This window comes from Pantoea sp. GbtcB22 (genome assembly GCF_019091025.1).
Classification (GTDB): domain Bacteria; phylum Pseudomonadota; class Gammaproteobacteria; order Enterobacterales; family Enterobacteriaceae; genus Pantoea; species Pantoea leporis.
In genome coordinates this window covers 1-114395 of the sequence record NZ_JAGXKB010000001.1, presented here as the reverse complement: position 1 = coordinate 114395, position 114395 = coordinate 1, and the positions used below count along the sequence as shown (strand labels likewise).

Annotated in this window: 113 protein-coding genes and 1 tRNA gene (1 of these 114 running past the window's edge); 40 read left to right on the top strand and 74 right to left on the bottom strand. The window is 56.3% G+C overall.

The window, feature by feature from the left end:
• The 15 genes from KVT28_RS00565 to putP form a co-directional block, all read right to left on the bottom strand.
• Positions 1-1848, bottom strand: partial view of a type VI secretion system Vgr family protein gene (locus tag KVT28_RS00565; protein ID WP_217546313.1) — the 5' portion only. 648 nt of this gene lie to the left of the window's left edge; only the first 1848 of its 2496 coding nucleotides appear in the window; the start codon lies at positions 1846-1848; its stop codon lies off the left edge, out of view.
• A 79-nt stretch (positions 1849-1927) separates the two neighbouring features.
• Entirely contained in the window at positions 1928-2365 is a 438-nt protein-coding gene (gene yiaA, locus KVT28_RS00560) for an inner membrane protein YiaA (protein WP_101764063.1), read from the bottom strand.
• A gap of 35 nt (positions 2366-2400) precedes the next feature.
• Positions 2401-5001 carry a type VI secretion system ATPase TssH gene (tssH, locus tag KVT28_RS00555; RefSeq protein WP_101764062.1) on the bottom strand — a complete coding sequence of 867 codons (2601 nt, stop codon included), beginning with the start codon at positions 4999-5001 and terminating at the stop codon, positions 2401-2403.
• 284 nt (positions 5002-5285) lie between these two features.
• Positions 5286-5777: a type VI secretion system effector Hcp gene (gene hcp, locus KVT28_RS00550; protein WP_064741351.1), complete on the bottom strand. Its 492-nt coding sequence runs from the start codon at positions 5775-5777 to the stop codon at positions 5286-5288.
• Between the two features lie 4 nt (positions 5778-5781).
• Positions 5782-7473, bottom strand: a complete 1692-nt coding sequence (locus tag KVT28_RS00545) for an OmpA family protein (protein ID WP_217546311.1) — start codon at positions 7471-7473, stop codon at positions 5782-5784.
• Positions 7470-8144, bottom strand: coding sequence for a type VI secretion system protein TssL, short form (gene tssL, locus KVT28_RS00540; protein ID WP_101764060.1), 675 nt, complete (start codon positions 8142-8144; stop codon positions 7470-7472). The genes KVT28_RS00545 and tssL overlap by 4 nt, the downstream gene beginning before the upstream one ends.
• Entirely contained in the window at positions 8141-9481 is a 1341-nt protein-coding gene (tssK, locus tag KVT28_RS00535; protein WP_101764059.1) for a type VI secretion system baseplate subunit TssK, read from the bottom strand. Before tssK ends, tssL begins: the two co-directional genes overlap by 4 nt.
• Positions 9482-9495: 14 nt before the next feature.
• The gene (gene tssC, locus KVT28_RS00530) at positions 9496-11043 is read right to left on the bottom strand and encodes a type VI secretion system contractile sheath large subunit (RefSeq protein WP_192233562.1); all 1548 of its coding nucleotides are present in this window, start codon (positions 11041-11043) and stop codon (positions 9496-9498) included.
• 29 nt (positions 11044-11072) lie between these two features.
• Positions 11073-11570 carry a type VI secretion system contractile sheath small subunit gene (tssB, locus tag KVT28_RS00525; RefSeq protein WP_217546308.1) on the bottom strand — a complete coding sequence of 166 codons (498 nt, stop codon included), beginning with the start codon at positions 11568-11570 and terminating at the stop codon, positions 11073-11075.
• 369 nt (positions 11571-11939) lie between these two features.
• Positions 11940-12728 (bottom strand): phosphate starvation-inducible protein PhoH, encoded by a 789-nt coding sequence (phoH, locus tag KVT28_RS00520; RefSeq protein WP_101764056.1) that lies wholly within the window; start codon positions 12726-12728, stop codon positions 11940-11942.
• A gap of 72 nt (positions 12729-12800) precedes the next feature.
• Positions 12801-13004 (bottom strand): hypothetical protein, encoded by a 204-nt coding sequence (locus tag KVT28_RS00515; protein ID WP_110866394.1) that lies wholly within the window; start codon positions 13002-13004, stop codon positions 12801-12803.
• Positions 13005-13301: 297 nt separating this feature from the next.
• Positions 13302-14579, bottom strand: coding sequence for an iron uptake transporter deferrochelatase/peroxidase subunit (gene efeB, locus KVT28_RS00510; protein WP_217546306.1), 1278 nt, complete (start codon positions 14577-14579; stop codon positions 13302-13304).
• A gap of 2 nt (positions 14580-14581) precedes the next feature.
• Positions 14582-15697 carry an iron uptake system protein EfeO gene (gene efeO, locus KVT28_RS00505; RefSeq protein ID WP_217546303.1) on the bottom strand — a complete coding sequence of 372 codons (1116 nt, stop codon included), beginning with the start codon at positions 15695-15697 and terminating at the stop codon, positions 14582-14584.
• Positions 15698-15751: 54 nt separating this feature from the next.
• Positions 15752-16585, bottom strand: a complete 834-nt coding sequence (efeU, locus tag KVT28_RS00500; protein ID WP_101764052.1) for an iron uptake transporter permease EfeU — start codon at positions 16583-16585, stop codon at positions 15752-15754.
• A 207-nt stretch (positions 16586-16792) separates the two neighbouring features.
• Entirely contained in the window at positions 16793-18277 is a 1485-nt protein-coding gene (gene putP / locus KVT28_RS00495) for a sodium/proline symporter PutP (protein ID WP_110866398.1), read from the bottom strand.
• Between the two features lie 448 nt (positions 18278-18725).
• Between putP and putA the strand changes: the two genes are divergently transcribed.
• Entirely contained in the window at positions 18726-22670 is a 3945-nt protein-coding gene (gene putA / locus KVT28_RS00490) for a trifunctional transcriptional regulator/proline dehydrogenase/L-glutamate gamma-semialdehyde dehydrogenase (RefSeq protein WP_217546301.1), read from the top strand.
• Positions 22671-22740: 70 nt separating this feature from the next.
• Here the strand turns inward: putA and KVT28_RS00485 are convergent, their stop codons facing one another.
• From KVT28_RS00485 to KVT28_RS00435, 11 genes are all read right to left on the bottom strand, one after another.
• The gene (locus KVT28_RS00485) at positions 22741-23823 is read right to left on the bottom strand and encodes an acyltransferase family protein (protein ID WP_217546298.1); all 1083 of its coding nucleotides are present in this window, start codon (positions 23821-23823) and stop codon (positions 22741-22743) included.
• Between the two features lie 467 nt (positions 23824-24290).
• Positions 24291-25379, bottom strand: a complete 1089-nt coding sequence (locus KVT28_RS00480; RefSeq protein ID WP_217546296.1) for an acyltransferase family protein — start codon at positions 25377-25379, stop codon at positions 24291-24293.
• 236 nt (positions 25380-25615) lie between these two features.
• Complete coding sequence (tcyN, locus tag KVT28_RS00475; protein ID WP_064739083.1) at positions 25616-26368, bottom strand: L-cystine ABC transporter ATP-binding protein TcyN; 753 nt, start codon at positions 26366-26368, stop codon at positions 25616-25618.
• Positions 26365-27033, bottom strand: coding sequence for a cystine ABC transporter permease (gene tcyL / locus KVT28_RS00470; RefSeq protein ID WP_064739084.1), 669 nt, complete (start codon positions 27031-27033; stop codon positions 26365-26367). Before tcyL ends, tcyN begins: the two co-directional genes overlap by 4 nt.
• Positions 27033-27833, bottom strand: coding sequence for a cystine ABC transporter substrate-binding protein (gene tcyJ / locus KVT28_RS00465; protein WP_176970384.1), 801 nt, complete (start codon positions 27831-27833; stop codon positions 27033-27035). The genes tcyL and tcyJ overlap by 1 nt, the downstream gene beginning before the upstream one ends.
• A 107-nt stretch (positions 27834-27940) precedes the next feature.
• On the bottom strand, positions 27941-28927 hold the full coding sequence (locus tag KVT28_RS00460; RefSeq protein ID WP_217546293.1) for a D-cysteine desulfhydrase: 987 nt from the start codon (positions 28925-28927) through the stop codon (positions 27941-27943).
• Positions 28928-29058: 131 nt separating this feature from the next.
• Positions 29059-29562, bottom strand: coding sequence for a flagella biosynthesis regulatory protein FliZ (gene fliZ / locus KVT28_RS00455; protein WP_007891377.1), 504 nt, complete (start codon positions 29560-29562; stop codon positions 29059-29061).
• A gap of 51 nt (positions 29563-29613) precedes the next feature.
• A complete protein-coding gene (locus tag KVT28_RS00450) occupies positions 29614-30336 on the bottom strand; it encodes an RNA polymerase sigma factor FliA (RefSeq protein ID WP_007891379.1) in 723 nt (240 codons plus the stop codon).
• A gap of 143 nt (positions 30337-30479) precedes the next feature.
• On the bottom strand, positions 30480-31448 hold the full coding sequence (locus KVT28_RS00445) for an HNH endonuclease signature motif containing protein (RefSeq protein ID WP_101764045.1): 969 nt from the start codon (positions 31446-31448) through the stop codon (positions 30480-30482).
• Positions 31449-31791: 343 nt separating this feature from the next.
• On the bottom strand, positions 31792-32997 hold the full coding sequence (fliB, locus tag KVT28_RS00440; RefSeq protein ID WP_101764044.1) for a flagellin lysine-N-methylase: 1206 nt from the start codon (positions 32995-32997) through the stop codon (positions 31792-31794).
• Between the two features lie 73 nt (positions 32998-33070).
• Positions 33071-33898: a flagellin gene (locus tag KVT28_RS00435; RefSeq protein WP_101764043.1), complete on the bottom strand. Its 828-nt coding sequence runs from the start codon at positions 33896-33898 to the stop codon at positions 33071-33073.
• 402 nt (positions 33899-34300) lie between these two features.
• On the opposite strand from KVT28_RS00435, the gene fliD reads away from it, so the two are divergent.
• The 4 genes from fliD to fliT (KVT28_RS00415) all read left to right on the top strand — a co-directional run bounded on the left by fliD (position 34301) and on the right by fliT (KVT28_RS00415) (position 36953).
• The gene (gene fliD, locus KVT28_RS00430) at positions 34301-35740 is read left to right on the top strand and encodes a flagellar filament capping protein FliD (RefSeq protein ID WP_101764042.1); all 1440 of its coding nucleotides are present in this window, start codon (positions 34301-34303) and stop codon (positions 35738-35740) included.
• Positions 35741-35749: 9 nt separating this feature from the next.
• Complete coding sequence (gene fliS / locus KVT28_RS00425; protein WP_101764041.1) at positions 35750-36160, top strand: flagellar export chaperone FliS; 411 nt, start codon at positions 35750-35752, stop codon at positions 36158-36160.
• A complete protein-coding gene (gene fliT, locus KVT28_RS00420) occupies positions 36157-36522 on the top strand; it encodes a flagellar protein FliT (protein ID WP_101764040.1) in 366 nt (121 codons plus the stop codon). Before fliS ends, fliT (KVT28_RS00420) begins: the two co-directional genes overlap by 4 nt.
• 137 nt (positions 36523-36659) lie before the next feature.
• Positions 36660-36953: a flagellar protein FliT gene (gene fliT, locus KVT28_RS00415; RefSeq protein WP_217546291.1), complete on the top strand. Its 294-nt coding sequence runs from the start codon at positions 36660-36662 to the stop codon at positions 36951-36953.
• A 118-nt stretch (positions 36954-37071) separates the two neighbouring features.
• Here the strand turns inward: fliT (KVT28_RS00415) and yedD are convergent, their stop codons facing one another.
• The gene (yedD, locus tag KVT28_RS00410; RefSeq protein WP_217546289.1) at positions 37072-37533 is read right to left on the bottom strand and encodes a lipoprotein YedD; all 462 of its coding nucleotides are present in this window, start codon (positions 37531-37533) and stop codon (positions 37072-37074) included.
• Between the two features lie 195 nt (positions 37534-37728).
• Between yedD and KVT28_RS00405 the strand changes: the two genes are divergently transcribed.
• The 3 genes from KVT28_RS00405 to KVT28_RS00395 all read left to right on the top strand — a co-directional run bounded on the left by KVT28_RS00405 (position 37729) and on the right by KVT28_RS00395 (position 41052).
• Positions 37729-39273: a methyl-accepting chemotaxis protein gene (locus tag KVT28_RS00405; RefSeq protein ID WP_217546286.1), complete on the top strand. Its 1545-nt coding sequence runs from the start codon at positions 37729-37731 to the stop codon at positions 39271-39273.
• An 8-nt stretch (positions 39274-39281) separates the two neighbouring features.
• Positions 39282-40574, top strand: a complete 1293-nt coding sequence (locus KVT28_RS00400; protein WP_254633432.1) for a sugar ABC transporter substrate-binding protein — start codon at positions 39282-39284, stop codon at positions 40572-40574.
• Between the two features lie 154 nt (positions 40575-40728).
• Positions 40729-41052, top strand: coding sequence for a DUF6388 family protein (locus tag KVT28_RS00395; protein WP_101764036.1), 324 nt, complete (start codon positions 40729-40731; stop codon positions 41050-41052).
• Between the two features lie 197 nt (positions 41053-41249).
• Here the strand turns inward: KVT28_RS00395 and iraP are convergent, their stop codons facing one another.
• Entirely contained in the window at positions 41250-41543 is a 294-nt protein-coding gene (gene iraP / locus KVT28_RS00390) for an anti-adapter protein IraP (RefSeq protein ID WP_061717593.1), read from the bottom strand.
• Positions 41544-41606: 63 nt separating this feature from the next.
• On the opposite strand from iraP, the gene KVT28_RS00385 reads away from it, so the two are divergent.
• On the top strand, positions 41607-41846 hold the full coding sequence (locus tag KVT28_RS00385) for a DinI-like family protein (protein WP_101764035.1): 240 nt from the start codon (positions 41607-41609) through the stop codon (positions 41844-41846).
• A gap of 20 nt (positions 41847-41866) precedes the next feature.
• Here KVT28_RS00385 and KVT28_RS00380 read toward each other — a convergent pair whose 3' ends face one another.
• The 4 genes from KVT28_RS00380 to KVT28_RS00365 all read right to left on the bottom strand — a co-directional run bounded on the left by KVT28_RS00380 (position 41867) and on the right by KVT28_RS00365 (position 43567).
• Positions 41867-42133: a hypothetical protein gene (locus KVT28_RS00380; RefSeq protein WP_217546284.1), complete on the bottom strand. Its 267-nt coding sequence runs from the start codon at positions 42131-42133 to the stop codon at positions 41867-41869.
• A 157-nt stretch (positions 42134-42290) separates the two neighbouring features.
• Entirely contained in the window at positions 42291-42785 is a 495-nt protein-coding gene (locus KVT28_RS00375; RefSeq protein ID WP_217546282.1) for a hypothetical protein, read from the bottom strand.
• An 82-nt stretch (positions 42786-42867) separates the two neighbouring features.
• On the bottom strand, positions 42868-43197 hold the full coding sequence (locus KVT28_RS00370) for a hypothetical protein (protein ID WP_192233531.1): 330 nt from the start codon (positions 43195-43197) through the stop codon (positions 42868-42870).
• On the bottom strand, positions 43178-43567 hold the full coding sequence (locus KVT28_RS00365; protein WP_110866415.1) for a hypothetical protein: 390 nt from the start codon (positions 43565-43567) through the stop codon (positions 43178-43180). Before KVT28_RS00365 ends, KVT28_RS00370 begins: the two co-directional genes overlap by 20 nt.
• Before the next feature lie 144 nt (positions 43568-43711).
• On the opposite strand from KVT28_RS00365, the gene KVT28_RS00360 reads away from it, so the two are divergent.
• Both KVT28_RS00360 and KVT28_RS00355 read left to right on the top strand, forming a co-directional pair.
• Entirely contained in the window at positions 43712-44359 is a 648-nt protein-coding gene (locus KVT28_RS00360; protein ID WP_217546280.1) for a S24 family peptidase, read from the top strand.
• Positions 44360-44479: 120 nt separating this feature from the next.
• Positions 44480-45691 (top strand): diguanylate phosphodiesterase, encoded by a 1212-nt coding sequence (locus KVT28_RS00355; protein WP_217546278.1) that lies wholly within the window; start codon positions 44480-44482, stop codon positions 45689-45691.
• A gap of 31 nt (positions 45692-45722) precedes the next feature.
• Here KVT28_RS00355 and KVT28_RS00350 read toward each other — a convergent pair whose 3' ends face one another.
• Positions 45723-46430, bottom strand: a complete 708-nt coding sequence (locus KVT28_RS00350; protein WP_217546275.1) for a YnfC family lipoprotein — start codon at positions 46428-46430, stop codon at positions 45723-45725.
• 128 nt (positions 46431-46558) lie between these two features.
• Complete coding sequence (gene fliE, locus KVT28_RS00345) at positions 46559-46870, bottom strand: flagellar hook-basal body complex protein FliE (RefSeq protein WP_008105389.1); 312 nt, start codon at positions 46868-46870, stop codon at positions 46559-46561.
• Positions 46871-47128: 258 nt separating this feature from the next.
• On the opposite strand from fliE, the gene fliF reads away from it, so the two are divergent.
• The 15 genes from fliF (at position 47129) to KVT28_RS00270 (ending at position 60996) form a co-directional block, all read left to right on the top strand.
• On the top strand, positions 47129-48859 hold the full coding sequence (gene fliF / locus KVT28_RS00340) for a flagellar basal-body MS-ring/collar protein FliF (RefSeq protein WP_192233527.1): 1731 nt from the start codon (positions 47129-47131) through the stop codon (positions 48857-48859).
• Positions 48856-49848 carry a flagellar motor switch protein FliG gene (gene fliG, locus KVT28_RS00335; protein WP_101763955.1) on the top strand — a complete coding sequence of 331 codons (993 nt, stop codon included), beginning with the start codon at positions 48856-48858 and terminating at the stop codon, positions 49846-49848. The genes fliF and fliG overlap by 4 nt, the downstream gene beginning before the upstream one ends.
• On the top strand, positions 49841-50542 hold the full coding sequence (gene fliH / locus KVT28_RS00330) for a flagellar assembly protein FliH (RefSeq protein ID WP_137386041.1): 702 nt from the start codon (positions 49841-49843) through the stop codon (positions 50540-50542). Before fliG ends, fliH begins: the two co-directional genes overlap by 8 nt.
• Positions 50542-51906, top strand: a complete 1365-nt coding sequence (gene fliI, locus KVT28_RS00325) for a flagellar protein export ATPase FliI (RefSeq protein WP_008105395.1) — start codon at positions 50542-50544, stop codon at positions 51904-51906. The genes fliH and fliI overlap by 1 nt, the downstream gene beginning before the upstream one ends.
• 19 nt (positions 51907-51925) lie before the next feature.
• Entirely contained in the window at positions 51926-52369 is a 444-nt protein-coding gene (gene fliJ, locus KVT28_RS00320; RefSeq protein ID WP_064739112.1) for a flagellar export protein FliJ, read from the top strand.
• Entirely contained in the window at positions 52366-53628 is a 1263-nt protein-coding gene (locus KVT28_RS00315) for a flagellar hook-length control protein FliK (RefSeq protein WP_217546273.1), read from the top strand. Before fliJ ends, KVT28_RS00315 begins: the two co-directional genes overlap by 4 nt.
• A 129-nt stretch (positions 53629-53757) precedes the next feature.
• Positions 53758-54243 (top strand): flagellar basal body-associated protein FliL, encoded by a 486-nt coding sequence (fliL, locus tag KVT28_RS00310; RefSeq protein WP_101763951.1) that lies wholly within the window; start codon positions 53758-53760, stop codon positions 54241-54243.
• Between the two features lie 4 nt (positions 54244-54247).
• Positions 54248-55255: a flagellar motor switch protein FliM gene (fliM, locus tag KVT28_RS00305; RefSeq protein ID WP_064739115.1), complete on the top strand. Its 1008-nt coding sequence runs from the start codon at positions 54248-54250 to the stop codon at positions 55253-55255.
• On the top strand, positions 55248-55658 hold the full coding sequence (gene fliN, locus KVT28_RS00300; RefSeq protein WP_008105402.1) for a flagellar motor switch protein FliN: 411 nt from the start codon (positions 55248-55250) through the stop codon (positions 55656-55658). Before fliM ends, fliN begins: the two co-directional genes overlap by 8 nt.
• 2 nt (positions 55659-55660) lie before the next feature.
• Positions 55661-56056, top strand: coding sequence for a flagellar biosynthetic protein FliO (gene fliO / locus KVT28_RS00295; protein WP_101763950.1), 396 nt, complete (start codon positions 55661-55663; stop codon positions 56054-56056).
• Positions 56056-56787 carry a flagellar type III secretion system pore protein FliP gene (fliP, locus tag KVT28_RS00290; protein ID WP_061723562.1) on the top strand — a complete coding sequence of 244 codons (732 nt, stop codon included), beginning with the start codon at positions 56056-56058 and terminating at the stop codon, positions 56785-56787. The genes fliO and fliP overlap by 1 nt, the downstream gene beginning before the upstream one ends.
• Positions 56788-56827: 40 nt before the next feature.
• A complete protein-coding gene (gene fliQ / locus KVT28_RS00285) occupies positions 56828-57097 on the top strand; it encodes a flagellar biosynthesis protein FliQ (protein WP_008105408.1) in 270 nt (89 codons plus the stop codon).
• On the top strand, positions 57097-57885 hold the full coding sequence (fliR, locus tag KVT28_RS00280; RefSeq protein WP_101763949.1) for a flagellar biosynthetic protein FliR: 789 nt from the start codon (positions 57097-57099) through the stop codon (positions 57883-57885). Before fliQ ends, fliR begins: the two co-directional genes overlap by 1 nt.
• Before the next feature lie 629 nt (positions 57886-58514).
• Positions 58515-59150, top strand: coding sequence for a transcriptional regulator RcsA (rcsA, locus tag KVT28_RS00275; protein ID WP_008105413.1), 636 nt, complete (start codon positions 58515-58517; stop codon positions 59148-59150).
• A 142-nt stretch (positions 59151-59292) separates the two neighbouring features.
• Positions 59293-60996, top strand: a complete 1704-nt coding sequence (locus KVT28_RS00270; RefSeq protein ID WP_137386044.1) for a methyl-accepting chemotaxis protein — start codon at positions 59293-59295, stop codon at positions 60994-60996.
• Positions 60997-61119: 123 nt separating this feature from the next.
• Here KVT28_RS00270 and dsrB read toward each other — a convergent pair whose 3' ends face one another.
• Positions 61120-61314: a protein DsrB gene (dsrB, locus tag KVT28_RS00265; protein WP_101763947.1), complete on the bottom strand. Its 195-nt coding sequence runs from the start codon at positions 61312-61314 to the stop codon at positions 61120-61122.
• A 68-nt stretch (positions 61315-61382) separates the two neighbouring features.
• Positions 61383-61541, bottom strand: coding sequence for a YqaE/Pmp3 family membrane protein (locus KVT28_RS00260; protein ID WP_192411592.1), 159 nt, complete (start codon positions 61539-61541; stop codon positions 61383-61385).
• A gap of 313 nt (positions 61542-61854) precedes the next feature.
• On the opposite strand from KVT28_RS00260, the gene yodD reads away from it, so the two are divergent.
• The 3 genes from yodD (at position 61855) to KVT28_RS00245 (ending at position 64491) form a co-directional block, all read left to right on the top strand.
• On the top strand, positions 61855-62088 hold the full coding sequence (gene yodD / locus KVT28_RS00255; protein ID WP_217546270.1) for a DUF2525 domain-containing protein: 234 nt from the start codon (positions 61855-61857) through the stop codon (positions 62086-62088).
• 358 nt (positions 62089-62446) lie between these two features.
• Complete coding sequence (locus KVT28_RS00250) at positions 62447-63244, top strand: mannosyl-3-phosphoglycerate phosphatase-related protein (protein WP_217547502.1); 798 nt, start codon at positions 62447-62449, stop codon at positions 63242-63244.
• Between the two features lie 26 nt (positions 63245-63270).
• Entirely contained in the window at positions 63271-64491 is a 1221-nt protein-coding gene (locus tag KVT28_RS00245) for a glycosyl transferase (RefSeq protein WP_101763945.1), read from the top strand.
• Between the two features lie 48 nt (positions 64492-64539).
• Here the strand turns inward: KVT28_RS00245 and KVT28_RS00240 are convergent, their stop codons facing one another.
• From KVT28_RS00240 to KVT28_RS00225, 5 genes are all read right to left on the bottom strand, one after another.
• On the bottom strand, positions 64540-64719 hold the full coding sequence (locus KVT28_RS00240) for a YodC family protein (RefSeq protein ID WP_101763944.1): 180 nt from the start codon (positions 64717-64719) through the stop codon (positions 64540-64542).
• Positions 64720-64901: 182 nt separating this feature from the next.
• Positions 64902-65036 carry a hypothetical protein gene (locus tag KVT28_RS28125; protein WP_255253243.1) on the bottom strand — a complete coding sequence of 45 codons (135 nt, stop codon included), beginning with the start codon at positions 65034-65036 and terminating at the stop codon, positions 64902-64904.
• A 44-nt stretch (positions 65037-65080) separates the two neighbouring features.
• On the bottom strand, positions 65081-65983 hold the full coding sequence (locus tag KVT28_RS00235; RefSeq protein ID WP_101763943.1) for a DUF808 domain-containing protein: 903 nt from the start codon (positions 65981-65983) through the stop codon (positions 65081-65083).
• A 14-nt stretch (positions 65984-65997) separates the two neighbouring features.
• The gene (locus KVT28_RS00230; RefSeq protein ID WP_008105433.1) at positions 65998-66270 is read right to left on the bottom strand and encodes a hypothetical protein; all 273 of its coding nucleotides are present in this window, start codon (positions 66268-66270) and stop codon (positions 65998-66000) included.
• Positions 66271-66340: 70 nt separating this feature from the next.
• Positions 66341-66817 carry a very short patch repair endonuclease gene (locus KVT28_RS00225; RefSeq protein ID WP_101763942.1) on the bottom strand — a complete coding sequence of 159 codons (477 nt, stop codon included), beginning with the start codon at positions 66815-66817 and terminating at the stop codon, positions 66341-66343.
• 128 nt (positions 66818-66945) lie between these two features.
• On the opposite strand from KVT28_RS00225, the gene dcm reads away from it, so the two are divergent.
• Both dcm and KVT28_RS00215 read left to right on the top strand, forming a co-directional pair.
• Positions 66946-68337 (top strand): DNA (cytosine-5-)-methyltransferase, encoded by a 1392-nt coding sequence (gene dcm, locus KVT28_RS00220; protein ID WP_217546267.1) that lies wholly within the window; start codon positions 66946-66948, stop codon positions 68335-68337.
• 124 nt (positions 68338-68461) lie between these two features.
• The gene (locus tag KVT28_RS00215) at positions 68462-70054 is read left to right on the top strand and encodes a methyl-accepting chemotaxis protein (protein WP_217546265.1); all 1593 of its coding nucleotides are present in this window, start codon (positions 68462-68464) and stop codon (positions 70052-70054) included.
• A 41-nt stretch (positions 70055-70095) separates the two neighbouring features.
• Here KVT28_RS00215 and KVT28_RS00210 read toward each other — a convergent pair whose 3' ends face one another.
• Both KVT28_RS00210 and KVT28_RS00205 read right to left on the bottom strand, forming a co-directional pair.
• Positions 70096-70344, bottom strand: coding sequence for a hypothetical protein (locus KVT28_RS00210; RefSeq protein WP_008105442.1), 249 nt, complete (start codon positions 70342-70344; stop codon positions 70096-70098).
• Between the two features lie 76 nt (positions 70345-70420).
• A complete protein-coding gene (locus KVT28_RS00205) occupies positions 70421-71119 on the bottom strand; it encodes a phosphohydrolase (RefSeq protein WP_110868365.1) in 699 nt (232 codons plus the stop codon).
• 570 nt (positions 71120-71689) lie between these two features.
• Here KVT28_RS00205 and KVT28_RS00200 point away from each other — a divergent pair.
• The 3 genes from KVT28_RS00200 to KVT28_RS00190 all read left to right on the top strand — a co-directional run bounded on the left by KVT28_RS00200 (position 71690) and on the right by KVT28_RS00190 (position 73597).
• Positions 71690-72364, top strand: coding sequence for a hypothetical protein (locus KVT28_RS00200; protein ID WP_101763938.1), 675 nt, complete (start codon positions 71690-71692; stop codon positions 72362-72364).
• 277 nt (positions 72365-72641) lie between these two features.
• Entirely contained in the window at positions 72642-73418 is a 777-nt protein-coding gene (gene mtfA, locus KVT28_RS00195; protein ID WP_217546263.1) for a DgsA anti-repressor MtfA, read from the top strand.
• Between the two features lie 103 nt (positions 73419-73521).
• Positions 73522-73597: transfer RNA gene (locus tag KVT28_RS00190), tRNA-Asn, on the top strand.
• Between the two features lie 44 nt (positions 73598-73641).
• Here the strand turns inward: KVT28_RS00190 and ybiX are convergent.
• From ybiX to KVT28_RS00145, 9 genes are all read right to left on the bottom strand, one after another.
• A complete protein-coding gene (gene ybiX / locus KVT28_RS00185; RefSeq protein WP_101762795.1) occupies positions 73642-74319 on the bottom strand; it encodes a PKHD-type hydroxylase YbiX in 678 nt (225 codons plus the stop codon).
• Positions 74320-74369: 50 nt separating this feature from the next.
• Positions 74370-76655, bottom strand: coding sequence for a catecholate siderophore receptor Fiu (locus KVT28_RS00180; RefSeq protein ID WP_217546260.1), 2286 nt, complete (start codon positions 76653-76655; stop codon positions 74370-74372).
• 353 nt (positions 76656-77008) lie between these two features.
• The gene (locus KVT28_RS00175) at positions 77009-77176 is read right to left on the bottom strand and encodes a hypothetical protein (RefSeq protein WP_167391193.1); all 168 of its coding nucleotides are present in this window, start codon (positions 77174-77176) and stop codon (positions 77009-77011) included.
• Between the two features lie 132 nt (positions 77177-77308).
• Entirely contained in the window at positions 77309-78721 is a 1413-nt protein-coding gene (locus KVT28_RS00170; RefSeq protein ID WP_217546257.1) for an EmmdR/YeeO family multidrug/toxin efflux MATE transporter, read from the bottom strand.
• Between the two features lie 120 nt (positions 78722-78841).
• Entirely contained in the window at positions 78842-79591 is a 750-nt protein-coding gene (locus tag KVT28_RS00165) for an ABC transporter ATP-binding protein (RefSeq protein ID WP_217546255.1), read from the bottom strand.
• Positions 79584-80459: an ABC transporter ATP-binding protein gene (locus tag KVT28_RS00160; protein ID WP_137386054.1), complete on the bottom strand. Its 876-nt coding sequence runs from the start codon at positions 80457-80459 to the stop codon at positions 79584-79586. Before KVT28_RS00160 ends, KVT28_RS00165 begins: the two co-directional genes overlap by 8 nt.
• The gene (livM, locus tag KVT28_RS00155) at positions 80452-81732 is read right to left on the bottom strand and encodes a high-affinity branched-chain amino acid ABC transporter permease LivM (RefSeq protein WP_101762800.1); all 1281 of its coding nucleotides are present in this window, start codon (positions 81730-81732) and stop codon (positions 80452-80454) included. The genes KVT28_RS00160 and livM overlap by 8 nt, the downstream gene beginning before the upstream one ends.
• A gap of 10 nt (positions 81733-81742) precedes the next feature.
• Positions 81743-82657, bottom strand: coding sequence for a branched-chain amino acid ABC transporter permease (locus tag KVT28_RS00150; RefSeq protein ID WP_008105462.1), 915 nt, complete (start codon positions 82655-82657; stop codon positions 81743-81745).
• A gap of 82 nt (positions 82658-82739) precedes the next feature.
• Complete coding sequence (locus KVT28_RS00145; RefSeq protein ID WP_101762802.1) at positions 82740-83855, bottom strand: branched-chain amino acid ABC transporter substrate-binding protein; 1116 nt, start codon at positions 83853-83855, stop codon at positions 82740-82742.
• 400 nt (positions 83856-84255) lie between these two features.
• Here KVT28_RS00145 and KVT28_RS00140 point away from each other — a divergent pair, with 400 nt between their 5' ends.
• Complete coding sequence (locus tag KVT28_RS00140; protein WP_110868358.1) at positions 84256-85704, top strand: AMP nucleosidase; 1449 nt, start codon at positions 84256-84258, stop codon at positions 85702-85704.
• 50 nt (positions 85705-85754) lie between these two features.
• On the opposite strand, the gene KVT28_RS00135 is transcribed toward KVT28_RS00140, so the two are convergent.
• The 3 genes from KVT28_RS00135 to KVT28_RS00125 all read right to left on the bottom strand — a co-directional run bounded on the left by KVT28_RS00135 (position 85755) and on the right by KVT28_RS00125 (position 88182).
• The gene (locus tag KVT28_RS00135; protein WP_254633431.1) at positions 85755-86384 is read right to left on the bottom strand and encodes a DUF4164 family protein; all 630 of its coding nucleotides are present in this window, start codon (positions 86382-86384) and stop codon (positions 85755-85757) included.
• Positions 86385-86552: 168 nt separating this feature from the next.
• Positions 86553-87851 (bottom strand): NCS2 family permease, encoded by a 1299-nt coding sequence (locus KVT28_RS00130; RefSeq protein ID WP_008105472.1) that lies wholly within the window; start codon positions 87849-87851, stop codon positions 86553-86555.
• Between the two features lie 61 nt (positions 87852-87912).
• On the bottom strand, positions 87913-88182 hold the full coding sequence (locus KVT28_RS00125; protein ID WP_137386057.1) for a hypothetical protein: 270 nt from the start codon (positions 88180-88182) through the stop codon (positions 87913-87915).
• Positions 88183-88262: 80 nt separating this feature from the next.
• Between KVT28_RS00125 and KVT28_RS00120 the strand changes: the two genes are divergently transcribed.
• Positions 88263-89009 carry a response regulator gene (locus KVT28_RS00120; RefSeq protein ID WP_217546253.1) on the top strand — a complete coding sequence of 249 codons (747 nt, stop codon included), beginning with the start codon at positions 88263-88265 and terminating at the stop codon, positions 89007-89009.
• Here the strand turns inward: KVT28_RS00120 and KVT28_RS00115 are convergent.
• The 6 genes from KVT28_RS00115 to KVT28_RS00090 all read right to left on the bottom strand — a co-directional run bounded on the left by KVT28_RS00115 (position 88946) and on the right by KVT28_RS00090 (position 95299).
• Positions 88946-89995: a carbohydrate kinase family protein gene (locus tag KVT28_RS00115; protein ID WP_217546250.1), complete on the bottom strand. Its 1050-nt coding sequence runs from the start codon at positions 89993-89995 to the stop codon at positions 88946-88948. The genes KVT28_RS00120 and KVT28_RS00115 overlap by 64 nt on opposite strands.
• 4 nt (positions 89996-89999) lie before the next feature.
• Complete coding sequence (locus KVT28_RS00110) at positions 90000-90860, bottom strand: ketose 1,6-bisphosphate aldolase (protein ID WP_192411582.1); 861 nt, start codon at positions 90858-90860, stop codon at positions 90000-90002.
• 11 nt (positions 90861-90871) lie between these two features.
• A complete protein-coding gene (locus KVT28_RS00105) occupies positions 90872-91555 on the bottom strand; it encodes a D-lyxose/D-mannose family sugar isomerase (protein WP_101762807.1) in 684 nt (227 codons plus the stop codon).
• A 122-nt stretch (positions 91556-91677) separates the two neighbouring features.
• A complete protein-coding gene (locus KVT28_RS00100; protein ID WP_101762808.1) occupies positions 91678-92616 on the bottom strand; it encodes an ABC transporter substrate-binding protein in 939 nt (312 codons plus the stop codon).
• Between the two features lie 183 nt (positions 92617-92799).
• Entirely contained in the window at positions 92800-93783 is a 984-nt protein-coding gene (locus KVT28_RS00095) for a ribose ABC transporter permease (protein WP_101762809.1), read from the bottom strand.
• Between the two features lie 10 nt (positions 93784-93793).
• Complete coding sequence (locus tag KVT28_RS00090) at positions 93794-95299, bottom strand: sugar ABC transporter ATP-binding protein (RefSeq protein ID WP_101762810.1); 1506 nt, start codon at positions 95297-95299, stop codon at positions 93794-93796.
• A 144-nt stretch (positions 95300-95443) separates the two neighbouring features.
• Between KVT28_RS00090 and KVT28_RS00085 the strand changes: the two genes are divergently transcribed.
• Positions 95444-98032: an ATP-binding protein gene (locus KVT28_RS00085; protein ID WP_217546248.1), complete on the top strand. Its 2589-nt coding sequence runs from the start codon at positions 95444-95446 to the stop codon at positions 98030-98032.
• Here the strand turns inward: KVT28_RS00085 and phnE (KVT28_RS00080) are convergent.
• From phnE (KVT28_RS00080) to phnF, 13 genes are all read right to left on the bottom strand, one after another.
• On the bottom strand, positions 97986-98870 hold the full coding sequence (gene phnE, locus KVT28_RS00080) for a phosphonate ABC transporter, permease protein PhnE (protein WP_217546245.1): 885 nt from the start codon (positions 98868-98870) through the stop codon (positions 97986-97988). The genes KVT28_RS00085 and phnE (KVT28_RS00080) overlap by 47 nt on opposite strands.
• Positions 98867-99730: a phosphonate ABC transporter, permease protein PhnE gene (gene phnE / locus KVT28_RS00075; protein ID WP_217546243.1), complete on the bottom strand. Its 864-nt coding sequence runs from the start codon at positions 99728-99730 to the stop codon at positions 98867-98869. Before phnE (KVT28_RS00075) ends, phnE (KVT28_RS00080) begins: the two co-directional genes overlap by 4 nt.
• Before the next feature lie 235 nt (positions 99731-99965).
• A complete protein-coding gene (gene phnD, locus KVT28_RS00070; protein WP_110868351.1) occupies positions 99966-100892 on the bottom strand; it encodes a phosphonate ABC transporter substrate-binding protein in 927 nt (308 codons plus the stop codon).
• Positions 100893-100918: 26 nt separating this feature from the next.
• The gene (gene phnC / locus KVT28_RS00065) at positions 100919-101749 is read right to left on the bottom strand and encodes a phosphonate ABC transporter ATP-binding protein (protein WP_110868350.1); all 831 of its coding nucleotides are present in this window, start codon (positions 101747-101749) and stop codon (positions 100919-100921) included.
• Positions 101750-101829: 80 nt separating this feature from the next.
• Positions 101830-102378 carry a ribose 1,5-bisphosphokinase gene (gene phnN / locus KVT28_RS00060; protein ID WP_101762816.1) on the bottom strand — a complete coding sequence of 183 codons (549 nt, stop codon included), beginning with the start codon at positions 102376-102378 and terminating at the stop codon, positions 101830-101832.
• A complete protein-coding gene (phnM, locus tag KVT28_RS00055) occupies positions 102378-103514 on the bottom strand; it encodes an alpha-D-ribose 1-methylphosphonate 5-triphosphate diphosphatase (RefSeq protein WP_217546240.1) in 1137 nt (378 codons plus the stop codon). The genes phnN and phnM overlap by 1 nt, the downstream gene beginning before the upstream one ends.
• Complete coding sequence (gene phnL / locus KVT28_RS00050) at positions 103511-104215, bottom strand: phosphonate C-P lyase system protein PhnL (RefSeq protein ID WP_222233639.1); 705 nt, start codon at positions 104213-104215, stop codon at positions 103511-103513. Before phnL ends, phnM begins: the two co-directional genes overlap by 4 nt.
• Positions 104216-104229: 14 nt before the next feature.
• The gene (gene phnK / locus KVT28_RS00045; RefSeq protein WP_110868346.1) at positions 104230-104991 is read right to left on the bottom strand and encodes a phosphonate C-P lyase system protein PhnK; all 762 of its coding nucleotides are present in this window, start codon (positions 104989-104991) and stop codon (positions 104230-104232) included.
• On the bottom strand, positions 104981-105829 hold the full coding sequence (locus KVT28_RS00040; RefSeq protein ID WP_008105508.1) for an alpha-D-ribose 1-methylphosphonate 5-phosphate C-P-lyase PhnJ: 849 nt from the start codon (positions 105827-105829) through the stop codon (positions 104981-104983). Before KVT28_RS00040 ends, phnK begins: the two co-directional genes overlap by 11 nt.
• Positions 105822-106898, bottom strand: a complete 1077-nt coding sequence (locus KVT28_RS00035) for a carbon-phosphorus lyase complex subunit PhnI (protein WP_137386068.1) — start codon at positions 106896-106898, stop codon at positions 105822-105824. The genes KVT28_RS00040 and KVT28_RS00035 overlap by 8 nt, the downstream gene beginning before the upstream one ends.
• Positions 106898-107473, bottom strand: a complete 576-nt coding sequence (phnH, locus tag KVT28_RS00030) for a phosphonate C-P lyase system protein PhnH (protein WP_217546238.1) — start codon at positions 107471-107473, stop codon at positions 106898-106900. Before phnH ends, KVT28_RS00035 begins: the two co-directional genes overlap by 1 nt.
• On the bottom strand, positions 107473-107919 hold the full coding sequence (phnG, locus tag KVT28_RS00025) for a phosphonate C-P lyase system protein PhnG (protein WP_217546235.1): 447 nt from the start codon (positions 107917-107919) through the stop codon (positions 107473-107475). Before phnG ends, phnH begins: the two co-directional genes overlap by 1 nt.
• Positions 107916-108632 (bottom strand): phosphonate metabolism transcriptional regulator PhnF, encoded by a 717-nt coding sequence (gene phnF / locus KVT28_RS00020; RefSeq protein ID WP_192411572.1) that lies wholly within the window; start codon positions 108630-108632, stop codon positions 107916-107918. Before phnF ends, phnG begins: the two co-directional genes overlap by 4 nt.
• 311 nt (positions 108633-108943) lie before the next feature.
• Here phnF and KVT28_RS00015 point away from each other — a divergent pair, with 311 nt between their 5' ends.
• From KVT28_RS00015 to KVT28_RS00005, 3 genes are all read left to right on the top strand, one after another.
• A complete protein-coding gene (locus KVT28_RS00015; RefSeq protein WP_217546232.1) occupies positions 108944-111127 on the top strand; it encodes a bifunctional diguanylate cyclase/phosphodiesterase in 2184 nt (727 codons plus the stop codon).
• A 213-nt stretch (positions 111128-111340) separates the two neighbouring features.
• Positions 111341-113089, top strand: a complete 1749-nt coding sequence (locus KVT28_RS00010) for an Ig-like domain-containing protein (RefSeq protein ID WP_217546230.1) — start codon at positions 111341-111343, stop codon at positions 113087-113089.
• Between the two features lie 369 nt (positions 113090-113458).
• Positions 113459-114395, top strand: a 937-nt coding sequence (locus tag KVT28_RS00005; RefSeq protein WP_254633430.1) for an Ig-like domain-containing protein, incomplete at its 3' end; no start/stop codon positions are given.

Here is a 114395-nt window from a genome sequence, read left to right as displayed (position 1 = left end):
TTCCATCTTTTTCTGCAGCAGCGCCTGCTGACGCGCCACGTCCGCCGCCAGCGCCTGTGCCTGCTGCGCGCTGGCCGCCAGCGACTGCATTTCCATCAGCGCGGCGGACAGACGCGACAGCGCCGCCTGCATGTCCTTCTGCTTACCCTGTGCCGCCGCCTGCCCATCGGCGCTGATAAACAGCCCTTTGCCAGCCCGAATGGCGCCCCAGCTGTCGGTGCGCAGCTCGAAGCCTTCACCGCGAGCCAGCCTTTCACCATCCACCAGATGACCGAGGTTGAGCTGACTTTTACCGCCGTACTCGGTGCTGAGCTTGATGTGCTCCTGGCCGCGCGTGTCGTCGAGGCGCAGCTTGTTGTTCGCCGGCGTGCGCAGCACGTTACGCCTGTAGTTGCGGATGGTGACGTGATCCGCGCGGGAGGAGTCGTGCAGCACGCCGGCAATGTACGGGCGGTCCGGGTTGCCGTGCTCGAAGCCAATCGCCACCTCGGTGCCCGCCAGCAGCGGCAGGTGCAGGCCGTAGGTGTCGCCGGCGAACGGGCGCGACTGGCGCACCCACAGGCTTTCATGCCCGCTTTCCCAGCCCGCGCGGTCAAACAGCATGCTGACGCGATATCGCCCGTCGCGGTCAATGTGGCCGTAGGTATCATTTGTGGTGGTGCTGGTGATGCGCGCCGGCAGGGTGCCGGCCATCACGGGGCGCGGTGCCGGTTCCGGGCGGTAGCTATAGCGGCCTTCTGCCGGGATGCCCTGAAACAGGGTTTCCATGCTGCTGTCGCGCGCCGCGCGGCACACAAGCGAGGTGATAACCACGCCGCTGCGGAACACTTCCGCCGCGTTGCCGCCGCTGGCGCGCACCACCACGCCGGGCATCAGCGTCGCGCTGCTGGATTTGGCGCTGAGCCGCGTCTGGCCGTTGAGGTAACGCTCGTGGCGCTGCCGGGCGTAGAACGCGCCGCTTTCGGTCGCGGGACTGGCGCTGTAAGCCTCGCCCGCCTGCAGGTAGTTATCCGCCCAGTGATAGGCTTCGCCACAGGTGGTGTCGTCGCCGCCGGTGACGTCGGCCTGCGCGTTCATGTCGGCGGTGGCGTCGCGGTAGTTGTAGTCGCGCGTGCTGACGGTTTTCTCCACCACCCGGAAGCGGCTTTCCATCGCCCACACCGACTCCACGCCGCTGTCGTGCAGGCCGGACGGCGGCACGGCGGGCAGCGTCAGGCCGGTTTCATAGCCCTGCGGGCCGTCGTAAAACTCCACCACGTCGATGTTGAGGCGCGTGTCGGTGGTGAAGCGGAACCAGATGCCCACCTCCGCCAGCAGGCGCGAGACGAAGCGCAGGTCGTCTTCGTCAAACTGCATCACCTGCTCGCGCTTCGGATAGTCTCGGCTGAGGCTGAACACGAAGTCCTGTCCGCGCATACCGTGGCGGTCGCGCAGGATGGATTCGACAATCTGCGGCACCGAGGCATCCTGCCAGATGGCGTTCTGCCGCGTACGCGCCAGCAGCGCCAGGCGCGGCTGCAGCGTGATGGCGTAGCGCGCTTCGTCGGCGGACACGCCGAGCATATCAAAGCCGGTCACCACGCCCTGCACCACGCGCAGCGGTTCGGCCTTGCGCAGCAGGTCGGCGAGGCTCTGCGGCGACGGCTGCAACGCCAGTGACGCGGTTTTCATCAGCATCGCTTTGCGGTTGATATTTTTATCCACGCTGGTGAAGATAATTTTCCAGCTGAACGGCGCGCTCAGCGCCTCTGTGCCTTCGAAGCTCAACACGTCAAGCGGTGAGGCGCTGTCCGTGACCTTCAGCCGGTGATGGCTGTGGCTGAACAGGGTAATGGTCGTATCTGTCATGATTAAATCCTTTTAATTCGCTGTTCTGACATTAACTTTCTCTCGCGCCTAAAGCGGCTGCGGGAATATTAGGTAAATGTCAGGCCTGAGGTTCCTGGCTTTCCTCAGTAGCGTTTTCAGTCACGCTGTGCATACCGTCACGGGTGTTTTTCTGTACCGCTACAGCACCGAATAACGCCATGAAAAATGACACGCCGTAAAAACCTTTTTCGCTTGGCATTAGCGTTGCATTCCACAGCCCAGCAACCAGCAACACCACGGCAATAGTGAAGGCCAGCAGGCAAACCATGTGGTAAAGCTGCGTGGTCGGGATGCCTTCCAGACGGTCGCGTACGGTTTTTTGCAGCGAAACCGCCGTGAACAGTCCAAGGATCAGCACCGCGAAGTAATAGCCTTTTTCATTAAGATGCATCTCCGCGCGCCACAGACCCGCCAAGTAAACCAGCGTGCCGCCGAGCATGGCAATCCAGGAAATCGCAATAAACGCAGGTGAAACGGGGATATTCTGGGTTTTCATACACACTCCTTGTTATTAAAAAGAACGTCACATGTTCAGAAGATAAAGCTCACTTCGCCTTCATCATTAGTGTCCAGCGTCAGGCTGTTGCTCAAAGTACCGCTGGCGCGGTGCTGCAGAATCATCTGGCTCAGCACCGGCAGGATTTGCTGATTCAGCAGGCTGTCGACGTTGCGCGCGCCGGTGTCCGGCAGCAGGCAGGCGTCTGTAAGCATGTCGTACAGGCCGTCGCCGATGGTGGTGCGGATGCCGTAATGGCGTTGCAGCCGTTTGCTGACCTGCTTCAGCTTCATCTCCACGATGATTCGCATCGCCTCGCGCGCCAGCGGGCGGTAAATCACCGTCTGGAAGCGCGCCATCAGCGCGGGCTGGAAGTGATCGCGCAGGATCGGGCGCAGGCACTCCTGAAGGTCGGATTCGGCTGCTTCGGGCATTTCTTCCAGCAGCTGCATCAACTGATCGCTGCCGAGGTTCGAGGTCATCAGAATCACGGTGTTGCGGAAGTCGATTTCGCGCCCTTCGCCATCGCGCATAAATCCACGGTCAAATACCTGATAGAACAGGTTAATCACGTCACGGTGCGCTTTTTCCACCTCGTCGAGCAGCACCACGCTATACGGACGCTTGCGCACCGCTTGGGTGAGGATGCCGCCCTGGCCGTAACCGACGTAGCCCGGCGGCGAGCCTTTCAGCTGGGAAACGGTGTGCGCTTCCTGATATTCGCTGAGGTTGATGGTGATTAATGATTTCTCACCGCCGTACAGCAAATCAGCCAGCGCCAGCGCGGTTTCGGTTTTGCCGGTGCCGCTGGTGCCGACCAGCAGGAACACGCCCTGCGGACCGTTTTCGGAGGTGAGCCCGGTTTTCGAGGCGCGCAGGCGCCGGGCGATGGCATTGAGCGCCGCGTCCTGTCCCACCACGCGCGTGGCGAGCTGGTTTTCCAGCGCCAGCAGTTCGGCCTGCTCGTCCTTCATTAATGAGGAGAGTGGCACGCCGGTCCAGTCGGCAATCACGCCCGCCACGATGCGCGCGTCAACATCGGCGGTGAGCAGCGGTTCGCCGGGCTGCAGCGCGTCGAGGTCGGTCTGGAGCTGTGCGATGGCGCCGCGCTGGCTGGCGTCTTTGCGCCCTTCCAGCAGCTCTTGCATCAGCGACTGCACAATGCCGTAGCGCTGCTCCAGCGCCTCCAGCTCTTCATCGGTTACCGCAATCAGGCCGGCGATTTCTGCCAGTCGCTCCTGCGACACCGCGCCGCCCAGCGCTTCGTCGTCGAGGATGGCGCGCTGCTCGATGTTCAGCGCATCGAGCTTCGCACGCAGGCGGGTGATGGCTTCCGGTACCGTGTCCTGGCTCATGCGCACGCGCGCGGCGGCGGTGTCGAGCAGGTCAACCGCCTTGTCCGGCAGCTGGCGGCCGGTGAGGTAGCGGCGCGACAGTGTGACGGCGGCGCGCACCGCCGCGTCGGTGATGTGCACGCCGTGGTGCTCTGCGTAGCGCGACTTGAGGCCGCGCAGCATCAGGCAAGCGGTATCGTCGTCCGGCTCGTCCACCTTCACCATCTGGAAGCGGCGCTCCAGCGCGGCGTCCTTTTCAAAATACTGCTTGTACTCGCTCCACGTCGTGGCCGCGATGGTACGCAGTTCGCCGCGCGCCAGTGCCGGCTTCAGCAGGTTGGCCGCGTCCGCGCCGCCCGCTGCATTACCCGCGCCGATGATGGTGTGCGCCTCGTCGATAAACAGCAGCACCGGGTTCGGCGCGGCCTGCACCTCGATGATGATGTTTTTCAGGCGCTGCTCGAACTCGCCTTTAACGCCCGCGCCCGCCTGCAGCATGCCGAGGTCCAGCGTGTGCACGCTCACCGGTTTGAGGCTGTCCGGCACGTTGCCTTCGGCGATGCGCAGCGCCAGCCCTTCCACCAGCGCGGTTTTGCCCACGCCCGGCTCGCCGACCAGAATCGGGTTGTTCTTGCGGCGACGCGACAGGATATCCACCATCTGACGGATTTCGTTGTCGCGGCCAAAGACCGGGTCGATTTTACCGCTGCGCGCATCGGCGGTGACGTCGCGGGTGAAACGGGTCAGGGCTTCGGTGGAGGGGGTTCTGGTTTCGCCTGCAGCGGTTTGTTCCAGGCTGCTGACTGGTATCTCCGGTTGTTCCGCTTCCGCACGCTCGTCGGACTGTGCTTCGAGCATCGGCTGCAGGCGCTCAAGCTGGCTCATGCGCAGGCTCAGCAGCGGCCACAGACCTTCGCACTGTGCAAGTTTTGGCTGCTCGGACAGCGCCATCAGCAGATGGATGCTGCGAATTTGCGGGGAATTATCAGATGCGGAGGCCATTAGCCACGCCTGCTTCAGCAGCGCTTCCAGCGAAGAAGAAAGCTGCGGACGCCCTCGCACCGCGCGTGGCTGGCGGTCGAGAAACGCCAGCAAGTCCTGCCAGATGGCGTCCATATCCCACTCGTAACGGCGCGCAATCACCGTGATGTCGCCCTCGCCCTGCTCCAGCAGCTTGAGCAGCCAGTGTTCCGGCTGGATTTCAGCGTGCGCGCGGGTCTGGCACAGCGACGCGGCGGCTTCCAGCGCCTGCGCGCAGAACGTGTTGAGGCGACGCAAAAGCGCGGCTGACTGACTGTCCATAGCAAAATTCTCCTGACTGGTGGCACGCTACCGCCCGTCGCCGTAAACCGAAGCGCATAAGGCAGCAGGAAAGATGGGAAATGACTTGTGATTTCACCCGCTATGGATGAATTCATAAATCATCTGCCGGGCTGCAAAAACAGCCCAGCGGAGGGGCGATTACGCTAAATAGTTCGTGTCGCGGCAAGGCGGCAAGTGCGCGAGTCCCCGGGAGCATAGGTAACTATGTGACCGGGGCGAACGCGCGCAGCCAACGCAGCAGCGGCGCGAAATATGACGCGTAATCAGGCGGTGGCGCGTTCGTTCCACGAATCGGAATGAATAATATTGCCGTCTTTGTAGGTCCAGGTGATTTTTTCGTAGCGCAGCTCAATCTGCTCCAGATGGTTGTGTTTCTCTTTCGACGGGTCCTTAACGTCGTGCATCACCGGATTGACCTTCACCACCTTCACGTTTTCCAGCTTGGTGTTGAAGTACTCCACTTCCTGGCCGGCGTCGCTGATGCGGTACCATTTGAACTCGGCAGACTTCAGCGTCTGGCCGGTGGTGACCGCCTTGTAGAGATACGGGCTGGACGAGTCGATTTCCTTGGTGAACAGGAACGGCGTGTGAATGCGCGTGCCGGTCAGCTTGCCGGTGTTGTTGTCGGTCGGGATGTACAGGTTATGTTGCTGTGCCACCACTTCGATGCTGCCTTCGCGGTCCTGCACGTCCACCGAGCCCTTGATGTCCGCACCGCCGTCGTCCTTCAGCCACAGATAAACCGGAATTGCCATGTTGTTACTCCTTTTCTTCATGATTGCCGTCACCATCCTGTGATGACGGAGGGATTGCGTCCGCTGCCTGGCAGGCGTCGGCCTGCGGCACCAGACTGATTTCAACGCGCCGGTTGGCCGCGCGGCCTTCGGCAGTGTCGTTGGTCGCCATCGGACGGCTCTGACCGAAGCCCTGCACCGCAAAGCAACTTTCATCCACGTCGCCGGTGTCGCGCATCCAGTCGCGTACCGCTTCGGCGCGCTTGAGGGACAGACGCTGATTCAGCGCAGGATTGCCGGTATCGTCGGTATAACCCGCGACCACAATCAGCCAGCCCGCGCGCGCTTTGATATTGACCAGCGCGTTCACCATCACTTTGGTCGAGCCTGTTTTCAGCTCGGATTTGCCGGAATCGAACAGCGACATCGCGTCCAGCCTTACCAGCGTGGGTTGCGGTTTCGGCTTTGGCGCAGGTTTTGGCTTAGGTTCCGGTATCCAGGTACTAATGGCGTGCAGTACCGGCAGATGCAGATGCCCGCCCTGATAAAGCCCCAGACTCAGGCGCAGCGGCGCGCCCTGACGCGCATAGTTGTCGAGCTGACTCGCGTCCTCGCGCAGCACCTGCACAGCAGCGAGCTTCGGCGCGTAGTCGGTCATGGCGATGCGGTTGTAGTGTTCGAGGTCGAATACGATGCGATGGATTAGCGACTGGTTGTTCCAGGCCACCGCACAGAGTGCGATGACAGCGGCAACGGCGAAGGCCGTGATCGCCGTGCGCAACGCGCGGATGCCCGGCGTCAGGCCACGGCCTTCTGGAAGCAGCGGAAGGATAAAGTCAGGCAGGATGACGGGTATGTTCGCTGCGGCTCCGGCGCTGCGGATGGTGGTGTGCTGCCATAACCAGGCGCACCACAGAGAGTCATAGCCCGCAACCGGCGTAGCGGGTTGCAGCTGCAACACATATGCGGCGGGTATCACGGCGGCGACATCACTGTGCACCTCTGTCAGCACGCGTAGCACATGCTGACGCGCCCACGCATCCAGCGAGTTGAGCAGGACCTGCTGCTGCATCGCCACGCTGCCACCCGACTGCAGCCATTCGGCCGTGCCACGAGGCGAGGTGTCGTCCTGCCAGATTTGTGGGCTATTTCCTGCCAGCTGAACCTGCCAAAGTGGTGCAGCGCACTGCGCCATCTCGCCGGCAACGCCGATGTTAAGCAGCAGCGGCAGCGACTGACGGGTTTCACGGCGCAGTAACGCAATTTGCCAGCGCAGAGCAAACAGCGCATTTTCCAGCGCTGCGCTGTCCTGCTGTTGCTGTGGACTGATATTGAGGCAGATTGAAATCTGGCGGCCCCAGTCGGGACGTTGCAGCAACAACTCACGCACGTTGTGCTGGAGTTCGCTGCTATCGGCAACGTGAATAAAGCAGCCGTGCGGCAACACGCGTACCGGTTCCACGTCCGACAGACCACTTGCATTGCAGCAAAGCACCACCGGCTGCCGATAAGCTGCATCGGGCAAATCAGTCCATTCCTGACTCGTCACATGCTTGCGGCGGCGCAGCACTCTAAACGTTACCGTGCCAGCCAGCAGCAGTATCGCCAGCAACACGAGGAAATCGCTGCTGCGCGTAAAGCTCAGAAACTGCGTGCATAGAACCGCCGCAAGCAGCCAAATCCAGAGCACCAGCAGGCGTGGAAGCAGCGTCGTCATCCTTTGACTCCGGGCAGCAGCGTCGTGATGAGGTGATCGAGCCAGTGATTCAGCCCCCACCACAGCGCGGCCAGCAGCAGCGCGGTCAGGCCAAGACGTGCAGGCCAACTGCTTAACCAGCCCGCTCGCAGCCCACCACTTGCCAGCGATAACAACGGCGCATCCGCCGGACGCGTGAAAGGTGGTACGCGTTTAGTCAGCGCGCTCACCAACTGCTGGCGCGCGGGCGCATCAATGGAGGTATAACCACCGAGAAAGCCCAGCATCATTACGCGGTGAAAACAGGTCAGCACCATTTCGTCGGCTTCCGGCTGCGCCAGCACCCGCTGCATGCGGTCGCACAGCGTTTCGCCTGCATCCATGGTCTGTAAAAAATGGCCCTGTAGCGGCATGTGATACCACTGCACGCAGGCATCATCCTGCACGCCGCGCCCTTTAACCGCCTCATCCAGCAGCGCGCACTGCGCCAGCAGAATGTCATGGCGGCTCTCGCGGCTGACGCCCGCGTCACGCAGCGCCAGCTGCACCCGCTCCGCATCACTGACGCAGCGCTGCCACAGTGCCAGCCCTTCGCCATCGGCAAATTGCGGGCCGTGGCGCAGGCTGATTACCTGCAGCCAGGTGTTTTGCAGCAGCGCATCAATATCGATAGTTTTTGCTTCAGTACTCATGATCTCAGCACCGCGAAGAGTTCCAGTTCCGGGTCACCCAGCGTGCCGGGGACGTAAAACATGCAGCTGCCGCTTTCGAGCATGGCGCGTGCTGCCGGATGCGACAGATCCAGCGAGAAATACTGGTTCTCCAGGCGCAGTGGAATAGCGGCCGGTACGTGACTCAGCGGCTTAAGCGGAATGCCCAGTTGCGAGCTGTTGACCAGCGCAGTCACGTCATCCGGGCTGCCGACTTTGCACTGGCGCGGGAACTGCTCCTGCAGCTGCGCCACCGGCAGCGGCGAGCGCACCGAGAGATAGAAATCGGCTTCCTCGCGCAGGCGTGGATCGTTGAGGCGCGCCTGCCACTGACGCAGACGGCTGTCGTGCGTCATGTCGATTGCCACCATGCGCGACGGCAGGCTGGCTTCCAGCAGCGTGCCGAGCAGGCTGAAAAGCGGTGGGAACACCTCATTCAAATTTTCATGGCGGTAAGCCGGAATGGCGCTGACCTGATGTTCCAGTGAGAACGTCAGCAGACTGCCCGCCAGGCGCGCCAGTTCGGGATAAAGCCGTTCCGGCGGGCTTTGCGGATGACGCTGAAAATCGGCCAGCAGTGGTTCGGCGCTGTTTAGCGCGTTGAGTAGCCAGAACAGCGACACGTCGGCGACGGCAAAATCCGCCATGCGCTGGTTGCTTTCGCGGCGCATCGCCATCAGACGTACCAGCCGTGCGCGCAGCTGCGTCACCAGTTGTTCAAGTGCCGTCATCAGCCACGGGCTGGATTGCAGGGTGAGCAGCGGTGGCAGGAACTGGCTGTCCAGCGTCCAGCCGCCCTGCGCATCCTGCTGCAGACGCGCCACCGGACAAGTCAGCCAATCGCTGTTGTCCTGATGTGCATAACGCAGCGTCAGTTCAGGCTGCAATACTGCAATCTGACGAGAGTCATCCCCGAACAGGTTGCGGATATCGCGCCAGCGCTGGCGGAATCGTACCGGGCGCTCTGCCACGTCGCTCTCCTGCAGGCAGTTGCAGCCATTGGCATAGAGCTGCGGCAGCGCCAGAACAACCGTTACTTCCTTCTGCTCCGCCTCCAGCGTCAGCGTCGGTGGCAGCGGATCGGCGTTGTTTGTATCCACCAGCGTGCCGTCACTGAAGCGCAGATGGAGATGACGCGGTTGCAAACGTCCGCGCTTTAACGCTTCCGGCTCAAACTCAACCTGAAATACGCCCCACGGCTGATTAAGCCCCATGCGCGCGATGCATTCACTTTGCCACGCCTGCCAGGCGGACTGCTGCTGAAAGTGCTGGGGCGAGATCATCGTGCCCCGGCCCCAGAGTGGTTGTTCTGTTTTCATCCCTGAGTTCCGCCTTACGCTTTAGCTTTCGGCATCTGAGAAACCAGCGACAGGTTCACGTCCATGCCTTCCACCTGGAAGTGCGGGATGGCGAACAGCTTAACGCGGAAGAAGCCCGGGTTGTCCTCGATATCTTCCACCAGCACTTTCGCATCGCGCAGCGGATGTGAAGACTGCAGCTCGTCGCCCGGATCGGTCATCTCGGTCACCAGCGTGCGCACCCAGGTGTTGAGCTCCAGCTCCAGCAGGCGGCGGTCTTTGGTGGTACCGATGTTTTCGCGCTGAATAAGCTTCAGGTAGTGCGCGATGCGCGACAGCAGGAAGATGTACGGCAGACGCGCGTTGATGCGGCTGTTGGCGGTGGCATCAGCGGTGTCGTAGATCGCCGGTTTCTGCGTCGAGTTGGCCGAGAAGAAGCAGGCGTAATCGCGGTTCTTGTAGTACGAAAGCGGGATAAAGCCGAGGTTGGCGAACTCGAATTCGCGGGTTTCCGGGATCATCACTTCGGACGGGATTTTCACCTGGTTGCCGGTGCCCAAATCGTAGAGATGGATCGGCAGATCCTGCACCGCGCCGCCGGCCTGCGGGCCACGGATTTGCACGCACCAGCCGTTGCTGATGAAGCTCTGCACCATGTTGGCGGCGAAGGCGAAAGAGGCATTGGTCCACAGGTATTTGTCGTGGTCCGGGCCTTTTACTTCTTCGATGTAGTTGAAGCTGCGCACCGGCACGGTGTCCGGGCCGTACGGCAGACGACCGAGCACGCGTGGCATGGTTAGGCCGATGTAGCGCGAGTCGTCGGTGTCACGGAACGACTTCCACTTGATGTATTCGGCACGGTCAAAGTAGTTGCCGATATCTTTGATGGCAGCCACTTCTTCCATCGACTCTTTGAGGAAAAACTGCGGGCCGACCGAACCGATAAACGGCATGTGTGCTGACGCCGCGACTTTCGACAGGTTGCGCAGCAGCGCCACATCCTGCGCCGAGGCATCAAACTCATAGGCAGAAATCACCGCGCCAATCGGCTCGCCGCCCGGCGTGTCGTATTCGGCGACGTAGGTTTGCAGATAGAGGCCGCTCTGGATGATTTCTGGCGCATCTTCGAAATCCTGACGCAGATCGTCTTTCGATACGTCGAGCACTTCAATTTTCACGTTCTGGCGGAAGTCAGTTTTATCCACCAGCGACTTCAGGCCGCGCCACGCCGACTCCACTTTCTGGAATTCGTCGTGGTGCATCACCGCATCGAGCTGGCGGCTGATCTGGCGGTCCAGCTCGGCGATATGGTGATCCAGCAGGTTTTTATCCAGCTTCTCCACTTTCGCACCACTGATTTTCAGGCGCGTCAGGAATACCTGCATCGCGGCTGTCACGCGCTCGTCGGCGGTGGCATCAGACATCGCCTGATTGTCCTGCCAGACGTTGAGATCACTCAGCTCTGACACCGGATTGAGGTTGATTTTTTCAAACAGCGACGCGTAGACGCCGCCCGCAGCCGGGCGGTCCAGCACGGTGGTTGCACCATTGGCATGGGTTTCATTCTGAACTGACATCAGCATTCTCTCTCAATAGTCCGTTACGGGGATGATCAGGCTTGATCGGTGGCTAACGCAGACAGTTCGCTGCGCAGTTCGTCGCTGAGTGCCGGATCTTTCAGGATGGCTTCCAGCTCTTTGCGGAAGGTGACGTTATCCAGCAGGTTGGATTTGAGGTCGCGCAGCAGATTGCGCATCGCCAGCATGGCGCGCAGCTGGGGAATTTGGCGGGCAACCTGCTCCGGTTCGAAGTCCTTCATGTCGCGGAAGTTAAGCTGAACGTTCTCTTCGCTGCCGTCACCGGCCAGGGTGTTCGGCACGGCAAATGACACCGCAGGCGCGATATCGGCCAGCACGCTGTTGAAGTTGTTTTTGTTGACGTTGATTTTTTCGCGTTCAGACAGCGGGCGATCTTCCGCGCCGTTGCTGAAATCGCCGGTCACCAGCAGCTTAAGCGGCAGCTCGGTCTTCTTAGCGGCTGAACCCGTGTGCAGGTCAAGCTTCAAATTAATACGTGCTTTAGGGATTTCGTTCTGGTAAGAGTTGCTCATGTTTACTCCTTGTAAAAATGGCGCGGAAAGCACGCGTAGGCACACTTTCCCTGTGTGTTACCGCGCGAATATATAGCTGATATTTTAGGAAGGCAATAAAGCGAGGCGATCTTTGTGATCTGATTTATATAGGAAATTTCTTATGATTTGAGTTAAGCCCCTGATGAACCCTGATAAAGTGACTAGGATTGTTCTTAAAATTATTTTTGACCGGGAGTGCCATTTATCACCAAAAATACTTTTACAGGTATCAATAATACAATGGCGCTAATTGTTACCGCAGGGGGATGGTGTCGAGCCGAGGGGGGACACAATAAAAAAACCCGGCGCGCGCCGGGTTTTACTTAAGCTACATTCTCAATCAAACGGTTAACTGTAAGCGTGCAGCGTGCGTTGGCACAGCGCTGAACGGACGCAATCCTCTTTGCCGAAACGCACCACGCCGATCATCTCATCCTCTTCGAAGCGCGCTAACGCATCGGCAAGGCCTGACCTGGCGTGGGATGGCAGGTCGCACTGGGTAATATCGCCGTTGACGATAACCGTCACGTTTTCCCCCAGGCGAGTCAGGAACATCTTCATCTGTGCGGCGGTGACGTTTTGTGCCTCATCAAGGATCACCACCGCATTTTCAAAGGTACGTCCACGCATGTAGGCGAAGGGCGCGATCTCTACCTTGGCAATTTCGGGCCGCAGGCAGTATTGCATAAAGGAAGCGCCGAGACGTTTAACCAGAACGTCATAGACCGGTCGGAAATAAGGCGCGAATTTCTCGGAAATATCTCCGGGAAGGAAACCGAGATCTTCATCCGCCTGCAGAACCGGGCGCGTTACGATAATCCTTTCGATATCCTTATTGATCAGGGCCTCAGCCGCTTTGGCTGCGCTAATCCAGGTTTTTCCGCAGCCGGCTTCACCGGTGGCGAAAATAAGCTGTTTCGTTTCTATGGCATGGAGATAGTGTGCCTGAGCTTCATTTCTGGCTTCAATCGGCCCGCGGTCACGTGCATCACGTGCCATACCAATCGAATCCAACCCACCCATTTGCACCAGCGAAGTGACCGATTCTTCTTCACGCTGACGGTGACTGCGAGAGTCGCTACGAATAACGCGTCTTGCTTCACGACGTGCTTTGATCACTGCTTTCTGTCTTCCCATAGTGGCACCTTACAGTTGGTTTCATTTATCGCGGCGGATCACCCGCGGCGATGACTTGAACGCTTTAGAGGTTTAGTTGGCTTCCTTGTAAGCCGTGTCGAGCCAGTGAGAATGGTGTGCATCAGCGCCGAGACGCAGGCGCGCACCGGTAAAGAAAATGAGATTGAACAAGAACGATGTTTGAAAAGTAGCGAGGTTACGTTGGAGGGAAGAAATCCCCCGCAGTGGACTGCGTGTGGTGAAACTATTTAACTGTCCCAAAGAGAGACGAATCATGCGCGAACTCCAGTGGCTTAGCCACACAACTGACAACGCTTATGAATAAAGTGCATCATATTTACGGTGGTTTGCAACATTATTTTTACGTAGCAGTAAAGAAAAAAAGATAAGCGAAGCCTAAGGTCTTTTACCTTAAATTAAATTTCTCATATTTATCATATAGATGATTTATTAACGGGTAACATAACTTTTTAAGAACATTCGGAAGTGATTACTTCCAGCGTAAAGTTTAAGGAATACTTAACAAATGCGCCTGCGAAGCGATAACCACCGCAGGCGCTGCACATTTATTAATCAGGCCTGCAATAAAGGTTGCCCGAGATAATGGTTTTTATCCGCCACGCCCGGCAGCGCGAAAAAGTATCCGCCGCCAATCGGGCGAATATATTCTTCCAGCGCTTCGCCATTGAGACGCTGCTGTACGGTAATAAATCCCCTGGTTAAATCATGCTGGTAGCAAACAAACAATAAACCCATATCCAGCTGACCTGAGCCGGTTATACCGCTGGAATAGCTGTAACCGCGCCGCAGCATCAAGCTGCTGTCGGTTTCCGGCGTGCGTGGATTGGCGAGACGAATATGCGCATCCAGCGCAATCAAATCGCCATCGGGATCTTTGCTGTAATCCGGTACGTCATGCTCGTTTTTCATACCCAGCGGCGCGCCTGATAACTTCTCACGACCGAAGATGGTTTGCTGCTCGCCGAGCGGCGTACGGTCCCACATCTCTACGTGAAAACGTATGATACGCACCGCCTGATAGCTGCCGCCGTGCGTCCACGCCGGTTCCTGCTGTTCGTGTGTGACCCACAAGAGTTGATCCATCAATGCCGGATTATGCGTATCGGGATTGGCGGTACCATCTTTGAAGCCCAGCAGGTTGATCGGCGTTTCTTTGCCGTTGCTGCGCGCCGCGTGGTCGGCAATAAAACCGTCGCGACGCCAGCGCACCGCCAGCAGATCGGGCGTGCGTTTAATGATGTCGCGCAGCGCGTGGATCACCGTATCCTGGGTGTTAGCGCAAATCTGGAGCAGCAGGTCGCCATGGCACTGTTCCGCATCCAGCGAATCGTTGGGAAAACGCGTCATGGTTTGCAGCTGTGTAGGCTTGTGTTTGCTTAAGCCGAAGCGCTCATCAAACAGCGAGGTGCCGACCGATAACGTCATGGTGAGATTGTCGGGCGCGATATCGGCACCGAGAATTCCCGAATCCATCGGCGGCAGCTGCGGATTGGTGACCGCCGGCGCCGGTCCACCTTGCGTGAGAAAAGCGAAGCGATCGGTTAGCAAGCGAAACAGACGTTCAAGCTCGGCTTTGTCGCTCGCCAGCACATCAAACGCCACCAGCATCATGGATGCCTGCTGCGGCGTGACGATACCGGCCTGATGGGCGCCGTAAAAAGGTTGCGCCTGCTGGCGCGAGTTGGGTGCAACCGTGCCGGGAGAGAAGCTATCGGCGGCTGCGGTATGGAACGGACAACCGCCGCCGAGGGCGGCTGCGCCACCCAACATGCCTAATCCCTGCAATAATCGACGACGCGACGGCTGCGCCGCGTCATTTTTATCACTCATGATCAGTCGAGACCCAAGGTTCCACGCAACAGTGAGAGATCTTCCGCCAGCGTGGTAATCGGGCCTTTCAGCGCGTTACGGTCAGCGGTAGTCAGTTTTTCGTACGATTCAAAGCCATCTTTGGTGCGATATTTGCTGAGAATGCCGTCGACTTTCCTGAAGTTAGCATCCACTTTCGCCAGCAGCTGCGGGTTGTTTTTCTGCAGCAGCGGACGCAGCAGATCAACGATTTTCTGCGCGCCATCAATGTTGGCCTGGAAGTCGGAGAGATCGGTACGGCTGTAACGATCCTCTTCACCAGAGATCTTGCTGGAGGCCACTTCTTCAATCAGACCGGCTGCGCCGCCAACCACCTTCGCCGGTGGGAACGCCAGTTCGCTGATGCGGGTTTGCAGATCGAGCACATCCTGATTTAGCTTGCTGGCGAACTCTTCGGCACCTTTGGTGGTGTTATCGGCGAACAGGATTTTTTCCAGGCGGTGGAAACCGGTGAATTTCGGATCTTCATTTTTCTTCTCGAAGTCATCTTCACGCGCATCAATGCTGCCATCCAGATCGGAGAACAGCTCAGCAATAGGTTCAATACGTTCGTAATGCACGCGCGTAGGTGCGAATAGCGCTTTGGCTTTCTCGATGTCGCCGGCTTTCACCGCATCGGTAAACGCTTTGGTGCCCGCTACCAGCTCTTTCACTTCATTCATCACGTAGACTTTGTAGTCGGCGATCGGGCCAACCAGCTCCAGCACATCCGGTTTACCGTTTGCCGCTTGCTTCGCATCGCCGCTCACCACCAGCTTGCCTTTCGGGTTGCTGAGCAGGCCGCAGGTCATGTCATATTCGCCCGCCTCCAGATTGGCGGTGAGTTTCTGGCTGAAGCCAGGCGCGATGTTTTCACGCTCTTCCACCACCATCACCCCTTTCAGGATCTCCCACTCCAGCGCTTTCTGGCTGTTGTTTTTGATGATGAACTGGGTTTTACCGGCCTGCACGTTGAGCGACATCGGCTCACATTGTTTGTCCGTCACGGTGACCGTGACTTGCGGGACGGCAGCAGTAGCCGCGCCGGAAAGCGCCAGCATAGCAACCAACAGCGCCTTGTGGCGGAAGCGAATCGTCATAGTGATATCCCTGTTACATGGAAGAACAGGCGCGCAATCGCGCCTGATTAAATTTCAGCGTGTGGTACGTGCCGCGTTGACTGCAGGCCGGGCCGGGAAGAAAAACAGCAGCAGCGCCGGGATGAGATAGGCAAGCCACACCGCCACTTCGCTGACGCTTGGCGTTTCCTGGTAACCTAAAATCCCTTCCAAAAGCGTGCCGAACACCGAGTGCGTTGAGAGTGTGTTGCTCATATCAAACGCCACATCCTGGAAGTGATTCCACAAACCGGCCTCATGGAAGGCGCGAATGGCGCCGGCGGACAAACCCGCTGCGACAAACAGAATGAACAAACTGGTCCAGCGGAAAAAGTGCGCCAGGTTCAGGCGGATGCCGCCGTAATAGAGCAAAAAGCCCAGCGCCACGGCGGTTGCGAGGCCGAGCACCGCGCCGAGCGGCGGCGCATAACCCACATCTTGCGTGAACGCGGCCAGCAGGAAGAACACCGACTCCAGCCCTTCACGCGCTACCGCCAGAAACACCATCAGCACCAGCGGGAAGCCGCTGCTGCCCTGCTTCTGCAACGCCTGATCGACCGATTTTTCCAGCGTGGCTTTGATATTGCGCGAAACTTTGCGCATCCAGAACACCATCGACGTCAGGATCACCACGGCAATCACCGCGACAATGCCTTCGAACAGCTCCTGCTGTTTCTGAGGAAACTCACCGGTAGTTTCATTAATAAAGATGCCCAACGCTAAGCAGAGCGCGGCAGCGATAAATACGCCGGCCCACATGGCGGGAAACCATTGGGTACGCTGAGTGCGTTTGAGATAGCTGGCAATCAGGCTGACGATGAGCGCTGCTTCCAGACCTTCACGCAGCATAATGAGAAAGGGAACGAACATCATCAACCTCTTGAATTTTAAGAAGGGTAAACCTTAGGTAAAAAAACGTAAAGTGCGAACGATAGTGATTATCATTACTGAAGAGAGAAATACAAGTCACTGCAGGAAATTAATTTTGTTTTGCGGATGGGGGAGCGGGTTTTGAGGGTGCGCACTCCTGCGCACCCGGGGGTTCATCAAACACGTCGCCATCAATGGCGATAGAGGTTACTTGCTGTGGTATTGGGCTTCGGCGGCAGCAAAGCGCTGCTGTGCCGCTTCTGATGGGCCGCGACCCAGCAAGCTAAATACCACAATCGCGATACTGGCGAACGCGAAACCTGGGATGATTTCATACAGCTCGGCGTAGCCATAATCTTTCCACAGCAGTACGGTTAGCGCGCCAATCACCATACCGGCCAACGCGCCGTTGCGCGTCATGCGTTTCCAGCACACGCCGAACAGCACCACCGGACCAAAGGCGGCACCGAAGCCAGCCCACGCATAGCTCACCAGACCTAACACGCGGTTTTCCGGGTTGGCAGCCAACGCGATAGCAATCAAGGCAATCACCAGCACCATCAAGCGCCCTACCCACACCAGCTCTTTCTGGCTGGCGTTTTTACGCAGGAAGCCTTTATAGAGATCCTCGGTCAGGGCGCTGGAGCACACCAGCAGCTGGCAGCTTAAGGTCGACATCACCGCGGCGAGAATCGCTGAGAGCAAGATACCGGCAATCCACGGATTGAACAGAATACGCGCCAGTTCGATAAAGATACGCTCGCCGTTCTGGCTTACGCCCGCCGCCTGATCGGGATGGTTCTCGAAGTAGGCGATACCAAAGAAGCCCACCGCCACCGCGCCACCCAGGCACAGGATCATCCAAATCATACCGATACGACGCGCGCTGCGGATGGTGTGATGCGAATCGGCCGCCATAAAGCGCGCCAGAATATGCGGCTGCCCAAAGTAGCCAAGTCCCCAACCGAGCAGCGAAATCACCGCGACAAAGTTCAGCCCTTTCAGCATATCGAGGTTTTCAAGGCTCTTCGCCCTGATCACCGCCAGTGAATCATCCAGGCCGCCGACGGCGACAATCACGATAACTGGCGTCAGAATCAGCGCAAAAATCATCAGACTGGCCTGCACGGTATCGGTCCAGCTCACCGCAAGGAAACCGCCCACCAGCGTGTAGAGAATGGTGGCAGCGGCACCTGCCCACAGTGCGGTCTGGTAATCCATACCAAAGGTACTTTCAAACAGACGCGCGCCGGCAACCACGCCAGACGCACAATAGATAGTGAAGAAGATCAGAATCACCACCGCCGAGATAACGCGCAGCAGTTTGCTGTTATCTTCGAAACGGCTGGAGAAGAAGTCTGGCAGGGTTAACGCATTATCGTGATGCTCGGTCTGCACACGCAGACGGCCCGCCACAATGCGCCAGTTCAGCCAGGCACCGATGATCAGGCCGATGGCGATCCAACTTTCGGAGATCCCGGACAGGAAAATGGCGCCCGGCAGGCCCATCAATAACCAGCCGCTCATATCGGAAGCGCCCGCAGAGAGCGCGGTCACGACGCTCCCTAAACTGCGCCCGCCGAGAATATAGTCGTCGAAGCTTTTGGTTGATCGCCAGGCGATGAAACCAATCAGCACCATCCCAAGGATATACACTACAAAGGTCACCAACATCGGTGTACTTACACTCATGAGTCTCTCCACTTATTATTTGATCCATCAAGAGAAATCTTTTTGATCAGCGCTGTCGGAACGGGACAGCAGCCTGGTTTCACCGCATCCAGAGAAAGCGATTTCTCTTGAGGCGCGGTATCCTGCCGCAAAGGGTCGGCGCGCACAATGCATTTAACACAGCTGTTACACCGGTTTCACCTTCCTTCGCTTTTTTAATGCCAGCAGGTTGCGCCTGCTCACAGTTTGAGTTGCACCTCATCGGGTTCAGGAACCGTCTTGTTGCTGGCGGTTGCAACATTGGCGAGTTTCTTGCAGCAATTTTCATGCCGCATTCATCGATTTAACACTTTAGGCGGTTCAAAGCGTGCAACAGAGGTCACATTTAACCTGGTTGCACAAAGTTGCAACATAGGTGATATTGCTGCCACGCAAGCGTTGAATCACTACTTTTGAGGACGAGGACATCATGGGAACGACTACCATGGGGGTGAAGCTGGATGAAGCCACCCGCGATCGCATTAAACTGGCGGCGCAGAAGCTTGACCGCACATCACACTGGCTGATCAAGCAGGCCATTTTTAATTATCTGGAGCAGCTGGAAGCCGGTGAATCCGTGCCGGAAATTCCGCAGTTGCTGATTGATGCCGCCGGTGATGAAAGCGTGCCCGACGAGGCGCTGCAGCCTTTCCTCGACTTCGCCGAACATATTTTACCGCAGTCAGTCAGCCGCTCAGCGATCACCGCTGCATGGCGTCGTCCGGAAACGGATGCGGTGCCAATGCTGCTGGAACAAGCGCGTCTCCCTGCCCCGCTGGCCGAGAAAACCCATCAGCTGGCTTACAGCCTTGCCGATAAGTTGCGGCACCAGAAAGGTGCAACCGGCCGCGCCGGCATGGTGCAAAGCTTGCTGCAGGAGTTCTCACTCTCCTCGCAGGAAGGCGTGGCGCTGATGTGTCTGGCGGAAGCGCTGCTGCGTATTCCGGATAAGCCGACGCGTGATGCGTTAATCCGCGACAAAATCAGCAATGGCAACTGGCAATCGCATCTTGGCCGCAGCCCGTCGATGTTTGTTAACGCCGCCACCTGGGGCTTGCTGTTTACCGGCCGTCTGGTCTCTACCCATAACGAGGCTAATCTGTCGCGCTCGCTCAATCGCATCATCGGTAAAAGCGGCGAACCGCTGATCCGTAAAGGCGTGGACATGGCGATGCGCCTGATGGGCGAGCAGTTTGTTACGGGTGAAACCATCGCCGAAGCGCTGGCCAATGCGCGCAAACTGGAAGAGAAAGGGTTCCGTTACTCATACGACATGCTGGGCGAAGCGGCGCTGACCGCCAGCGATGCCAAAGCCTATTTGGTTTCTTACCAGCAGGCGATTCACGCCATCGGCAAGGCGTCGAACGGTCGCGGTATTTATGAAGGTCCGGGCATCTCCATCAAACTGTCAGCGCTGCATCCGCGCTACAGCCGCGCGCAGTATGAGCGCGTGATGGACGAACTCTACCCGATCCTCAAATCCCTGACGCTGCTGGCGCGCTCGTATGACATCGGTATTAACATCGATGCGGAAGAAGCCGATCGCCTTGAGCTGTCGCTCGATCTGCTGGAAAAACTTTGCTTTGAACCGGAGCTGGAAGGCTGGAACGGCATCGGCTTTGTGATTCAGGCGTATCAGAAGCGCTGTCCGTTCGTGATTGATTCGCTGATTGATTTGGCGCAGCGCAGCCGTCGCCGTCTGATGATTCGACTGGTGAAAGGCGCGTATTGGGACAGCGAAATCAAACGCGCGCAGATCGAAGGTCTGGAAGGCTATCCGGTCTATACCCGCAAGGTGTACACCGACATCTCTTATCTGGCATGCGCGCGCAAACTGCTCGCGGTGCCGAACCTGATCTATCCGCAGTTTGCTACCCACAACGCGCACACGCTGGCGGCGATCTACCAGCTGGCGGGCAATAACTATTATCCAGGCCAGTACGAATTCCAGTGCCTGCACGGCATGGGTGAACCGCTGTATGAGCAGGTTGTCGGTAAAGTGGCCGATGGCAAACTGAACCGACCGTGTCGTATTTATGCGCCGGTCGGTACCCACGAAACGCTGCTGGCGTATCTGGTGCGTCGTCTGCTGGAGAACGGTGCCAATACCTCCTTCGTTAACCGCATCGCTGATAACACCTTGCCGCTGGATGAGCTGGTCGCCGATCCGGTGGCCGCCGTGGAGAAGATGGGCGTCGCGGAAGGCGCGATTGGTTTACCGCATCCGAAAATCCCGCTGCCGCGCGATCTGTATGGCGCCAAACGCGCTAACTCCGCCGGTCTGGATATGGCGAATGAACATCGTCTGGCGTCGCTCTCCAGTGCCCTGCTCAACAGCGCCAGCCAGCCGTGGATTGCCCAACCGCTGGTAGAAGGTGAATTGGGCGAAGGCGTCAGCCGCCCGGTGCTTAACCCTTCTGCACCAGCAGATGTGGTGGGCAGCGTGCGTGAAGCCACTGAAGCCGAAGTCTCGGCTGCACTGGATGCGGCAGTCAATGCCGGTCCAATCTGGTTCGCGACGCCACCGCAGGAGCGTGCCGCGATTCTGGAGCGTGCCGCCGAAGCAATGGAAGGCCAGATGCAGCAGCTGATTGGCCTGCTGGTGCGTGAAGCCGGTAAAACCTACAACAACGCCATCGCCGAAGTGCGTGAAGCGGTTGATTTCCTCTATTACTACGCTGGCATGGTACGCGACGATTTCGATAACGAAACCCATCGCCCGCTTGGTCCGGTGGTGTGCATTAGCCCGTGGAACTTCCCGCTGGCGATCTTTACCGGACAAGTTGCCGCAGCGCTGGCGGCGGGTAACAGCGTGCTGGCAAAACCGGCGGAGCAAACGCCGCTGATTGCCGCGCAGGCGGTGCACATCCTGCTGGATGCCGGCGTACCGGCTGGCGTGTTGCAACTGCTGCCGGGCCAGGGCGAAACCGTGGGTGCGCAACTGACCGGCGACGAGCGCGTGCGCGGTGTGATGTTCACCGGTTCAACCGCGGTGGCGACATTGCTGCAGCGTAATCTGGCCGGTCGTCTCGATCCTCAGGGACGTCCGACGCCGCTGATTGCCGAAACCGGCGGCATGAACGCGATGATCGTGGATTCCTCAGCGCTGACCGAACAGGTGGTGGTGGATATCGTGGCTTCGGCCTTTGATAGTGCCGGTCAACGCTGCTCGGCGCTGCGTCTGCTGTGCGTGCAGGACGATGTGGCCGATCACACGCTGAAAATGCTGCGCGGTGCGATGGCCGAGTGCCGCATGGGCAACCCGGAACGTCTCTCGACCGACATTGGTCCGGTAATCGATGCCGAAGCTAAAGCCAACATCGAACGTCACATTCAGGCGCTGCGCAATAAGGGCTTCACCGTCTATCAGGCGGCGCAGGAGAATCCGCAGGACAGCAAAGAGTGGAACAGCGGCACCTTTATCAAGCCGACGCTGATCGAGCTAGATCAGGTGAGCGATCTGGATAAAGAGGTGTTTGGTCCGGTGCTGCACGTGGTGCGTTTCTCGCGCAATAACTTGCCGCAGCTGGTTGAGCAGATTAACGCGTCGGGTTACGGCCTGACGCTCGGCGTGCATACCCGCATCGATGAAACCATCGCGCAGGTTACGGCGAGCGCTAAAGTCGGCAACCTGTATGTAAACCGCAATATGGTGGGTGCGGTCGTTGGCGTGCAGCCGTTCGGCGGCGAAGGCTTGTCGGGCACCGGTCCAAAAGCCGGTGGTCCGCTCTATCTCTATCGCCTGCTGGCCAACCGTCCAGATGGCGCGCTGCGTATCACCTTTGATCGTCAGGATGCCGAGCGCCCGGTGGATAGCACAGTGCGTGCCGAGCTGATGCGTGCGCATCAGGCATTGCAGCAGTGGGCGCAGGATAAGCCTGAGCTGCTGGCGCTGTGTCAGCGTTACGACGAGCTGGCGCAGGCCGGTACGGTGCGTCTGCTGCCGGGCCCAACCGGCGAGCGCAATACCTTCACCCTGCTGCCGCGCGAACATGTGCTGTGCATCGCCGATAACGCGGAAGACGCGCTGACGCAACTGGCGGCGGTGACCAGCGTCGGCAGTCAGGCCATCTGGCAGGATGATGAGCTGCATCGTGGGCTGCGTACGTCTTTGCCTGCTGCAGTGCAAGCGCACGTCAAGCTGGTAAAGGATGCGCTGGCGGCGGAGTTTGATGCGGTGATTTATCACGGTGATGCCGATCAGCTGCGCAGCCTGTGTGAGCAGGTCGCGGCACGCGATGGCGCGATTGTCTCGGTGCAGGGCTTCGCCCGCGGCGAAACCAATCTGCTGCTGGAGCGTTTGCTGATTGAGCGTTCACTCAGCGTCAATACCGCCGCTGCGGGCGGTAATGCGAGTTTGATGACCATCGGTTAAGACGCGCAATAAAGTGCGCCGCTACAGTCAGTACATGATTTGGTAGCGGCGCGATTCATCGCGTGAATTTTCAGGCCGCAGACTTATTCCGCTTCAACCCGATCAGCGTTGGAAACACAAACAGCGACTGCCCCAATCCACGATTCGTCACCTGCCACACCGCCACCGAACACAGCGAACAGATGCCAACAATCGCCAGCGGATAGAAACAGGCCCACATAATGGAGAACCATGCTTGCTCAAACAGGTGATGGCGCTGGGCGAACAGAATCGCCGACATACCGAAGAACTCAATGAAGATGCGGTGAATCACGTAAATTTGCAGCGTGTTGCGCCCAACCCAATTCAAGTAACTCATCTTGAAACGCGCGTTCAACCAGCGACACGCCGCCACGCTACCCAGCACCGCAAGGATGCACAGGAACAGGCTCTTATCCAGACCAAAGATGATATGCAGGCCCGAGACCGCCGCCAATATCGCCCACGGCACAATGTTGTCACGACGCCATTCACTGAGACGCAGCATCATCGGGCTCCAGAATGCCCCCAGCAGGAAGAACAGGAAATACTGCGCCACGCTTTGGGGTCCCCAATACGGAATGATCTTCTCCACCGCCAGATAGTTGAGCGCAATCGCCACCACCAGCAACGCCACTTTCTGCTGTTTAAAGATCTTGGCGCACAGGAAATAGAGCGCCAGGCCGTAGAGATACCACGAAGTGCTCATGGCGAGGAATGTCAGCTTTAAGAACTCCAGCAGCGAACCGGCATACGCCGCGTTGAGGTTCTGTGAAATACGCTGCCCGGTGATCTCGGTTGAGATGCCGACAATCGACCACCACTGAATAAAGCCCCACAAAATATAGAGATAAAACAGGTTGGTGATGCGACTGGTAAACACCTGTTTCCACGGCCGATTTAAAATACCGTTAGTGGCTAATAAGCCCGAAACAAAGAAAAACGCCGGCATACGCAGCGGCGATAATACGGTATTAAACTGCACCCATATTTCTGCCGGGATCCAACCAGCCGTCAATAATTTCACCGTGCCTTCGAATCCAGGTAATACGGTGTGATACAACACCACCAGTAATATGCAGGCTCCCTTGAGGGTATTTATCCATGCGATATCTTCTTTCCTGGCGTTATTCATATGATGACTCCCGCTGCTGTTGCTGTGTAGGTCTTAAAGAAGAAGGATGAGGAAATAAGCGTTGTAGCATTTATGATTATTAAACGATTATTCAACAGGCAGGGCGGGCATGATGTAGCGAAAGTCCTAAATGTTTTATTGTGGTCCTGATATAACAATACTTTACACATCCAGACAAAAATAGAACCCTGAGCAGGCTAAGGAAATTTGTCTTAATTTGAGTCACTAAAAGAGGATTAAGTAAAATAAGTGTGATCGTTGTCGCGTAGGGAAATTAAGAACAATCCACCCTTTCTTATGCCAGATTAAATTCAAATTCTAAATGTGGATTTATTTAATGTGCCAAATGGATAAGCAGGAATATTAGCGTTGTGCTAGGCGATTTATTACCGCACATTCCGTAGCGGCGCGATTTATCGTGCAATGAATTGCGCCGCTACGGAATGTGCGGCGCGTAATCAACAAAGTTATTGCAGCGGTGCGCTTTTGCTTTCGAGCGCAGGTTTGCGCAGCAGGCGCGGATAGAGAAACAGCATGCGGCCCGGACCACGGTTGAGCAGCGTCCACACCAGCAGCGAAATACTGGTACACAACGCAACGCCGATAATTGGCATCAGTAGCGCCCATGCCCAGCTAAAGACGGTATGGTCAAACCAGCCATAATGCACCGCCAGCACAATCGCACTCAGCCCCAGCAGCTCAATAAAGATGCGGTGCAGCACGTAGATTTGCAGCGTGTTACGGCCAATCCAGTTGAGCCACGCCATATTGAAATGTTCATTGAGCAAGCGGCACAGCACAATGCCAAACACGATGGTCAGCAAGCTGTAGAACGGATTCTTATAGATGCCGCCGACATGGTGCAGCAGGCCAATCAGCGCAATGCCGCCCAACATCAACCAGTGCTGACGCTTCAGTTCGCTCAACTCGATCAACGCCTGGCTGAAGAACACGCCGAGCAGGAAATAGAGATAGTTCTGCGCCACGCTGGCGGGTCCCCAGCCGGGAATCAGGCTAAACTGCGCGGCGTAAGTCGCGACAATCGCCAGCGCCATCAAGGCCATCTTCTGTTTGTGGAACAGCTTGGTGAACAGGAAGAATCCGGCCAGCGCGTAGAGATACCAGAGGCTCGTCATTGAGGTCATCAGCAGCTTAACGAACTCAAACGGCGTGTCCGCATAGGCGGCGTTTTTAGTGCTGGAGAGCCGTTCCCCGAGATGGGTGGAGATGTAGTGAATGCTCAGCCACTGAATGACGCCCCACAGCAGGTAGAGATAGACGATGTTGCTGAACTTCTTGGTGAACACCTCTTTCCAGCTCTTTTTGGTGATTGAACTGGCAGCCAGCAAACCGGAGACAAAAAAGAAGGCCGGCATGCGCAGCGGCGACAGATAGGTGTTAAACGCCACCCACCAGTGCGCTGGCATCAGCCCAGCCGTGAGATGATGCAGCGAAGGCGCGAACGTGGTGATGATGGAATGGTGTAATACCACCATCAAAATGCAGCCCCCTTTGAGCGTGTTGATCCACAGGACCTCTTTCCTGGCAGTTGTCATTGCTATGTCCTAATTGCGCCATGAATTTGTAAAGAATTATTTATATTTACAAAGATGTCTCAATCGGGACTTTCCTAATAAGAAATTACCATAATTCATGTCGGGTACTGGTGAAATTTAAACGTTAAAATTCAAATGTTTATTAAATTCAGGTAAATTGATTTTAGGAAAATACTGAGAAGAAAAATACCGGGAGAGATAAGAAAAGCGTCGCCCTTATCAGGCGACGCTGGGGATTATTGGTTAAGAAACTTGTCGAGAAATTGCCGGGTACGCGCCTGCTGTGGATTGCTGAACAGCGCTTTTGCTGCGCCCTGCTCCACGATGCGTCCCTGATCCATAAAGATGGCGCGATCCGCGACGTCGCGCGCAAAGCTCATCTCATGGGTGACGATCACCATGGTGCGTTTCTCCTGCGCCAGCGCGCGAATGGTGTTGAGCACCTCGCCCACCAGCTCAGGATCAAGCGCCGAGGTCGGCTCATCAAACAGAATCACTTCCGGACGCATCGCCAGCGCGCGAGCAATCGCCACACGCTGCTGCTGTCCACCGGAGAGACGACGTGGAAAACTCTCTTCCTTGCCGTGCAATCCCACTTTCTCCAGCAAACTGCGCGCACGTGCGATGGCTTCCGCCTTCGGCTCGCCCTTCACGATCACCGGCCCTTCAATGATGTTCTCCAGCACCGAGCGGTGCGGGAACAGATTGAAGTTCTGGAACACAAAGCCAACCTGCTGACGCAACTGGCGCACCAGCTGCTTCTGCTTATTGAGGCCGAGCGCCGCATCAATGGCAATATCGCCAACTTTAATACGTCCGCTTTCCGGCACTTCCAGCAAATTGATACTGCGCAGCAGCGTAGTTTTACCGGAGCCGCTTGGCCCGATAATAGCCACCACTTCGCCTGGTGCCACGTCGAGATCGATGCCGTGCAGCACCGTCTGGCCGTGAAACTGCTTCACCAGCTGACGGACTTCAATTGCACTCATTTGCCCTCCCGATCCTGTCGATTCACATGCGCTTCGAGGCGATTTTGCAGCGCCGACAGCACGGTCGCCATCACCCAGTAAATCAGCGAGGCCGCCAGATACATGGTGAACACTTCCAGCGTACGTGAGGTGATCAGCTGCGCCTGACGGAACAGCTCCGGCACCTGAATGGTGGCGGCCAGCGAGGTATCTTTCACCAGGCTGATAAAGCTGTTGCCCAGTGGCGGCAACGCGGTGCGCGCGGCCTGCGGCAGGATCACACGACGCAGCGTTTGCCACGGCGTCATGCCGATGCTGGCAGCGGCTTCCCACTGCCCGCGCTCAATCGCGGCAATCGCACCACGCAGTGATTCAGAGGCGTAAGCGGCGGTATTCAGCGACAGACCAATCATCGCCGACGGAATCGGATCCAGCTCGATACCAAACTGCGGCAGACCGTAATAGATCATAAACAGTTGGGCGATGAGCGGCGTGCCACGGAAAATCGACACGTAGATGCGTGCCAGCCAGTTGATCGGCCAGAAGTGTGACAGGCGCATCAGCGCCAGCACGAAGCCGAGTATCAGGCCGAAGAACATCCCGCCGATACTCAGCTGCAGCGTGAACAGCGCGCCTTTGAGTAAGAATGGTGCTGAATCCAGCACCAGTTGTAAGCTTTCCTGCATTATTTAGTGACGTCCGCGCCGAACCATTTTTCAGACAGTTTGCTCAGCGAGCCATCTTTCTGCATGTCCGCGATGGCGGAGTCGATCGCTTTCAGCAGATCGTCGTTGCCTTTACGCAGCGCCACGCCCGATTCCAGACGGGAGAAGGCCGGGCCCGCTACCGCCATGGTGTCGCCGGTTTTCTTCACCAGATCCAGCGCCGCCAGGCGGTCAACAAGAATGGCGTCTAAACGGCCTGAACGCAGATCCTGATACTTGGTTGGGTCATCATCATAGGTACGCACATCGGCTTTCGGCACGTTATCCTTCAGCCATTGCTCGTAGTTGGAGCCGAGACCAACGCCGACTTTCTTGCCTGCCAGATCGTCTGGCTTGGTGACGGTGGCCGCGTTTTTCTTCAGCGTCAGCGCCTGCACGCCTGAGACGGTGTACGGCGTGGAGAAGTCATACTTCTTTTTGCGCTCTGGCGAGATGGTGACCTGATTGATCACCACGTCGATGCGTTTGGAATCCAGCGAGGCCAGCATGCCGTCCCATTTGGTCGGACGCAGATCGGCTTTAACGCCAAGGTGTTGAGCCAGCGCCTGCGCGAACTCCACTTCGAAGCCGGTCAGCTGGCCTTTTTCATCCTGGAAGCTGAACGGCGGATAAGTGCCTTCCAGACCGACGCGCAGCTCGCCTTTACTCTTTACTTTTGCCAGCAAATCTTCTGCGGCGAAGGATTTAACGTTAACGCCCGCAACCAGCGCGACCGCCATCATGCCCATCACCATTTGGCGACGAAGAGGAGAGAAAGTCATGTTTACCCCATTTATTGTGATGTGTTGTTGTGTGCTTTGTAGAGTCGCCATTTATGGCGATCTCTTCTGAATAACCGCCGGATTATAAACCGTTTTTACGTTCTGTCTCAGACCGAAGGGTGATAAGCAAATAACGCCGGCGATCCACCGGTATGCACGAACAGCAGCGGACCTTCACGACGGAAGCGATTTTGCGCAATGCCATCAATTAATCCCGCCATCGCTTTACCGGTATACACCGGATCGAGCATGATGCCTTCCAGCCGCGCCAGCAGTTTCACCGCCGCCATGCCCTCTTCGTTCGGCTCGCCGTAACGCGGCGCGAAGTAATCATCCCACAAGGTGATTGGCGCTTTGGCCTGCACTTCCAGCTGCTCAGCCAGCGCGCTGCGAATGCGCTCCACCACCGGCAACTGCGCCTCGACTTTGCGCGACACGGTAACGCCAACTAACTCGGTTTCGGGCAACAGCTGTTCCAGACCAATCGCCAAGCCAGCGTGCGTGCCGGCGCTGCCGGAAGCGACCACCACTGCGGCGAAATCCACCACGCCTTCGCTTTGATGCGCAATCTCCTGCGCGCACTCAACGTAGCCGAGCGCACCGAGCGCATTAGAACCGCCAACCGGCACAATATACGGACGGAATCCCTGCGCTTCGAGGTGTTCGGCCTGAGCGGCCAGCTGTTCAGTGGGATTGTGCAGCGCATCAACCATGACGATTTCCACATCCATCAAATCAAGCATCAGGCGATTGCCGTTGCTGAGGTAGTTTTCTGACGTGGTGCCAATCGGGTTTTCCAGCAGCGCCACGCACTTCAGGCCGAGCTTCGCCGCCACGGCGGCGGTTTGACGCACATGGTTAGATTGAATGGCGCCCGCCGTCAGCAGCACATCCGCGCCTTCGCGCAGCGCATCCGCAGCCAGGAATTCGAGTTTACGCAGTTTGTTACCGCCGAGGGCCACCGGCGTGAAGTCATCGCGCTTAATAAAGATATCGCGACCAAGATAGTCAGAAAGCCGTGGCAAATGCTCAAGCGGCGTAGGTGCACCGAGTAATTCAAGACGTGGGAACTGGTGCAGAAGATGTAAGGACAATGCAGCCTCCATTCGGGCAATGTGCAGTTATCCATACAGTGTTGCAGAAGATGAGAAAAGTCGCACCCGGAATTCACCGCGTGCTGCCCTTGTTGCTGTCATGCTCGACAACAACAAGGGTGGGATCTCCCTCAGCCCTGCTGCCAGCCTAAAAACTGGTCATATTTGCGCAGTGCGATGCGGTAATTGTTATTGCCCGCATCAGGCAGATCGTTCTCCAGACATTCATGCCAGCTATTGCCCCGTAAACGATCGGCCGGGAAATTTTTCGCCTTCAGCATGTCATCAAGCCGACGCAAACGTACCACATACTCACGTATGGTACTGTGGCTCATCTCGGTCTGCTCAAACAGGTATTGCTTAAACGCCATAATGTCGAAGTAATTCGGATGGGTATTACAAAATATATCGCTGCAGAAACGACACAAGGCGGTCAATTCTGGCTGGAGTTTCATCCACACCTGATCGTCAATCATTTGGTCCATGCGTGCGATGGCCTCTTTATTGATGATCTGGCCGCGAAAGACTAACGCCATACGATCTAAAACTTTGCCACAGTGTGAACAATTGCTTTGGCTGTGCTTATAGTCTTTAAGATAGCGACTTAACGGTCTGGCTTTAACTTTGGCTCCCATTGCTGAGTCCCCGGTTTTATTGTTTTTTTCGATCGCCAGGAACTGAGACTGTTAGCGCGCCCCCGATAATCGGGCACGCAGGCGTTTGATCGCCTGACTGTGCAGTTGACTGACGCGGGATTCCCCCACTTCCAGCACCGCGCCAATCTCCTTCAGGTTCAGTTCTTCCTGGTAGTACAGTGTGAGCACGAGTTTTTCACGTTCAGGCAAGGCCTCAATCGCTTCAATCACGCGGTCACGTAGGTTTCCTTCCAACAACTGATGAAGCGGGTTGGCTTCCTCATGCCCCTCCGTCACCAGCTCCGCACTGTCGCCGTGTTCTTCCCGATACTCGTCGTAGGAGAAGAGTTGGCTGTTGTTGGTATCGAGCAGAATCTGCCGATACTCCTCCAGCGAAACATTCAGTCGCTCAGCCACTTCCTGCTCAGTAGCCGAGCGCCCCAACGCTTGTTCTACCTGATGCATGGCACCTGCCACTTCGCGCGCATTTCTGCGTACGCTGCGTGGTGCCCAGTCGCGACTGCGCAGCTCATCCAGCATTGCTCCCCGGATACGCTGCACGGCGTAGGTAGTAAAGGCGGTGCCCTGTAGCGCATCGTAGCGCTCCACGGCATTTAATAAGCCAATGCCACCGGCCTGCAGCAGATCGTCAAGCTCAACGCTGGCTGGCAAACGAACCTGCAGGCGCAGCGCTTCATGCCGCACCAGAGGAACGTAGCGCTGCCAGAGCGAATGTTTATCCATCACGCCATCGGCGGTATAGAGATCGTTCACGTTGACTACCCTGCGTTAGTAAAGTTATCGGCATGATTATCCAATTCTGTAGGGGTTTTGATTGGCAGAATAGGCGGGCAAAAGCGAGGTTATTTCAAATTTGTTATGGATGGCGGTGGATCGCACCGCCATCCGCGCGGGCGTTAGCGCAAATTACGCAGTCTTTCCCGCGTGCCAGGCGGCACCGCGTCCCATAATGCGCAAACTTTGCCCTCAAGTGCCTGATAAAAAGGGGTAATCAACGCTTCAGTTTCCAGCGCAGGATTAAACAGCACCTGACCGGTTTCCGCGTTGATGCTTATCATTTTGTTGATAAACAGCCGCTGCAGGTCGCTGCGCAGAAATAAGCCGTTATCGGCGCTGTTATCCGCCAGAAAGCCCTCTTCGTTCTCTTGCGTATCGATGTAGCACGCTTCCACCCACGGCCAGCTGTGACGTTCGGTCAGCTGCGTGCCGGTGATAATGCAGGCGCCGTAGCGCGCTTTTACCGCCGAGGTGAACTCCGCCTGGCTGGAGCGCTGCAGCACTTTGGCTTTCACACGGCGTCCGACTTCGGTGCCGGGCATCACGCCGCTCGGCACTTTGTATTGCGGCGTGCTCAACACCACCAGAAACTGGATTTTGCGCGACAGCGGGAAGCACGGATGCGCCTGCGCATCGAACAGCTGCCAATACTCATCCTCTTCGGTCTGCCGCATCAGCACCAGCTTAAAGCCCCGGCTGTTGAGCAGATTCTGTGCCGCTGCCGAATTGGGATCGAGCATGGCAAACACCTGAGTTTCGCCGACCACTTTCCAGCGCCCTTCTTTACGCGCTTCGTCGTTGCGCCGGAAGTAGAGAAACGCCTGCTGGTTTTTCAGGTAGTGCTCAAAGCGACGCAGATAATTTTTGCGCTCGTTGTCGTCCGAGACAAACAGCAGATCCTCGATCGGGCTGTTGATCTCCTCCTGCGCGAACAGCGCGCGGATCACCAAATTGCGAAAGCTGGTCGACGGGCTCAGCAACCCGCGTGCGGTAAGCTCTTTCTCGTCGGGATGCTGCTGCGTGTAGCGCAGGGCAATCTCTTCGAAGGTCAGTAGCTCACCCGGTAACAAGTCATAATTGAAGCGCATAGACACCCCAGAAACGGAAAAATGTGGTTCAAAAATTGGAATGATTCTGAGGGGAGTTATCGGCAGATTTGGTGCGGACTGTAACAGGTTGGTTACTTTTTTGAGGAAGTAAGGTCGAAGGATAATCGCGGTTTGCTGAGCTTGATTGATTTGGTTTAAGAAGGGAGAAAATAGCGGATGGATTAAATGGCTTTCACGCACATTTTGACCTTGCGCAATAAATTGCGCCGCTACCGAATGTGCATATGAAATGTTCCGTATTCATAAACTACATAGTGTAGTAGCGGCACGATTTATCGCGCGGTTTGGACTTTCGCTGAAATAATCGATTCGTTGCTCGCCGTTAATTCAGCAAACACAATAGTGACAAATCATCATTCATTTTGAATTCATCAATGCGCTGGAAAAATATATCCATGATGGCTTTATTGTGTTTCGTGACCGCGTGGAAGCTATAGATGATATTGATAATATCCTGCTCATCCGGTTCACTCCGGTCCAGCACGCTGAGGGCGATCATCGCACGTAGCAGTCGCCACTCGGCAGTTAATAAATAGAGGCAGGCCAGCGGCGTGCGTGATGCGTAACCGGGAAATGCATCATTATAAATACGGTATTGCAGATAGTTATTGATGACCCACGGACGTTGCGCCAGCCAAGGCTCGACGCGCTGCTGCCAAAGCTGGTCAAGCTCGGCGAGTTTGACGGCTTTCATCTCTTTACTGGTGATATCAGCCTGGAAATGGTGCAGCGGATCAATATAGCGACCCAAGGTATTGCGTCCGCGTGCTGCGCTGCGCTGACGAATGAAACTTTGTAAATGCAGCATGAGCGCCCACTGCAATTCCACATTGGGTTGCAATGACTGCATATTATTTTCGGTGGCATGGCTTTCTAAGCCCTGCAACAGCGAAACAAAAACATGTTCCAAACGGGCAAAGTTATCTGGGGCGCCTGCCGGTAATTTATCCAGCATTAAAAACAGCATTGCCACACTATAAAGTCCCTGCTCAATACGAATGTCACTCTGTCTCATCAATGTGGCGCACATCAGATTGAGCAGTTTCTTCTCATCTTTTATTTCCTGCTCAGAATTGAACTGCTTTTGTAATTCAGTGCGTTGTTGTAATGCCATGCTGTCAAGATCGGTTAATACCAAACGCGCCGCTTCCGGGCAGGAGAGCGTCAGGGTTTTGCTCACTTCGCGTTTGCTGGTGTTCTGCGCGCGGGGATAGGTTGCGCAAGTTGGACTTAGTGCTTTGGCACCTAACTCTTTGTGTACTTTGCACAGCTTCTGCTCATCAATAAAAGCACAGTTGCCTTCATCGTTGAGTTTCATTACGCCCCAATTCGCATGCCCTTTTTTATGGACATTAATATGCTCAGTAGCGATCTGTTTAATTTCAATTTTCTGACTGTTTAAGTATTTGCTAACCGAAGATTTATCCAGATAAATATCCCAGCCGCCGCAACAGTGTTCACGACAGTCGCTGCCGACACACTGAAAGGTGGTGACAAATACAGGTTCAGTGATCGCAATCTCTTTCATTGCTCGGCTCCTGAGAAAAACAAAAAGAAAAAGGCGACATAGCGTCGCCTTTTTGTCACAGTGCTGCGGCTAATTAGCCCTGCAGCAGAGTCAGTGCAGACTGTGGAACCTGGTTCGCTTTAGCCAGTACGTTAGTACCAGCCTGCTGCAGGATCTGTGCACGAGACATGTTTGAAACTTCAGTCGCGTAGTCAGCATCTTGGATACGAGACTGAGCAGCAGACAGGTTGGTAGAGGTGTTGTTCAGGTTAGTGATAGCTGATTCGAAACGGTTCTGAACCGCACCCAGGCCGCTACGTGCTTTGTCAACTAGTGCAATAGCATCATCAATGGTTTTCAGTACAGTAGTGCTTGCCGTTGTCAGGTCGACTGCATCAACACCTAAATCAGTTGTGCCCGCCTTTGCAGCGTTCAAATCCAAGTCGATGGTTTCTGCGTCATTTGCGCCAACCTGAATCTTAACGACGCCAGCAGTTCCAGCGGAACCATCCAGCAATTTGGTGCCGTTGAAAGAGGTCTGGGTTGCAACGCGGTCGATCTCTTCCAAACGTGCTTTCACTTCATCCTGCAGAGAAGACAGGTCAGAGGTGTTATTGGTGCCGTTGTTCGCTTGAACAGCCAGCTCACGAATACGCTGTAAGTTGTTGTTGATTTCGTTCAATGCGCCTTCAGCAGTCTGCGCCATTGAAATACCGTCGTTAGCGTTACGTGCAGCCTGGTTCATACCACGGATGTTTGAAGTCATACGGTTGGCAATCGCCTGACCAGCAGCATCGTCTTTAGCGCTGTTGATACGCAGACCAGAAGACAGACGCTCAATAGCAGTGCCCAAAGAGGACGCTGATTTGTTCAGGTTGTTCTGAGTGGTCAGTGACAGAATATTTGAATTAATAACGCCCATGATTTCAGTCCTTAATAAAGTTTAGGTTTCGTGAGAAGCGCCGTGGCACATCTCGCAGTCAAAAAGGGTATCGGCACGGTTTTTGGTAGCTTTAGAAAAAAAGTAAAAAAATCATCTTTTCATTCTAAATCAAATGGATAATCACCACGCCATTTCCTCTATACTCTGCTCACCTGCTTAATTAAGGCGATTACGCGATACGCATTTTACCTCAGGCGCACTGTGAATCTTTTATGACTTCTCTTTCTTATATGATCATACGCGTTTATCCCTCACGGCTTAACGGCAGAAACAAACCGTTATCAGGTCGTACCTTTGGCGATTAGAAAATAAAAAGCGGCGTAAACTTCCTGGCTGACTTGCCGATAACAGCAGAACATTAAACTGCCCGAGGGATGTGTCATGGCTGGAATTAGTAACCTGAACGTGGGTGGGGGTCTTGAACTCGGCACCCTGTACACACAGCTGGAAACCGCTGAAAATACCAAACTGACCGCAATCACCACCCAGCAAACGAAAGCGCAGAGTAAAGTCACCGCGTTGGGCCAACTGCAGAGTGCGCTGGCTTCGCTGCAAACGGCCGCTGCCAAATTGAAAAGCGCAGATACTTTCAACGCCACCGCCGTCACCAGTACCAACACCGCATTCAGCGCCACTACCAGCAGCAGCGCGGTAGCCGGCACCTATAGCGTGTCCGTTTCCCAGATCGCCACGGCGCAGAGCCTGATTTCTCAGCCGATCGCCGATGCCACTAATGTTGGTGACAGCAGTGCGACAGGTCGTACCATCACGCTGACCCAAGGGAGCGGCGATCCCGTCACCATTAAGCTTGACGATGGTCAACTGTCATTGAGCGGCGTCGTTAAAGCGATAAACGCCAGCGGTGCCAATGTGTCTGCCACCACCATTAAAGGAAGCGATGGCAACTTCCGTCTGTTGATTACCTCAAAAGAGACCGGCACCGCGAATGACATCACGTTGAGCGTGAATAACGACTCTACGTTGCAAGGCGTTATCGGTTTCGACAGCGGCAGCGGCACAGGCGCGATGTCCGTGCAAACTGCATCGCAGAACGCGATGTTGAAAGTGAACGGCATTGATGTGGAAAGTGCCAGCAACGTCATCACTGGCGCGCCTGATGGCGTAACCCTGACGCTAAAAGCGGCGACCACGTCTGATGAAAGCTTGGTCGTGGGCAAATCCACTACGGCAGTACAAACTGCGATTACTGACTTCGTCACGGCCTACAACAAAGTGAACTCGGTGATTGCCAGCGTGACCAAATACACCAGCGTAGCCACCGGTGACGATCAGGATACGTCCAACGGTGCGTTAGTGGGTGACAGCACGGTGCGTTCAGTGCAATCACAGCTCAGCAACATGATCACTCAGGTACAAAGCGGCGGCAGCTTCGTGATTTTGGCGCAAATGGGCGTCACCATCGATCCTAGTAAAGGCACTGATGGTTCACTCGGCAACCTGAAAGTAGACAGCACCAAACTGACCGCAGCCTTAACTGACAACCCGCAGGCGGTGACGCAGTTCTTCGTTGGCGACGGCAAAACCACCGGATTGGGCACGCAGATCAATACCAAATTGACCGATATGCTCAGCACATCGGTCGGTAAAGAAGGCCTGATGAAAAACGCCATTGATGGTTTTAACAATCAATTGGATGAGTTGGGCGATCGCTACGAAAAAATGCAAACAACGATTGATGCAACGATGGCGCGCTACAAATCTCAGTTCACAGCGCTCAACACTTTGATCACCCAAATGAACAGTACGTCGAGCTATCTGACACAACAATTCAGCTCAACGTCTTCTTCATCCAGCAGCTAAGGAAAGGTTATGTACAACCAGTCTGGTGCTAACGCCTATGCCCGCGTCGGGCTGGAAAGCTCTGTGATGAGCGCCAGCCAAGAACAGCTGATGACCATGCTGTTTGAAGGGGCGCTCAGCGCATTAATTCGAGCCCGTCTGTTTATGCAGGACGGCAACATCGAAGGTAAAGGTAACGCGCTAGCTAAAGCCGGTAATATCATTGAAAACGGTCTTCGACTGAGTCTACCGAAAGAAGGCAGCGATGAGTTGAGTGATAATTTGATCGCGCTTTACGCCTATATGCAACGCAGAATCGTGCACGCTAATCGTCACAATGATGTTGAAGCAATAGAAGAAGTTGAAACTTTGCTGCGCAACATTGCCGATGCCTGGAAACAGTCATTGGAAATCGCCACAGCAGAAAGAGAAACCGGATGATGAATACTTCACCTATGCTGCAAATGCACTATCAACGCCTGCTGGAGTTGAGCCAATCTTTGCTGCGTTTAGCGCGCAGCGAAAATTGGGATGAATTGTTGACGTTGCACCCCAGCTATTTTGTCGCAGTCAATGAAATTCAACGCATTTCGCTGGAGAACCCGCCAAGCCCGAATGCATTGAGCCAATTACGTCCTCTTTTGAAGCAGTTGCTGGATAATGAAGAAGCGTTGAAGCAATTAGTTATTCAGCGTCAGGGCCAGTTGCAACAGCTGAACAGCAACAATATTCAGCAAAAAACGGTAATGAACGCCTACAGCCAGTTATCGGGTAAAGTGTTGTTGCCGCGAGATGTGTCATAACGTCTCGAAAAGCGTTTTAATGGACTTTACGTGAAAATAAGAGGTCGATCATGCCTCTTAATATCGCCAATAAAAGGGATTTTGACTGCTAAGCTACGTTATACCATTGGAAATCTTTATCAGCAGGAACCCTATCGATGAAATCTAATCAATTGTTAGGATGGTATGAGCAACTGTTATCACAAAGTAACACCATGATCCTGCAAGCTAAAAATGGTCATTGGGAAGATTTAATTGAAAGCGAAATGATCTATCTGCAAAGTGTTGAAGTCATCTTAATGGAACAATTGAACGACGGTTATGCTTCCATAACCCAAAAAAAGATTCACTCGCTGTTGAATAAACTTTTAGCCAATGAAAACGAACTTAAGTGTTTACTTAGCTCTCGCATGGATGAAATACGTTCGCAGCCGTCTGCTGCAACACAATAAGTATGTGTGATTTTAATTATGGAATGTTTTCCTGGGAAATTTGGTTTTAATCAATAAAAAAGGTAAGAGTGCACTTCTTACCCTTTTTTATTTGCGCGCTAGCAAAGTTGATAAGCGCTTACTTTTGCATTACAACCGGACGCATAATCTCTGGCTCGATATTCTGAATCACCGCCTCATTCGGACGCTTCGCCACTTCTTCCAGCGCCTGCTGGCACTCAACGGTTGGGCGATCCACTTTACGCAGTCTCAATCCATCGTAACGCAGCTCACCGTTCTCCAGCACCAGCGGCATCACGCGCACCTGACGCGTCACGTTAACCCAGTCATCGCCCAGACGCGTTAATTTGCCCGGTTTGGCAATCACGCGCTGCCACTGACGGCAATCCAGCGTGTCGCCTTCGGCACCAATAATCAGGCTGCCCATCGCTTGCTTGCTGATCAGCTTGCTTTGCGGCCCTACAGTTTGCCAGTTGCCTTGCAGCTCCAGTGGTGCCGGGGTTTTCACCGCCTGGTCATAATTGCTGATCTGCGCACAGCCACTCAGCGCCAGCGCGGCCACTATCATCCACTTTTTCATTCTCGGTCCCTACACTCGCATCAATGGCGGCTACGTTATAATTTTTCCCGCGGGTTGCGCAAGGTATCTGCTGCGCGCCACATGATTTTCCTCAAGCTGCTCACTTCTGCGCCGATAACTCTTCTGGAGTTAAAAGTGCCTGTAAAAACAATAATGACCGATTACACACTCACCTTCGTTACGGAGAATCCCGTTATGCGATTGACCCTTCGCGCGCGTCTGACATCGATTGTTGGCCTGCTGTGCATTTTACTGATTGTTGCCGCCATCTGGGGAATCATCGGCCTGCGCGCCGCCGACCAACGGGCGCAAAACGCCTACCAGAATGAGCTGTTACCGCTGCAATATTCATCCCGCCTGTACCGCATGGTGCAGGAACAATCCGCGACCCTGTTCGATGCCCTGCGCTACTGGACCGACAGCAGCGAAGTGGAGAAACGTCTGGCGCGCATCGCGCACTATGGCGAGCAGATAGCCAAAGACCGCCAAACCTGGCAGCAGCTGTCGTTTGATGCGCAAACCAAACCGCTTAGCCAGCAATTCATCAGCCATCTCGATGGCTGGCAAACCGCGCTGAAAGATGCCGGTGAACTGCTAAAGGGCGGCAACCCGTCCGGCGCGCTGGTGGTGATTGAAACCCGCCTGCGCAGCGGCAGCCAGCTGCTGCAACAGGACATCGATCAGCTTGATGCGTTAATGCGCCAGCATGCGGAACTCACCTATCAGCAGAGCAACAGCGATTACCAGCTGGCGCGTAACAGCCTGATTATCATATTGCTGGTCGGGCTGAGCGTGGCGCTGGTGTTCGGCTGGCTGCTGATACGCTCGATCAACCGCTCGATTGCTCAGGCGCGCGAGCTGGCCGAATCGATTGCGGCTGGTGAACTGAACCACGATATCGGCAGCGTTTCACGCGATGAGATGGGCGAACTGATGCAGTCGCTGCTGCGCATGGATGTGCGTCTGGCGGAGATCGTGCGCGACGTGGGCGAAAGCGCCACTGCGCTGAGTGATGCGGCGCGTCAGATGGCCGATGGCAATGACGATCTCTCTGAGCGCACCCATTCGCAGGCCAGCTCGCTGGAACAAACCGCCGCCAGCATGGAGCAAATGACCGCCACGGTAAAACATAATGCCGATAACGCTGCACAGGCCAACGAACTGGCCACCGACGTGCGTCATCAGGCCGAACGTGGCAGCAGCGTGCTGCGTGATGCGGTCAGCGCGATGGAGGAGATCGAATCTTCCAGCAAACGCATCGCGGATATCAACCGGGTGATCGATGAGATCGCCTTCCAGACCAACCTGCTGGCGCTCAACGCAGCGGTTGAAGCAGCACGCGCCGGTGAACAGGGACGCGGCTTTGCCGTGGTGGCGTCCGAAGTGCGTCAGCTGGCGCAGCGGTCCGCCGGGGCCGCCCACGAGATCAAAGCGTTAATCGATGCCAGCGTGGGTAAAGTGGAAGCCGGCAGTGCGCTGGTGCAGCGTTCCGGCGCAATGCTCAATGACATCAATCAGGGCGTGGCGCGCGTGGTGGATATTGTCGGTGAAATTGCCGTGGCCAGCCGCCAGCAATCCAGCGGCATTGAGCAGGTCAACACCGCAGTGATTCAGATGGATGGCGCGACGCAGCAGAACGCCTCGCTGGTGCAGGAAGCCAGCGCCGCCAGCCAGACCGTTAGCGAACATGCCGGATTGCTGGTGGAGAAGATGGCCTTCTTCCGCCTGCAGCAGCGCTAAGGAGCGGGATGATGCGTAAACTTCTCGCTATGTTGGCGGCGTTGCCGCTGTTGAGCCACGCCGCGACCACGCTGAATATTGCCACCATCGCTAACGGCGATATGACCATCATGCAGCAGCTCGCCACGCGCTACGAACAGGAGCATCCTGACGTCAAACTGCAATGGCATGTGATGGACGATGGCGCGCTGCGTCAGGCGGTGCTGTCGGCGATGAACAGCGGCCAGGCGCAGTTCGATGTCATCACCGTTGGCACCTATGAAGCGCCGCTGTGGGGTGAAAAAGGCTGGCTGGCGCCGCTCAATAAGCTGCCCGCCGATTACGACAGCGATGATCTCATCGCGCCAGTGCGCAAAGCGCTGTCGTTCCAGCAGACGCTCTACGCCCTGCCGTTCTACGGTGAAAGTAGCATGACCTACTACCGCAAAGATCTGTTTGCGCAAAAAGGGTTAACCATGCCCGATAATCCCGACTGGACCGATATCAAAAACTTCGCCGCCAAACTCACTGACCCGCAAAAAGGCATTTACGGTCTGTGCCTGCGTGGCCAGCCAGGCTGGGGCGATAACGTGGCGTTCATGACCACCATGGCGAATGCCTATGGCGCGCAGTGGTTCGATGAAAACTGGCAGCCGACGCTCAACTCGCCGGAGTGGCGCGAGGCGCTGGGGGATTATTTGCAGGTAGTGAAGCAGGATGGACCCGCGGATACAGTGAAAAACAGTTTCGGCCAGATTCTGCGCCTGACTGCGCAAGGCAAATGCGCCATGTGGATCGACAGTACGGTGGCAGCCGGTTTGCTGGTAAATCCGCAGATCTCATTAGTCGCCGATAAGCTGGCCTTTGCGCCTGCGCCGGGCGGCATAACGCGTAACGGCTCCAATTGGTTGTGGTCGTGGGCGCTGGCGGTTCCGGCAAATACGCCGAATCGCGAGGCGGCGATTGCCTTTATTAGCTGGGCGACGTCAAAACAGTATATCCAGCAAGTGGCCGATACCGTCGGCTGGGGCGCGGTACCGCCGGGCAGCCGCAATTCGACGTATCAGCAGGCGAGCTATCAGCGCCTGGCGCCGTATGCCGCGCAGGTGCGTGCGGCGATTGATTCGGCTACCGTCGAGCAGCCGACGCTCAATCCGGTGCCTTATCAGGGCGTGCAGTACGTGAGTATTCCCGGGTTTGATCAGATGGGTAACGCCGTCGGGCAGAATCTGGCGGATATGCTGAGCGGTAAACTGACGCTGGATGAAACGCTGGCAAAGAACCAACAAGATGTGACGCGGATTTATCAGCAGATGCATTGATAGGCGGTGATCACAAGTTGAACATACCTTAGCGGCGCGCTTTATCGCGCAATCAATTGCGCCGCTACAATGCCCATGTTGTGTAAGATCGGAAACTGACAAGGCTACATGCGCGCGTTACACTAGCGCGCAAGTTGATACGCAGGAACACCGAATGAAAACCCCAGAAGAGTATTACGCTCAGGCGCGCACGATGTTTTTCGCTGCTCACCCTGATTTCCAGTCTGCACTGGATGAACTCACCGAAAGCGATGCCCGCCAGGCGAACCTGTCATTAGCGCAGTTACGCGACTGGCATGCGGAACGTATTTATGCCGCGTTTTTGCGTCAGAAGAAGCTGGATGGCATGCTGTTTTCCATTCAGCTGGCGGAGCCCGATAAAGCCGTTGCCGCGGATGCCATTGAAAAGTATCTGAAATCTCACGCGGAAGCCTTAGGCATGACGTGGGAAGAGTTCTGCATCAAAAACGAGTTGTAGTCGGCCACGCACTGTAACGGCATCAAAGATACATCGCCAACCACACAAAATGTTCAGGAAAAAGTTGTACAAGTTGAGAAAACTTGTATAACTTACTCATCACGACGTCAGTCGTAGATTGTCCTTGAACGAATGGTGCTGTTGCACCGCCTCTGGAAGTGTTGCTGGATTTCCACTTCCAGAGGTAATATTTTTTCTTACCCTTCCCGCTCAATCCCTTTTACTTCGATATAACTTGCCACCGCCAGCAGACGATTGACGTGGGTCAGCAGCAGATCAACATCGGACTGTAAAAATTCCTGCGATGCGCGCGAAGCGGTAACAATTGCCTCCTGCACCGTATCGGAAATAGTCAACGAGTTATTCTCTTTCGCCTGAATCAGCAGCGCGGCAATCAATAACGACTGCGCCTCTACCTGCGCCACCAGCTCTTTTGCTTCCACATCCATTTTTGCCATTTTCAATAAGATATCGATAACCAGTTGGCGCATATTTACCCCTGTTTTTATTTACAGTACTATATCGCACCCGATCCAATGAATGGAACGACCCTGATGTTTGTGGAGTTGATTTACGATAAGCGTAACGTGGCCGGATTACCGGGTGCACGCGAGATGATTTTGCAGGAGTTGGAAAAGCGTGTACAGCGCGTCTTTCCCGATATTGAGGTGCGCGTCAAACCGATGGAGCGTAACGCAATAGATACTGATATGAGTAAGAACGATAAAGCGACAGTTGCGCGGATTGTTGAAGAGATGTTTGATGAGGCGGAAATGTGGCTGGTGGCCGATTAGGCCACCAGTACGCTAGGCGCTTAGCTTTCCTGCTCAGCATGGTTGATGGCGATTTCGAGATCCTGAATCGCCGCATCAATGTCATCCAGCAGCTTACCCTGTTTGTTCAGCAAGGTGTCGAAGCGTCCCGCGTATTCGGTGTCTTTATACTCACCCGCATCAAACGCCAGCCAGTGGCCAGATAGCGTCTCAGTGTTGGTCTGCGCGTAGTGGCGCATCTCTTTAAGCTGGGAGGTGACATCACGCAAGTATTCAGTTTTGGTTTTTACAGTTTCTGTATCACTCATGCTATCTTCCTTTTCGCTTAATAAGACGATTTAAATAACGCTTGAATGATTAAATGTAGTGCAAAATATCGAAGCTGCCTTAGGAATAATCGGAAGTGACTAAAACCTGTTAGTAAACAGGGGACATCCCGGTCCCCCGATGCTGAGTCGTCAGGCATTACAGATACTTCCTCGCCAGATCAATCAGCTCATCCTTCGCGGCATCGCCCAGCTTGATTACGCCCTGCTCGACAAAGCTAAACGCTCTGACAAAATCCTTCACGCCTTCTGAGAACGCCTGAGTCCCGTCGTGGCTCTGCGCCGTTGCGGCGGCTGGTGGCGCATCGGCTGCAGCGGGAGCAGCGATGTCCGGTTCGCTGGGCGGCGCAACCTCGGCTGGCGCAGGCGTTACCGCCTCAGGAGCGGCAGTCGCCGCCACCTGCGCGGGTGCAGCTGTTATCGCCTCGGGTGCCGGTGCCGGTGGAACTTCAGCCTGTGCCGCTGCCGCTGCGGGCGCAACTTCAGGTGCTGCTTCTGCGACGACGGCGGGCGTCGCTTCAGGTGCTACGGCGGTCGTCGGTGCAGCAACGGGCGTGGCGACTTCGTTGGCGAAATCTTCCGCTGGTGACGATGGGATGGTGCTGGCGGGATTGATGACAGTTTGATCGCTCATAATGCTCTCCTTCATACTGAATAAAGATCGCAGTCGGGCAAGACTGGCTGCAATCCACGGGGTAATTCGCATGATGCCCTCCTTAACGCTTGGGTTGAGGTGGCGACTTATCTCCTTCTGCCGGTTTCCCTTTGTCAGCCGGATTGCTGACCGGGTGCTTCACGGTGCCATCGAGCTTGTTCTGCAGCGCCACCAGCTGGCTGGTAAGCTCCGCCACACGTGCTTCACGTCGTTCCGATATGGTTCGATATTGCTGTCGAATCTCTTCAACACGCTGATTGGCGCTGTTACTGACGAACAGGAATAGCACCGTCATCGCCACGCACATCAAAGACAACATCAGCAAAAAGCCGCCGAAGAACAGTTGGCGCCGATGGTTTTTCACTACGTACTCACTGTTTATCTGCATCATCACGACTCTCCTCCAGAGTGGTAATCAGTTGGTTAACCTGGCTGCGAAACTTCTCGCTGTGCTCGGCTTCCGTGGTGGCCAGCAAAATGCTCAGGGCGTTTTTTATCAGCCGCAGATCGGTTTCCAGCGAAGAGATACGCCGCAGGTTTTTGTCATGTCGGATGCGCAATTCATCGTTTTCCTGGCGCATCAAGGCGTGACCCTCTTTGAGCAGCATTACCTGTTCTTTGTAACTGGTGATGATCTCCCCACCGGCACGATTGCTGGTGACGATAGCGGCGATACCCGCCATTAACGGTTTCCAGAACACAGCTGCTGCGCCGCCGCCGAGAAGCAACGCACCTACGCTGGTGACTAAACTACTTTCCATGCTTCACCTCTCACCCCTGGCAAGGGATGTGCCCCATAAGCACGCTGACCACCCTTGCCAGCTTCGCGGTCAACGCCTGAATTTAAGTTTACTTTAACTTATGAATTTAAGTATACTTAAGTCGTTCCTTCAGGAGATGTCAAGATGATGAAAAAAGAATCTTCCGGTGAGCGCATCCGGGCACGACGTAAAGCACTACAGTTGACGCAGCAGGCGCTGGCCCAAAGCATTGGGGTGTCGCATGTGGCTGTATCGCAGTGGGAAAAAGAGGAAACCGTACCGCGTGGCGAAAATTTGCTGCGGCTCGCGCAGTGGCTGCAATGCACGGCGGCATGGATTATCGACGGGGATGGCGAAGTGTTTGCCACCCACGCCAAAGCCGCACCGGTTGCGGCGGTACCATTGATTAGCCTGGCGCAAGCGTCAGCGTGGTTGAGCGAGGAACGGTTGTTGCTCAAACAGCAGGCTGCCCACTTTCTCTACAGCGAGAGTCAGTTGAGCGATGGCGCGCTGGCGGTCACGATAGACGATCAGGCGATGCAGCCCGATTACCGGCCCGGTGACAAAGTGATTTTTGATCCTGACGTTCAGCCGCAGCCGGGCGATGTGGTGCTGGCGCTGGTGGATGGCGTGGCACGAGTGCGCATTTATCGCCTGCAAACGCAACAGCAGGATGAGCAGATCTTCACATTGCGCGCGTTAAATGATGACTTTCCGCAGCTGCATTCGGCGGAATCGGCGCTAGAAATTATCGGCACGCTGATGGAGTTGCGACGTTACCGAAGCGGCTAGCCGCTTCGCTTAAGCTGTTATAATAAAAAAAGTTTAGCCTGATCGCGGGAAGCTATGGACAGACCCCGCGGTAAGGCTGCTAATCTAGCCGCAAAATAATAAATTATCCGGACAATCTCGATGCTCACCACAATTATTTACCGCAGCCATCTGCACGATCACGTGCCAATCAAAACGCTCGAAGATATGGTTGCTAAAGCCAATAGCAAAAACAAAAACTTCGACGTTACTGGCATCCTGCTGTTCGACGGCCTGCACTTCTTCCAGCTGCTGGAAGGACCGCGCGAGTCCGTTCAGGGCATATACAAGCGTATTTGTCAGGACGCACGCCACCATAATCTGGTGGAGTTAATGCACGACTTCGCGCCTGAACGCCGTTTTGGCAAAGTCGGCATGGAGCTGTTCGATCTGCGCGAGCATGACAAAGACACAGTGCTGCAAGCCGTGCTGGATAAAGGCACCTCGCGTTATCAGCTTACCTACAAAGATCGCGCGCTGCAGTTTTTGCGTACCTTCGTGGTGGCGCGCGACAAAGAGAACTACTTCGAGATCCCGCCAGCTAATACCTGGGAATTTGTTCCGGATATTGAATGGCAGAACGATCTGGAGGGTATCGATCAGAGCCTGCAGGATTGCCGCTTTGCTTTTCAACCCATCATCGATCCCTTCGCGCGCCGCGTCACTTCGTTTGAAGCGCTGATCCGCACGCCAAACGGTGGCTCACCCGATGAGTATTTCTCCGCGTTTGGCGGCGAAGCGATTTATCACGCGGATATCAAATCGAAACGTCTGGCCTTTCGCGTGGCGAACAAACTGGGCATTGGCGAGCATCGTCTGTCGATCAACCTGCTGCCGATGTCATTGGTGACGGTGCCAAACGCGGTGGAATTCCTGCTTACTGAGATCAACGCCAGCGGGCTGGTGCCGCAGCAGGTGATTGTCGAAGTGACCGAAAATGAGATCATTTCGCGCTCGGATGAGTTTGCTGCCGAAGTGAGAAAGTTGAAAGCGGCGGGTATCAGCCTCGCGCTGGACGATTTTGGTGCCGGTTTTGCTGGCTTGTCGCTGTTATCGAAATTCCAGCCGGACAAAATCAAAATCGATCGTGAGCTGATCCGCGATGTGCACAAAAGCGGCCCGAAGCAGGCGATCATGCACGCCATCATTAAGTGCTGCGCATCGCTGGAGATTGCGGTGATTGCCGAAGGTGTCGAGCAAGCTGAAGAGTGGATGTGGCTGGAAGCCGCAGGCATTAGCCAGTTCCAGGGTTTCCTGTTTGCTTATCCGCTGCTGAATGGATTCCCGGCTGTGGCGTGGCCTGAGATTAAATAGTGTTGGTCGCCATGCATGGCGACCCCACCAATCAGTAATACGTTACCTCAATATTGCCATACTGCTTATCAATCACGTTGCCTGCCGCGTCAACGCTAATAATGTCGCAATAATAGGGAACGTCATGTTTGTATTTGCAGACATTGCTGACGGTTTTAATTTGGTCATTACGCTTCACCGTGGTGACCACGTCAGAGATCTTTTTCTTATCTTCTGCTCGCACCGCGGTAGCACGCGACACTTCCGTTCCGGCCTGGGTAATACTCAATACCGCCATTTCACCGGCGCTGTTATAAGCGAGATGAAACGCGGCATCGGAGGCGGGCGATGAGATCTGCTCTACCAAACCCTGTTTGTTATAGGCAATATCCACGGTCATGGTCGGCGTGACTTTCTTCACCATGGCGCAGTTCTTATCCAGCGTCACCACCACGTCCTGACCGTTTTCACTGCCTTTTAATTGGTCGCCATCGCGCGTGACATCAATCACTTCGCCCTGTTTGCGCACCGATTTCACGTGCGTCGGACAGCCGTTGCGGTCAAAATCGACATTCACTTCGAAGATCTGCTGGCCGTCGGCGGTAAACAGCGTTTGATGGGTCGTTTTGACTTTGCCGGGCAGCGCTTCGAATTGATACAAATAGGCAAAGTTTTTCATTTGCGAGTAGTAAGTCGCGTCATCCTTGTCACATCCCGTGAGCAGGACAATAGCGATTAAAAACAGCGGGGTTTTCTTCACGTGAGAATCCTCTTCTCAAAATAAGGCAGCGCGTTTGGCGGTGTACTCACTGTGATGCAGCAACCTTCCCGCCTGATATAACACCATTACCGCGCTGGACTATACCCGAAAGAAATACCCGAAAGAAACTAAACCTGCATACTCATAATATCGGTATACGCCGACACCAGTTTGTTACGCACCTGCACGCCCATCTGCATGGAAATAGAGGATTTTTGCAGATCGACCATCACATCATTTAACTGGATGCCCGGTTTACCCATTTCGAAATCCTGCGCCTGAGCGCGAGCCGTTGTCTGGGTTTCGCTGATCTTGTCGAGTGCTGCTTTCATGGTGGCACTGAAATCGACCTGATTAGTGGATTCCGCTTGCTTACCGCTGGCCTGCAGAGACGTCATCTGCAGCTGCTGCAGCACACCCTCAATCGCCTGAATTGACATTGCCTGACCCCTAATGAAGAAGTGATTAAATTTTCACGATGAGAAAGTTAACACACTGTCAATAGGACAAAGGCGCTAAATGACCGCAAAAAACCCGGCTTATCCACCCATCGATGTCGCGGCTTTCAACAAATAATGCCTGCCATTAAGTGGAATTTAATTTTTCTCCTCTCCCGATTTTAGGGGAGAAGTCTTCAGGGAGTACGTTTTGTCACCACAACACCACACCCGATCAATAATGTCAGGCAGGAATCGGTCATGAATGCGAGTGCAGCCGCTACACAGGATACAGCTAAGAAAGGCTTCAGTGACCTTCTCGCCCGCCTGCGCGCCAATCCGCGTATTCCCTTAATTATCGCTGCTGCTGCGGTTATCGCGGTGGTGTTTGCGTTGGTGCTGTGGGCAAAAGCGCCAGACTATCGCGTGCTTTATAACAACCTCTCCGATGAGGATGGTGGCGCGATCGTCACGCAGCTGACGCAAATGAACATCCCTTACCAGTTCGCCGATAACGGTGGAGCACTGATGGTGCCCGCCGATAAAGTGCATGAGCTGCGTCTGCGTCTGGCACAACAAGGCTTACCGAAAGGCGGCAACGTTGGCTTCGAACTGATGGACAAAGAGAAGTTCGGGATCAGCCAGTTCAGCGAGCAGATCAACTATCAGCGTGCGCTGGAAGGTGAACTGTCGCGCACCATCGAAACGCTCGGTCCGGTGAAGAGCGTACGCGTGCATCTGGCAATGCCGAAACCGACCTTGTTCGTGCGTGAGCAGAAAGCCCCTTCCGCCTCGGTGACGCTGAACCTGCAGCCAGGCCGCGCATTAGATGAAGGCCAGATTCAGGCCATTCAGCATATGGTCTCCAGCAGCGTGGCCGGTTTACCGCCGGGCAACGTTACCGTTGTCGATCAGGCCGGTCGTCTGTTGACCCGCTCTGACAGCGAAGGTCGCGACCTGAATGATGCGCAACTGAAATATGCGTCTGAAGTGGAAGCGCGCTTCCAGCAGCGTATCGAAGCGATCCTCAATCCGATTGTCGGTCAGGGCAATGTGCATGCGCAGGTGACGGCGCAAATCAACTTCGACCGCAGCGAGCAGACCGACGAGAAATACCAGCCGAACGCCAATCCTAACAACAGCGCGGTGCGTTCACGCCAGACCAGCAACTCCGAACAGAATGGCAGCCCGTATCCAGGCGGCGTGCCGGGTGCATTGTCGAATCAGCCTGCGCCAGCCAATACCGCGCCGGTGACCAATCCGCCAACGAATAACAACAATAATGCCAACGGCCAAAACGCCAACGCGCAAACCGCCAATGCGCAGAATAACGGCAGCACCACCAGCACCGCACAGCCTTCTGGCCCGAGTAGCTCAACGCGCAACGACACGGTGAACTATGAGCTGGACCGCACCATTCGTCATACCAAGCTGAACGTCGGCGATGTGCAGCGCCTGTCGGTTGCCGTGGTGGTGAACTACCGCGACGACGGTAAAGGCAAAGCGGTGGCGCTTAACGAGCAGCAGATCAAGCAGATTGAAGATTTAACCCGTGAAGCGATGGGCTATTCACAAACCCGTGGCGACAGCGTCAACGTGGTGAACTCTCAGTTCAACATGACCGAACCAAGCGGTGGCGACCTGCCATTCTGGCAGCAGCAATCGTTCTTCGATCAGCTGATGACTGCCGGTCGCTGGCTGCTGGTGGCGTTGGTTGGCTTCATCCTCTATCGCAAGCTGGTACGTCCACAGCTGGTGCGTAAGAAAGAGCAGGAGAAGGCAGCGGCTGAAGCGCTGGCGGCACGCTCTGCGGCCATGGAAGAAGAAGAAGCCTTTAACGTTCAGCTCAGCAAAGACGAGCTGGATCAGGAGCGTAAATCTACTAACCGCATGAGCGCCGAGGTGATGAGCCAGCGTATCCGCGACATGTCTGAAAACGATCCGCGCGTCGTCGCGCTGGTTATCCGCGAATGGATGAGTAAAGAACTATGAGTCTGACCGGTACAGAAAAAAGCGCCATTCTGATGATGACCATCGGCGAAGAGCGCGCGGCGGAGGTGTTCAAACACCTTAACCAGCGTGAGGTTCAGCATCTGAGTGGTGCTATGGCCAACATGCGCCAGGTTTCACACAAACAGCTGACCGAAGTGCTGCGCGAGTTCGAAGCCGATGCCGAACAGTTTGCGGCGCTGAGCCTCAACTCCAACGATTATCTGCGTTCGGTGCTGATCAAAGCGTTGGGCGAGGAGCGAGCTTCAAGCCTGCTGGAAGATATTCTCGAGAAAAACGAGACCACCAGCGGTATGGAAACGCTCAACTTCATGGAGCCACAGGCGGCGGCCGACCTTATTCGCGACGAGCATCCGCAGATTATCGCCACCATCCTTGTCCACCTCAAACGTGGTCAGGCGGCGGATATTCTGGCGCTGTTCGACGAGCGTCTGCGTCACGATGTGATGCTGCGTATCGCCACCTTCGGCGGTGTCCAGCCGGCGGCGCTGGCGGAGTTGACCGAAGTACTGAATGGCCTGCTCGACGGCACCAACCTCAAGCGCGCGAAGATGGGCGGCGTGAGAACCGCAGCAGAAATTATCAACCTGATGAAAACCCAGCAGGAAGAAGCGGTTATCGAAGCAGTACGCGACTTCGATGGCGAGCTGGCACAGAAGATCATCGACGAGATGTTCCTGTTCGAAAACCTGGTGGAAGTGGACGACCGCAGCATCCAGCGTCTGTTGCAGGAAGTGGAATCCGAACAGTTGCTGGTGGCATTGAAAGGTGCCGAACAGCCGCTGCGCGAGAAGTTCCTCAAGAACATGTCCGCCCGTGCGGCCGATATCCTGCGCGACGATCTGGCCAACCGTGGTCCGGTACGTATGTCGGCGGTGGAGAACGAGCAGAAGGCCATTCTTCTGGTGGTGCGCCGCTTAGCAGAATCCGGCGAGATGGTGATTGGTGGTGGCGAGGAAACCTATGTCTGATGCCTTTTCCGCCCGCGCGTGGCAGCGCTGGCAGCCTGATGATTTAGGCAGCCCGTTCGGTGCCGAACCGGAACCTCAGTTAGAGGAGCCGGAGATCGATGTCGAACTGAGCGCCGAAGCGGAACAGCAGCAACAGCTGGAACGCATGCAGCAGCAGATGCGCAAAGATGCGCAGACGCAAGGCTACAGTGAAGGCTATCAGAAAGGTTTCGCCGAAGCGCAACAGAACGGTTATGACGCCGGTTTCCAGCAAGGCTTAGCCGATGCGCAGCAGCAGCAAGCGCCGCTGCAGGCACGCATGCAGCAGCTGGTGACCGAGTTCCATCACACGCTCGAAGCGCTCGACAGCGTGATCGCTTCACGTCTGATGCAGCTGGCGCTGGAAGCCGCGCGCACGGTGATTGGCCAGGCCACGCAGGTGGACGGCACCGCCCTGCTGCGTCAAATCCAGCAGCTGATTCAGCAGGAACCGATGTTCAGCGGCAAACCGCAGCTGCGCGTCCATCCGGACGATCTGCAGCGCATCGAGCAGACGCTGGGTCCAACGCTCGATCTGCACGGCTGGCGCTTGCTGGCCGACAGCACGCTGCATCCTGGCGGCTGTAAGCTTAGCGCCGAAGATGGCGACCTTGATGCGAGCGTGGCAACACGCTGGCAGGAGCTGTGCCGCCTGGCCGCTCCGGGGACACTGTAATGACCTCCTCACGCCTTTCACGCTGGCTCGGCGCGCTCGACGCCTTCGAAGAACGCATTTCGCAGGTACAAACCGTGCGTCGTTACGGTCGCCTGACGCGCGCCACCGGCTTAGTGCTGGAAGCCACCGGCCTGCAGCTGCCGCTCGGTGCTACCTGCATTATTGAACGTACCGATGGCAGCAAGATCACTGAAGTTGAAAGTGAAGTGGTCGGCTTCAACGGCCAGAAACTGCTAATGATGCCGCTGGAAGAAGTCGACGGTATTTTACCGGGCGCACGCGTTTATGCGCGCGTCAGTGGCGACAGCGGGCACAGCGGCAAACAGATGCTGCTGGGCCCGGAACTGCTGGGTCGCGTGCTGGACGGCAGCGGCAAACCCCTCGACGGTTTACCCGCGCCGGAAACCGGCTATCGCGCCCCGCTGATCACCGCGCCATTCAACCCGCTGCAACGTACGCCGATTGAAGATGTGCTGGATACCGGCGTGCGCGCCATCAATGCCCTGCTCACCGTGGGTCGCGGTCAACGTATGGGCCTGTTCGCCGGTTCCGGCGTCGGTAAAAGCGTGCTGCTCGGCATGATGGCGCGCTACACCAAAGCCGACGTGATCGTGGTGGGGTTGATTGGTGAACGTGGCCGTGAAGTTAAAGAGTTCATTGAAAATATTCTCGGTGCCGAAGGCCGTGCGCGTTCGGTGGTGATCGCCGCGCCGGCGGACGTCTCGCCGCTGCTGCGTATGCAGGGTGCCGCCTATGCCACGCGTATCGCTGAAGATTTCCGCGATCGCGGCCAGCATGTGCTGCTGATTATGGATTCCCTCACCCGCTACGCCATGGCGCAACGTGAAATCGCACTGGCCATCGGTGAGCCGCCGGCGACTAAAGGTTATCCGCCTTCGGTGTTCGCCAAATTGCCCGCGCTGGTGGAACGCGCCGGTAACGGTACGCACGGCGGCGGTTCAATCACCGCCTTTTATACCGTGTTGACCGAAGGCGACGATCAGCAAGACCCGATTGCCGACTCGGCGCGTGCGATTCTCGACGGCCACATCGTGCTGTCGCGCCGTCTGGCGGAAGCCGGTCACTATCCGGCTATTGATATTGAAGCGTCAATCAGCCGCGCCATGACCTCATTAATTGATGAGACACACTACGCGCGCGTGCGTCAGTTCAAACAGTTGCTCTCCAGCTTCCAGCGTAACCGCGATCTGGTGAGTGTGGGTGCGTATGCCGCAGGCAGCGATCCGATGCTGGACCGCGCCATCAAGCTCTATCCCGAGATGGAAGCCTTCCTGCATCAGGGCATTTTCGAACGCAGCGATTACGACGATGCCTGTTTGCATCTGCAGGCGATGTTCGGTTAACGCCAAACGAGGTTAAGTGATGAAAACGGCCAGTGCGATCAACAAGCTGCGCGATATGGCGGAGCAGGAACTGGAGAGTGCGGTGATTCACCTTGGCGATATGCGCCGGGGTGTGCAGCAGGCCGACGAACAACTCAGCATGCTGCTGGATTATCAGGATGAGTATCGCAACAAGCTCAATCAGGATATGTCCGGCGGCATCGCCAGCACGCGCTGGACCAATTATCACCAGTTTATTCAGACGCTGGAAAAAGCCATCGAACAGCATCGCCAACAGCTTTCCCAGTGGAATCAGCGCCTCGACAGCGCGCTGAGCAACTGGCGTGAAAAGCATAAGCGGCTCAATGCTTATCAGACGCTGATTACGCGCGCTGAGGAAAACGCATTACGACAAGAAAACCGTCTCGATCAGAAACGGATGGATGAATTTGCCCAACGGGCCGCATTGAGGAAAGGCGAATGATTACGCTGCCAACAGTTGCTACGCAAACCTCGGTTTTGGGAGACGCTGACACTTCAGTTTCATCAGATGTTTTGCAGGGCGCGGAGTCGCTGCCGCAGGGATTTATTACTGAACTCGGCAACCGCTTGCTGACGCTGGTAAAGCAACAAGCTGTTAACACGCAATCGACTGATCTGACAGCAGAAGTTGATGAAAAAGACGTCAGTAAGGCTTCGCTAAGCGCGTTATTACAGGCGCTGGAGAAACCCGATGCGTTAAACGCACTTTTACAGCCGGAAAACACTAAAGCCACGCTGAAATCAGCCGATGATAAAGACAAGAGTGAGGCAAGTTCGTTAACTGCCAGCGACTTACAGAATGTGCAGGCGTTATTCGCCATGTTGCCGGTGGCGGTAGAGAACCGCACCAGCCCAACCAGCGTAAGTAGTAGCGCAGGCGAAGGGAAAACCGACACTCGCGCTTCGCTTAATACCGCACTGTTAAGGGGTTCGCTGGAAGGTGCAGTAAAAGAAGAGCACGCCCAGCCGGATGGCGCACAGAAGAAATCCAGCGATGCTGTAACGCTCTTAACGCAAACGGCCAGCAGCGCGCAGAGCAGCAGCGTCAGCACCACCGCCAGTAACAGCAGCGGGTTGACGCTGGATGAGAGTTTTAAGCAGGTGCTGAATGCGCTGAGTAAGCCGGAAGCGCGCGCCGCCGCGCAGAGCAGTGATGACCCGGTGACGCCATTCACCAGCGCACCGCTCAGCGCCACCAGCTCGCTGGTAAGCAGCACCGCCTCGACCAGCACCACGCCGTCGACGCCCATGCTGAACGCGCAGCTTGGCAGCAGCGAGTGGCAGCAGGCGCTGAGTCAGCAGATTGTGATGTTTAGCCGCAACGGGCAGCAGAACGCCGAGTTGCGTCTACATCCGCAGGATCTGGGCGCTATCCAGATCAGCCTGACCCTTGATAAGGATCAGGCACAGTTAAATATGGTTTCCAGCCACAGCCAAGTGAGGGCCGCGCTGGAAGCGGCTCTTCCTCAGCTGCGTAGCGCGCTGGCGGAGAGCGGAATAAACCTGGGACAGAGTAACGTCAGCAGCGACGCCTTCGCACAGGGCCAGAGTTATCAAGGCCAGCAGGAAGGACGTCGTGACGGACAGCACGGCAGCTTTAGCCTCTCCCAGGACAGTGACAACGAGATAACGCCTATTGCCGTCCCGGCAGCCCTTCAAGCGCGCGCGGCCGGTAACGGCGCTGTCGATATCTTTGCCTGATAGCCGCTAAACGCTGAAGGTAAGCGTAAAACCCGCGTCTTTTCTTCCCATTGTTTGACTTAAGACGCGGGATAATCTGTCCAGGTCAGCCGAGAGGCTTACCCATAATTCACAGGAAGTAACTGCAAGATGTCTGATAACGCGAAAGCTAAAGGCCGCAAACGTTCACTACTACTACCGGTGTTACTGATTGTAACGCTGGCCGCTTGCAGCGTGGCAGGCTATGCAGTCTGGCGAATGATGAATAAACACGAAGGCAGCCAACCGGACGCGGCGAAAGTCGAGCCACCGGCTGCTCCCGTATTTTTTGCAATGGATACGTTTACAGTAAACCTGGTCAATCCTGACAACGATCCCGACCGTGTGCTGTACGTGGGTTTCACCCTGCGTCTGCCCGATGAGGATACCCGTCGTCGATTGAACGATTACCTGCCGGAAGTGCGCAGCCGTCTGCTGTTACTGCTTTCGCGTCAAAGCGCGACGGCTCTGGCAACAGAGCAAGGCAAACAGGCCCTGGTTGAGCAGATCAAACAGGTGCTGGCGCCGCCGCTGGTAAAAGGTCAACCGGCTCAGGTTGTCAATGACGTGCTGTTTACCGCCTTCATTTTGAGGTGATTTAATGGGCGATAGCATTCTCTCCCAGGCTGAGATTGACGCGCTGCTTAATGGCGACAGTGACAGTGCGGAAGTAGAGAACAGTTCCAAAGGGACCGATGGCGATATCCGTCCCTATGATCCCAATACTCAGCGCCGCGTCGTACGTGAGCGTCTGCAGGCGCTGGAGATCATCAACGAGCGCTTTGCCCGTCATTTCCGTATGGCGCTGTTTAACCTGCTGCGCCGTAGCCCCGATATTAGTGTGGGTGCGATCAAGATTCAGCCGTACCACGAGTTCGCCCGCAACCTGCCGGTGCCAACCAACCTGAACCTGATCCACCTGAAGCCGCTGCGCGGCACGGCGCTGGTGGTGTTTTCACCGAGCCTGGTTTTTATTGCTGTCGATAACCTGTTTGGCGGCGACGGTCGTTTCCCGACCAAAGTTGAAGGACGTGAATTTACCCATACCGAACAGCGTGTGATTCGCCGCATGTTGAAATTGGCGCTGGATGGCTACAGCGACGCGTGGAAAGCGATTTATCCGCTGGAAGTGGAGTATGTGCGTTCCGAGATGCAGGTGAAGTTCACCAACATCACCACTTCACCGAATGACATCGTGGTGAACACGCCGTTCCAGGTGGAGATTGGAAACCTGGTCGGTGAATTCAATATCTGTATTCCGTTTTCGATGATTGAGCCGCTGCGCGAGCTGCTGGTCAATCCCCCACTGGAAAACTCACGCCGGGAAGATAATCACTGGCGCGACAATCTGGTGAAACAGGTGCAGCACTCGGAGCTGGAGCTGATTGCCCATTTCGCCGAAACATCGCTGCGCCTGTCACGTATTTTGCAGCTGAAACCCGGTGACGTCCTGCCCATTGAGAAGCCGGACCGCATCATCGCTCACGTCGATAGCGTGCCGGTGCTGACCAGCCAATACGGCACCATCAATGGCCAGTACGCGCTGCGTGTAGAACATTTGATTAACCCGATTTTGAATTCGCTGAACGAGGAACAGCCCGATGAGTGACAGCAAGAAACCGTCCGACGACGACATCTCCGCGGACGATCTGTGGGCTGCAGCTATGAACGAACAAACCACCACCAGCGCGCCAGATCCAACTGAAAATGTGTTCAAATCGCTGGAAAATCCTGGCATCAGCGGCTCGCTGCAGGATATCGATCTGATCATGGATATCCCGGTCAAACTGACCGTGGAACTGGGTCGCACCAAAATGACCATTAAAGAGCTGCTGCGCTTGACGCAGGGTTCGGTGGTGGCGCTGGATGGGCTGGCCGGGGAACCGCTGGATATTCTGATCAACGGTTATCTGATCGCGCAGGGTGAAGTGGTGGTGGTGAACGACAAATATGGCGTGCGCATCACCGACATCATTACCCCGTCTGAACGTATGCGTCGTCTGAGCCGTTAAGCATGTTAAAACACACGCAAGCCGAACAACCGGTACCCAGCCAGCCGGTGGTCTCAACCGGTTCGGTGATTGGCCAGGTCAGCAGCGTGCTGGCAGTAATTGTTCTGCTGATTCTCGGCTGCGGCTGGCTGGCCAAACGCCTTGGCTTTGCACCGAAAACGGTGACCGGCCAGGCGCTGAAAGTCAGCGCGACGGTGCAGGTTGGCCAGCGTGAGCGTGTGGTCATTGTCGATACTGCCGATGCGCGTCTGGTGTTGGGCGTGACCGCCCAGCAGATCACCCATCTGCATTCGTTACCGCCGCTGCCGCCGGAAGAACGGGCAAATCACAGCGCTGCGCCACAGGATTTTCGTCAGCTGTTCCAGAACCTGGTTAAACGTCCCGGAAAACCACAATGATGCGTCGATTACTTCCTCTCTTGCCGCTGCTGTTGCTGGCACCGGTTGCGCATGCGCAGCTGCCAGGCTTAATCAGCCAGCCGCTGGCGAATGGTGGCCAGAGCTGGTCGCTGCCGGTACAGACGCTGGTGTTCATCACCTCGCTGACCTTTATTCCGGCGGTGCTGCTGATGATGACCAGCTTCACGCGCATCATTATTGTGTTTGGTTTGCTGCGTAACGCCCTCGGCACGCCGTCGGCGCCGCCAAACCAGGTACTGCTCGGCCTGGCGCTGTTTCTGACCTTCTTTATCATGGCGCCGACCTTCGACAAGATTTACTCCGACGCCTATCTGCCGTTCAGCCAGGACAAAATCAGTATGGCGGACGCGATTGATAAAGGTGCTCAGCCGCTGCGTGAATTTATGCTGCGTCAAACGCGCGAAGCCGATTTAGCGCTGTTTGCCCGTCTGGCTAACACCGCACCGATTCAGGGTCCGGAAGCGGTTCCGATGCGTATTCTGCTGCCGGCGTATGTCACCAGCGAACTGAAAACCGCCTTCCAGATTGGTTTCACCGTGTTTATCCCGTTCCTGATCATCGATCTGGTGGTCGCCAGCGTACTGATGGCGCTGGGGATGATGATGGTGCCGCCGGCGACCATTTCCCTGCCGTTCAAGCTGATGCTGTTCGTGCTGGTGGATGGCTGGCAGCTGCTGGTGGGTTCACTGGCGCAAAGTTTCTACTCTTGAGTGGCGTTCGCCCTCACCTTTCTTTCTCGAGGAGTGCAGCATGACACCTGAATCAGTGATGGTTATGGGCCAGGAAGCAATGCGTGTCGCCCTGCTGATGGCCGCGCCGATGTTGCTGGTGGCGTTGATCAGCGGGTTGATCATCAGCGTGCTGCAAGCCGCGACCCAGATTAACGAACAAACGCTCTCCTTTATCCCCAAGATTCTGGCCGTTGCCGCTACGGCGGTAATCGCTGGTCCGTGGATGCTTAATCTGATGCTGGATTACATTCGCACGCTGTTTAGCAATCTGCCGTACATTATTGGCTAATGATTAACCTCGACAGCAGCCAGCTGATCCATTGGGTCGCACAATTCTTCTGGCCGATGGTGCGTTTGCTGGCGCTGTTCGCCAGCGCGCCGGTGCTGAGCGAAAAATCGATTCCCAAACGCGTCAAGATTGGCCTCGCGGTATTGACCACCTGGATCATCCTACCGGTACTGCCGCCGGTGGAGGCGACCCTGTTTACACCCGCGGGATTTTGGTTGCTACTGCAACAGCTGCTGATTGGCGTGAGCATCGGCCTGACCATGCAGTTCGCCTTTGCGGCGGTGCGCATGGCGGGGGAAGTGATTGGTTTGCAGATGGGATTGTCCTTCGCCACCTTCTTCGATCCAGGCAGTCGCCTGAACATGCCGGTGCTGGCTCGTTTTCTCGATATGCTGGCCATGCTGCTGTTTCTTACCTTCAACGGACATCTGTGGCTAATTTCACTGCTGGTGGACAGTTTTCATACGTTGCCAATCAGCGATCAGCCGCTCAACGCCAATGCTTTTATGGCGTTGGTGAAATCCGCGGGATTAATTTTCCTTAATGGCATGATGTTAGCGCTGCCCTTAATAGTTCTGCTCCTCACGCTAAACATGGCACTAGGTTTGTTAAACCGTGTTTCACCACAACTCTCTATTTTCGCGGTTGGCTTCCCGATTACCTTAACGGTGGGCATCCTCAGCGTAGGGTTGATGATGCCGCTGCTTGCTCCCTTCTGCGAACATCTGTTTAGCGAAGTCTTTGATTTACTCGCCCAGTTTGTGTCAGAACTTTCCCGCGCCCGTTGATTAACTATTCTGTAGACGCCCTTAAGTAATAGTTAAGCATTCAAAATCTGTTAGTGCATTTTCTGAACCATATTTCTCAGAAATCAACTGAGGAAATTCTGATAAGTGCGCATTTTTGGTGAAAATTATTCTTATTAAACCGCGCTTCGCGTATTTTAGTCAGACGATTCCTAAGGGGTTAAACCTGCTGAATCGGTTGATTAAATGCTCAAAGGGCTGTTTTTAAACAAAAAAAATTTCACAGCGATTTTTCTTGTCTAAATCCCTTTTTTCCGGCATTGTCAACGCTCGCTGAAGCGTCATACTTTCGCCACACAAATGTTTTTAAGATTTGTCCTATCAGATTTGTCTGTGATCTGCGCGATAGTGACAGGGCTCTCAAAACAGAGCGAATAAAACACTTAATGCAAATCCTTAGCCATTCCCACTATGGCTGAGATGAGAGTGACGTGGATGTACTATAAAAAAAACTTCGCAGCACGGTTCAGGGAAGAGTCATGATGGCGCATGGACAACTATCGCCAATCTGCTGAGCAGAATAAAAAAGTGTCTTTGGAAATTTCTCTCGTACCGCAAACGCGTATTCATCGTTGATTTAAACGGATAACAAATTGGTGAGGGTCGCTATAATGCCAACGATTATTATGGATTCATGTAATTACACACGCCTGGGTTTGTCTGACTATATGTCTGCGAAAGGAGTTAAAAAGAAAAATATTACTCCTGTCTCGGATATCGACCAATTGCAACAAAGATGTGAGCAAATTAAGCCGGGCGTTGTGTTTATCAACGAAGAGTGCTTTATTCACGAATCTGATTCCAGCGATCGTATTCGTGCTATTATCATGCAGCATCCTGATACCTTATTCTTTATTTTCATGGCGATCTCGAATATCCATTTTGAGGAATATCTCTACGTTCGTAAGAACCTGATTATTACATCAAAATCGATAAAAACTTCGACGTTGGATTCGTTATTAGGCACCTATTTGCAAAAGAAACTCAACGCTTCGCCGCGTATTTCTGCCGGGCTCGACGTGCATCCACTGACATTAAGTCAGACTGAATCAAATATGCTGAAAATGTGGATGTCAGGTCATGACACCATTCAGATATCTGAGAATATGCAAATTAAAGCCAAAACCGTATCGTCACATAAAGGTAATATTAAACGTAAAATTAAAACCCATAATAAGCAGGTTATTTATCATGTCGTCCGTTTGACTGATAATGTCACCTCAGGGATTTATGTTAACGTGCGATAATTACCTACAGTGAATAAAAGGGCTGATCATCTGATTGGCCCTTTTCACGTTTTGAGAGTTTGATCCCACTTTCCTGCCTAATCCTTTCTCCCTGCCTGCCGATGCTTATTCTCATAACACCTACCTACATGAGAGCAAGGATATGAAAACAGCATCGATTGATGAGCAATATAAGCTCAGCATCTGGCAGAACCTGCGCCTGATGCCTTTGTTCAGTATGATCTTTGGTGGCATTCTGCTGCTTTTTGCCCTGTGCATTGGACTCGCCAGCTACTTTTTGATTCAGAGTAATAATTCCCTAAACGATGCCACCGAAGAAATCCAAATTCGTATGGGTATCTCTAACAGTTCTAACCATCTGCGTACTGCGCGACTCAATGTGCTGCAATCCGGTGCAGCCGCTCGTATTGGTGAAATGGATGGTTATCGTGCCGATTTAGCGCGCACCGAGACGCGTATTAAACAAGCGCGCGAAGGTTTTAAACTCTATATGGATCGCAAGGCTAAAACGCCGGCGGATATTGCCCTCGATGAACCGCTGACCGCCAGCTTCAATGCTTATATTGATAAAGGTCTCAAGCCGATGATTGAATCGGCTAAACAGGGCAGCTTCGAAGGCATTGTGGCGCAGGAAACTGACGTCACGCGCAAACTGGATGATGCCTACAACGCCGTGCTGCTGAAGGCGATTAAAATCCGTACTGACCGCGCCGAAGCGATTAATGCCGAAGCCGCGCATCAATCACGCATTGGCTTTATTGCTATGGCGGTGGCGTTTGCTGCCGCCTTGCTGCTGGTGCTGCTGACCTTCGTGTTCCTGCGTCGCGTGGTGATCACCCCGCTACGTCAGTCCGTTGATCGCATCGAGCGTATCGCGCAAGGCGATCTCACCGCGCCGGAACAAGCCTATGGCCGCAGCGAGATTGGTAGCTTGCTGCATAACCTGCAGCTGATGCAGGCCTCGCTGGTGCGTACCGTTGGTACGGTGCGAGAAGGCGCGGTAGCGATTTATCAGGGTTCCAGCGAGATTTCCGCCGGTAACACCGATCTCTCATCACGTACTGAAGAGCAGGCCTCCGCGCTGGAGCAAACCGCCGCCAGCATGGAGCAGCTCACCGCCACGGTGAAACAGAACGCCGAGAACGCCCATCACGCCAGCCAGCTGGCCGCCGATGCCTCAGGCAAAGCGCGCAGCGGTGGCGATCTGGTGAGCGGCGTGGTGCAAACCATGAACAATATTTCTGGCAGCTCGAAAAAGATTGCCGAGATCACCAACGTCATCAACAGCATCGCCTTCCAGACCAACATTCTGGCGCTGAATGCTGCGGTGGAAGCGGCGCGTGCCGGTGAGCAAGGCCGTGGTTTTGCCGTGGTGGCCAGCGAAGTACGTAACCTGGCGCAACGCAGTGCGCAGGCGGCGAAAGAGATTGAAACGCTGATTGCTGAATCGGTGGGTTTGATCACCAACGGTTCACGCCAGGTCGGCGAAGCCGGTAATACCATGGGCGAGATTGTTGAAGCGGTGCGGCGCGTGACGGACATTATGGCTGAGATTGCCGCCGCGTCGGATGAGCAGAGCCGTGGCATCCAGCAGGTGAGCCTGGCGGTGACCGAGATGGATAACGTGACGCAGCAGAACGCCTCGCTGGTTGAGGAAGCCTCTTCGGCAGCGGCTTCGCTGGAAGATCAGGCCGGCAGATTGACGCAGGCGGTGGCGGTGTTCCGTTTGAATGACGCGCCGGTGGCGCACGTGGCTAAAGCGGCGCAGTCTGCGTTGCGTACGCCAAATCTGGCGCCGCGTCCTGCATTGGCGACGTCAGGGAATGATAACTGGGAGACGTTTTGATTTGAGGTAGTGTGCGGTATCCCCTACTCCGGCCCTCTCCCACATGTGGGCGAAGGAGTGGATGGTGCGCCGATCTTTCCCCTCTCCCGCTTGCGGGAGAGGGTTAAGGTGAGGGAAAATTAATCAAGCCTCTTCATACGGCTCCACAAAAACCCCTTCAGCATGATCGCTTTCATTAAAGAACCAAATCCCCAGCGGGTAATCTTCTAACGCCACCAGATACATGATGCCTTCATTGAATGCTTCCACTGCCAGCACCGTACCCACACGGCGCGGGCCGCCGTCGGTTTTAACCGTAACGCGATCGTTCACCTTCATTGATTACTCTCCACAAATTGTCCTGCGACACAGTTTAACGGAAGATAATCAACACTGCCTGATCGCGATCAGCGTCGGGCGATAACCCACACCGCATGTATGATGCCCGGAATGTAGCCGCACAGCGTCAGCAGAATGTTGAGCCAGAAAGCCCCACCAAAACCGACTTGCAAGAATACGCCCAGTGGTGGAACCAAAATGGCGATGACAATACGTAAAAAGTCCATATTCACTCCCTGATATCACTTAACAATCAATCGCTAAGCATAGTCGCTGTTACGCACTGTGCATTTAAAGGCAGGTAAAACTCTGTCAAGATGCGCTTTTTCGCTTTCTTAACGTTTCGCAGAGAGACTTTTGACGCAGCCTGCTCGTACACTTCTCGGTACTGCACCAACCCCAAAGGCGCAGTCAACCTAAAAGTAACAAGGATTTTTGCCCGCGCAGCGCGGGCTTTTTTTTGCCTGCCATTTGCCCTCCGCGCCCTCTTTTCACCAACGACTATACTGGTGTAGATCCGATTGCCTCCGTGAGGCCGCCATGACCACTGCAAAAGAGTACAGCGAGAGAGTTCAGCGCGAAGTGAATGTCGATGTTGATGCGTTGCTGGAAGCGATTCAGAAGAGAACGTCGGGCGAGGTAAAAGAGTTTATGGAAGCCGAAGACGCGCATCGCGTTACGGTAAATGGCGCAGCCTATGACTCTTACTCCGAGCTAGCGGAAGCTTTCGAACTCGACATTCGCGACTTCGCCAGCAGCGAAGTTAACCGCTGAAATCGATTTCAAAAAAATACCCGGCGGGATGGCCGGGTAAAGTAAATCAGTAAGTTCGTTACACCAGGGAATTCTTAACACCCTGTCAGATTACGCCTTAGTCTGATTAAGACAAGACTCATCCCTGCATGTAAATCGAACAATTTTGTATAAGCATTCATGTGAATCGTCCTACACGCCGCGTCACTGCTGGTTTCAGCTGTGCACGAAATGTGCATCGCGCCTTCCGTCACGTTTGCCATTTAAGAATTATCCTGGATGTCGCTGGCCGGGTCGCGGGAAAAAGTGTGATCGCGATTCCGCTATTATACTGATTACTCTTCGCTTTACGGATGCCACTGGCGTAAGGAGTGTGATGATGCTGAGTCTTAACTCTTCCCTAATGATCATTACCGATCTCGATGGCTCATTGCTGGATCATCATGACTATAACTGGGATGCGGCCAGTGAATGGCTGGCGCGTCTGAAACAACATCAGATCCCGCTGGTGATTTGTTCCAGCAAAACGGCGGCCGAAATTATTCCGCTACAAAAGAAGTTAGGCATTGTCGGTGCACCCTTTATTGCTGAAAACGGTGCGCGTGTGGTGTTGGGCGGTGAATACACGCCGCCGATCGAAACCAGCGCCAGCTATAATGCGCTGTGCCAGACGCTGCAAGCGTTGCAGGCACGATTTCGCTTCAACGGCTTTCATGAATTTAGTGATGCCGAAGTCGCACGCTTTACCGGTTTAACCCTTGCCGAAGCCAGCCAAAGCCGCCTACGCGAAGCGTCGGAAGTGGTGTTGTGGCGCGATGACGAACAGCGTTTACCGGAATTCCGCGCGGCGCTGGCCGAACACAATCTGGCGTTAACCCAGGGCGGGCGTTTCTGGCATGTGATGCCCGCCGGCACCGGCAAAGGTATCGCGCTGGCGGACATTCAGCAGCATCTCGCCGCGCAGGAAGGAGAAGCGCGCACCACAATCGGCCTGGGCGATGGTCCCAACGATGTGCCGATGCTGGAGCGCGTTGATTATGCCGTGGTGATAAAAGGCTTCAGTAAAACGCCGGTGGCGTTGCAACGCACCGATACTGAGAACGTTTACCACACCGCGCACGTCGGTCCGCAGGGCTGGCGTGAAGGTCTGGACTATTTTCTTGCGCCGAATGAGTAACGGCCTTTAACCAAAAGGATGAGACGATGAGTGATTTTTACCAGAATGGTGTCATTACTAATTTCCATAATCTCACCCACCGCAGCGTCGAATCGCTGGAAAAAGAGATGGTGCGCTTCTCACGCAAACGCAAAATGGGGCTGATTTTGCCGTCGCTGTTCTCGGAACTGGAAGGCCCGGCGCTGGATAATATCGTTAACGAACTGGCGAAGGTACCTTACCTGGAGGAGATTGTGATTGGCCTCGACCGCGCCGATCGCGACCAGTTTCTGTTTGCGCGTGAGTTCTTCTCCCGCCTGCCGCAGCGCCATCGCATTTTGTGGAATGACGGGCCGCGCTTGAAAGCGCTGGATGCCGAACTGGATAAAGAGGGTTTATCGCCGAGCCAACCCGGCAAAGGGCGCAATGTGTGGTTCTGTACTGGCTACACGCTGGCTTCCGACCGCACTCAGTGCGTGGCGCTGCACGACTGCGATATCGTCACCTATGAACGCGGCATGCTGGCGCGTTTGCTCTATCCGCTGGCCAATCCGTCGTTTCAGTATGAGTTCTGCAAAGGTTTTTATGCGCGCGTCGCCGACGGCAAGCTGAATGGCCGCGTTGGGCGTTTGCTGGTCGGTCCGCTGCTGCGCTCCTTGCAGAAAGTCTACGGTCACTCGGAATATCTCGATTACCTCACCAGCTTCCGCTATCCGCTCTCTGGCGAGTTTGCCATGCGCACGCATGTGCTCAACGGCATCAAGATTCCTGGCGATTGGGGATTAGAGATTGGCGTGCTGTCGGAGATTTATCGTAACTACACCACGCGTCAGACCTGCCAGGTTGAGATCGCCGATAACTACGACCACAAGCATCAGCCGCTGGCCGAAGATGATGGTACCGGCGGATTGAAACGCATGAGCAATGACATCGTGCAGTCGCTGCTGCGTAAGCTGGCCACCATGGGCGTGCCGCTCACCAGCGATTCGTTCCGGGTGTTGAAAGCCACTTACTACCGTAATGCGCTGGACATGATGGAGATCTACAACCACGAAGCCACCATGAACGGCCTCAAGTTTGATCAGCACATTGAGGAAGCGGCGGTAGAAATGTTCACTCAGGCGATTCTCGATGCCGGACAAGCCTTTATTGAGCGTCCGAATGAGAAACCCTTTATTCCCAGCTGGAGTCGCGTGCAATCGGCTTTTCCGGATATTCTGCAGCGGATTTATCAGGCGGTGGAAGAGGATAACGACGGCAAGGTGTAATGCAGGGTTGAACCACATTCGGGACGACGGGTATCGTCCCGAATGTGTTTAACTGGCCAGCTGTTGCGCGCTCGATACGTGACTGAGTTCATCACTGCGAAACGCCTCACGTCGCACGCTGTAACCATCATACCAACGACACTCTACCATTCCGCTGGCATAGCCGGTGACCACCATGGTGGGTCCGCCCTGTTTGTGCTGAACTTCGTCACTGATTGCAAAGATCATACCGCACCTCCCTCTTTCATCGTTAAATGACCGAATTTAGGTATAGCAGCTGTGACCGATTTTTTCCTATACGATTAATCTATTACTGCTACTAAATCAGAATAAGCAGTTAAAAACTCTGTAAATAAAAAAAGCCGACAAAATTTATTGTCGGCTTTGATAGCACGTCCTGGACAGGAAAATTAGATTTTGCAGCCTTCGCAATCCGCTTCGTCGCTGATATCCGCAGGCACTTCGTTGGCTTTTTCTGCCGCTTTGGCTTCAGCCTGTTCCAGCTGTGCATCGATATCAAATTCAAACATATCGTCGTTCATCATCGTTCTCCTGACCGTGATTAAAAATTTACAGCGCTTTATAACTGCTAGCCGCGCAGCTTAGCAATCAGATTTACGCCCAACAGCACGATCGACCCAATGATAAAGCCGATCACCAGATTGGCGCCGTTGCTCAGCAGTGCCGAGACCAAACCGTTGAATCCGGCGCTGTATTCCGTAATGGCGTGATGCAGCGGCGTGATGCCGTGCACCACAATGCCGCCACCAACCAAAAACATCGCCAGCGTGCCGACTAACGTTAAGGCTTTCATCAACCAGGGGGCAAAGGCCAGCAATACGCCGCCAATGGCCTGCGCGACCGTGGAAGATTTCTCTTTTAACCAAAAGCCCAAATCGTCAATTTTAACAATCATCGCCACGATGCCGTACACGCCAATGGTCACCAGAATGGCGACACCGGCGAGAATCAGCACCTGATTCAGCAGCGGCGCCTCTGAGACGATGCCCAGCGTGATGGCGACAATCTCCGCCGAGAGGATAAAGTCAGTGCGCACTGCGCCTTTTACTTTGTCCTTTTCAAACGCCCGCGGATCCTGCTGCGCCAGTTTGTCGAGACGCTGCTGACGCGCCTCCGGACTCTGCTCGGCCTTATCGTGATTGAGGCTATGCAGCACTTTCTCCACGCCTTCGTAGCAGAGATAGGCACCGCCAATCATCAGCAGCGGCGTAATCAACCAGGGCGCAAACGCCGAGATCAATAACGCCAGCGGCACCAGAATGAATTTATTAAGAAAGGAGCCTTTTGCAACGCTCCATACAACGGGCAATTCACGGTTGGCTTTGACACCGCTAACCTGCTGCGCATTCAGCGACAGATCGTCACCCAATACGCCTGCGGTCTTCTTTGCCGCAACTTTGCCCATGACCGAGATATCGTCGAGCAGTGTTGCAATATCATCCAGAAGGGTGAGTAAACTGGTTCCTGCCAAAGTGGTATTCCTTATTATTCCGGTTCGTGATCCTGACAACAGGGGCAACGCTCAATCGCCGTTACTGACATATCGGCGATGCCGGCACAGTCCCATTCGACGCGTAACGGCCCCGTCAGATCCCCGGCGTGCAAATACTTGCTCACTGGACTTTCCGTCATGCCGCTGATCTCTTCGGTGGCTACCAGCCGGTCGCCAAGATAAATGCGCGCCGTGGCTTGGGTTGTCACCATCCGCTCATCGCGGAGTTGATACAGGCGCTTAACGGTAAGTTTGATGCTGCTCATGGCTCAATTCCGCGTCCCAGAGAAAAGGGAGATCTAAACTGTTATAGCGGCTAAAAGCAACAATCTCGCACTATTCAACGCGATAGTGATGCAAGCCCTGATGGTCGATTTCGCTGCTGTCGGTTGCGGCCAGCAGCCACTCTTCTAAACGTTCAATCAGCGCGCTGTCCTGCAGCTGCAGTTTGCCGCGCAGCGCGCACTCCCAAACAATCAGTACTTTCCAACCTCCTTCGCGCAGTTGTTCGACGTAACGCCGGTCGCGCTCAACGTTACTGTTAATTTTGCCACTCCAAAATTCGGTGCGCGTGGCCGGCATTTTGAATAAGTAGCAGTGATGTCGATGCCAGAAGCAGCCATGAACAAAGATAATCGCTTTCTCGGCGGGCAGGACAAAATCCGGGCGGCCCGGTAGCGCTTTATCCTGTACGCGATAGGTGAAGCCGCGATCTTTGAGAATCAACGCAATACGCTGTTCAATCGCGGTATCCTGATTGCGAATCGCGCGCATGTTTTTGCTGCGAATGGCTTGCGAGTGAACGTCTGCCATGGCGTCTCCTTGTATTAGCGCTTCTACAACTTTAGCGGTTTAAGCCAAAAGCGAAAGCACACCGCACGCCAATTTCCTCGTTGCGTGATGAGTGTTAGCATAGCCGCTTCACTGTTAAGGAAAAACGCATGCTCGCTATCGACCCCGTCTCGCCCTCCCCGTTAACCGCCGATCAGGATGACGCGACGTCGCTGTTACTGCAGGTGCTCGATATCTATGCCGCACGCGATGTGGTTATCACCTTAACTGAAGCCGGTGGCCGCGACTGGAGCGTGCCGCGTTTGAATCGCATCCGCGCCGGTAAAAGTGCCGCGCCGGCGCTCTCCAGCCGCGAAGTGGCCAGCCTGCAGGCCTTGCTGCCGCAGCGTCCGGCGCACTATGACGACGCCAAATTCCAGTTTGTCGATCTGTTTGCCGGTATCGGCGGCATTCGTCGTGGCTTCGAGCAGATTGGCGGTCAATGCGTGTTCACCAGCGAATGGAATAAAGAAGCGGTGCGCACCTATAAAGCCAATCTGTATAGCGATCCACAGTTGCATCACTTCAACAGTGATATTCGTCTGGTAACGCAGCCCGCGGGCATCAGCGATGAGCAGGCAATTTATCAGCATATCGATCGCACCATTCCCGATCATCAGGTGCTGCTGGCCGGTTTTCCTTGTCAGCCCTTCTCGCTGGCGGGCGTGAGCAAGAAGAATGCGTTGGGTCGCGCGCACGGTTTTGAGTGCGAAGCGCAAGGCACGCTATTCTTCGATGTGGCGCGCATTTTGGCCGCCAAGAAGCCGCCGTTCTTCGTGCTGGAGAACGTGAAAAACCTTAAGAGCCACGATAAAGGCCGCACCTTCGCCATCATTATGGCCACGCTGGATGAACTCGGTTATGACGTGGCCGATGCCAATGACGGCGGTTTGCCGGATGCGAAAATTATCGATGCGCGCCATTTCCTGCCGCAGCATCGTGAGCGTATCGTGCTGGTGGGCATTCGCCGTGATAGCGGGCTCAGCAACGGCTTTTCGTTGCGCGCCCTGCCCGCGCTCTATCCGCAAAAGGTGCCGTCGTTACACAGCCTGCTGGAATCCGAGCCGGAAGCAAAATACACGCTATCGCCCACGCTGTGGAACTATCTGTATCAATACGCAAAAAAGCATAAAGCCAAAGGTAACGGCTTCGGCTTTGGCCTTAACGATCCGCGTAATCTGAACATTTGCGTGCGTACTTTATCGGCGCGCTACTACAAAGATGGTTCGGAAATCCTCATCGATCGCGGCTGGGATTACGCGCAAGGCGAAGCAGATTTCCAGCAGGCGGAGAATATGGCGCGCCGTCCGCGTCGTTTAACGCCGCGCGAATGTGCCCGCCTGATGGGTTTTGAAGCGCCGGGCGAGGCCAAACTGCGCATTCCGGTTTCCGATACGCAGGCCTACAAGCAGTTCGGCAACTCGGTAGTGGTGCCGGTATTTACTGCGGTGGCGCAACTGTTATTGCCGCTGATTGAACAGTACGCCGCGCAAAAGGCGTAGCGATTCAGGACCACAATTTTATTTAGGGCCGCGCTTTATGCTGTTTTTCGCCTAATCGCGCCCGCTGTCACCAAACTGTCACGCGTGCTGCCAATACTCCTGTTTTATTTTTTGGAGGCGTGTGATGTCACTCCTGTCTGTTATCACTCTGCCGCTGCGGTTACGCGCGCGGTTCTCCCCGCGTATTCCGCTGTGGCTCACCAGTTTACGTAGCCAGTTTTTGCTGTTCATTGCGCTGTTCTGCTTGCTGCAGTTTGCCGGCGTGCTGCTACTGAATACCCACGTTAACCAGACGCAAACCTCGTTGCAGCAGGCGAATCAACTGCGCGAACGTCTGGCCCTGCTGGATAAAGCGCGCATCGAACTGCTTACCGCCAGTGATAACAGCCATCGCGCCGGTATTTATCTGATGCAGGATCAACAAAGTGGCTCGGTGGATAGCTGGAAAAGTCTGGCGGCGGCAGCCGATGACTCGTTGAAGCATGCGCAACAACAGTTCGCCGCCTACCACGCCCATGCGGATAGCCCGCTGGCGCAAGGCTTCGCCATGCTGGCAGCAGGATTGCAGGAGCAGCTGAAAGGATTAGCGGCCAACGACATCAACGCCTTTTTTATGGTACCGATGCAGGCGTTTCAGCAGCAGTTTAATGATGCGTGGTTCAGTGAAATCGAGCAGGCCAATCAGCAGCTCAGCAGCGTGAATCAAAACACCCTCAGCACGTTGAAGCAGAGCCGCAATCTGTCGCTGATGGTCAGCGCGGTGCTGATGGCGCTGTTAGTGCTGGCCTCCAGCCTGCTGATGCGCGGCGTATTGTTGCCGCTACGTCGCGCGAATGCGCAGCTGGAACAGATCGCCACCGGTGATCTGGTCGATGCGCAAAACCCTCCGCGTCGTCAGTCGCTGGAAACGCGCCAGCTGTTCCAGTCAATTGAGACCATGCGACGCGGCTTGCAGCAGATTGTGCGCGACATCAACACGGTGGCGGTCAGCGTGGCCGCCGGCGCAGAAGATATGCAGCAGCATAATGAGAAAGTGATGCAGCAACACCAGCAGCAAAATGCCAGCTTCCATCATCTGTCGCAGCGCTTAGATCGCGTCTCTGAAGAGGTGGAGATTGGTGCCCAGTTCTCGCAGCAGGCGACGCAGGAAGCGCAATCTGCCGATGCGTTGATGCGTAACTGCGCACTGGAAGTCGATAAGATGGAAATCCAGATGCAGCAAATTGTCACCGCGTCGGATGATATCGCCGGGATTGTTGGCATGCTGGATGACTTGTCGATGCAGACGCGTTTGTTGTCGCTAAATGCCGCGATCGAGTCGGCACATGCCGGCGCTTACGGCCGCAGTTTCTCGGTGGTCGCCAAAGAGATGGGTTTGCTCTCGCAGCAAAGCGGTGCCTCGACGCGCCAGATTGACGGATTGATTCAGCATACGCAGCAACATGTGCATGCTGGCTTCGATAAGGTGAAAGCGCTGGAGGTGCTGTTCGCGCAGATCAGCAGCGCGGTGTCTGGCGTGGTGACGCAGCTGAACGAGCTGCAGCAAAACAGTGCCGCGCAGAGTCATCGGGTAAAAAAGATTGCGCTGGAAGTGGTGGAGATGAGCGGACAGCTGCAGCAGAACGAAGCGCTTAACGCCCATCAGGTGCAATCGGCAGTGCAATTGCGCGCCTTATCGGACCGCCTGGCTCAGCGCGCGCAGCAGTTCCGTATTTAATCTGCAGGCATAAAAAAACCCGTCAGTGACGGGTTTTCTGCTTATTTCTTCTTCTTACTTTTCTTCAGCAGTGCACGAATCTGCTTCAGTTCCGCAGCGGAGAGCTGATCTTCCACCGCTTCCTGAGTATCCAGACTATCAATGGCCGGTTGCGCACCCGCATCTAAACTGGCCTGCAGGCGATTAACGATCTCCTGACTCATGGAGATTTGGTTATCGGCGGCTAACTGTTTGATGTGCTCTTTCAGTGCCGGGTCAATTTTGATGGTTAAGTTAACGGTCTCGGTCATTTTCATACTCCCTTTTGATTTACAACAACGTAGCGGAAGCAGATGAAACTTAACAGACTGTCATAAAAATTTAATATTACGAGTGTATGGGGCTGAAATCTCTTAACACCGATTCATCGATGGAGGTCAAATTGCCCTGCAGCTCGGCGCAAAGTTTGCCCATGTAGTGGACAAGAAAATCGGCGTTATGTTCCGCCAACAGGCGTCCAGCTTCGGTTTGCATGGTTTGCGGTAAACCCAATAGCTTTTTCTGGAAGTGATCCAAGGTCCACTTCACATCATCCAGTTCGCGATCCTTTCCTAACGGATCTTCGCTATCAAACAGCGGACGACCTAACGCGCCCGCCGTGTAGAAAACGCGCGCCAGGCCGATAGCACCTAATGATTCGAGACGATCGGCATCCTGCACGATTTTCGCTTCCAGCGTTTGCGGCGCGATACGCGCACTAAAGCTGTGAGCCTGCACCGCGTGCGCAACGGCATCCAGCCGTTCGAACGGGAAGTCGGGGAAATCTTGCTGCAGTATGCGGCGCGTCTCTTCCGCGGCATAAGTTGACGCTAAATGACGTTCGGGATGGTTTTTCGGCAGGTTGACCACATCGTGAAAATAGCAGGCGGTCATCACGACCATAGGATCGGCGTCGCTGTGCTGCATGATGCGCTTAGCACTCATCCAGACGCGGCGCAGGTGCGCGATATCGTGGGCTTTGTCGTCGTGCAGCCAGTTGAGCTGCAGCCAATTCTCGTAGCGTTGTTGCCAGTGAGTAAGTGACATCGTGCTTCTCCTGTTATTGCTGTTATCTACGTTCCTGCGGACATCATAGCGGCCTGGCCATGACACTTTTTTTACATCCGTCCAGGCGGTGCCAGGCGTAAAAATGAGATCCCGATCTTGTTATAACGCTGTTAACGCCGCTTGCACAGCAGCCATTGCGATTTCGGTATTTCCTTAGTGCGTTTTAGTTAAATAACTCTGTTCAATAGGTTTAATATATTCGCGTCATCAACAAATTTCGCTTTAGGGATAAATTCCAGTTATCTATGCTGATAAATGGGGCTTCTTAGAGGCAGATCAACACGGCATAATCTGAAAAGGTTCCCATAATGGCCTTTATAACGTACTGTATCTGGAAAATTTATGGCTTCTGATCCCTTGCAAAGTCCTTTTCAGCACACATTTTGCTTATGAACCATTTTTTACATCTAAAATTGCCAGAATAGCCTGATACTAAGTCGACAAATTATTAAGCAAACTGATTCAAACCCATTATGCTAGCTCTCACATCTACGGATGTTAGGGGATTCTTCGCAGTTTCCGGGTTTGTGACACATTAAGAGGTATGCAATGAAAGAACGGCCGATTCTTTTTTCCGAACAGCGGGTACGCGCCCTGCTGGTTGGCCAGCAAACGCAGACCCGGCGCATTATGAAAACTCAAGCCTTTGGTCCGGGTCAGGATCATCATGAAGGGGTACACGCATTTGATGTCAGTGCCAATCATCTGCACGGCTATAAATTGATGTCGATGACCGATGTCAGTTCGCACTGCCCATTTGGTCAGGCGGGCGATGGTTTGTGGGTACGTGAAACCTGGCGCGGCCCGATCGTGCCGGAGGCGATGCTGGCGGATTACGAACGCGATCCTCTGCCGTTCCGCAATGCGGCTTACTGCCAATATCGCGCTGACAGCAATGAATTGGGACAGCTGGATGAGAATATGCAGAATGCCGAGCAGTTTGGCTGGCAAACCGCGATTCATATGCCGCGCTGGGCCAGCCGCATCGACCTGCAAATCACCTCGGTGCGAGCCGAGAAGATTCAGGACATTAGTGAAGATGACATCATGGCGGAAGGCGTGCAGACCGATTCGCACTTCCTGAATAACTTCTTCACCATGAATATGAATTCCGAATCGCCAAAAGAAGCCTACCGCAAAGCGTGGCAGAAACAGTACGGCGCCACCAGCTGGGAAGTGAACCCGTGGGTTTGGGTGATCGCGTTCCAGCGGGTTGAACGATAAGACGTCCCCTCCCCCTAACCCTCTCCCGCGGGCGGGCGAGGGAACCGTTCTTAGCGATGTAGAAGTTTGGGGGATCACGTGAAGATTTGCACAGCAAGCTCCCTCTCCCGCCTGCGGGAGAGCGTTGGTGTGAAGGCAAACTTACTTTGCCGCTTTGCCACGCCAATCACAGACAAATCCCCCATTAACTGGTTGAATCTCCGGCTTTGATTCCGCGCTGGTAATTTCCCCTTTGCCGCGCCAGGATACTGTTTTCGTCTGAAGAGTGAGTGACGCAATGTTCAAATGGCCGTGGCATGCGCAAATAGAGACTTCAGTACTGGCGCTGCCCTGGCAACAGGCGCTGGCGCAGCCGATCTTTTCACTGCTCGATCCTGATGAAAAAACCGCGCTGGTTACGCTGGCGCAACGCTTCCTGCAGCAGAAAAAAATCTCGCCGCTGCAAGGCCTGCAACTCGATGAACTATTACTGACGCGTCTGGCGCTGCTGTTCTGTTTGCCAGTGTTGAAGCTCGGTCTCGTATGGCTTGATGGCTTTCATGAAGTGCTGATCTATCCTGAACCTTTCAATGTCGACAATCGCTGGGAAGATGATAACGGCCTGGTGCATCACGCGCCGGTGGTGCACGCTGGACAAAGCTGGACGCAAGGTCCGGTGGTGCTGAATGCGCTGGATATTCAGGATTCGCTCGATCTCTCCGGTTTTAACCTGGTGATCCACGAAGTGGCGCATAAACTCGATGCGCGCGGCAGCGGCTATACCAGCGGCATTCCGGTGATGGCGCTGCGCGATGTCGCCAGTTGGGAGAAAGATCTGCTGCAGGCAATGGCGGAGATTGAAGCGGAAGTTGAGTTAGTCGGTGAACAGGCGGCGACCATCGATCCTTACGCCGCCAGCGATGCGGCTGAATGTTTTGCGGTGCTGTCGGAGTATTTCTTCAGCGCACCGGATTTACTGGCTAACCGTTTCCCGGCGATGTATCGCCATCTGCAGCAGTTCTATCGTCAGGCCCCCCTGGCGCGACTGGCGATGCTAACAGCAGAACCTGCTTAAATCGCGATCGCTTTGTACTAATGCTAGCCAGTTGAATACAAATGTGTTTTAAGCTGTTGACACCTGCAAGGGGCGCAATTAATATTCGCCTCGTTCACACGATTCCTCTGTAGTTCAGTCGGTAGAACGGCGGACTGTTAATCCGTATGTCACTGGTTCGAGTCCAGTCAGAGGAGCCATATTTAGAGAAGCCCGCTTAGGAAACTAAGCGGGCTTTTTGCTTTTACACTTCCGTCCAGCCGCGCAGCAGGTTGTGATACATGTTCAGCAGCGACAACAGCTCTGCGCTATCACCGTGACGCGCTTTGAGGCTTTGAATATTGCGATCCAGCTCGAACAGCATGGCACGCTGTTTATCGTCGCGCACCATCGACTGAATCCACAGGAATGAAGCGACGCGCGCACCCTGGGTAACTGGCGTGACGCAATGCAGGCTGCTCGACGGATACAGCACCAGATGGCCCGCTGGCAGTTTCACCTTGTGCTGACCATACGTGTCTTCAATCACCAACTCGCCACCTTGGTAGCTTTCAGGTTCGCTGAGGAACAGCGTGGCGGAGAGATCGGTTCGCATCCAGCCCGCCGCGCCGTTATGGCGTACCGCGCCATCGACATGAAAACCGTAGGTTTCGCCCTGCTCATAACGGTTAAACAGCGGTGTGGAAATCGATCGTGGTAATGCAGCGGAAAAGAACAGCGGGTTGTTGTTCAGGGCCTGCATCACCGCGGTTTGCAGCTGATCGTACAGTGGCGTGCGGGTATCGATCTGCTGATTGTTTTTCACCGTCGCGCCCTGGCTGCCGACCGTCGCCCTTCCGTCGATCCATTCGGCCTGTTGCAGCAGCGTGCTAAAACTCGCTACCTCTTCCGGCGTCAGTACAGCAGGAATGTGATACATCATCGCGTTGTTCTCTCAAAAATTGTGGGGCGCGCACGCCCCACGACGTTAACTTAGAAGTGCACGTTTGCCGTCAGCAGGAAAGTCCGTGGCTCGCCCGGATGGTAGCGATAACCGCTCTTGTTGATTGAGGCAACATAGTTGGTATCGAATAGGTTGTACACGTTGAGCTGCAGATCGAGGTTGTTGTTCACCTTGTAGCCCAGTTTGGCATCGGCGACCCAATAACCTTCGGTGTGATCCGGCGTACCGACCGCACCATCGCTGCCGCGACGCAGGCTGCCCACATAACGCGCACCGGCACCGACTGAAAGCGCATCGGTTGCCTGATAGTTGGTCCACAATGTAAAGGCGTGCTTCGGCGTGTAAGCCAGCGCAGAAGATCCATCCTGCGATACGCTATCCCCTTCGGTCACTGACGCATGCTGCAGGGTATAGCCGGCGATCACTTCCCAATCTGGCGTGATGTTACCGGTGGCTGAGAGCTCATAACCTTCCACACGTTTTTTACCGGCTTGCGAATAGGTGCCGTCGTCATTAGCGGTGACCTCATTTTCAATATCGGTACGGAACAGCGCAGCATTCAGCAACAGACGTTTATCCAGCACCTGCCATTTAGTGCCCACTTCACTGGACTTGGCTTTCTGCGGTTTGAAGTCAGTGCGGTTGGCGCTGTTGCCGGTGCCGCCCGCGGCCAGTGCAAAGCTGCTGCCGCCTGGCGGTTGCTGAGAAATGGCATAGTTAACATAGACGTTGCCCTGCTCGGTCAGACGATAAAGCGCACCGGCTTTCCAGTTCACCAGATTGCCCGATTTTGCGGTATCCACGGTGGTAACCGGCGTATTGCGCGGCACGCCAGCTGGGCACGTCAACGCACCGCGTCCGGTGCCGCCACAGGCGGTCGCGCTGTCATACTCAGTGTGATAGTTATCGAGACGAATGCCGCCGTTCAGCTCAAAACTTTTGGTTATCGCGAGCGTATCAAAGGCGTAAATGCCTGCGGTATCGGTTTGCCCGTTAGCATTGGCACCATTCCTGTCCAATCCACCCACCGAAATGCTGCTGATAGGATGGTAGATATTAACCGATCGCGGCGTAATCGCATTGACGCCGTAGTTGGTTTGATTTTCACGCGTAAACTCCACGCCCGCGCTGACATCGTGCCCAACCGAACCGGTGTAAAACTTCGAGGTGATGTTGGTTTGGTTGGAGAGAATGCGGTTGCTGATGTCTTTGGTGTTCGCCAGGCGCGACCAGCTCCAGCTATTCACATCGTTCCGGTTCGGGGCAGTGATATTGGTGGCGCCGCCCATCACTGCCGTCAGCAGATATTCCTGCTTCACGCGTGACCAACGCGTGGTGTTGCGGATGGTGGTGCTGTCGTTAATATCGTGCTCGAAGCGTATGGTGGCGCTGTCGGTGGTCGATTTATCAAAGTCAGAATCGGTGCCGTAATAGTTACTGGTCGCGACTTTGCCAGAATTGTTCAGTGCCGATGTCGCCGCATTTGGCGCCGAATAGCCCGGCAGGCCAATGGTTGGAATGCCGCCATCGGGCGTATTGTTTTGATGCACATGCAGATAGTTGAGGTACAAGCGCGTTGCAGTATCCAGACCCAACGCCAGCGATGGCGCCACGCCATAACGCTCGTTCTGCACGTTATCACGCGCCGCATCGTGAGTTTTCTCACCCATCAGATTGAGGCGGAACGCGGCGTTGTCGTTAATCGCCTGGTTGTAATCCAGCGTGCCGCGACGCATCCACGCGCTGCCAACGCTGACTGAGGCGTCGAGCCCGCTATCGAGGCGCGGCTGTTTGCTGATCATATTGATCGAACCTGACGGCGCGCTGCGTCCGTAATCGGTGCCCGATGGCCCTTTAATCACTTCAACCTGCTGAGTGTTGAAGGTATCGCGCGTCACGCTACCAATATCGCGAATACCATCAACGTAAATGCTGCTGGAGGTATCAATGCCACGCATATACACCGCATCACCGGTAGTAGAACTACCGTTTTCCCCCGCATAGAACGCGCCCACGCCCGGCACGTTTTTCAGCGCGTCAGTAAGATTGGTTACGCCCTGATCTTTAATCACCTGATCCGGAATCACCGTCATGGTGCGGGTGGTATCCACCAGCGGACGATTGAATTTCGGATCGGCAGATGCGTTGGGGGCATACAGCGATGGCGTATGCGCTTCAACCACTAAGGTATCGTCAGATTTTTTGTTGCCATTTTCTGCCGCTAATGCGGCAGCAGGAGAAATACCAATGCAAAGCCCGGTGAACAAGGTCAGGGAATTGAAGCTGCCAAACGGCAGGTTGCGATTTTTATCCATTTTTAAGGGAGTGAGTTTCTTGTAATGATTGACGCGCACATCACATCAGCGGATGGCCTGGCGCAGAAGCATTCCGGCGGCAAGGCGTTGAGCTGGCGTGACACCTAAATGATAACGCCAATGGTTATCATTTACTTTTCTATCTTACACGCACGCCGCGAGTTAGGAATACATTTCTTTACGAGAAAATTACGGAATCAAGACAATTGATAGAGAGTGTAAAAATCTGATGAATTTTTTTGAACGAAGGGTCAAATTTCAGGCATAAAAAAACCCGCTGGCTAGAGCGGGTTCTTTATTCAACAGCGCACAGCTCATTCCAGTAGCTGTAGCGGATGACATGGTGCAGGCGCTCATCTCTCATAGTAACGATACACCGAAGGATGGAACTCAACACCGTACAGCTGGCTGATGGGAATCAGCAGGTCGATATGATTACTGAGATCGAATTCGCGCTCTTCTGCGGGTCCAGTCTCGCCATTGATCAGTTGGTTAAACCACTGCTGCAAGAGGTGTTTCATTGCCAGCTTCTCCACAAATGATTGACGCTGACAGTAAACCGTATTCTCTCCTATAACCAAACCGATTAGTTGTGCGCTTCATTGCCAATTAATGCATATACGTAGAGCCCACAATGGGCACCAGCCAATGCCCTATCCCCTGCTCTTCGCCATCATCTTGCGGTAATTGTTCAGCCATTTGCCGCTGTTGAGTCGCCACCAGAAAAATACGCCGCGCACCGTCCAGTCGAGGAACATGCCGAGCCACACGCCTATCACGCCCATTCCCAATACAATCCCAAGGAAATAACCGGCTACGACGCGGGCGCCCCACATGCTAAACATTGACACATACATGGTGTAACGCGCATCGCGCGCGCCTTTCAGGCTGGCGGGCAGCACCCATGAAGCGGTCCAGATCGGCATAAAGGCGGCATTCAGCCAAATCAAATGCTTGGTAACTGAAATGACTTCCGGATCGCGGCTGTAAAACTGCGCGAGTGTTCCGGCAAGCGGCACGGTGAACAACGCCAGCGAACACAATCCAATCATCGCCAGCCAGAACACGTGTTTGATTTGGCGTTCAGCCTGCATCACCTGATTCAGTCCCAACCTGCGGCCGGTAATAATGGTCGACGCCGATCCCAGCGCGTTACCTGGCAGGTTAATCAGCGAAGCAATCGAGAAGGCGATAAAGTTACCGGCAATTTCATTGGTGCCCATGCCAGCAACAAAAATCTGCGTCAGCAGCTTACCGCCGTTAAACAGCACCGATTCAATACTGGCAGGCACGCCAATGCCCAACACTTCCATCAGGATATTGCGATCCCAGCGCCGGAAATAGCTGGCGATGGAGATTTTCAGGGCTGGCGTAATGCCGCGATACAGCACATAAATCGCCGCCGCCGCACCGATGTAGCGCGAAATGGTCAAGCCCAATCCGGCACCAACAAAGCCCAGCCCTTCCCAACCGAGGCAGCCGTAAATCAGCACGCTACTGATCACGATGTTGAGAATGTTCATGCCGCCGTTGATCAGCATCGGGATTTTGGTATTGCCCGCACCACGCAGCGCGCCGCTGCCAATCAGCGCAATCGCCGCTGCGGGATAGCTCCACGCCGAGGTTTGCAGATAGCTCAGTGCCAGCTCTTTCACTTTGGGATCGGCGCTGCCGGCAATCACATCAATGATCAAATGCCCCCAAAACTCGATGGCGATCATCAGCACAAACGCCAGCGCGGTCATCAATCCCAGCGACTGTCTGGTAGCGGCTCGCGCCCGTTTGCCGTTGCGTTTCGCCAGGCTGAACGCCACCACCACCGTGGTGCCGAGATCGATGGCGGCAAAGAAGGAGATGATCACCATGTTGAAGCTGTCGGCCAAACCGACGCCCGCCATCGCTTCTTTACCCAGCCAGCTCACCAAAAAGGTACTGAGGACGCCCATCAGCATCACGCAGAGGTTTTCGATAAAGATGGGCACGGCTAATGGGGTGATTTCTCGCCAGAACAACGTACGGTAAGCGCGGCGCTTGGGATACCACGCCGTGTTTCTGACCGCCCGCATCACTGCTACGCCAGGATTTTGCAAGGGATTACCAAATCACTTTGGAGAGGAAGAAGAGTAATAATGATGATAGGCCACTGAGAATTATGCAAAGTGTTTCCCCTCACCATTTAATCATTATTACAAACTTTTTGTCGCCACCACCGCAGGATCGGCTGCGCCGCCCAAATAGGCGCTGCGCACGTCGTCATTATTGAGCAGCTCTGCGCCGCTGCCGCTCAGGCGAATCTCACCGTTCTCCATCACATAGCCGCGATCGGCTAGCTGCAATGCATGGCGGGCATTCTGCTCCACCAGAAACAGCGTCATGCCTTGCTGGGTCAATTCGCGCAGAATGCCAAAGATCTGCTTCACCACAATCGGCGCGAGGCCAAGACTGGGTTCGTCGAGCAGCAACAGCTTAGGTCGACTCATCAGCGCACGCGCAATCGCCAGCATCTGCTGCTCGCCGCCGGAGAGCGTCATGGCGCGCTGCTTACGCCGCTCCAGCAGGCGCGGAAACAGCTGATACATGCGCTCTTTGTCCTCTTTAACAAAACGTTCGCCGATAGCGATGGTGCCCATCAGCAGGTTCTCTTCCACCGTCATATCAGGAAAGATGCGTCGTCCTTCCGGGGCCTGCGCAATGCCGCTGGCCGCGATGAAGTGCGTCGAACGCTGGCTGATCGCTTCGCCGCGCAAGCGGATCTCGCCGCTGGCAATGCGCGGCTGACCAAAGATCGACATCAGCAGCGTGGATTTTCCCGCGCCGTTAGCGCCAATCAGCGCCACGGTTTCGCCCTGATTCACCGTCAACGACACCTGTTTCAACGCCTGCAAAGGACCGTAAAACACATCGACTTGCTCAAAAGCCAGCATCGGTTCAGCCATGATCGCTCTCCTCTTCTGCGCCGAGATAGGCGGCAATCACTTTGGGATCGTGACGAATTTGCTGCGGCGTGCCCTGGGCAATCACATCGCCATGATCGAGCACTACGATGTGATCGGAAATGCGCATCACCATTGGCATGTCGTGTTCAATCAGCAACACGCTGATGCGATGGTCGGCACGCAGACGATGCAAAATCGCGCTCAACGCCTCGGTTTCCACCGGATTCAGCCCAGCCGCCGGTTCATCCAGACAAATCAGTTCCGGTCGCGTACACATGGCGCGCGCGATCTCCAGCCGCCGTTGCTGACCGTAAGAGAGCGTGCCCGCCAGGCGGTTGGCGCTGGCGACCAGATCGACGTTTTCCAGCCAGTAAAAAGCGCGATCCAGCGCGCGATTTTCTGCTTCACGGTAGCCGCGCGTGTTCAGCACGCCCGCCAGCAGCTGACGATTGACCTGCATATGCTGAGCTACCAGCAGATTCTCAATCACCGACATTTCGCGGAACAGCCGGATATTTTGAAAGGTACGCGCCAGCCCGGCGCGGTTCACCAGATGCGCGCCGCCAAACATCTTGTACCAGAGCCGCGAGCCGAGCCGTGTAGGATTGATCCAGTCACCTGCGTGAATTTTTTGCCCCAACACCTGAATCACATCGGTGCTGCGCTGATTGGCGTTAAGCACAATGCGTCCGCCGCTGGCGCGATAAAAACCGGTCAGGCAGTTGAACACCGTGGTTTTACCGGCACCGTTAGGACCAATTAATGAGGTCACCGAACCGCGCTCCACCGCCAGGCTGACGTCATTCAGCGCCTTGATGCCGCCAAAGCGCATCATCAGGTTGTCCACTTGCAGGATGGCATCACTCATGGCGCACTCCTTTTCGCAGCGGCACGCCAACGCGTGCGGTGCGCACCAGCCCACGTGGCCGCCAGATCATCATCAGCACCATTAGCATGCCGAACAGCAGCACGCGGTATTCGGCAAAGCTGCGCAGCAGTTCCGGTGCCACCGTCAGCACAAACGCTGCCAGCACCACGCCGAGCGTCGATCCCATCCCACCAAGCACCACAATGGCGAGAATCAGCGCTGACTCAAAAAAGGTAAACGAGGTGGGATTAACGAAGCCTTGATAGCTGGCAAAAAACACCCCGGCGATGCCCGCCGTTGACGCGCCCAACATAAAGGCTGAAAGCTTAACCAACACATGGTTAAGCCCCATCGCGCGGCAGGCAATCTCATCTTCACGCAGCGCTTCCCAGGCGCGGCCAATCGGCATACGCGTCAGGCGATGCTTGATCCACAGCACCAGCAACACCACCAGAACCAGCACAACATAGATAAAGATAAATTTCATATTCGGGTTGTAAGTGACGTGCAGAAACTCGTGATACGGCACGCCGCCATCGCGCGCGCGGCGGGCAAACTCGAGGCCAAAGAAGGTCGGCGACGGCACGGAAACCCCGTTCGGGCCGCCGGTAAAGGCGACCCAATTGGTCAGCACCAGACGAATGATTTCACCAAAGCCGAGCGTAACGATCGCCAGATAATCGCCGTGCATGCGTAGCACCGGGAACCCGAGCAGCGCGCCAGCAAAAGCTGCCAGCAGCGCCGCCAGCGGCAGCATGCTCCAGAAACCCAATCCGAGATATTGATAGCCAAGCGCCAGGCCGTACGCTCCGATGGCATAAAAAGCCACGTAGCCGAGATCAAGTAATCCGGCGAGCCCAACCACAATATTCAAGCCCAACCCGAGCAGCACATAAATCAGGCCGAGAATCGCCACCGTCAGCAGATATTTACTGGAGAGAAACGGAAAGGCCAGCGCCACGATCAGCAGCAGCGGCAATATCCAGCGCAAACGCGAACGATAGCCGGGCTCGCGCACGTAAACCCCGTCATCGCTGCTGGCAAACTTGCGCATGATGCGCTGACCAACAGGCGCGTGCAGAAACAAACTGAACAGCAAACGCCCCGCCATCACCACCGCCACCAGCAGCGCCACGCGCTGTGGCGACAGTTTGAAGCTGTAACCGTCGAGCACCACGCCAACAATCGGACCAAATACCACCAGCGCCACTAACCCCGCCAGCAGCGTATCGAGCAGCGCCTGGCGCACAGGATTTTGCGTCATTGCATTCATCGAGGCTTCCTCACACTTTAGCGACCAGCGGACGTCCCAGCAGTCCTTGCGGGCGGAAGATCAAAATCACCACCAGCAGCGAAAACGAGAACACATCTTTGTAGTCAGAATTCACCATCCCGGCGAACTGCGCTTCCGCGACGCCCAGCAATAATCCGCCAAGCATCGCGCCCGGCAGTGAACCGATGCCGCCGAGCACTGCGGCGGTGAACGCTTTGATGCCAATGATAAATCCGGCGTAAAAATCAAAGGTGCCGTAATTCATGGTCACCAGCACGCCAGCTAATCCCGCCATCGCCGCACCAATCACAAACACCAGCGAGATAACGCGATCGGTATTGATGCCGAGAATGGAAGCCATGCGCCGATCCTGCTGCACTGCACGGCAAATACGCCCGAGTTTGGTGTACTGGATAATCCAGGTCAGCAGCGCCATGCCGCAAAACGCCGCGATCAGGATGAAGATTTTGGTCCAGGTGATTTGCACCACGCCACCATCAAATTCCATGCGCAACACGCCGGTCAGCAACGTCGGAATGCCCTGCTGATTTGGCCCCTGACTGAGTTGCACATAGTTCTGCAAAATCAGTGACATGCCGATCGCTGAAATCAGCGGCGCAAGGCGCGTCGAGTTGCGCAGCGGTCGATAGGCGATGCGCTCAATCGCCCAGCCGTAAGCCGAGGTGACGATAATGGTGAAGATTAAGGTGCCGAATATCAGTAGCGGGAAGGAGTGAATGCCAAAAAAGCTGAGTAGCGATAAGCCAATGGCACACAGATAGGCGGAGATCATATACACCTCGCCGTGGGCGAAGTTGATCATGCCGATAATGCCGTAAACCATGGTGTAACCGATGGCGATCAGGCCATACACGGCACCGAGCGTTAAACCGTTGATCAGCTGCTGTAAGAAAAAGGCGTCCATAATGTCGTCTCGTACTCAATGGGAGCGCACACCTCGCGCGCAATCGCGAATGGCCCCGCACTGCGCGGGGCCGCGTGGCACATTACAGCTGGTGATACTTGCCTTTGTCGTCCCATTGATACACGACGTAATCCGACACCTTGAGATCGCCTTTACTGTCCCAGCCTTTTTTGCCCATGACGGTATCGACGCTGTTGGCTTTCAGCCAGTCGCTGGCCTTGGCGTTGTCTTTACCGGCTGCTTTGTAAGCGGCGGCCAGCGTCTGCACGGAGGCGTAGGCATACAGGGTGTAACCTTCTGGCTCAAATCCGCTGGCGCGGAATTTGTCGATAACCGCTTTGCCATCGGCGATGGTGCGCGGATCGTTGCCGAAGGTCATGTAGACGCCTTTGGTGTATTGCGGGCCGCCTGCTGCCGTCACCATCTCTTCCGTCACAATGCAGTCACCGGAGAAGAAAGCCGCATTAACGCCCTGCTCACGCATCTGGCGCACCAGCGGACCGGCTTCCGGATGACAGCCGCCGAAATAGACCACGTCCGGTTTCAGCGCGCCGATCTTGGTTACCAGCGCATTGAAATCTTTCTCGCCGCGCGACAATCCTTCATACAGCACTTCTTTTACGCCGCGCTTCTCAAGTGAGGCTTTGGTGGCATCCGCCAAACCCTGGCCGTAAGTGTCTTTGTCATGAATGATGACCACTTTCTTCGCTTTCAGCTTGTCGATGATGTAATCCGCGGCGATGGCGCCTTGCTGGTCATCACGCCCACACATGCGAAATAGAGTTTTCATGCCGCGTTCGGTAATTTTTGGGTTGGTGGATCCGGGCGTGATCGCTAAAACGCCGGCCTCATCATAGACTTCCGAAGCGGGCATGGTGGATGAGGAGCAGAAGTGGCCGACCACCGCCATCACTTTATCCTGATCGACCAATCGGTTAGCGACGGATACCGCCTGCTTCGGTTCACACGCGTCGTCGCCCTGCACCAGCACGATTTTCTCGCCGTTGATGCCGCCTGCCGCATTGATATCCTCCGCGGCCTGGCTTGCGCCTTTCCAGTATTGCGCGCCGTACGTCGCATTAGGCCCTGAGAACGGACCCGCCACACCAATTTTAATATCTGCCTGAGCGTAAAAGGCCACGCTTAAACAACCTGCAATCGCCACCTTCATTGGGTGTTTTATGAATTTCAAAGACATGCTTTCAATCCTCAACGGGTCAGGAACGGAGCCATACCACGGCCTGGGAGAAATCAATTTCTGAAACTTCGGCAGAACAGAGTGCGGCCTCCAACACCTGAAGAGTCGCCATTTATGGCAACCTGCTTTAAGAACCGGATGGATTCATTAAGGCCACGGTTGAAAACTAAGCAATAAGCTCGCCAATACCGCGAAGGTGGACGATTTATTACTCGGGCATCGCTCCAGAACAGGAGACACGCGATGTAACATCCCTGCTGATCATAAACATAGCCGCGGTTACGCCACGCACCAGCACCGTGATGGTGCAGAATGCGGTCGATCACAGATTCTTCATCGTAGCGAAGGGTTTATCCGCTATGCTCTGGTGAAAACGGTCCATGTTTCTGAAGGAGAACCCATGAATACACAACGGAACGGATTGAGCAGCCAGCAAGCGCTGGACGAACTAGAACGCCTGTACGACGCAGCCGTTGACGCGCTGCGCAACGCCATTCGCGATTTCACTGCCACCGGACAGTTGCCGGATGAGGCCGCGCGTCAGCAAGGGCTGTTTGTTTATCCGCAGCTGCGCATCACCTGGCTGGGTGAAGGTCCGCAGCAAAATCGCACCCGCGCGTGGGGACGTTTTACCCATACCGGCAGCTACAGCACCACCATCACGCGCCCGGCGCTGCTGCGCCACTATCTCAGCGAGCAGCTGCAGATGCTGGAGAAGGAGTACGACGTGCTGATTGAGGTCGCGCCTTCACAGCAGGAAATTCCTTATCCTTATGTGATTGACGGCTTGTCACTGGACCGCTCAATGAGCGCCAGCATCGCACGCCATTTCCCCACCACCGAACTGTCGCAAATCGGTGATGAAACCGCCGACGGCCTGTTCCACGCCAATGCGATTTTCCCGCTGTCGCACTTTGACGCCCTGCGCACCGATTTCTCACTGGCACGCCTGCGCCATTACACCGGCACGAGCGTAGAGCACTTTCAGCCGTTCGTGCTGTTTACCAACTACACGCGCTACGTCGATGAGTTCGTGCGCTGGGCGATTGAGCAAGTGCAGGATCCCACCACGCCTTACGACAGCCTGGCCTGCGCCGGTGAAGTGGTGATCACCGCCGATACGCAAGACCCGACGGCGATGATGTCCGATCTGGCGTGGAAGAAGCACCAAATGCCGGCATGGCACCTGACATCACCGAATCGTCGCGGCATTACGCTGGTGAACATCGGCGTGGGGCCATCCAATGCCAAAACCATCTGTGACCACCTGGCGGTGATTCGTCCGCACGCCTGGCTGATGATTGGCCACTGCGGTGGACTGCGCGAAAGCCAGACCATCGGCGACTATGTGCTGGCGCATGCCTACCTGCGCGACGACCACGTACTGGATAGCGTACTGCCGCCAGATATCCCAATCCCGAGCATCGCCGAAGTGCAGCGCGCACTGTATGACGCCACCAAAGCGGTCAGCGGCATGCCCGGCGAAGAAGTTAAACAGCGCCTGCGCACCGGCACCGTGGTCACCACCGATGACCGTAACTGGGAGCTGCGCTACTCCGCTTCGGCGCTGCGCTTCAACCTGAGCCGCGCCGTAGCGGTTGATATGGAGAGCGCCACCATCGCCGCGCAGGGTTATCGCTTCCGCGTGCCTTACGGCACCTTGCTATGCGTATCCGATAAACCGCTGCATGGCGAGATCAAGCTACCGGGCCAGGCAAACCGCTTCTATGAAGGCGCAATCTCCGAGCACCTGCAGATTGGCATCTGCGCGGTAGAACTGCTACGAGCTGAAGGCGACAAGCTGCATTCGAGGAAGCTGAGAACCTTTAACGAGCCGCCGTTTAGGTAATCATGATGAGTTCCGGCCCATGAAGGGCCGGAACCGTGCAGTAAAGCGCGTCATGACATTTTCAAAACGATATTCTGCACAAACCACGCCAGCACCAGAAGGCCGGTCGGTATCATGATTTTCCAGGTGATGCTGTTGTTGAAGGCAGATATTTTATCTTCCAGCTGATTGAATCTCTGATTAACTCTGTCGAACTTCTCATCAATCCTTTCAAACTTCTCATCAATTTTTTCGAACTTCTCATCTATCTTTCCAAACTTCTCATCTATCTTTTCGAACTTTTTATCGAATTTGTCTTCCATCCGCTCAAACTTTTTATCGAGACGTTGTTCAAGCGCCCCCAGCTCGCCCATAATCTCCACACGCATCACGCCCTGCTCGGCTCTGACCTTTTCGATATCCGCTTTAGTCGCAAAATGCTCTGAACGCGCAGTTAGCACAGCAACATCCATCTGAATCTGCTGCGTGGTTTTTTCCAGCTCTTCAACGCGTTTGGTGAGTTGTTCCATTTGGTGATCTCCTTTGTTACCAACGTCAAAAATAAGCGGTGGGAACACACGAGTTGTATTGCTAATGGGGTAATCCATCACCGAATCCTCTTCCATCGCGCAGCTCAATCTTTCCACCACACTGTTAGTGAAACAGATTTGCGCAGCGTTAACATTCCACGATCCCGCCATTCACAGCACATTTTTTGCGGGCAGGTTTAAATAACACGCAAAGCCTGGGCTGTTTTGAGAGGGAAGGAAAGTGAGCATCAAAAAGGATTGCGAAGTGTCACGCAGAAAATAAACGAAGGGATGCAACAGCAGACACGGAAGCCCGAGCGGGCTTCCGTTAAGCAACATTTACGCGCTCAGCCAGCCCAGTTTGATAACAAACAGAATCGACAAAATGATCAGCGCCGGGTTGACCTCTTTGGTGCGGCCGCTCAGCAGTTTCACCACCGTCCAGGTGATGAAGCCGAACGCAATACCGTTGGCGATCGAGTAGGTCAGCGGCATGGTCAGCGCGGTCACGGTTACCGGCGCGGCGGTGGTGATATCTTTCCAGTCAATATCCGCCAGGCCAGACGCCATCAGCACCGCCACAAACAGCAGCGCTGGTGCGGTGGCATAAACCGGTACGCTGCCCGCCAGCGGCGAGAAGAACAGGCTCAGCAGAAACAGAATCGCCACCACAATCGCCGTCAGGCCGGTGCGGCCACCGGCGCTGACGCCGGCAGCAGATTCCACATAGCTGGTGGTGGTTGAAGTACCAAGCAGCGAGCCGAACAGCGCGGCGGCGCTATCTGCGATCAACGCACGGCCCATTTTCGGCACGTTGCCCTGCTCATCTGCCAGACCGGCGCGCTTGGTCACACCCAGCAAGGTGCCGGTGTTATCGAACACGTCCACGAACAGGAAAGCGAAGATTACGCTCACCAAACCGACGTTAAAGGCACCGGCGATATCCAGCTGCATAAAGGTTGGCGCGATAGAGGGCGGAGCGGAGAACACGCCACCAAACGGCGTCAGGCCAATGCCCATAGAAATGAAGGTCACCACCAGAATGCCGATCAGCACCGCACCGGTAACGCGACGCGCTTCCAGCACCACAATGATGAAGAAGCCGAGCAGCGCCAGCAGCGGACCCGGTTTGGTCAGGTCGCCCAGGCCAACCAGCGTTGCTGGGTTATCCACCACGATACCCGCGCCTTCCAGCGCGATAATCGCCAGGAACAGACCGATACCGGCACCAATACCGGCACGCAGCGGCAGCGGAATACTGTTAATAATCCACTCACGGATTTTGAAAAGCGACATGGCAAAGAAGATCACCGCCGACAAGAACACCGCGCCCAGCGCGACTTGCCAGGTGTAACCCATATGCAGCACCACGGTATAGGTGAAGAAGGCGTTGAGGCCCATGCCCGGTGCAAGTGCAATCGGATAGTTAGCGATCAGGCCCATTAACACACAGCCAATCGCCGCCGCCAGACAGGTCGCCACGAAGACCGCACCTTTATCCATGCCGGTTGCGCCGAGAATGCTCGGGTTAACAAACAGGATGTAAGCCATTGCCAGGAAGGTGGTGATACCCGCAATGATTTCGGTGCGAACCGTGGTGTTGTGCGCTTTTAGTTTGAAGAGTTTTTCTAACATCATCATCTCTCATGAGCGGAGACGGCACGAATGCGCGCGCTCCTTGCCAATGTGGTTTACATGCTTATTGTTGTTTTGAAAGCGAAGCAAACTGGACAACAGGTTGTGAAACCTTGCGCTTTCCCCTGTCCATATAGCAATAGCTATGCCACTCCCCTACGCAATCGATTACGTTTTCATTTGCGGCTGCGGCTAAGATTATTCTGAACCAGAATGAGGCGCGATTATGGTGCATTGCACCAGCGCCGCGCAATCGTTTTCCTACCTGACGATGGTTTGGCAAAAAGAGTGCGGCACTGCACGCTTCCGCACTCTGCCAGGCGATGGCGCTCACGTTTCTGTTGCCTTAATCAGCAGGTAAAAAACATCGGGTTACACTGCTTTTAACCCTTTCGTAACAAAAGAGGCGCATCCATGAAGCCCGCGATTCTGGTGGTCGATGATGATCGTGCAGTGTGCGAATTGCTGCACGATGTGTTGAATGAACATGTATTTACCGTTTATTGCTGCCATCAGGGGAAAGATGCGCTGGCTCTGCTGGCGCTGCACCCGGAAATTTCACTGGTGATGCTGGATATGATGCTGCCAGACACCAACGGCTTGCTGGTGCTGCAACAGATGCAGCGGCAGCGTCCCGATCTGCTAGTGATCATGTTGACCGGCATGGGTTCGGAAGCGGATATGGTGGTGGGGCTGGAGATGGGCGCGGATGATTACATCGCTAAACCGTTCAATCCGCGCGTGGTAGTGGCTCGGGCACGCGCGGCGCTGCGACGCTGCGGACGGCTGGTGCAGCCGGAAGCGTTAGCGGATGAAGGTTGGCAATTTAACGGCTGGCGCCTCGACGATGCGCGCTGCCAGCTGTTCAATCCACAACGCGAAAGCGTGCCGCTAACGCAAGGTGAATACACGCTGCTGCGCGCGCTGGTGGCGCATGCGCGCAAAGTATTAACCCGCGATCAGTTGCTCGAACTGACGCACAGCGAAAGCCTTGAGGTGTTTGATCGCACCATTGATGTGCTGATTATGCGGCTGCGACGCAAGATAGAAATCAATCCGCATCAACCGAGCCTGATCCGCACCATTCGCGGTCTCGGCTATGTTTTCTCCGCCGACGTGATGCGTCCGGCCTCTTCGGCACGCGAAACGCAAATCGCCTGATCCATCCAGCGCTGCATCTCGGCTAATGGCCGCGTGCCGTCCAGCGCGTTGGCGGCATGCAGATTAAAACAGGCGCAGGTGTGCGCCAGCTTCAGCGTTTCCGTCAGCGACCAGCCTTCATGGCTGGCATAGAGCACACCGGCGCAAAACGCATCGCCCGCCCCCACGCTGCCAACGATCTCTTCTGGCGCTAAGCACCACGCCGGTTGCCAGCGCTCTTCGCCGTCCGCTTGCTGGCCCCACGCGCCTTCGGGTGCGTGGATCACCACCCGCTGACGTACGCCTTGCTGCATTAGCCAGGTAGCCGCCTCGGCAAAAGCTTCGGGGGCGGCAAGCCCGTGCGGCGTGCGCAAACTGATGCCGGTGAGTGATTGCGCCTCCAGTTCGTTGATCACCAGATAATCGAGCCAGCGCAGCGCAGGCACCACCAGCGGTCGATATTCGCCCACGCGCGACACCAAATCGAGGGAGGTGAGATAGCCGCGCTGCTGCATCTGCGCCAGCAGCCGTGCGCTGCGCGTGCCGTATTCATCGTCCGGCACATCAAGGCTATCCAGCAGCAGCAAATACCCGAGATGGAAGATGCGATGGGACGTGAAGACGTTGGCGAAGTGCGCCAGATCGAGCTTGCCATTGGCGCCGCGCGCATGGAAGAAGGTGCGCTGGCCATCCGGCGTGGTCATCACCTGCGTCATCGCCGTGTTAATGCTCGCGGTGCGCTGTACAAACTGGCGGTCGATGTGATGATCGTCAAGCAGTTGCAGGATGTAGTCGCCGTCGCTGTCCTCGCCTACTATGCCGACGCCCGCCAGCGGCAGATTCAGCTGCATGCGCGCCAGCGTAAACAGCACGTTGAGCGCCGCGCCGCCGCTGCACTTCTCGCTGTGCTGAATCTCGGTTAGCCAGCCTTGTTCCGGCCAATGGCTGATGCGCTGCACGTGATCCACCAGCATGCTGCCGGCACCGATGATTCCGTTACGCACCATGCGATTATGCCCTCCCGGCGCTGCCGAATACCTGCATCTGCTGCGCCACCACGTTGGCGATGTCGCGCTCTACCGCCATCAACAACTCAGCAAAGGCGTCGTAGCGCGCATCGCGTTGGGCGATCTGCGCTTCAATCGCCCCGAGCGCCGCCTGCGACATGCCGGTATAGAAATTGATTTTGTTAATGCCAAGGCTGACGGCGCGGCGGAAATCCGCGTCGCTAATGCCGGAACCGCCATGCAGCACCAGCGGAATGCCGGCCGTCGAGCGAATCGCAGCCAGCCGGTCAAAGTCGAGTTTGGGTTCGCCTTTGTATTTGCCGTGCGCATTGCCAATCGCCACCGCCAGGCAATCAATGCCGGTGGAGTGCACAAAATCAGCGGCCTGCGCCGGATCGGTAAATTTATCGCTGTCGGCTTCGCCAAACAGCGCTCCGCCTTCATCGCCGCCCACCGCACCAAGTTCGGCCTCTACCGATACGCCGAGCGCGTGACACATCTTCACCACCTCGCGCGTCTGGCGCACGTTCTCCTCATAGCTGAGCGTCGAGCCATCGAACATGACCGAGGTAAAGCCAAGGCGAATCGCCTGCATCACCGCCTCAAAATGCAGGCCATGATCGAGATGCAGCACCACCGGAATAGCGTGCAGCGCCGCTTCGGTACGCACCGCGGCGACCAAATGCTCGAGGCTGACATACTTAAAATGCACTTCAGCGATGCTGATAATAAACGGCGAGCGCTGCCGCTCAGCGGCCTGATAGAGCGCGCGCAGGAAATGGGTGTCGAGGACGTTAAACGCGCCAAGCGCGTAGCCGTTCTGTTGCGCATGGGCCAAACCCTGCGCCAGTGAAATCAGTGCCATATCAGGCTCCTTTAGGCCAGCCAGCGGTGATATTCGTTACACAGCAGCCAGCGTGGTGCTTCATCTTCATCCAGCGGATTGAAGCGCGCCAGCGGCGTGAGAAACACATTGTCATGTTCGTCGTCATTGGGCATCGAGACTTCACCCACCAGCACATCGCCGTAGCCCTCTTCGCCCCAAAAGCTGTGCCAGATGCCCGGTAGCAAGGTAATGCTTTCACCCGGCGATAAACGCAGTTGCGAACCGGCGGCGTGGGTTTGGCGGATGCCATCGAGCGTGACGTTCACCGCCGTATCAGCCAGCTGATTGCCCGCACGGTTATGCAGCGTGACGATCAGATTGCCGCCGCCGCGATTGATAATGTCTTCCATCTTTTGCGGGTGATAATGCATCGGCGTGACCTGCCCTTCGCGCACATGCATGATTTTTTCGGCGTAAGGTTTGGCCCACGGCTGACCACCCCGCGAACCGTTGCGCAATGTGAACAGGGTTAAACCGGTTTGATTGAAATCGTCAGCGCCGAAGCTGGTGACATCCCAGCCAAGATGCAGCGCCAGCAGTTCATCGGCGTCATGTTTATCGAGCGCGCGCCACTGGCTGAGGCCGTAATCGGCCCACGGCGGCAGATGCACATCCTGGCGCATAAAGAATTCGCGGGTGCGTTGTAGGATCGCATTCACTTCTGAGCGTTGCATCTTCTCCTCCTTTCCACGCTGGCCCTCACCCCAGCCCTCTCCCGCAAGCAGGAGAGGGCGCTATTTGTCCCCTCTCCCATTTATGGGAGAGGGTTAGGGTGAGGGTGAGGGACAGCGGCTGCTTACTTCACCGTCCAGCCCTTATAGCTGCTGACGCTGTTACGATCGATCATCGTCACCGGAATCAGCACCGGCTTATCTGGCGCGGGCTTGCCCTGCAGGATGTCATAGCCGATCTCCACCGCTTTCGCCGCCATCACCTGCGGGTCCTGCGCTGGCGTGGCCACGAACAGCGAGCCTTTGCGTTTCAGCGCCTCTTCACCGTCTGGCGATCCATCGACGCCGACAATAAAGAACTCATTGCGCTGAGCCTGTTTCGCCGCCAGATCGGCACCAATTGCCGTTGGGTCGTTAATCGCGAACACTGCATCGATCTTCGGATTGGCCGACAGCAGGCCGGTCATCACTTCGAGGCCACCTTCGCGGCTGCCTTTGGCGTTCTGGTTGTAGGAGAGCAGCTTGATGTCCGGATGGGTTTTCAGCTCGGTCATGCAGCCTTCCACACGGTTCTGCACCGCAGAAACCGGCGGTCCATTGATGATCACCACGTTGCCTTTGGCCTTCAGGCGGTCGGAGATGTATTTACACGCCATGGCGCCAGCGGCGGTGTTATCGGAGGTGATAGTGGCGTTAGCGCCGTCTGCCGCCACGTCGACCGCCACCACCACAATCCCGGCATCACGCGCACGTTTTACCGCGGGCGCGATACCTTTGGAATCGGCGGCGTTAAGGATGATCATGTCCACTTTAGCGGCAATGAAGTTGTCAATCTGCCCCACCTGCTGGCCGAGATCGTAGCCGCTGGAGACCAGCGTTACGTTGACTTTGTCGCCCGCCAGTTCACGCGCTTTCAGCTCGGCACCTTTGGTGATCTGCACGAAGAACGGGTTGGCGAGATCGCCGACGGTCACACCAATGGATTTCAGCTCTTTGGCCTGCACCAATGGCGCGCTCAGAAGCGTAGCCGCCAGCAGTCCGGTTAGAATCGGATTAAAACGCATAGTCGATGTTCTCCTGCTTTTTGGTTTTTATGGTGAGTGCTCGCTGTCCCCCTCCTCGGTCCTCCCCCACAAGTGGGGGAGGAAGATGCTGCAAAATGTGAGTGTGGAAGCTGCATGTGGCAGCATCTCCTTCCCCCATTTATGGGGGAAGGCCGGGATGGGGGACAGCAAGCACGATATAACTCAACCCACGTGATGCCGCGTCCGGTACTTATCGATCAACACCGCGATAATGATCACCGCGCCCTTGATCACTAACTGCCAGAAATAGGAGACGCCCATCAGCGTCATCCCGTTATTCAGCGTGGCGATAATCAGCGCACCAATCAGCGTGCCGGTGATGGTGCCGATGCCGCCGACAAAGCTGGTGCCACCGAGGATCACCGCCGCTATCGCATCCAGCTCGTAACCGACGCCAAGGTTGCCGTTGGCGCTGTAGAGCCGCGAGGCGCTCATCAATCCGGCCAGCCCCGACAGCAAGCCGCTCATGGCGTAGACAAACAGCAGCACCACGCTGACTTTGATGCCGGTCAGGCGCGCCGCCTGCACGTTGCCGCCAACGGCATAAATGTGTACGCCTAAGGTAGTGCGACGCAGAATGAACCAGCACAGCGCGATCACCGCAAAGGCGATGATGATCAGCCACGGAACCGGCCCGAGATAGCCGTTGCCTATCCACTCAAAGTTGATGTCGGAGTTGATCACCGTGGTGCCGTTCGCTAGCAGATAAGCCGCGCCGCGCATCGCGGTGTAGGTGCCGAGCGTGACAATAAAGGGCGGCAGCCCCGCCCACGCCACCAGAATGCCGTTGAACAACCCCATAATCAGCCCGGCACCTAACGCCGCCGGAATCGTCAGTGACGCAAACGCCGGATCGAGCGACACCGCCATCGCTACCACCGCCGTGGTGCCGAGCATCGAGCCGACCGACAAATCGATGCCGCCGGTGAGAATGACAAAGGTCATGCCCGCCGCCAGCACGATGTTGATCGAGGCCTGACGCGTAATGTTGAGCAGATTGCCCTCGGTGAAGAAGTTCGGCGTGACAAAGCCGAACACCGCCACGATCAGGATCAAAATCGGCAGGATGCCGACGGTTTGCAGCAGGTCACTCATTAACGCGCGCTTGAGGGTGGGACTTTTTACGCGTGCGGATTCACTGGTCATTGCGCTCTCCTCAGGCCTGAACCGGCTGCGCGCCGGTGGCCAGTGTCATAATGTTTTCCTGGCTAATCTCTGCCCCACTCAACTCACCGGCGATGGCGCCTTCACGCATCACATAAACGCGGTCGCTCATGCCCACCACTTCCGGTAACTCGCTGGAGATCATTAAAATCGCCACGCCCTGCTGCGCCATCTGCTGCATCATGCGGTAGATTTCGCTCTTGGCGCCGACATCAACGCCGCGCGTCGGCTCATCGAGAATCAGGATGCGCGGTGCAATCGCCACCCAGCGTGAAATCAGCAGCTTCTGCTGATTACCGCCGGACAAGCCGCCCGCGCGCACCTGGGCATGCGGCACGCGGATGTTCAGCGCATCAATCGCCTCGCTGGCGATCTTCTGCCCTTTGCGCCGATTAAGCAGGCCGTAGCTGGCATCGCGCTCCAGCGTCGCCATCACAATGTTGTCCTGCGCCGCCAGTTCAAGGAACAAGCCCTGCTCTTTGCGGTTCTCGGTGAGAAAACCGATGCCGCGTGCGATGGCGTCGCGCGGCGAGTGAATCTGCACTTTCACGCCGTCGATCCAGATCTCACCGCCGCTCGGTTGATGCACACCAAAAATCAGCTGCGCCAGTTCGCTGCGTCCGGCGCCGACCAGCCCCGCCAGCCCGACAATCTCGCCGGCCCGCACCGACAGGCTGCTGGGACGCACTTTGTGTTTGTCGCACAGGTGATTGACGGCGAGACGGATGTCGCCGAGCGGAATATCGCGGTCTTTGTTGAACAGATCGCTGAGCGGCCGCCCGACCATCATGCGCACCAGCTCGCTGGCGTTAAGCTGCTCGCGCGTCAGGCTACCGACGTACTGCCCGTCACGCAGCACGCTCACGCGATCGGATAGCTCATACACTTCCGCCATGCGATGGCTGATGTAGATAATCGCCATGCCTTCGCTGCGCAGCCGTTTAATCAGCGCAAACAGCTGCTCGGTTTCACGGTTGGAGAGCGCGGCAGTCGGCTCATCCATCACCAGAATGCGGCTGTTGCGGTGCAGCGCGCGGGCGATTTCCACCTGCTGCTGCTCGGCAATACTCAGGCGGCTCACCAGATCGGTGGCGCTGAACTGCGCACCCAGGCGATCAATCACCCGCTGCGCCTCTTCCGCCATCTGGCGACGCTTCACCAGGCCTCCACGCGTGATTTCACTGCCGAGAAAGATGTTCTCCGCCACCGTCAAATTGGGTGCCAGATTGATCTCCTGATAAATCAGGGTGATGCCCGCCGCCAACGCCTCTTTTGGGCCTTTTATGACATACGGCTGGCCGTCGATAAGAATTTCCCCGCTGCTGGCGGTATAGGCGCCGGCCAGAATTTTCATCAAAGTACTTTTGCCCGCGCCGTTTTCGCCCATCAGCGCATGCACTTCACCGGGCCAGACCGTGAGATCCACGCCCTTGAGCGCATAGAAGTTGCCGAAGCGTCGGGTGATTCCCCGCATGGAGAGTATCGGTGTGGCATCCATTTACAGACTCCTGCTGGCAAAGGTTGCAGCGAGTAAAACCTGCTTAGATAAATGGAAAATGTCAGCGGCCATTCATATTTGTCATATTTCGCCCCGATCGCGCTTCTATACTCGCCAGCAGTTGAGCGGTAAGGAGTGGCAGCTATGAGTCACAGTCTGCACTGGCACGCGGGCGCGCGCAGTCGCCTGCTGCTGTTTAATCTGCTGGTGATGTCAGTGACGCTGGCGGTGAGCCTGGTCGCGATTTTTGGATTTCGCCACGCAGGTCACATTCAGGAACAGGCGCAGGCACAAACGCTGGCCGATATGAACGGCAGCCTGGCGCTGGCGCGCGACACCGCCAATGTGGCCATTGCGGCGGTGCGGTTATCGCAGGTGGTCGGCGCGCTGGAGTATCAGAGCGAATCGGCGCGCCTGCAGCAAACGCAGCGGGAACTGCAACAGTCGCTGAGCTTGCTGGCAAGTGCGCCGCTGGCGGCACAGCAGCCGCAGCTGCTAGCGCGTATTCGTGAGCGCAGCCAGACGCTGGAACAAACCATTAATCAATTGCTGCGCGCCGGGCATCAGCGCCATCTGCAGCGCAACGTGATGCTGAGCGGCTTGTGGCAATCGCAGCTGTTACTCAATCGCATTGACCTGCTTACGCGCACCGATTCCCCTTCTGCCGCGCTGCGTCAGCAAACCCACAGCTTATTCAGCGTGGCGATTCAATCCAGCGCGCCACAGGCCGCGGTGCAGCAGCTGCAATCGGTGCTGCGTCAGTGGCAAGCGTTAAGGCTCAACGGCGCGCTGAATACCCAGGTGCAGCGGCTGATCGCCACCAGCACGGATTTGCAGCCGGTGGCGCAGCAGCTGGAGCAGAGTGATATCGCCATCGCCTACGCGACTTATCGCATCAAAGCGCTGGTGGCGATGCTCAACGATGACATCACCCATTACGTGCAGCTGGTGGCGCAACAGAGTGACGCACGCAGCGCGGTGACGCATGAAGAGCTGGATTCGATCATCGGCTTTATCGGCCTGTTTATGCTGCTGGCGCTGCTGATCACCGGTTACGCCGGTTACTACATTTACCGCAATCTCGGTTCGAGTCTGACCGCCATCGCCCACGCCATGACGCGGCTGGCGCAGGGTGAAAAGAGCGTCAACGTGCCGGGCCTGGCGCGGCGCGATGAGCTGGGCGATCTGGCGCGCGCCTTCAACGTGTTTGCGCGCAATACAGCGTCGCTGGCGCACACGTCGCGCCTGCTAAAAGAGAAAAGCAACCAGCTGGAATCGACCTTTCTCGCCATGCGCGACGGCTTTGCGCTGTTCGATAACAGCGGTCAGCTGGTGGTATGGAATGCGCAATATGCCGAGCTGCTCGGCATCGCGCCGCGTGAACTGCATCGCGGTTTGCACTATCAGCAGCTACTCAAACGCGTTGATGTCGAGCTCAACGGAATAGCCGATGCGCAGGAAGTACGGCTGGCGGATGGCCGCACGCTGGAGCTGCGCTTCAGCCCGGTGCCGCGGCGCGGCATGGTAAATACCGTGCTGGAGCGCACCACGCGCAAGGCGCTGGAGGAAGCGCTGCTGCACAGCCAGAAGATGAAAGTCGTGGGACAGCTGACCGGCGGACTGGCGCACGACTTCAATAATCTGCTGGCGGTGATCATTGGCAGCCTGGCGTTAACCGTCGATCAGCTGCCGCCCGGCACGCTCGCCAGCCGCATCGAACGCGCGCGTCAGGCCGCCGACCGTGCGGCGCAGCTGACGCAGCGCTTGCTGGCCTTCTCACGTAAGCAGGCGCTCTATCCGCGCGCGGTGTCGGTGGTGGAGCTGGTGGATAATCTGCATTCGCTGCTGCAGCACGCGCTGCTGCCCGGCCAGCAGCTGATAATTGATGCGCAGCGACCCGGCTGGCCAGCGTGGATCGATGCCGGACAGCTGGAGAACGCGCTGATCAATCTGGTGGTCAACGCGCGCGATGCCATGGCGCAGCAGAGCGGCGAAATCCGCCTGCGTATCTGGAATCAGCGTAAACAGGAAGCCGACGGCAAGCGCGATCGCGTTACCATTGAAGTGATCGATCACGGCTGCGGCATGTCGGCCGAGGTGCGTGAACAGGTGTTTGAGCCGTTCTTCACCACCAAAGCCATCGGCAGCGGCAGCGGTTTGGGCTTATCGATGGTGTATGGCTTTGTGCGGCAATCCGGCGGCCAGATTGAGCTGGAAACCGCGCCAGGACAAGGCACCACCGTGCGGCTGTTATTACCGCGCGCGCCCGAAGCGGCGCAACCGCTCAGCGTGCCGCCGCCGCTGGTGCCGCAGGCCAGCAACGATCGGCTGGTGTTGGTGCTGGATGATGAACCGACGGTGCGGCAAACGCTGTGCGAACATCTGCATCAGCTGGGTTATCTGACGCTGGAGTGTGGCGACGGCGAAAGCGCGCTGAGGCTGCTGCGCCAGACGCCGGATATCGATCTGTTAATCAGTGATTTGATGCTGCCGGGCGGCATTAACGGCGCGGATGTGATTCGCCAGGCGCAGGCGCAGTGGCCGCATCTGGCGACGGTGTTGATCAGCGGTCAGGATCTGCGCCAGACGCAGGTCACGCTGCCGCTGTGTGAGCGGCTGGCAAAACCCTGGCATCAGGCGCAGCTGGTGCAGGCGCTGGAGCGCGCCTGGCAGCGCAGTGAACGGCTTAGTCGCGCGCGGCAGGCTGCCACAACGGCACCCCTTTCCCCGTGATGTAACGCTTCCGCAGCTTGCTGGAGACCACATCCATGATCATCACCACCGCCACCAGAATCAGGGTCAGGAACATCACTACATCCCAGTTCCATAAACGCATGTTCTCGGCATACACCAGGCCGACGCCGCCCGCGCCAACAAAGCCCAGCACCGCTGCGGAGCGGGTGTTGGACTCAATCTGATACAGGCTGAGCGCGAGGAAGGTCGGGAACGATTGAGTGAAAATGCCGTAGCGATGTTTTTGCAGGCTGTTCGCGCCCACCGCGCTGAGACCGCGACTCGGCGAACGCTCCACCGCTTCGTGCCCTTCAGCGTAGAGTTTGCCGAGCAGGCCGACATCCTGCATCACGATCGCCAGCACGCCGGCCAGCGGTCCCATGCCGACGGCGCGCACGAAGATCAGCCCCCAAATCGCCATGTCGATGCCGCGCAGCACATCCAGTACGCGACGCACCACCAGCGCAATCGGACGCATCAGCGGATCGTGCATTACGTTACGTGCCGCCAGGAACGAGACCGGCAAGGCGATCAGTGACGCGGTCAGCGTGCCGGAGAACACAATCGCCAGCGTAATCCCGACTTGCGTGAAGTAGTAAGCAAACGGCCAGTTGAGGAAATCCTGCCAGACAAACATACGCAGGAAATAGCGGCTGAGCTGCTGGCAGCCAATGAGAAAACGGCTCCACTCAATGCCAAAGAATTCGAAAAAAAGCAGGTAATAGAGCGCGATGGCCAGCGCCATCAGCGCAACGCGCCGCAGATAGCGATTTTGCGCAGCAAACAGGGCGGCATGCTCCTGCTTAAGTTTGGCGACATCCGGCGCTAAGGCGATCATGATACGTCTCCTTCCACTACGCGGCGACGCAGCCAGCCGGACAGCGTATCCAGCAGCGACACCACCACAATGATCAGCAACAGCGTAATGCTGACCTGATCGTATCGATCGAGTTTGATATTGGTCATCAGCTCTTGCCCGATACCGCCCGCACCGACCAACCCGAGGATGGTGGAGGAACGGAAGTTGATCTCCAGACGCATAAAGCTGTAGGAGAGAAACGTTGGTTTGACCTGCGGCCAGAAGGCAAAGCGCATGCGCTGCAGTTTGCTGGCACCGCACGCCGCGAGGCCGCGCACCGGTTTATCCGAGGCGCTCTCAATCGCTTCGTAGAACAGTTTGGTCAGGCTACCGACGGTGTGCAGCGCCAGCGCGAGGAAGCCAGGAATGGCCCCAATGCCAAACGCCATCACGAACATCACCGCCCACGCCAGTTCGGGCATGGTGCGCAGGAAGGCGACAAACGCGCGGATCGCCATGCGCAGGCTGCGCGGCGTTTGGGTGTTGTCGGCTGCGAAGAACGCCAGCACGCCAGCCACCGCCACAGCTATGATGGTGGACGACAGCGCCAGTTGTAAGGTTTCCCAGATTAGCGGCAGCTGGTAGTGCAGGCGATAGCCCCAGTAAGCCAGCGATCCCTCGGTTTTCACATCGGAGAAGAGTTCCGACCAATGCAGCACCGGCAGCGTTTCGCCAATGTAATCGAAAAAGTGTGGCAGCGACTGCCAGACGGTGAGCAGGTTAAATTCCGCCATCTTGCCCGCGGCCAGATAGAGCGCCAGTAACAGCAGCGACCACAGCAGCGAGTCGCGCTTTTGCTGGCGGCGGATGCGTTGGTAGTAGTGTTCGAAATCGGTCAAGGGGGGATTCCTGTTGGTTGGGGACTTGCTGGATGGTGCTCGTTGGAGGGTGCTTGCTGGATTGTGCTCGCTGTCCCCCTCCTCGGTCCTCCCCCACAAGTGGGGGAGGAAGATGGTGCAAAATGCAGCTCCGAAGTCGCATGTGGCAGCATCTCCTTCCCCCACTTGTGGGGGAAGGCCGGGATGGGGGACAGCCAGCACCGACCGAGGAAGGTGACAGCCAGCACCAACTAAATTAACCGCGCGTACCCTTCATCAAATCACGCTTCATATCGATGATATTCTGGTAATCCGCCACGGTAGCTGGGCCGATGTGCTGGGCACCGCCAACCGCTTTAACAAAGCAGCCGTGATCTTCTTTATCCAGTTTCTTGATGGTGGCCACCACTTTCGCTTTGAAGTCAGCGGGCAGATTATTGCTCACCAGAATCGGACCGTTCGGGATCAGCGGCGACTGCCAGATAATGCGGATCTGCTTCATCAGATCCGGATGATCCATCCGTATCAAACGACCAAAGGCACCCGAGGTATAACCGGTTTCGCGGTCACCAATCAGCGACGTCCAGGTTACTGCGCCTTCGAACTGGCCGTTCAGCACGCCGAGGATGTCCTGCTCGTGACCGCCGGAAAAGGTGACGCTGGAGAAGGTGTTGTTGTACTTATCGTCCACCGTGCCGCCAAACTCTTTCTTGAACGCCTGGTTCGGCATCAGGAAGCCAGAAGTGGAATCCGGATCGGCCATGCCGAACGATTTGCCTTTCAGGTCTTCCAGCTTTTGGTACGGGCTGTCGGCTTTCACGATCACCACCGAGTGATAACCCTGCGAACCGTCTTTGTCGTCCACCACGATGCCCACCACATCCACCGCTTTCGGGTTCTGCAGATAAACCGAGGCAAATGAGGCGGGCGACATGCTCAGCACCAGGTCGATTTTGTTGCCCAGCAAGCCCTGAATCACGCCTGAATAGTCAGACGAGTTACGCAGTTTGGTATCCACCTGCAGCTCTTTATCGAAGAAATCTTTCACGCATTGGTTATCACCAATCTGCTGCGTGGCGTTCTGGCCGCCAAGAATCCCGAGGTTCAACTCTTTTGGTGCATCCGCTGCGTTTGCGCCAAATGCCATCGCAATAGTCAGTAAAGCTAAAGAAGTCAGTTTCATTCTTAGGTTTTCTCTTGCCGTGGGAGTTAGTGGAGCTGGTTAATTTCGTCGCCGTACAGCTCATGCATCAGGCCGTCGGTCAACCGGGAAGGATGTCCATCAAACAGCACTTTGCCGCGCTGAATACCGATGACGCGGGTGCAGTAGCTTTTTACCAATTCAATTGAGTGCAGGTTCACCATTACGCTGATGCCCTGCTCGCTCACCTGACGCAGCACGTCCATGATGCGCTTGGTGTTTTTCGGATCGAGTGACGCCACCGGTTCGTCCGCCAGCAGGATGCGCGGGTTCTGCATCAGCGCCCGGCAAATCGCCACGCGCTGCATCTGGCCGCCAGAGAGATTTTCCGCACGCTGCAGCGCCTGCGGCAGCATGTTCATCCACTGCAGCAGTTCGATTGCGCGGGCGCGGTCGGTTTCGGAGAAGACTTTAAAGAACGATTTCAGCGTCGAGGTTTGGCTTAAACGACCGAGCAGCACGTTGGTCAGCACGTCGAGGCGCGGCACCAGACAGAAGTCCTGGAAGATCATGCCGCATTCGCTGCGCCATTCACGCATCTGGCGGCTGTTCAGCGTCACCACATCGCGATCCACTTCGCCGTGGCGATTGCTGAGGATCGCGCCCTGTGAAGCGCTGATGGTGCCGTTGAGCATGTGTAACAGTGTCGATTTGCCTGCGCCCGAGCGGCCAATCACCGCCACCAGCTCGCCCGCATGCAGATCGAAGCTGACGTTATCCAGCACCTGGTTGGCGCCGTACGCTTTGCACAATCCCTGCACCGAAAGCACCTTGTTGCCCTGCCCGGTAACGTGCGGGAAGGGATTGTCGACAACGGTTTTCAGTAATGCCTGTGCCATGTTGCACTCCATCTCTTCTGAGCTGTTGATTGCACGCTATTACGGGCAAAACGGATGAAAGCTTGATGACAGTAAAATGATTAAACGGTGACAGCGGCTGGATCGGTCAGCAACTGGCGCAGCGTTAGCAGTGTTTCGCTCAACGCACCATCATTATTCAACGCATAACAGTGCGCGGGCAGCGGTTCGGCGGCACGCGCCAGCCGTTGCGCGATCTCCGCTTCTGACTCGCGCCCACGCTGCCGCAAACGCGCTTCCAGCACCGCTGGCGAAACCTGTAACACCAGCGGCAGCAGCTGCGTGCCGTAATGCTGCTGCACCATCGGCAGATGCAGGCGCGAGCCGTTCACCAGCACGTTCATTCCGCGCGCCAGCCACAGATCGATCTCCTCGCCCAGCCCGTAATACATGCCGTGCGCCTGCCAGCTGACGGCGAACAACCCCAGCGCCTCGCGCCGTCGAAACTCGGCTTCGCTTAGCGCCACGTGGTTCTCGCCGCCCGCATCGGCGGCGCGCGTAATGTAGCGATGGGCGATCAGCAAATTCTCCGGCGGCGCTTCACGCAGCGCGTTCAGCAGGCTGTCTTTTCCCGCGCCCGAAGGCCCGGTAAGCCAGATCAGGCGCGCCATCAGAACACCCGCTTGCCTTGCGACCAGACGTGACGAATGTGCGAATGACCATGATCGGTATGCACCAGCACCAAATCGGCACGCAGTCCTTCGGCGATGCGCCCGCGATCGTGCAGGCCAATTGCCCGCGCCGGATTGCGGGTCACCAGCGCGGCCGCCTGCGGCAGCGTCAGCGTGTTGCGCTCATCGGCCACCAGCCGGAACACCGCATCGAGCAAGCTGGCGGGATAGTAGTCGGAGGAGAGAATATCCAGCAGGCCGTGGCTGGCGAGTTCTGCCGCTGCCACGTTGCCGGAGTGCGAACCGCCGCGCACGATGTTGGGCGCGCCCATCAGCACCTGCATGCCGCAGTTGCGTGATGCGCGTGCCGCCTCCAGCGTGGTGGGAAATTCGGCGATGGCGCTGCCGACCGCATGCGATTCGGCAACGTGCGCCGCCGTGGCATCATCGTGGCTGGCCAGCGGAATGCCGCGCGATCGGCACAAGCTGGCAATGGCGTTGCGGTTAGGCGTGGAGAACTCGGCGGCCAGCGCCAACTGCTCACGCTCAAACTGATCCATCTGCTCGTCGTTGAGCTGATATTTGCCCTGATAATAGGTGCGATACATCTCCAGCGAGGCGTACTGGCGCTGGCCCGGCGAATGATCCATCAGCGACACCAGCGACAGCTCCGGCGTGTTGATCAGCGCTTCAAATAGCGGCAGCGTGGTGTTGTGCGGCAGTTCGCAGCGCAGATGCAAATGGTGATCGGCGCGGTTAATGCCTTTGCGATTGCTGTCCTGAATCGCGTCGATCATTTTGGTGAGATTATCCAGACGATGGCCGCCATCGCGGACGTCGCCGACGCCAATCGCATCCAGCACCGTGGTGATGCCGCTGGCGGCCATCAGCGCATCGTGGCTGCTCATCGCCGAATAGGCGGGCCAATCCACCTTCGGACGTGGCGCAAAGAACTTGTCGAGGTTATCGGTGTGCAGCTCCACCAAACCCGGCAGCAGGAAGGCGTTTTCGCCATCCAGCGCGCCCGGCTGTTGGCTGACGCTGTCGCTAAAGCTGGCGATGCGCCCGTCACGGATTTCCAGCGATCCCGTTACCACTTCGTTTTCCAGCACCAGCTGGACGTTGTTGACGATCATGCTTCTGCTCCTGCTTGCATTGGCTGCATGACGTGCAGGCGATCGGCCACGCGTGCGCGCACCGCTTCGTCATGGAAAATTCCGACAATGGCGGCACCGCGGGCGCGCGCCTGTTCAATCAGTTCCACCACCGCAGCGCTGTTGGCGCTGTCGAGCGAGGCGGTTGGCTCATCCAGCAGCAGCACCGGATAGTCGGCGATAAAGCCGCGTGCGATGTTGACGCGCTGCTGTTCGCCGCCGGAGAAAGTGGACGGCGCCAGTGACCATAAACGCTCCGGCACGTTGAGGCGCGTCAGCAGTTCTTTGGCGCGCTTTTCGCAGAAGGCGCGCTCGGTGCCGCGCTCCAGCAGCGGCTGCATGACGATCTCCAGCGTGGGCACGCGCGGGATGACGCGCAAAAACTGGCTGACCCAGCCAACGGTGTGGCGGCGAATCGCCAGAATCTGGCGGGCGGGCGCGTTGGCCATGTCGATCCATTCGCCCTGATGTTGCAGCCAGATGTGACCGCTGTTGGCCTGATAGTTGCCGTACAGCGCGCGCAGCAGCGTGGATTTGCCGCTGCCGGAGCGGCCATGCAGCACCACGCATTCGCCGCCGCTGACGTCAAGATTGGCGTCCTGCAATACCGGCAGCGCGGCGCCGCTTTGGTTGTGCAGCACAAAGGTTTTGCTCAGATGCTCTACGCGCAATAAAGGTTGCATAGTGATGTCCGCCATTAGTTAAGCACCGATGAAACCAGCAGCTGCGTATACGGATGATGCGGATCGTCCAGCACCCGGTCGGTCAATCCGCTCTCCACCACGCGCCCCTGCTTCATCACCAGCAGGCGATGCGCCAGCAAACGCGCCACGCCGAGATCGTGCGTCACAATCACCACCGCCAGATTCAACTCGCGCACCAGCGTGCGCAGCAGATCCAGCAGGCGCGCCTGCACCGACACATCCAGCCCGCCGGTTGGCTCATCCATAAACACCAGCGTCGGCTGCGTCACCAGGTTGCGGGCAATCTGTAAACGCTGCTGCATGCCGCCGGAAAAGGTGGTGGGCAGATCATCGATGCGATTGGCGGGGATCTCCACATCCTGCAGCCAGCGCATCGCCTCTTTACGAATATCACCGTAATGCCGCTGGCCCACCGCCATCAGCCGCTCGCCGATGTTGCCGCCCGCCGTGACCTGCGGACGCAAACCATCCAGCGGATGCTGATGCACCACGCCCCATTCGGTGCGCAGCAAGCGGCGGCGATCGCTCTCGCTCAGCTGATAGAGATCCTGCGCGCGATAAAGAATGTTGCCCTGCTGCGGCGCTAAGCGTGCCGACAGGCTGCGCAGCAAGGTGGTTTTGCCCGATCCGGATTCCCCAACAATGCCTAACACTTCGCCAGGATAGAGTTCAAAACTCACCTCTTCAAACCCTTTGCCGGGCGCGTAAAGGTGGGTGAGATGGTTGACCGCAAGCAGCGGCTGTTCACTGTGCATGCTGTTGTTCCTGCTGCTGGTGGCAAAAATCGGTATCGGAGCAGACAAACATGCGCGTACCGGCGTCATCCATCACCACCTCGTCGAGGTAGCTGTGGCGCGAACCGCACAGCGCGCAGGGTTCTTCCCACTGCTGCACGCTGAACGGGTGATCGTCGAAGTCGAGGCTTTCCACTTTGGTATACGGCGGCAGCGCATAGATGCGTTTCTCACGTCCGGCACCAAACAGCTGCAGCGCCGGCATCATGTGCATTTTGGGGTTGTCGAATTTGGGGATCGGCGACGGATCCATCACGTAGCGATCGTTGACCTTCACCGGATAGGCATAGGTGGTGGCGATATGGCCGTAGCGGGCGATATCTTCATACAGTTTCACCTGCATGATGCCGTACTCCTCCAGCGCGTGCATGGTGCGGGTTTCGGTCTCACGCGGCTCGATAAAGCGCAGCGGCTCAGGGATCGGCACCTGGAAAATCAGGATTTGATCTTCTTCCAGCGGCGTTTCCGGAATGCGGTGACGCGTCTGGATCAGCGTGGCATCACGGGTCGCTTCGGTAGTGGCCGCGCCGCTGACGCGCTGGAAGAAGCGACGAATGGATACCGCGTTGGTGGTGTCATCCGCGCCCTGATCGATCACCTTCAGCACATCGGCATCGCCAATAATACTGGCGGTGATCTGAATCCCGCCGGTGCCCCAACCGTAGGGCATCGGCATTTCGCGTCCGGCGAACGGCACCTGATAACCGGGAATCGCCACCGCCTTCAGAATGGCGCGGCGGATGGTGCGTTTGGTCTGCTCATCCAGATAACCGTTGTTGTAGCCGGTTAACTCACTCATGGTTCTGCTCCTGATGCGGTTGGCGCAGTTGCTTCAGCAGCTCAAGCTCCGCCTGGAAATCGACGTAGTGCGGCAGTTTCAGATGCGAGACAAAGCCCGCCGCTTCGACGTTGTCGGCATGCGACAGCACAAACTCTTCGTCCTGCGCCGGGCCGGCAATACGTTCGTGGTACTCCGGCGCCTGCAACGCGCGATCCACCAGCGCCATCGCCATCGCTTTGCGCTCGGAACGGCCAAACACCAGGCCGTAACCGCGCGTAAAGTGCGGCGCGCTGTCAGTTTCGGTGGTGAAGCCATTCACCATCTCGCATTCGGTCAGCAGGATTTCGCCAATCTCAATCTCAAAGCCCAACTCTTCCGGGCAGATTGACACGCTGAGATAACCGGTACGAATTTCACCGGCGAACGGATGGTTGCGGCCGTAGCCGCGCTGCGTCGAGTAGCCGAGCGCCAGCAGAAAACCTTCGTCGCCGCGCACCAGTTGTTGCAGCCGTGCGGCGCGCGTAGCCGGATAGCCTGGCGGTTCGCGCGTGATGTCGCACGGCTCGCTGCCGTCATCCTCTTCGCGTGCCGCCAATCCTTCCGCCGTCATCATGCTGAACACGTGCGGACAGCGTTGTGGCAGCGCCTGATCGTCACGTGGCGCGGCAGGCGTTTCGCCATTCGCCAGCAGGGTGAAATCGAGCAGACGATGGCTGTAATCGTAGGTTGGGCCGAGCACCTGGCCGCCCGGCAAATCCTTGTAAACTGCTGAGATACGGCGTTCGAGGCGCATCTCAGCGGTTGCCAGCGCCAGGCTATCGGCGAGGCGCGGCAGCGTGGTGCGATAGGCGCGTAGCAGGAAAATGGCTTCCACCAGATCGCCGCTCGCCTGTTTAATTGCTAAAGCCGCCAGCTGCGGATCGTAGATGCCGCCTTCGGTCATCACGCGATCGACCGCTAAACCCAACTGTTGCGCCACCTGATCGCAACCCAATTCGGCGACCTCGCGATCGCCACGACGCAGATCGGCCTGCAGCTGATGGGCGCTGGCTATCGCCTTTTCGCCCCCTTTGACCGCAACGTACATCAGCACACCTCCACGTCGGTGGTGCGTGGCAGCGCCATCATCGCTTCACCGCAGGTGAAAATCAGATCCACACCTTGCGGGAACGGATGCGGACGCTCACGCAGATAGTGCAGAATCGCCTCCGGCAGCTGCGGCGCAATGGCGCGCGGCTCACGTAAACCGGGACCGGACAGGCGCAGCGTCAAGCCACCGCTCAGTGACGGCACTTCCACAATCAGCGTGGTGCTTTTTTCCGGGGACATGTTGTCGCCAGAAGCAAACAGCGCCGGATCCGGATTGGCCGCCGCATGCGTCAGCGCAAAAGGGGCATCGCGCTCATCGACAATCGGCACGCCGGTGTGGAAACGCAGGTTGCTGCGTACCACGTCACTATCGATGCGGCCATCCAGCCACAGCGCACTCTCCTGATCGACCAGCGTCAGCAGCACCGCCGTGGCCGCCGGCGAGAGATCGCCCCAGCCCTGTTGCAGCGGCAGCGATACCATCACGCCCGGCTCGCTCATCGCTTTCAGGATGCGGCGAAAAGCACGTTGGGCATCGGCCACCGGATGGGTAAAACTTGCCAGTAAAGTCATCAGTTATCTCCGCGAACCAGCGTAAAGAAATCCACTTTGGAGCTGGCGATCTCACGCGCGCGCAGCTGTCGCTGCTCTTCACGCAGAGCCGCCAGCGGGGCAATCAATTTTTCCTGCAACAGCGCCTGGGTTTCCGGCTGTTGCAGCAGCGCATCAATCAGCGCGCAGCGTTCGGCGTGCGCTTTGTCGCGCCCCAGCACGTAGCTAAAGCCGAGCGTGCCGTTGTGCAGCTTCACCACCGCGCGCGTCACCGTGGCATCGCCCATCACAAAGCGCTTACCGCTGCCGCCCATGCGCGCCTGCAGGCGGGTTAAGCCGGTTTCTGCCGGACGGATGCGTTCAAAATCAGTAGTGATACGTAACGGCTGCCAGTGCGCCTCAAGCTGGCGGGCTTCACTGTGCGCCAGCACCGAGAGCCAATGCTGGCGGGCGGTTTGCTGTGTCATTCGTGCTCCAGAGTCAGTTCAATCATGTCGCCACGCGTCAGGCTGACGGAGTATTCCGCTACCTGACCGTCGCTGTGTTTATTGAGGGTGCGCACACACAGCAGCGGCGACTGCAGCGCAATCTCCAGCTGCTTGCACTCTTTGGCCTGCGCGCGACGCGTACTGATGCGGGTTTGGCTGCGCGTCAGGCTCAGGCCAAGCTGTTGCTGCATATAGTCGTGCAGTGAACCGCTGTGGAACTGTTGCAGCGCCGGCCACCAGCTGAGTTGCGCCAGGAAGTGGTTAATGACGCACACCGCCACGCCATTGACGCGGCGCAGCGTGCGCAAGTGAATAACGTTGTCGCCTTCGTTGACGCCCAGCGCGCTCGCCACATCGCTGCTCGCCGGACGCAGCACCGCCAGCAGACGCTCGCTGGTGGGATGACTGCCCTGCTCCATCAGGTTCTGGCTGAAGCGCGCCTGCGCATGCAGCGGATAATCGTACGGCCGCATTAGCACCAAAATGCCCACGCCGTGACGCCGTTGCAGCAGGCCTTTATTGACCAGCTCATCCACCGCGCGCCGCAAGGTGTGACGATTCACCGCGTAGTGATCGGCCAGCTGCTGTTCAGAAGGCAGATAATCACCGCAGCGATAGCGCTCCTGCAGCGCCTGCTCCAGCTGGGCGGCAACGGCCTGATAAACAGTGGTCGGATGTCTGGATATCTCCATCACGCTCAATACCTCATTCGCATTGGTTGAGGAACGCAGCGGGCTTGCTGCGGGATGGCGATTACATTGCGCATGTCAGATGACAGCGCCGTGACGGCTCAATGACGGGCGGATGAATTTGTTTTAGGGCAGCAGAATTGCAGCGAAACGGAGGGTGTTTTTAATAAATTATTTTTAACTGTTATGTTTGTGACAGCATTCAAAAAATTAACGCTAATTTACATCACGCTTTCAGCTCCCTTACAGAATACAGCCTGCGGATGTTCTGCTAGGTTAAAGGATGAACCCTTCTTGTCAGGCCAACTTTTAAAATGATTAACGCAATAAAACTATCGGATGGTTTTCGCCGCAACTTTGTGCGTGAAGTTATTTTGCCGCTGCTGGCAATTTTGCTTCTGACCTTTGTCGGCGCGGGCGTGGGTCTGTTCTGGGGCACAGCGTTAAGCAATAACGAAGCGCGCGATCAGCAACAGCGCATGATCCAGGCTTCGTTTACCCAGAGCCTGACGGAACATCTGCGCCAGCTGCGCAGCCTGACGCGCTGGTCTCCGCTGGCCGATCAGCTGGCGTCGTCGCATCCCGATCAACGCTGGCTGACGCAAAATGTCGGCGGCTGGCTCTATGACATGTTTGATCACCAGCTGGTGGTGCTGCTGGACCGCGACAACCAGCTGATTAACGTGTGGCGCAACGGCCAGCCGGTGCCGGACAAGCGCATCGGCCCTTATCTGCAGGACATGCTGAACAGTCCGCTGGTGCAAAACAGCGATGTGGTAGCCGGCCCCACCGATCACGCCGATTTCGTGCGCATCGGTCAACGCGCCGCCGCGCTGGCGGTGGGCGATATCAGCAGTACCAAACAGGCCGGGCGCTATCGTCTGGTGAGCATTAAGTTTCTCGACGATGGCTATCTGCGCAACCTCGCCGATCGCAGCCAGCTGCGTCAGTTGCATTTCAGCGACAGCGAGCCAGCGGGAAAAACCAAAGCGCGCTATCTACTGAACTCACAACAGGGCGAACCGGTCGGTTACCTCAGCTGGAATCCCGATAAGCCCGGCGCGCAGATGTTACGCACCCTCGGCCCGTCTACCTTGCTGTCGGTGATCCTGATTACCGTACTGTGTTGGGTGATGGTGCGCCGCATCTGGACCTCGTCACTCAAGCTGTCGCAGTCGCTGCTGAAACTCGGTGCCAGTGAAGCGCAGGCGCAGCATCTGGCATTTCATGATGTGTTAACCGGTTTGCCCAATCGTTCCCTGGTGGAAGACCGCTTAACTCAGGCGCTGGCGCTGGCCGGACGCCACGATCAGCGCGTGGCGCTGCTGCTGCTGGATCTTGATCGCTTCAAAAATATCAATGATACCTACGGCCATCACGCCGGCGATGAGTTGATCATTGAGGTGGCGCGCCGCCTCAATGAGATTGTGCGCACCAGCGACACCGTGGGCCGCATTGGCGGCGACGAGTTCATCATCGTGATGCCGGAGGTGGAGAATATTGGTCAGGTGCAATCGCTGGCGCAACGCATCATCAGCCGCCTGAGCGAGTCGTATCAGCTGGTGGGCAGCGAGCTGTGGGTGGGCGTCAGCATCGGTCTGGCGCTGGCGCCAAAAGACGGTATTGATCGGCTGGAGCTGATGCGCAAAGCGGATATCGCCCTTTATGATGCCAAAAACCACGGACGCGGCCAGTATCGCCAGTTCGAAAAAGTGATGGATGAATCGCTGCGCACCCGTCAGCAGATGGCGGCGGATTTGCGTCAGGCGCTGGTGAAGTTTAGTGGATTAGCGGTGTGGTATCAGCCGCTAATGGATATCAGCGGCCAGCAGGTGGTAGGTCTGGAAGCGCTGCTGCGCTGGCATCACGCCATGCGCGGCGACGTTGCACCGGGTGATTTCATCGCCATCGCCGAAGAGACCGGCATGATCATCCCGCTCGGCGAATGGGTGCTGCGCGAAGCCTGTAAAACGTCGCTCAAGCTGCCGGATATTGTGGTGGCGGTGAACGTCTCGCCGGTGCAGTTCCGCGCGGTGAATTTTGTTGAGCGCATCATCCATATCGTGCAGGAAGAAGGTGCCGATCCGCAGCGCATGGAGCTGGAGATCACCGAAGGCGTGCTGATTGAGGATGAACACGAGGCGCGCAACAGCATCATTGCGCTGCGCGAAGCCGGCTTCCGGATTGCGCTGGATGATTTCGGTACCGGCTATTCAAGCCTTAATTACCTCAGCAGCTTCCCGGTGGACAAAATCAAGATTGACCGTTCGTTTACTCAGTCGCTGGGCGTGGCGCAGAACTCTACTGCGATTGTGGAATCGGTGGTGCGGCTGGGTCACGCGATGGGCTTAACGGTGACCGCTGAAGGCGTGGAAACCGAAGGCCAAAAAAACGCGCTGGCCGATGCAGGCTGTAATCAGCTGCAAGGCTATTTGTTTAGCCACGCGGTGCCGCTGGATGACATTTTGACCATGTTGCCGCCCGCTTCCCGCCCTTAACGCTCCCGCGCGGCGGCCGCCGACTGCCGCGCTTTTCTCGCTCACGCATTGAAAAGCTGCGTGCGCATCGGGACCATTCTCGTACCCTGATTAACGCGTTTAACCCATCCTCTCGTCTGTGCGCTTGCCAGCCCAAGCCGGATCGGCATGTTGCCCGCCCGTTTCGGCAAGCAAGGCGTCAATCCCTTCTTTTACTCTGTTAAGGAACCACAGATGAACACACGCTATCCGGATTACACCCTCGACACCGACCGCGCGTCGCGTGAAAACGGTTCAACCGCCTATATCGCGCTCGATAATTCAACTTATGTGATTGAGCAAACCACCACCAAAACCCTGAGCAGTTTCCCTGAAAGCCTCGTCAGTGACACACCGGTAAGCTACGCGCACCAGCCTTCGTCTTACGCTTACGGCGTAAAAGCGATCACCCCGGTTATTCGCTATGCCTGGGATGACGTTGGACAGGAGCAAGGCGTGCGTGCCAGCGGCAACCGCACCGATGATGCCGCTCCGACCCTGCGCGGCACCGGCCCGGCGAACACTTACATGGACATTATGTTCACCAACGGCAGCGTAACTCGCTACAACGGCATCACCACCGATGCTGACGGTAACTGGAGCTGGACGCCACGCGCCGATTTGGCCGACGGTACCTGGACATTTAAAGTGCAGGCCGACGGCCAGGACACGTGGAGCAATGCGTTCACGCTGGTCATCGACACCCCGGCGGCACCGGACGCGCTGATCACCCACATCTACGATAACGTGGGCAGCGAGCAAGGCGAGCGTTTCAGCGGCAGCATTACCGATGATGCGATGCCGACCCTGCACGGCACCGGACCGGCTAACACGCTGATCGATATCCTGTATACCGATGGAGGCAGAGTGCGCAGCAACAGCACCTTCACCGACAACGAGGGCAACTGGAGCTGGACGCCCTGGCAGAATCTGAATGACGGCTACTGGACGTTCCAGGTGCAGGTTGAGGGCGCACCGAGCTGGAGCCAGAGCTTCGCGATCACCATTGATACGCCGGAAGGCCGTATCGCCTTGCGCGACGCCGAAATCTCCCATATTACGGATAATGTCGGCAGCGATCAGGGTGACCGCTTCTCTGGCAGCATTACCGATGATGCGATGCCGACCCTGCACGGCACCGGACCGGCTAACACGCTGATTGATATCCTGTATACCGATGGCGGCAGGGTGCGCACCAACAGCACCTTCACCGACAACGAGGGCAACTGGAGCTGGACGCCCTGGCAGAATCTGAATGACGGCTACTGGACGTTCCAGGTGCAGGTTGAGGGCGCACCGAGCTGGAGCCAGAGCTTCGCGATCACCATTGATACGCCAGAAGGCCGTATGGCGATGCGCGACGCTGAGATCTCCCATATTACGGATAACGTCGGCAGCGATCAGGGTGACCTTTACAGCGGCAGCATCACTGACGACGCGTTGCCAACCCTGCATGGCACCGGTCCGGCTAATACGTTGATCGATATTTTGTATACCGATGGCGGCAGAGTGCGTACCAACAGCACCTTCACTGACAACGAGGGCAACTGGAGCTGGACGCCCTGGCAGAATCTGAATGACGGCTACTGGACATTCCAGGTGCAGGTTGAGGGCGCACCAAGCTGGAGCCAGAGCTTCGCGATCACCATTGATACCTCAGCAGATACAGCAAGCGGTGATGACGCGTTTAACAACGCGTTAACGTCACTGAGTGTTGGCGATCTGCTGTCCGTTGTTGATAGTGACGTATTGATTGATAACGGTAAAACGCAGTACATGCTGGACAGCGACGCCAACAACGTGGTGAAGCTCGAGGATATTCTGTCCGGCAACGATATTGACGGCTGGCAACAGCAGCAAGGCACCCTCACCGTTGCGGGCATTCAATACGATGTTTATCAGTACACGGATGAGACCGAATTACTGGTGCAACACGCCGTTTAAACGCTGATGATTTAGCGTCGCTAATCGAGCATCGCGATTACCAAGCCATACAGCCTTTGCTGTGTGGCTTTTTTGTTTGTGGGCGGCGTGAAAAAGATGCCCGGTACAAAACAGGACCACACCATGATAGGACGCAAGAACATTCGGTTATTGAATTATGATTTCACCGCTGCGGGCACCTGTTTTCCGCACCCGCCGTTGCGCGGCCAAACGTAATCATCACTCAGAATTTGCACGTCACCGTTTCGGCGCGATTTATCGCGCGTGCCAGAGTTTCTCCCCTGCGTTCCACCAGGAATTTTCCTTCTTTGCAGACGGTTCTTGATACAGGCCCGTAACACGTTGCTCTACCATCCCCGCCGCTGTGCGATGTCGTGTAAACCGCGACGCACTATTGACAACACATTATGGACGATACCTATGAATGATTTATTAGCCCGCAGCCCGGTGATATATCGCGAAAGCGCCGACGGCAAACTGGTGTTTGGTAACAAAAACGAGCTGGAGCCCGGCGGCTTTATTGAGCTGGTGATTGGCACCGACATCTTCCGCGTCCCGGTGGACGACAAAGGCTTTTACCGCTGGGAAGCGCCGACGCCCTACGCCGACGGCGAGTACAGCTTCTCCCTCCGCCACTTTGACGCCGCCGGCAACCGCAGCACGCCGACGCTCGGCATCCAGATTGTCGACACCACCCCGCCGGACGCGCCGGAGCTGGTTAACCTCTACGACGACCAGGGCGCCGTGACCGGCAGCTTTGACCCCGGCAAGGCCACCGACGACAAACGCCCGACGCTGACCGGCATCGCGCAGAAAGGCAGCACCGTTTACCTGCTCAACGACAAAAATGAAAAAATCGGCAGCGCGGTGGCGGACAAGGTCACCGGCAAGTGGGTGATGGAGCCGGCGCAGGACCTGCAAGACGGCATTAACAGCCTGCGCCTGATGGCCGAAGAGACCTTCGCCGGCAAGCTGCGCGCCGGCGCGCCTTCAGCGGCGTTTGACATCGTGATTGTTGGCGACAACGCCACGGTTACCATTACCGATGCGTTTGACGACGCGGGCAGCTTCACCGGGGCGCTCGGCAACGGCGCGCTCACCGACGACGCCACCCCAACCCTGCGCGGCGAGGTCTCCATCGGCAGCACCGTTATCGTCTATTATCGCCTCGCCGGCAGCCCGACCTGGGCCGGCAGCGCCACCGCCACCGTCAGCGGCGAGACCTGGACCTGGACGCCGGGCAGCAACCTGCCGTACGGCCGCTATGAATTCCAGGCCAGCACCGGCGACGTCGCCTCGGCGCTGT

Bases quoted from the DNA above. Each gene is read 5' to 3' on its own strand.
- KVT28_RS28125 (WP_255253243.1), bottom strand. From the start codon at position 65,036: ATGATGAACGACGATATGTTTGAATTTGATATCGATGCACAGCTGGAA.
- KVT28_RS00015 (WP_217546232.1), top strand. From the start codon at position 108,944: ATGATTAACGCAATAAAACTATCGGATGGTTTTCGCCGCAACTTTGTG.
- KVT28_RS00110 (WP_192411582.1), bottom strand. From the start codon at position 90,860: ATGGCACTGATTTCACTGGCGCAGGGTTTGGCCCATGCGCAACAGAAC.
- KVT28_RS00375 (WP_217546282.1), bottom strand. From the start codon at position 42,785: ATGAGCGATCAAACTGTCATCAATCCCGCCAGCACCATCCCATCGTCA.
- KVT28_RS00435 (WP_101764043.1), bottom strand. From the start codon at position 33,898: ATGGGCGTTATTAATTCAAATATTCTGTCACTGACCACTCAGAACAAC.
- putA (WP_217546301.1), top strand. From the start codon at position 18,726: ATGGGAACGACTACCATGGGGGTGAAGCTGGATGAAGCCACCCGCGAT.
- KVT28_RS00240 (WP_101763944.1), bottom strand. From the start codon at position 64,719: ATGATCTTTGCAATCAGTGACGAAGTTCAGCACAAACAGGGCGGACCC.
- KVT28_RS00245 (WP_101763945.1), top strand. From the start codon at position 63,271: ATGAGTGATTTTTACCAGAATGGTGTCATTACTAATTTCCATAATCTC.
- KVT28_RS00200 (WP_101763938.1), top strand. From the start codon at position 71,690: ATGAAAGAACGGCCGATTCTTTTTTCCGAACAGCGGGTACGCGCCCTG.
- KVT28_RS00165 (WP_217546255.1), bottom strand. From the start codon at position 79,591: ATGGCTGAACCGATGCTGGCTTTTGAGCAAGTCGATGTGTTTTACGGT.
- KVT28_RS00355 (WP_217546278.1), top strand. From the start codon at position 44,480: ATGCTCACCACAATTATTTACCGCAGCCATCTGCACGATCACGTGCCA.
- fliR (WP_101763949.1), top strand. From the start codon at position 57,097: ATGATTAACCTCGACAGCAGCCAGCTGATCCATTGGGTCGCACAATTC.
- fliB (WP_101764044.1), bottom strand. From the start codon at position 32,997: ATGAAAGAGATTGCGATCACTGAACCTGTATTTGTCACCACCTTTCAG.
- KVT28_RS00085 (WP_217546248.1), top strand. From the start codon at position 95,444: ATGAGTCACAGTCTGCACTGGCACGCGGGCGCGCGCAGTCGCCTGCTG.
- fliI (WP_008105395.1), top strand. From the start codon at position 50,542: ATGACCTCCTCACGCCTTTCACGCTGGCTCGGCGCGCTCGACGCCTTC.
- KVT28_RS00315 (WP_217546273.1), top strand. From the start codon at position 52,366: ATGATTACGCTGCCAACAGTTGCTACGCAAACCTCGGTTTTGGGAGAC.
- fliD (WP_101764042.1), top strand. From the start codon at position 34,301: ATGGCTGGAATTAGTAACCTGAACGTGGGTGGGGGTCTTGAACTCGGC.
- putP (WP_110866398.1), bottom strand. From the start codon at position 18,277: ATGAGTGTAAGTACACCGATGTTGGTGACCTTTGTAGTGTATATCCTT.
- fliQ (WP_008105408.1), top strand. From the start codon at position 56,828: ATGACACCTGAATCAGTGATGGTTATGGGCCAGGAAGCAATGCGTGTC.
- fliP (WP_061723562.1), top strand. From the start codon at position 56,056: ATGCGTCGATTACTTCCTCTCTTGCCGCTGCTGTTGCTGGCACCGGTT.
- phoH (WP_101764056.1), bottom strand. From the start codon at position 12,728: ATGGGAAGACAGAAAGCAGTGATCAAAGCACGTCGTGAAGCAAGACGC.
- KVT28_RS00100 (WP_101762808.1), bottom strand. From the start codon at position 92,616: ATGCGTTTTAATCCGATTCTAACCGGACTGCTGGCGGCTACGCTTCTG.
- KVT28_RS00170 (WP_217546257.1), bottom strand. From the start codon at position 78,721: ATGCGGGCGGTCAGAAACACGGCGTGGTATCCCAAGCGCCGCGCTTAC.
- KVT28_RS00180 (WP_217546260.1), bottom strand. From the start codon at position 76,655: ATGGATAAAAATCGCAACCTGCCGTTTGGCAGCTTCAATTCCCTGACC.
- KVT28_RS00120 (WP_217546253.1), top strand. From the start codon at position 88,263: ATGAAGCCCGCGATTCTGGTGGTCGATGATGATCGTGCAGTGTGCGAA.
- fliJ (WP_064739112.1), top strand. From the start codon at position 51,926: ATGAAAACGGCCAGTGCGATCAACAAGCTGCGCGATATGGCGGAGCAG.
- phnD (WP_110868351.1), bottom strand. From the start codon at position 100,892: ATGAAACTGACTTCTTTAGCTTTACTGACTATTGCGATGGCATTTGGC.
- phnM (WP_217546240.1), bottom strand. From the start codon at position 103,514: ATGATCGTCAACAACGTCCAGCTGGTGCTGGAAAACGAAGTGGTAACG.
- KVT28_RS00400 (WP_254633432.1), top strand. From the start codon at position 39,282: ATGATGCGTAAACTTCTCGCTATGTTGGCGGCGTTGCCGCTGTTGAGC.
- dcm (WP_217546267.1), top strand. From the start codon at position 66,946: ATGCTCGCTATCGACCCCGTCTCGCCCTCCCCGTTAACCGCCGATCAG.
- KVT28_RS00035 (WP_137386068.1), bottom strand. From the start codon at position 106,898: ATGTACGTTGCGGTCAAAGGGGGCGAAAAGGCGATAGCCAGCGCCCAT.
- efeB (WP_217546306.1), bottom strand. From the start codon at position 14,579: ATGAGTGATAAAAATGACGCGGCGCAGCCGTCGCGTCGTCGATTATTG.
- iraP (WP_061717593.1), bottom strand. From the start codon at position 41,543: ATGCGCCAACTGGTTATCGATATCTTATTGAAAATGGCAAAAATGGAT.
- KVT28_RS00150 (WP_008105462.1), bottom strand. From the start codon at position 82,657: ATGGACGCCTTTTTCTTACAGCAGCTGATCAACGGTTTAACGCTCGGT.
- fliN (WP_008105402.1), top strand. From the start codon at position 55,248: ATGAGTGACAGCAAGAAACCGTCCGACGACGACATCTCCGCGGACGAT.
- KVT28_RS00105 (WP_101762807.1), bottom strand. From the start codon at position 91,555: ATGCAACGCTCAGAAGTGAATGCGATCCTACAACGCACCCGCGAATTC.
- phnH (WP_217546238.1), bottom strand. From the start codon at position 107,473: ATGACTTTACTGGCAAGTTTTACCCATCCGGTGGCCGATGCCCAACGT.
- fliM (WP_064739115.1), top strand. From the start codon at position 54,248: ATGGGCGATAGCATTCTCTCCCAGGCTGAGATTGACGCGCTGCTTAAT.
- KVT28_RS00225 (WP_101763942.1), bottom strand. From the start codon at position 66,817: ATGGCAGACGTTCACTCGCAAGCCATTCGCAGCAAAAACATGCGCGCG.
- KVT28_RS00445 (WP_101764045.1), bottom strand. From the start codon at position 31,448: ATGCGCTTCAATTATGACTTGTTACCGGGTGAGCTACTGACCTTCGAA.
- KVT28_RS00270 (WP_137386044.1), top strand. From the start codon at position 59,293: ATGAAAACAGCATCGATTGATGAGCAATATAAGCTCAGCATCTGGCAG.
- dsrB (WP_101763947.1), bottom strand. From the start codon at position 61,314: ATGAAGGTGAACGATCGCGTTACGGTTAAAACCGACGGCGGCCCGCGC.
- fliT (WP_101764040.1), top strand. From the start codon at position 36,157: ATGATGAATACTTCACCTATGCTGCAAATGCACTATCAACGCCTGCTG.
- efeO (WP_217546303.1), bottom strand. From the start codon at position 15,697: ATGACGATTCGCTTCCGCCACAAGGCGCTGTTGGTTGCTATGCTGGCG.
- KVT28_RS00515 (WP_110866394.1), bottom strand. From the start codon at position 13,004: ATGATTCGTCTCTCTTTGGGACAGTTAAATAGTTTCACCACACGCAGT.
- phnF (WP_192411572.1), bottom strand. From the start codon at position 108,632: ATGGAGATATCCAGACATCCGACCACTGTTTATCAGGCCGTTGCCGCC.
- KVT28_RS00115 (WP_217546250.1), bottom strand. From the start codon at position 89,995: ATGGTGCGTAACGGAATCATCGGTGCCGGCAGCATGCTGGTGGATCAC.
- mtfA (WP_217546263.1), top strand. From the start codon at position 72,642: ATGTTCAAATGGCCGTGGCATGCGCAAATAGAGACTTCAGTACTGGCG.
- tssC (WP_192233562.1), bottom strand. From the start codon at position 11,043: ATGCTGATGTCAGTTCAGAATGAAACCCATGCCAATGGTGCAACCACC.
- phnN (WP_101762816.1), bottom strand. From the start codon at position 102,378: ATGGCGCGCCTGATCTGGCTTACCGGGCCTTCGGGCGCGGGAAAAGAC.
- KVT28_RS00215 (WP_217546265.1), top strand. From the start codon at position 68,462: ATGTCACTCCTGTCTGTTATCACTCTGCCGCTGCGGTTACGCGCGCGG.
- KVT28_RS00090 (WP_101762810.1), bottom strand. From the start codon at position 95,299: ATGGATGCCACACCGATACTCTCCATGCGGGGAATCACCCGACGCTTC.
- fliT (WP_217546291.1), top strand. From the start codon at position 36,660: ATGAAATCTAATCAATTGTTAGGATGGTATGAGCAACTGTTATCACAA.
- tssL (WP_101764060.1), bottom strand. From the start codon at position 8,144: ATGAGTACTGAAGCAAAAACTATCGATATTGATGCGCTGCTGCAAAAC.
- tssB (WP_217546308.1), bottom strand. From the start codon at position 11,570: ATGAGCAACTCTTACCAGAACGAAATCCCTAAAGCACGTATTAATTTG.
- KVT28_RS00405 (WP_217546286.1), top strand. From the start codon at position 37,729: ATGCGATTGACCCTTCGCGCGCGTCTGACATCGATTGTTGGCCTGCTG.
- KVT28_RS00130 (WP_008105472.1), bottom strand. From the start codon at position 87,851: ATGATGTTAGAAAAACTCTTCAAACTAAAAGCGCACAACACCACGGTT.
- tcyN (WP_064739083.1), bottom strand. From the start codon at position 26,368: ATGAGTGCAATTGAAGTCCGTCAGCTGGTGAAGCAGTTTCACGGCCAG.
- KVT28_RS00250 (WP_217547502.1), top strand. From the start codon at position 62,447: ATGCTGAGTCTTAACTCTTCCCTAATGATCATTACCGATCTCGATGGC.
- fliO (WP_101763950.1), top strand. From the start codon at position 55,661: ATGTTAAAACACACGCAAGCCGAACAACCGGTACCCAGCCAGCCGGTG.
- fliS (WP_101764041.1), top strand. From the start codon at position 35,750: ATGTACAACCAGTCTGGTGCTAACGCCTATGCCCGCGTCGGGCTGGAA.
- KVT28_RS00135 (WP_254633431.1), bottom strand. From the start codon at position 86,384: ATGGCGGGATCGTGGAATGTTAACGCTGCGCAAATCTGTTTCACTAAC.
- tcyJ (WP_176970384.1), bottom strand. From the start codon at position 27,833: ATGACTTTCTCTCCTCTTCGTCGCCAAATGGTGATGGGCATGATGGCG.
- KVT28_RS00175 (WP_167391193.1), bottom strand. From the start codon at position 77,176: ATGAAACACCTCTTGCAGCAGTGGTTTAACCAACTGATCAATGGCGAG.
- ybiX (WP_101762795.1), bottom strand. From the start codon at position 74,319: ATGATGTATCACATTCCTGCTGTACTGACGCCGGAAGAGGTAGCGAGT.
- KVT28_RS00145 (WP_101762802.1), bottom strand. From the start codon at position 83,855: ATGTCTTTGAAATTCATAAAACACCCAATGAAGGTGGCGATTGCAGGT.
- KVT28_RS00260 (WP_192411592.1), bottom strand. From the start codon at position 61,541: ATGGACTTTTTACGTATTGTCATCGCCATTTTGGTTCCACCACTGGGC.
- fliL (WP_101763951.1), top strand. From the start codon at position 53,758: ATGTCTGATAACGCGAAAGCTAAAGGCCGCAAACGTTCACTACTACTA.
- KVT28_RS00395 (WP_101764036.1), top strand. From the start codon at position 40,729: ATGAAAACCCCAGAAGAGTATTACGCTCAGGCGCGCACGATGTTTTTC.
- fliZ (WP_007891377.1), bottom strand. From the start codon at position 29,562: ATGGGAGCCAAAGTTAAAGCCAGACCGTTAAGTCGCTATCTTAAAGAC.
- KVT28_RS00385 (WP_101764035.1), top strand. From the start codon at position 41,607: ATGTTTGTGGAGTTGATTTACGATAAGCGTAACGTGGCCGGATTACCG.
- fliE (WP_008105389.1), bottom strand. From the start codon at position 46,870: ATGTCAATTCAGGCGATTGAGGGTGTGCTGCAGCAGCTGCAGATGACG.
- tcyL (WP_064739084.1), bottom strand. From the start codon at position 27,033: ATGCAGGAAAGCTTACAACTGGTGCTGGATTCAGCACCATTCTTACTC.
- KVT28_RS00480 (WP_217546296.1), bottom strand. From the start codon at position 25,379: ATGACAACTGCCAGGAAAGAGGTCCTGTGGATCAACACGCTCAAAGGG.
- tssH (WP_101764062.1), bottom strand. From the start codon at position 5,001: ATGGACAGTCAGTCAGCCGCGCTTTTGCGTCGCCTCAACACGTTCTGC.
- KVT28_RS00040 (WP_008105508.1), bottom strand. From the start codon at position 105,829: ATGAGTGAGTTAACCGGCTACAACAACGGTTATCTGGATGAGCAGACC.
- tssK (WP_101764059.1), bottom strand. From the start codon at position 9,481: ATGAAAACAGAACAACCACTCTGGGGCCGGGGCACGATGATCTCGCCC.
- KVT28_RS00485 (WP_217546298.1), bottom strand. From the start codon at position 23,823: ATGAATAACGCCAGGAAAGAAGATATCGCATGGATAAATACCCTCAAG.
- KVT28_RS00365 (WP_110866415.1), bottom strand. From the start codon at position 43,567: ATGGAAAGTAGTTTAGTCACCAGCGTAGGTGCGTTGCTTCTCGGCGGC.
- yiaA (WP_101764063.1), bottom strand. From the start codon at position 2,365: ATGAAAACCCAGAATATCCCCGTTTCACCTGCGTTTATTGCGATTTCC.
- fliF (WP_192233527.1), top strand. From the start codon at position 47,129: ATGAATGCGAGTGCAGCCGCTACACAGGATACAGCTAAGAAAGGCTTC.
- KVT28_RS00545 (WP_217546311.1), bottom strand. From the start codon at position 7,473: ATGACGACGCTGCTTCCACGCCTGCTGGTGCTCTGGATTTGGCTGCTT.
- phnL (WP_222233639.1), bottom strand. From the start codon at position 104,215: ATGCAACCTTTATTGCGCGTAGAGCATCTGAGCAAAACCTTTGTGCTG.
- KVT28_RS00230 (WP_008105433.1), bottom strand. From the start codon at position 66,270: ATGAGCAGCATCAAACTTACCGTTAAGCGCCTGTATCAACTCCGCGAT.
- phnE (WP_217546245.1), bottom strand. From the start codon at position 98,870: ATGATCGCCTTAGCGCCGGATGTCGCCAAACTTAAGCAGGAGCATGCC.
- fliH (WP_137386041.1), top strand. From the start codon at position 49,841: ATGTCTGATGCCTTTTCCGCCCGCGCGTGGCAGCGCTGGCAGCCTGAT.
- KVT28_RS00010 (WP_217546230.1), top strand. From the start codon at position 111,341: ATGAACACACGCTATCCGGATTACACCCTCGACACCGACCGCGCGTCG.
- KVT28_RS00140 (WP_110868358.1), top strand. From the start codon at position 84,256: ATGAATACACAACGGAACGGATTGAGCAGCCAGCAAGCGCTGGACGAA.
- efeU (WP_101764052.1), bottom strand. From the start codon at position 16,585: ATGTTCGTTCCCTTTCTCATTATGCTGCGTGAAGGTCTGGAAGCAGCG.
- yodD (WP_217546270.1), top strand. From the start codon at position 61,855: ATGACCACTGCAAAAGAGTACAGCGAGAGAGTTCAGCGCGAAGTGAAT.
- hcp (WP_064741351.1), bottom strand. From the start codon at position 5,777: ATGGCAATTCCGGTTTATCTGTGGCTGAAGGACGACGGCGGTGCGGAC.
- rcsA (WP_008105413.1), top strand. From the start codon at position 58,515: ATGCCAACGATTATTATGGATTCATGTAATTACACACGCCTGGGTTTG.
- phnK (WP_110868346.1), bottom strand. From the start codon at position 104,991: ATGCACAGTGAACAGCCGCTGCTTGCGGTCAACCATCTCACCCACCTT.
- KVT28_RS00380 (WP_217546284.1), bottom strand. From the start codon at position 42,133: ATGAGTGATACAGAAACTGTAAAAACCAAAACTGAATACTTGCGTGAT.
- phnG (WP_217546235.1), bottom strand. From the start codon at position 107,919: ATGACACAGCAAACCGCCCGCCAGCATTGGCTCTCGGTGCTGGCGCAC.
- yedD (WP_217546289.1), bottom strand. From the start codon at position 37,533: ATGAAAAAGTGGATGATAGTGGCCGCGCTGGCGCTGAGTGGCTGTGCG.
- phnC (WP_110868350.1), bottom strand. From the start codon at position 101,749: ATGGCACAGGCATTACTGAAAACCGTTGTCGACAATCCCTTCCCGCAC.
- KVT28_RS00205 (WP_110868365.1), bottom strand. From the start codon at position 71,119: ATGTCACTTACTCACTGGCAACAACGCTACGAGAATTGGCTGCAGCTC.
- KVT28_RS00160 (WP_137386054.1), bottom strand. From the start codon at position 80,459: ATGAGTGATGCCATCCTGCAAGTGGACAACCTGATGATGCGCTTTGGC.
- livM (WP_101762800.1), bottom strand. From the start codon at position 81,732: ATGAATGCAATGACGCAAAATCCTGTGCGCCAGGCGCTGCTCGATACG.
- KVT28_RS00370 (WP_192233531.1), bottom strand. From the start codon at position 43,197: ATGATGCAGATAAACAGTGAGTACGTAGTGAAAAACCATCGGCGCCAA.
- KVT28_RS00095 (WP_101762809.1), bottom strand. From the start codon at position 93,783: ATGACCAGTGAATCCGCACGCGTAAAAAGTCCCACCCTCAAGCGCGCG.
- KVT28_RS00210 (WP_008105442.1), bottom strand. From the start codon at position 70,344: ATGACCGAGACCGTTAACTTAACCATCAAAATTGACCCGGCACTGAAA.
- fliG (WP_101763955.1), top strand. From the start codon at position 48,856: ATGAGTCTGACCGGTACAGAAAAAAGCGCCATTCTGATGATGACCATC.
- KVT28_RS00360 (WP_217546280.1), top strand. From the start codon at position 43,712: ATGATGAAAAAAGAATCTTCCGGTGAGCGCATCCGGGCACGACGTAAA.